Genomic DNA, 115,343 nt, shown 5'->3' with positions numbered 1-115,343 from the left:
GCATCATGAAATAATAGCATATTATTCTGCTTTGAAATGGAGTACAATAGCACAATATGAGCAAAATATATCTGATCGGGGGCGTCGGTGCCGGGAAAAGCACGGTGCTCTCGATTCTGAAAACAGAATACGGTGCAGAGATCATTCTGGCGGATGACGAGGCCAGGCGACTCATGGAACCGGGAGAGGCCGGATACGATGCGGTTGTCCGTACCTTCGGCACGGAGTATCTTTCCGCGGACGGCACCATTGACCGTCCGAAGCTGGCCGCACGGATCTTCCGGGATCCGGAGGCGAAAAAGACGATTGACAGGCTGATCCATCCGATGACCTGGAAGGTGATCGATGAGAAAATGTCCGCTTCCGGGGCAGACCTTGTCATTACCGAGGCCGCTGTCTTTGACGCGGATGCCAGAAAACGCTTTTTCGATGAGGTCTGGTATGTCCGGACCGATCCGGAAATCCGCATCAAAAGACTCATGGAAAGCCGCGGATACAGCGAAGAAAAATGCCGGGCGATGATTGGAAATCAGTTCACGGATGAGGAATATGCGAAGCAGGCAGACCGTGTGATTGACAACAGCGGTACAGAAGAAGACGTACGGGCACAGCTCCGGACGATAATGGAAGAGAGAACAAAACGATGAGAATGGTATCCATCGCCAGCGGATCCAACGGAAACTGCACCTACGTCGGTTCAGACGACACGCATGTCCTGGTGGACGCAGGCATCAGCAATAAACGCATCGAGCTCGGCTTAAAAGAGCTCGGTCTTTCCCCGGCAGACCTGACTGCCATTTTTGTGACACATGAGCATTCGGATCATATCTCCGGACTCAATATTCTGTCGAAGAAATATTCCGTCCCGATCTACTCGGCGCCGGGAACCGTCCGCGCGATGAAACAGATGAAATCGCTGGATCGCGTGGATGCGGAACTCTACCACGAGGTGGGGGCGGATGCGGATGTCCGGATCGGAGATCTGGATATTCTGCCGTTTTCCATTGATCACGACGCGGCGGAGCCCATGGCCTACCGGATTTCCTGCGGCAGCAAATCCGTTGCGGTGGCAACGGATATGGGACACTACAGCCCGTATATCGTGGACCATCTGCGGAATCTGGACGCGGCGCTGATCGAGGCCAACCACGATGTCCGCATGCTGGAGGCGGGACCTTATCCGTATCCTCTCAAACGCCGTATTCTCGGCGATTTCGGCCATCTGTCCAATGAAAACAGCGGAAGACTGATCTCGGAGATCTTAAATGACGGGATCAAACACATTTTCCTCGGACATCTCTCCAAGGAAAACAATTACCCGGAGCTGGCCTATGAGACCGTAAAACTCGAGATCGACGAGAGCGACAATTCCTACAACAGTAAGGACTTTGACATCACCGTTGCTACCCGCGACGCGATGAGCGAAGTCGTTACCATATAATCAACACGGCCTGCCGGCCCGGTTCCGGCATCAGAACAGGAGGAAATCTATGAACAAGATCATTATCACGATCGTAGGCGAAGACAAAGTGGGCATCGTTGCAAAGACCTGCAATTATCTCGCGGAGAACAACATTAACATTCTGGACATCACGCAGACGATCCTGCAGAAATATTTTAATATGATGATGATCGTAGATATCTCCAAGATGAACAAATCGTTTGACGATATGGCTGCGGATCTGGCGGCCATCGGAGAGGAGATCGGCGTCCGCATCCTGTGCCAGAGAGAAGAGATCTTCACCAGCATGCACCGTCTTTGATGAGTGACTTTGATGTGCGATAACGTATAATAACGAGTGGACTGATTTTACAGCAAAAAGAGGAAACAGATATGATTAGTATGCAGGAAGTCATGGAGACCAACAATATGATCTCCGGCGAGACACTGGATGTGCGCACCATCACGATGGGCATCAGTCTCCTGGACTGTGCGGACAGTGATCTCGACCGACTGAATGAGAAGATCTACAACAAGATTCTGAACCGTGCCGGAAAACTGGTGCAGACCGGAGAGGAGATCTCCAGAGAATTTGGAATTCCGATCGTGAATAAGAGGGTGTCCGTGACGCCCATTGCTCTGGTCGGCGCAGCGGCCTGCCATACGCCGGAGGACTTTGTGACCATCGCAAAGACTCTTGACCGCGCGGCAAAGGCCATCGGCATCAATTTCATCGGCGGTTACTCCGCTCTGGTCAACAAGGGAATGACACCGGCGGAAGAACTTCTGATCCGCTCCATCCCCCAGGCGCTTGCGACCACGGATTTTGTATGTTCCAGCGTCAATGTGGGCTCCACCAAGACCGGCATCAATATGGATGCAGTCCGTCTGATGGGACAGATTGTCAAGCAGACCGCCGAGCTGACGAAGGATAATGATTCTCTCGGCTGTGCAAAGCTGGTGATCTTCTGCAATGCGCCGGACGACAATCCGTTCATGGCGGGCGCGTTCCACGGCGTGACCGAGGCGGATGATATCATCAATGTCGGCGTCAGCGGCCCGGGCGTTATGAAGGCGGTTCTCGGCACACCGGAGATGCGGGACTGCGGCTTTGAGGAACTGTGCGAGACCATCAAGAAGACAGCGTTTAAGATCACCCGCGTGGGACAGCTTGTTGCGCAGGAGGCGTCGAAGCGTCTCGGCGTTCCCTTCGGCATCATTGACCTCTCCCTTGCTCCGACACCGGCCATCGGCGACAGCGTGTCGGATATTCTGGAGGAGATCGGTCTGGAATCCACCGGTGCTCCGGGAACGACGGCAGCGCTGGCAATGCTGAATGACCAGGTGAAGAAGGGCGGCATCATGGCCTGCTCGTATGTGGGCGGTCTCAGCGGCGCGTTCATTCCGGTCAGCGAGGATCAGGGGATGATCAATGCGGTCAGCCGCGGTGCGCTGACAATCGAGAAGCTGGAGGCCATGACCTGCGTATGCTCGGTGGGCCTTGATATGATCGCGGTCCCGGGGGATACCAGTGCGGCGACGATCTCCGGCGTGATCGCGGATGAGGCGGCCATCGGTATGGTCAACCAGAAGACCACGGCAGTCCGGCTGATTCCGGTTATCGGCAAGAAAGTCGGAGAGCAGGCGGAGTTCGGAGGCCTTCTCGGCTATGCACCGATCATTCCAGTCAACAGGTTCAGCTGTGAGCAGTTTATCAGCCGGAAGGGCCGTATCCCGGCACCGATCCATTCGTTTAAGAACTGACGGTTCCGGATATCGCGGCGGATATCGATGAATGTTGCTGCAGATATTGTAAGAAGATGAAGTGATGGCGGCGTTTGCAGACGGTTCTGCAGGCGCCGTCGTTTCATTTGCGCGGCTGACTCGTCAGATCCTACGCACCGGTGAGGCGTTGGCGACTGCCGTGAAACGCTCGAAGATTCCGACATCGTCGAATCCGGTCAGACGGACGCCGGAGACGAAGAGAATTCCGACATCGTTGAATCCGGCCAGTCCGACGCCGGAGACGAAGAGAATTCCGATACCGGCGAATCCGGTCAGCCCGACGCCGGAGACGAAGAAGATTCCGGCGCCGGTGAGACGGAGATTTTGCTGGCTTAAAATGCTTCTTCGCGGTATGATGAAGAAAGAAAGACAGAAACCGCACATCGGCCGGATGGGGGATCCGACAGGAAGAGGAGCAGGCCGGGATACACATGTATCAATCCGGTTTCTGGCGAAATAAGATGACCGGGAGGAGTACAGAATGAAGGATTTCAACGAAGTAAAAGAATATGTGAAGAAAAGAAGAACCGGAACCGCGCTTTACGGCATGATCAATGGCGATAATGTGTATCTGTCCCGCGGAATCCGCGAAGTTTTCTTTGAAGGCGACAGCATTCAGAAGATCATCGATGCGGTGTGCTCTTTCCAGAAAGGTGATTTCGGCAGCAGCGCGGAGCACGGGAAAAAAGGCGAGGCCGGTCACGAGTACGGGCGATATGAGATCTGCGAGCTTGCTGCGGATGAGGGCGACGACAATGCTGTCTGGATTCACCGGGATCACGAGTCGGTGATCGTTTATTTTAAATTCGAGCGCTGATGAGAGTCAGACCGTATGATGCGATTTTTAGCTGGACTGTTCTGATGATGATCAGAGTAATCCGGCGGCGATAAGATGATAAATTGAAAGAGACCGGAGAACGCCGCCGCGGAATTCCGTCGGGGGTGGTGCGACAAAGGAAAGGTGAGAAGAAGATGATCATTCTGAACGTGACCTACAAATGCAAACCCGGGATGGGCAAGAAGTTCCTGGAAGCGATTGATGCGGAAGGCATCGGGGCAGCATGCCGCGCGGAGGACGGAAACATCAAATACGATTATTACTTCCCGGCGGATGGCTGCGATGAAATTCTTCTCGTTGAAAAGTGGCGGGATGCCGAAGCGCTCGCAGTGCATGGAACACAGCCCCATTTTGCGAGAATCGGAGAACTCAAGGGACCGTTTGTCGACGACACCGTCGTTGAAAAGTTTGAGATCTGAGGTGCATTGTCGTTTGTGAGTCCTGAACGCCGGATGCCTGCATGGGACACGGAGATCCGCAGGCTTGAAGGTATATCATCTGTGAGTTCTGAACGCCAGAAGCCTGCAGGGGGGCGCGCAGATTTCGGTCAGTGTCCGGGTTTCTCATGACGGAACTCTCCGGATCAGCCCAAGATGCCATTTCCGGTGGAATCATAAATGACCGGCCCGATCCGGTATTCATTTTCAAATCGCGCTTCCGGTATTCCGGCGGCGCGATTTTTTGATGTCAGTACCGTCCGGTAAATGTGCTCGCAGGCGGTATTCTTCTCAAAGAGGGAACGTGCCGCCGGCGAAAGTGTTCGGAAGCAGTCTGCCGGTCTGGTGATTATCGGAATGGAAGTCCGTTTTTTCAGTTCGCGGAGCACCGGGGAGGCTTCCCGGCGGAAACCGAGAATTCTGGCATATCCGGTATCCGGACGTTCTTTCCAGTTCATGATTTCAGCGGTACGGATTCCGAGGAGAATGTGGGTCAGAGCGCGGGAGATCCGGGTATATGTAAACTGACGGACTTTCAGTAGATCAATCCAGTCGTGGAAAGAGCGGAAGTCCGGCGAGGCGGAATGGATCCGCCCGGCGATTTCTTCGCCGACATCACTGATCGAGAGGAGAGAATCCCGGTCCGACCGGAGAATCGCGTACTGGAGAAGATCGGAAAAGTCCTCCGGGAAGAGGGGTGTTTCCCGTTCCATCCGTGAAAAAACTTCCTCCGGAACGAAGCGGCGAAGGACTTCCGACGGAGCCGTTGGAGATTCCTTCAGACGGTTCCGGATCGCCATGGCAGAGACAAAGGGCGCATTTCCGTCCGGAGACAGAGCGCCGACTTCTCCTGAAAAATCCGGAAGAACGGTCTCATTATAGGAAGCCCCGAGACGGCGAATCGGGATGATCTCTGTGTTTCGGTTCTGACGGGCGAGCGAGGCACAGTACTCAAGCGCCAGAATATTGTTGGATTCGGAGAGCAGCCGGTGCAGGCGTCCGGAACACGGCGATCCGGAGGACAGATCTTTTGTTCCCGACGTAGCCGCCCCGGACAGATATCCGGAAAAAGCAGCTTCACGTGCCGCAGGGTAGGAGAGGCCCTTTTTCAGGCCTTCCCGCAGAAGCGTGCCGAACGGTTCCGGCTCTTCTGCAAGAATCCGGGCTGCCGTCTGAAGAAGCGCGGCGTCATCATTTTCACATCCGAAAGAGAGCGCGTCGCAGCCGATTCCGGTGAGGACAGAGGTGCCCCAGAAGGCAAAGTCCGGCGCGGCCGCAGTCGCAAACGGAGCCGGCATCTCAAGGACAATGTCCGCGCCGCCGGCGAGTGCCATTTCTACGCGCGCACTGCGGCGAAAGACCGCCGGCTCCCCGCGCTGAACCCAGGACGGACTCAGGATGACACAGACAGCATCTGCATCGGACCGCCGTCTTGCCTCGGCGATCTGATAAGCGTGCCCCGCGTGGAAGGGATTGTATTCGGCGATGATGCCTGTAATCTTCATGGAAGTTCCTCCGGAATGTATTTTTTTCAGTTCAAATGAAAAATTTCGGCGAAAAAGATCCTTCCGGCACGGCCGTAGAGACCGTTCCTTTGCCGTGGGAAGGGATCATTTTCAATGATGACTCTACTATACGTGGCGAAATCCCGTAATGTCAACATTTCCGCGGATCCGGACAGGCGGACGGAAACGGCCCGGAAGGGGGGAAGAGAGGCGAACGGCGGGCGCGGAACACCGGAAAAACGGTGAAAACACCGGATATTTTTTGGACCTGTTAAATAAATGTCTTTCTTTTTTCTTACGTTTTAGCCTTGTACGTTGTATTTTTGCGGTATATAATAGATCAGGAAAAATTTTCACACTCGCGAAAGGAGTTTGACTACAATGGCATTTATTGATGAGATGATTGCAAAAGCAAAGGCTGACAAGAAGACGATCGTTCTTCCGGAGTACATGGATCACAGAACCTGGGAGGCAGCTGTTAAGATCGTTAAGGAAGGCGTTGCAAATATCGTCATTCTTGCTACACCGGAGCAGGCTGCAGAGCATGGAAAGGATTATGATACCAACGGTATCACCGTAATCGATCCGGCAACTGATCCGAATAGACAGAAATATATCGACAAGTTCTGCGAGCTCAGAGCAAAGAAGGGTCTTACACCGGAAGATGCTGAGAAGCAGATGATGGCTGATTACATGTACTATGCTTGCCTTATGTGCAAGTGCGGCGATGCGGACGGCGTTGTATCCGGCGCATGCCACTCCACCGGTAACACCATCAGACCGGCACTGCAGCTTCTGAAGACAAAACCGGGAATCTCTTCCGTATCCGGTTTCTTCGTTGTCGAGGTTCCGAACTGTGAATACGGTGAGAACGGCCGCTTCGTATTTGCTGACTGCGCAGTTAACACCGACTTCGACGGCGCAAAGCTTGCTGAGATCGCAGGTCTTTCCGCTGAGTCCTTCAAGAGCTTTATCGGCGCAGAGCCGAAGGTTGCAATGCTTTCCTACTCTTCCTACGGAAGCGCAAAGCATGATGATGTAACCAAGGTTCAGGAAGGCGTTAAGATCGCTCACGAGAAGTTCCCGGAGGTTGCTCTCGACGGTGAGCTTCAGCTCGATGCCGCTCTTGATCCGACTGTAGCTGCACTGAAGGCTCCGGAGTCTCCGGTTGCCGGCAAGGCAAATACTCTGGTATTCCCGTCCCTCGAGGCAGGAAACATCGGTTACAAGCTGGTTCAGAGACTGGCAAAGGCAAATGCATACGGCCCGGTTCTTCAGGGTCTGTCCATGCCGGTTAACGATCTGTCCAGAGGCTGCTTTGCAGACGATATCGTCGGCGTTGTTGCCATGACAGCAGTTCAGGCACAGATGGCGAAGTAATTAAGGAGCGCGGTTCCGTTGCTTCCATCATTTATTAGTGAAATCGAAAAAGGGTTTCGTGAAAATCTTTTTTCATAAATAACGTCCCGCGCAGGCTCCTTCCTGCGCGGGCATATTAACGCACAGCGAGGTAAAAAAATGAATATTCTTGTTATCAACTGCGGAAGCTCTTCCCTGAAGTATCAGCTGATCAACTCCGATTCCGAGGAAGTTCTGGCAAAGGGTCTTTGCGAGAGAATCGGTATCGACGGTGTTCTGACCTATCAGCCGGCAGGCGGCGAGAAGGAGAAGTCTGAGATCGCAATGCCGACACACAACGAGGCAATTTCTGCTGTTCTTGCTGCACTGACCGGTGAGAAGACCGGCGTTGTCAAGAGCCTTGCAGAGATCAATGCGGTAGGTCACCGTGTCGTTCACGGCGGAGAGAAGTTCACCGCTTCCTGCCTGATCGATGACGCAGCGATGAAGGCAATCGAAGAGTGCAACGATCTTGCTCCGCTTCACAACCCGGCAAACCTGATCGGTATCCGTACCTGCCAGAAGCTTATGCCGGGCGTTCCGAACGTTGCTGTATTTGATACCGCTTTCCATCAGACCATGCCGGAGGTTGCTTACACATACGGCCTTCCGCACGAGTACTATGAGAAGTATCAGGTAAGAAGATACGGTTTCCACGGAACATCTCACAGATTCGTATCTGCAGAGGCTGCCAAGATGCTCGGAAAGAAGCCGGAAGATCTGAAGATCATCGTTTGCCACCTCGGCAACGGCGCTTCCATCTGCGCGGTTGATCACGGCAAGTCTGTTGATACTTCCATGGGCCTTACTCCGCTGGAGGGTTTTGTAATGGGTACCCGTTCCGGAGACATCGATCCGGCTATCATCGAGTTCGTCGGCAAGAAGGAAGGACTTGATCTCGAGGGTATGAACAACGTTCTGAACAAGAAGTCCGGTATGCTCGGAATCTCCGGCGTATCCAGCGACGGCCGTGACCTCGGCGATGCTGCTGCAAAGGGCAACAAGAGAGCACAGCTTGCTCTTGACGTATTCGATTACAGAGTAATCAAGTACATCGGCGCATACGCTGCAGCGATGAACGGTGTTGATGCGATCGCATTTACCGCAGGTATCGGTGAGAACAACATCGAGATGAGAGAGAATGTCTGCGCACATCTCACATATCTCGGCGCTGAGCTTGACAAGGAGAAGAACAATGTACGCGGCGAGGAGAGAATCATCTCCACCGACGCTTCCAAGGTTAAGCTTCTTCTCGTTCCGACCAATGAGGAGCTTGCAATCGCAAGAGATACCCTGGCACTGGTAAAGTAATCTCTGTGAAAGCAGGATAACGTGATTTTTCCGCGCGGATCCGGTTTCCGGGTCTGCGCGGTTTTCTGTTCCATTGGAAGCGGTGTTTCAAACTTCCGATGGAGCAAAAAACGGGTAATCCCTCACAGATTTTTGTTGACAAACTGTTTTATAGTAGCTATAATCAACAACAGTGTTTTTCGAAAAAGGAGGTGTAGTCATGTCTATCTGTCCGAAGAACAAGTCTTCTAAGGGAAGAAGAGATCGTCGCAGAGCTAACTGGAAGATGAAAGCATCTACTCTGGTTAAATGCCCGAAGTGCGGAGCTCTTATGATGCCGCACAGAGTCTGCAAGGCTTGCGGTACTTACAACAAGAAAGAGATCGTTAGAGTCGAGGACTAATTAACGAATATCAATTCTTCGCGAAGATCAATAAAGGGACCCCTGGTGCGCACCGGGGGTCCTTTCATTATGTCAAAGAAAAGCGTTTCACAAGTCCTTTTGACATAATAAACGCTCCGCGGGGTGTACCTGCAGCAGGATTCCTTCGAGTGGAAAATTAGTTCAAAATATTATATTATTGCAGAAGGAATCGCATCAATGCAGAAAGGACATCGGATCATGGAAGAGAAGAAGACAAAAAACGGAATCGTACTGGAAGGCGGCGGAATGCGCGGCATGTATACTGCCGGCGTCCTCGATGTGCTGATGGAGAACGGGATCACTTTTGACGGTCTGGTCGGTGTCTCGGCGGGCGCGATCATGGGAACCTCTTTCGCATCCGGACAGAACGGGCGGAGCATTCGGTATTATAAACGCTTTGGTCAGGACAAGCGCTTTATGAGTATGCGGAATTTCTTCCTGACCGGGGATTTCGTCGGCGTGGATTTCAGCTACCATGAGCTGCCGGACAAACTGGATCCGTTTGACTACGAGGCGTTCCGGAAGAACCCCATGGAGTTCTACTGCGGGTGCAGCAACATGGAAACGGGGAAATCCGAGCTGATCCGGGTCGAGGATCTGCACGAGGGAATCGATGTTCTCCGCGCGTCGGCGACATTGCCCTACATCTCGAGGCCGGTGGAGTGGAACGGTCAGAAGTATATGGATGGCGGATGCACAGATTCGATTCCCGTGCGGGCGTTCCGCCGGCTGGGTTTTGCCCGGAACGTGGTGGTGCTCACCCGCGATCAGGGATACCGGAAAAAAGCCGGTGCGTGGTGGCTTCCGGGAAACTTCTACCGGAGATATCCGGAATTTGCAAAACAGCTCCGCCTGCGTTTTGCGCATTATAACCGCGAAGTACAGGATATTGAGAAAATGGCGGAAAAAGGGGAGATCTGCCTGATCCGCCCGAGCCGACCTCTCCGCATCGGACGGGTGGAAGCGGACCCGGTGAAACTGCAGGAAATCTATGATCTTGGCCGGTTCGATGCACAGAATGAACTGGAACGGATCAGAACATTTCTATCTTGTTGATTTCAAATCCAATCTTTAGTATAGTAATAACTGATTTTACGATCGGAAGTGCGATCGAACAAAACGGCAGTCCGTGCCGAATCGGAAGCGCGATCGAACAAGAACGGCATCCGTGCCGAATCGGAAGCGCGATCGAACAAAAACGGCATTCGTGCCGAAAAGGAGTTATCAGATTATGATTAGAGTTGCGGTTGACGCCATGGGAGGAGACAATGCCCCGGGCGAGATTATAAAAGGTGCTCTGAGCGCTGCCAGGGAAAGGAATGACATCCGTGTTGTTCTGATCGGCCGGGAGCAGGTGATCCGCGATGAGATCAGACGGCAGGGCGGAGATCCGTCTCTGGTGGATATTGTCCATGCCGAAGAGGTGATTGAGACGGGAGAACATCCGGTCAATGCACTTCGGAAGAAGAAGGATTCATCCATTGTCGTCGGCATGAACCTTGTCAAGAACGGGGAAGCCGATGCGTTCTGCTCCGCCGGAAGTTCCGGTGCCATCCTTGCAGGCGGAATGCTGATTGTCGGCCGGATCAAGGGCGTGGAGAGACCGCCGCTGGCTCCGCTGATTCCGACGGAGAACGGAATTTCACTTCTGATTGACTGCGGTGCGAATGTGGATGCGAAGGCTTCCAATCTGGTTCAGTTTGCCCGCATGGGTTCCATTTACATGAAGAATGTCATCGGGGTGGAGAATCCGCGCGTCGGACTCGTAAACATCGGGGTGGAGGAAGAAAAGGGAAATGCGCTCGCCAAAGAGACATATCCGCTTCTGAAGGCGTGTAAGGATATCAATTTTGTGGGCAATATCGAAGCCCGTGAGATCCCGCACGGTGCGGCGGATGTCATTGTGACGGAAGCATTTACCGGAAATGTGATTCTGAAGCTGTATGAGGGACTGGGATCAACACTGATTCATATGATCAAGAAGGGGCTGATGTCAACTCTTATCTCAAAGATCGGTGCCCTGATGGCGAAACCGGCGCTGAAAAAGTCGATGAAGGCTTTTGATGTGACCGAGTACGGCGGCGCTCCGCTTCTCGGATGCAAGGGCCTTGTGGTCAAGACACACGGCAGCGCGAAAGCGGTCGAAGTGCACAATACGATCCTGCAGTGCATCACTTTTACGGAACAGAGGATCAACGAGAAGATTCAGGAAGCACTGAATGCCGCAGAAGAAGCCGAGAAAGCGGTAAACGCGGAATAAACCGAATAACTGTGGCGCGAAAAAGCTGGAAAGCTGCAAACGCCAAAAAGCTGTCATCGCGAAAAACAGAGAACGGTAAACGCGGAATAAGCGAAATAGCGGTAAACGCGGAATAAGCAGAAAAACAGTCATCGCGAGAAAGCCGAAAAGAAGTAAACGCGGAAAGCGTATGGAACAGAGGAGCCGGAAACGGCTGAAATTGCATGGTTCAGGGGATGCAATATGCGGATCCTGTATACATTATATATTTCAAGACAGGTGAGACCTGAGGAGGAGCTTTCATGGAATTTGAAAAGCTGGTTAAAATTATTTCTGAAGTTATGAGTATCGATCCGGATGAGATCACAAGAGATACCCGCTTCGCGGATGATCTCGGCGCAGACTCTCTTGATCTTGCACAGATCATTATGGGAATCGAAGATGAATTTGAGATTGAGATCCCGGTGGAAGAGGCAGAGAAGATTTCGACAGTCGGTGATGCGGAAGAGCGCATCCGTCAGGAAGTTTCCGGAAACTGATCCGGAACTCATACATTTCAGTATGGAAGGCCCGCCGGTGGCGGGCTTTCATACTATCATGGGATTTTTTCGGAATTCCGTGATTTATATCGATACCACCGTTACTTTTTTTTACACAGCGCGGTACCGGAGCATGGCGGAGAGAAGAATCTGCCTGCCTGTATGTCAGTCGGTCACAGGGACAGGTGTCCGGCGGACATATGCGCAGGAGTCGTCCGCCTTCGGGTTGCGCGCTCAACATGGAGGATAAGAATGAACGCAATGGAGAGAGAGCTGGAAGAGCGGATCGGATACACCTTCCGGACCAAATCGCTTCTGACACAGGCTCTGACACACAGTTCCTACGCAAATGAAAAGCATCTCGGCCACCTCGGCTGCAATGAGCGGCTGGAGTTTCTCGGAGATTCGGTTCTAGAGGTTGTCTCCAGTGATTTTCTCTTTCACCGGTTTCCGGATATGCCGGAGGGAGATCTGACGAAGACGAGAGCCAGTATGGTCTGCGAGCCGACGCTTGCATACTGTGCGGAGCAGTTTGATCTCGGACGCTATCTCCATCTCGGCAAAGGCGAAGATGCCACCGGCGGACGGACGAGGAATTCCGTGGTTTCCGATGCCCTCGAATCGCTGATCGGCGCAATTTATCTGGACAGCGGATTTGAGAGCGCGAAGACATTTATCCTAAAATTCATCATGAATGACATGGAGCACAAAAAGCTGTTTTTTGACAGCAAGACCAATCTTCAGGAGATCGTTCAGGGAAGCGGTATCGGCGAACTCAGCTACGTGCTCCTTGCGGAAGAAGGACCGGATCACAACAAGAGTTTTGAGGTTGCGGCATCCATCAACGGCCGGGAGATCGGACGCGGAAAGGGAAGAACAAAGAAAGCCGCGGAACAGCGTGCTGCCTATGAAGGAATTCTGTGTCTGAAGAAGGAACAGGGATCATGTATCTGAAAAGCATAGAGATTCAGGGATTTAAGTCATTTGCCAACCGGATTCTGTTTGAGTTTCATAACGGAGTTACGGGAATTGTCGGACCGAACGGTTCCGGAAAGAGCAATGTCGCGGATGCCATGCGCTGGGTTCTCGGTGAACAGAGTGCGAAGTCGCTCCGCGGCGGCTCCATGCAGGATGTCATCTTTGCGGGAACGGAAATGAGAAGACCGCAGGGGTTTGCCTATGTCGCGATCACTCTTGACAATACCGATCACGTACTTCCGATCGATTTTGACGAGGTGACGGTATCCCGAAGACTGTACCGCTCCGGTGAGAGTGAGTACAAGATCAACGGCTCCGCCTGCAGACTGAAAGATATCAATGAGCTGTTCTATGATACGGGTATCGGTAAAGAGGGATATTCGATTATCGGACAGGGTCAGATCGAGAGGATTCTCTCGGGACGGCCGGAGGAACGGCGTGAACTGTTTGATGAGGCGGCAGGAATCGTCAAGTTTAAACGAAGAAAGGCGGAAGCCCAGAAAAAGCTGGATGATGAGCAGCAGAACCTCGTCCGCATCAATGATATTCTGGCAGAACTCGAACACCGGGTGGGGCCGCTGAAGATTCAGGCGGAAAAGGCAAAGGAATATCTGGAACTCCGCGATCACCTGAAGAAGCTGGATATCAATCTGTTTCTTCTGGAGACGAAGTCACTCCGCGAACAGCTGACGGAGTCACTGGACCGCGCGAAGATTGTCCAGAATGATCTCGATACGGTCAGACGGGAGTCGGAAGAGAAGAAAGGCGCGCACGAACAGCTGACAGTCCTGGTGGAGGAACTGGATGCGGCGATCCGTGAGGCGGATGAGGCGGCGGCAGCGGCCGAGCTGGAGATTCAGACTCTCACCGGAAAAAAGGGAGTCCTCGGCGAAAAGATCAACAGCGAAAAGGCCGGTGCGGAGCACGTCAATGAACGGCTTCAGGCGATCGCCGAAGATATCGCAAGGAAAGAAGATCAGAAAAAGACCGCCGAAGAGCAGATTGAAGAGTGGATGAAGCGGGCGGAGGAAGCCAGGGAAAAGGGCGAAGACTCCGCCGGTATCCTCACGCAAACGCGCCGGGAAGCCGCAGAGAAAGAAACGGAGATCGGACGCATCCGCGATGCGATCATGGCTTCGCTGGAAAAGAAATCCGGAATTGCCGCGGATATTGAGAAATACCGCACGCAGTATGAAGAGACGGATGCCCGCCGGGCAGAACTGGTCGGAAACCAGATGCGTCTCGAGAGCGATATGACCGCCGGCAATGAAGAAATCGATGCGAAAAAGGCAGAACTTGCCCGGAAGGATGCAGCAATCTCTTCTCTCCGCGCGGAGAGTGAAAAGATCCGTGAGAGGATCGCACAGGAAGAACAGGCGATTGCTTCGGCGAACGATGCGCTGAGTGAAGCACAGAGAAATTATCACATTGCCCAGACAAGACTGGAGTCGCTGCGCAACCTTGCGGAGCGCTATGAAGGATACGGCAACAGTATCCGCCGTGTCATGGAGCAGAAGTCCCGGATTCCCGGAATCAAGGGCGTTGTGGCAGATCTCATTTCAACCGACAGACGCTATGAGACGGCGATTGAGACGGCTCTCGGCGGAACTATCCAGAACATTGTCACAGACAATGAAGATACGGCGAAACGCCTGATCAATTTCCTGAAGCAGAACCGGGCCGGACGCGCGACGTTCCTTCCGGAGACCAGCATGAAGGGAAGGGGCGAGTTCCCGCAGAAATCCGCACTCTCGGAGGAGGGGGTTCTGGGCCTTGCGAGCGATCTGGTGAAGACGGAACAGGAATTCCGGGGAATCATGGATTACCTTCTCGGAAGGACTGTGGTGGCCGACACCATTGACCATGCGATTGCGCTGAACCGGAAGTATCATTATGCACTCCGGATCGTCACGCTCGAGGGAGAACTTTTGAATGCGGGCGGATCCCTTACCGGCGGTGCGTTTAAGAACAACAGCAATCTCCTCGGACGAAAGAGGGAGATCGATGAACTCGGGGAGCAGAAGGACCGCGCTCTCGAGGAGGTTGAGAAGAATCAGTCGGAGATTCTGCGGATCGAGGAAAAGCATATGGCTGATCAGCGTCTCCGCTCCGAGAACAATGACGCAATTCAGAAAGCGCTTCTTGACCGCAGTCAGGTCGAGATGGAACTTCAGCAGGCGGAGCGGCGCCGGGATGAGAGCCGGGAAAATGCCGACAACCTGAGCGCACAGATCGAGCAGGCGAAAGCCCGCATGACCGAGCTGAAAGCACAGCGCAGTCAGGCGGAAGAAGATCTCGAGCGCATTGAGAATGACAATGCGGATATGGCAGAGCGCTCGTCCGACCTCACCGACGAACTGGAAGAACTCCGCGCAAAGATGGCGGAGGCCGAAGAGGCACAGGCCAATGTCAACCTCGAAGTGGAGGGATTCCGCCAGAAGAGCGGATTCGCACGGGAGACAAAGGAACGTCTCGAACAGGAGATCCGGGGGCTTCTGGAAGAAACAGAAGAGCTCCATGAGCGGAACAACGGACGCGAAGACCGGATTCGGGAAAAAGAAGCGGAAATCCGCAGCATCGATCTTCGGATTGAAGAGGAGACCGGTAAACGCGATGCCGAAAAACAGAAGGCGGAGCAGACCCGGGCAAGACGCGCCGAAGAGGCGGCAAAATCCAGGGCTTACTTCGACGAGCAGGAAAAACTCACCGAGCGCATGAATCTTCTGGACCGCGATCTTGTCCGTCTGGACAATCAGAAGGAAAAACTGGAGGAAAAGATCGAAGGCCGTGCCGAGTATATCCGTTCCGAGTATGAACTGGAATATGCGGGTGCCGAGCAGTTCCGCGACGAATCGCTGGATTCGGTGCCGGATATGAAAAAAGAGACTGCGGATCTGCGGAGCCGGATCAAGGGACTGGGTCAGGTCAGCGTGAATGCGATCGAGGAATACAAAGAAGTTTCCGAGCGCTTTGAATTCATGGAGAAGCAGCATGCGGATCTGGAAGCCAGCGAGGCCGCGCTTCGCCGGATCATCGACGAACTCGATCAGGGCATGAAGCGCCAGTTTACCGAGAAGTTCCAGGAGATCGCCCGGGAGTTTAACACGGTGTTCCGGGAACTCTTCGGCGGCGGTTCGGCGGCGCTGAAGCTGGAGGAAGGCGTGGATGTGCTGGAAGCCGGGATCGGCATCATTTCCCAGCCGCCGGGCAAAAAACTGCAGAATATGATGCAGCTGTCGGGCGGAGAGAAAGCCCTTACCGCCATTGCGCTGCTCTTTGCAATTCAGAATCTGAAACCGTCGCCCTTCTGTCTTCTGGACGAGATTGAGGCGGCGCTGGATGATTCGAACGTAGACCGTTTTGCGGGGTATTTGCACAAGCTAACGGAACACACACAGTTTATTGTCATCACTCACCGACGGGGAACCATGCTCGGGTGTGACCGTCTCTACGGTATCACCATGCAGGAGAAGGGCGTATCGACGATGGTATCCGTCAGCCTGATCGAGAGTGATCTGGAAGGCGGAAAATAATTTAACAGGAGCCTGGAGGACAAACAATGGCAGAAGAGAAAAAGGGATTCTTCGGACGTCTGTTCGAGGGACTGACCAAGACAAGAGATTCCATCAAAAAGGGAATTGACAGCATTTTCAGCGGATTCTCATCCATCGATGACGAGTTTTACGATGAGATCGAGGAGACGCTGATTATGGCGGATATCGGCGTCAAGACCACGGCGGCAATCATGGATGATCTGCGCCGGAAGGTGGCCGAGCAGCACATTAAGGAGCCGGAGAACTGCCGGGAACTGCTGATCGAGTCGATCAAGGCACAGATGGTTCCGGGAGAGGGCGCCTACGAGTTTGAAAACCGCAAGTCTGTGGTGCTGGTGATCGGCGTCAACGGCGTCGGAAAGACCACGTCCGTGGGGAAACTTGCCGATCAGCTGAAGAACCAGGGAAAACGCGTTGTCCTTGCGGCGGCGGATACCTTCCGTGCCGGAGCCATCGAGCAGCTGGAGGAGTGGTCAAACCGTGCGGGGGTGGAGCTGATCTCCCAGAAAGAGGGAGCAGATCCGGCAGCGGTTGTGTTTGATGCGATTCAGGCTTCCAAGGCGAGAGGCGCGGATGTGCTGATCGTCGATACGGCGGGAAGACTTCACAATAAGAAGAACCTCATGCAGGAGCTGAGCAAGATCAACCGTGTCATCGACCGGGAATTTGCGGATGCGTATCGTGAGACATTAGTTGTTCTGGACGGTACCACCGGCCAGAATGCGCTCTCTCAGGCGCGTCAGTTTATGGAGGCGGCTCCGATTACCGGCATTATCCTGACGAAACTGGACGGAACCGCCAAGGGCGGCATCGCCGTTGCGATTCAGTCCGAACTGGGAATTCCGGTAAAATATGTGGGCGTCGGAGAAAAGATCGACGATATGCAGAAGTTCGACGCGAACGATTTTGTCAATGCGCTGTTTGAGCGCCCGGAGAAGACGGAGAGCGAACCGGCGAAGGAGTGAATGCCGGAACAGAGCTGAGCCGGAGGCGCAGCCGGGAGAAGGAAGCGCATCCGGAAAGACGAAATCGCAGCAACGAAGTCGGAGACGTAGCAGGGAAGACGGAAGCGTCTGACGCAGAGAAGGGAACGAATCGGTAAAAGGAGATGCAGCATGAGTAACACCGGGAAAAAAAATCCGCTTGTTCTTACGATTTTATATTTTGTGCGATGGAGTGTTCTCTCTGTCCTGATCGGCCTCGCGGCCGGAGCGGTGGGAACCGCCTTCGGTTTTGCGGTCTCATGGGCAGTCGGAATGTTCGGGAAAAATCATATTCTCCTGTTTGCGCTTCCGCTTCTCGGCGTTCTGATCATGCTGATTTACAAGGCGCTCGGTGAAGAAAAAAACCGCGGGACAAACATGGTTCTGGAGGCGGTATACAGCGAGAACAAATTGAAGCCTACCATGGCTCCGGCGATTTTTATCGGAAGTGTTCTCTCTCATCTCGGCGGAGGAAGCTGCGGACGTGAGGGAGCGGCGCTCCAGATGGGCGGTTCCATCGGATCGACGGCGGCAAAGCTGTTCCGTCTCGATCCGGACGACACCAATATCGCGATCATGTGCGGCATGACATCGGTCTTTTCCGCTCTGTTCGGAACCCCGATGGCCGCGGCCATCTTTCCGCTGGAGATGATCAGCGTCGGTGTGATCTATTATGCCGCGCTGGTACCGTGCATTTTTGCGTCGTTTGTGGCTGCGGGTGTTGCGAAATATTTTCAGCTTGCGCCGACGACTTTCGGCACGCTGAATGCCCCGGAGATCGGACCGGTTTCCATGGCTCTGGTGGTAGTGCTGGGGCTGATCACCGCCGCCTGCGCCGTTCTGTTTATCACGATCATGCACAATGCGGAAGCAATGTACGCGAAGTTCTGTCCGAACCGTTATATCCGGATCGTGGCCGGCGGTCTGATCGTGATCGCGTGTTCGCTTTTGACCGGATACCGTTACAACAACACCGGCGCGAATCTGATTCTTGCCGGTCTTTCGGGGGAATCCAGACCGCTGGATTTTATCCTGAAGATGCTTCTCACGGCGCTGTCTCTCGGCGCAGGCTACAAAGGCGGGGAGATCGTTCCGTCATTTGCGATCGGAGCTTCGGTCGGCGGCATTTACGCCTCCGTTCTGGGACTGGATCCGACGCTGACGGCAGCGTGCGCCATGCTGGCGTTTTTCTCGGCGGTAACGAACGCGCCGATGGCGTCCCTCCTGATCGGTTTTGAGATGTTCGGCTATGATCCGATGCCGTATTTTGCAGTGGTGATTGCGGTGAGCTACATGCTGTCCGGATATTACAGTCTGTATTCGTCGCAGAAAATCGCATATTCCAAGATCCGCGCCACAAAGATCGGACAGAAAGTCACGGAACCGCCGCTGCTGCCTTTTCTGAAGTGAGCGGAATGCAGTAAGGAAGAAGACGCTGGCATAACCGCGCGGCGTGTGATAGAATGAGAAAGAATAAAATGATGAAAAGAGAGGAATCAGACAGTATGGATATGAAGCGCGTTCTTCTGAAGTTATCCGGCGAAGCCCTTGCCGGAAGCAAAAAGACAGGTTTTGACGAGGAGACCGTCCGCGGCGTTGCACGTCAGGTCAAGCAGGCAGTGGATGCCGGCGTGGAGGTCGGAATTGTCACCGGAGGAGGAAACTTCTGGAGAGGACGCACCGGCAATGAGATTGACCGCACAAAGGCGGATCAGATCGGTATGCTGGCTACGGTGATGAACTGCATTTATGTTTCCGAGATCTTCCGCGGCGAGGGAATGGATACAGTCGTTATGACTCCGTTCCAGGTGGGCGCGATGACCGAGCTCTTCTCCAAGGATAAAGCGGTGGAAGCTTTCAAGGCTCATAAGGTTGTGTTCTTTGCGGGCGGAACCGGACATCCGTATTTCTCCACCGATACCGGCGCTGCGCTCCGGGCGGTTGAGATCGAGGCAGACTGCATGCTGCTTGCCAAGGCGGTTGACGGCGTCTATGACAGCGATCCGAAGACCAATCCGAATGCCAGAAAGTTCGACAGGATCTCGATCGCAGAGGTGGTTGAAAAGCATCTTCAGGTTGTCGATATGACCGCATCTGTTATCTGTGAGGAAAATCACATGCCACTGGTCGTATTCGGACTCAACGAGGAGAACGGCATTGCCAATGCACTGAAGGGGAAGGTAAGCGGAACAATCGTTACCGCAGACTGATAGACATTAACAAACCAAAAAGGTTTCAGGGAGGTTCTGACTATGCATGACAGACTCAAAGTTTTTGAGGAGAAGATGAACAAGTCCTATGACGCGATGCTCAGCGATTTTTCCGCGATCCGCGCCGGACGTGCGAATCCGCATGTTCTTGATCACATCAAAGTTGATTATTACGGCTCTCCGACACCGCTTCAGGGTGTAGCCAACATTACGGTTCCGGAGGCGAGAATCATTCAGATTGCTCCGTGGGACAAGAAGATGGTAAAGGATATCGAGAAGGCTATCCTGACATCCGATCTCGGCATCAATCCGAACAACGACGGTTCTGTGATCCGTCTCGTATTCCCGGAGCTGACCGAGGAGAGACGTAAGGATCTCGCAAAGGATGTCAAGAAACTTGGAGAGGGATGCAAGGTTGCGATCCGCAACATCCGCCGCGACGGAATGGAGCTGGTAAAGAAGCTTCAGAAGAACGGAGAGATCTCTGAGGACGAGCAGACAAATGACGAGACAGATATCCAGGAACTCACCGACAAGATGATCAAGATGGTCGACAAGGCGGTTGAGACAAAGAATAAGGAAATCATGACTGTCTGATCGGACAGAAAATTTCGATAACGGTCGAGGAGAGGGGCAGCGATAAACTGCCCCCTTTTGCGTGAAGACGGCTGTTTATCAGCCGGCAGACGGCCGATCATGAGGAGGACATATGGCAGAAGAGCTGAACGGACTGGTGATCCCGCAGCATGTGGCACTGATTCTGGACGGAAACGGACGGTGGGCAAAGAAGAGAGGACTTCCGAGAACGGCAGGACATAAGAAGGGCTGTGAGGCGGTGGAGAACATCGTTGAAGTTGCCGCCCGCATGGGAATCCGGTATCTGACGGTATACGGATTCTCCACCGAGAACTGGAAACGGCCGGAAGAGGAGGTTTCCACCCTGATGCAGCTGTTCCGCTTTTACGCGAAGCGGCTTCAGAAGATTGCGACGACGAACAACGTGCGCGTCCGCATGATCGGCGAGCGCTCCCGGTTTGCGCCGGATCTGCAGAAGGCCATCGAGGGTCTGGAGACATCGACCAGGGACAACACCGGACTCACCTTTGTCATCGCAGTCAATTACGGCGGAAGAGACGAGATCACGAGAGCGGTCCGCCGGATGACTTTGGATGCGAAGAACGGCGTCATTGAACCGTCGGATATCACCGAGGAGACGGTGGCTTCCTATCTGGATACTGCCGGCATGCCGGACCCGGATCTGATGATCCGCACCAGCGGAGAACTTCGCCTCTCAAACTATCTTCTCTGGCAGCTTGCCTATGCGGAATTCTATGTGACAGATTGTCTGTGGCCGGATTTCGACGAGGAAGAGCTGAAAAATGCCATCCGCGCCTTTAACCGGCGTGACCGCAGATTCGGCGGGATCAAGACAAACGGATAACAAACGGAGGAACCGCATATGTTCATAACAAGGCTTTTGAGCGGAATTGTGCTCGTTGCCGGGGCTGTCGCTGTCATTCTGGCGGGGAGTCTTCCGGTGTTCGCTGTGACATTCGCGATTTCCATAATCGGTCTCTATGAGTATTACCGGGCGATCGGAATTGAAAAGACGGGGCCGGCCGTCATCGGATATCTTAGCTGCGCATGCTATTATGCGATCCTTTTCATGGGACGTCAGGATCTGACCGTGTTTCTGGTCATCTCCGCGCTCATGGCGATGATGGCGGTATATGTGCTGACCTTTCCGCGCTATCATATCACGAAGATAGCGGAGGCATCGGTCGGGATCATTTACCCGGGAATGATGCTTTCGTACCTCTGGATGACGCGCAATATGCCGGACGGCGCTGTTCTGGTATGGCTTATCTTTCTGTCGAGCTGGGGCTGTGACACACTGGCGTACTGTTCCGGACTTCTCTTCGGGAAACATAAACTTGCGCCGGTGCTCAGCCCGAAAAAGACCATTGAGGGAGCGGTCGGCGGAACGGTCGGCGCAGCGCTTCTGGGACTGATCTTTGCGCTTGTGATGGGACAGTTCATTCGAGAGAGTGAGGGCGCGGTTTTTGCATGTACCTGCGCCTGCGGAGTCGGGGCGCTGATTTCGCAGATCGGTGATCTGACTGCGTCCGGAATCAAGCGGAATTATGAGATCAAAGATTACGGTACGCTGATCCCAGGTCATGGCGGTGTATTGGACCGGTTTGACAGTATGGTATTTACTGCGCCGGCAATTTATTTTGCACTGCTGTTTCTGGTGCGTACGGGAGGATGAGAAACATGTCTTTTATCAAAAATATCGGGATCCTCGGTTCAACGGGGTCCATCGGCACTCAGACGCTGGAGGTCGTCCGCAATAACGGGGATCTCCGGGTTGTCTGCCTTGCGGCCGGAAAAAATGTCACGCTGATGGAGCAGCAGGTGAGAGAGTTTCACCCGCTGCTTGCTGTGCTTTACGATGAAACTGCAGCGGAAGAACTGAAATCCCGCATCGCCGATACCGACACAAAGGTGCTGAGCGGAATGGAAGGTCTGATCGAGGCGGCCCGTGAGCCGTCGGCGGATATGATCCTGACCGCCGTTGTCGGCATGATCGGCATCCGGCCGACCATCGCGGCAATCGAGGCAGGGAAGGACATTGCGCTGGCCAACAAGGAGACACTGGTCTGCGCCGGCCATATCATCACAAGACTTGCCGCAGAAAAGGGCGTTAAGATCCTTCCGGTTGACAGCGAGCATTCGGCGATTTTCCAGAGTCTTCAGGGAGAGTCGATGAATCCGGTTCACAAGATTCTTCTGACCTGCAGCGGCGGGCCGTTCCGCGGAAAAAACAGAGAAGAACTGAAAAATATCCGCGTGGAGGATGCGCTGAAACATCCGAATTGGGCGATGGGCCGGAAGATTACCATTGACAGCTCCACCCTCGCCAACAAGGGACTCGAAGTCATGGAGGCAAAGTGGCTGTTTGACGTGGATATTGACGACATTCAGGTTGTTGTGCAGCCGCAGAGCGTCATACATTCCATGGTGGAATATGAGGACGGCGCGATCATCGCGCAGCTCGGGACTCCGGACATGAAGCTGCCGATCCAGTATGCGCTCTATTATCCGGAAAGGCGGTTTTTACCGGGTGACCGGCTGGACTTTGCGAAGCTGGCAAAGATTACGTTCGAGGATCCGGATACGGAGAATTTCCCAGCGCTCCGTCTTGCGATTTCAGCCGGAAAGCGCGGCGGTTCGCTGCCGACCGTGTTCAATTCGGCCAATGAATATGCGGTTGCGCAGTTCCTTGACCGCAAGATTTCGTATCTTACGATTCCGGAGATGATCCGGGCGGCGATGGAACATCACACGGTGAAGGATGATCCGACGGTGGAGGAGATCCTTGAAGCGGAGAAGGAAGCGGAAGAATTCCTGTCTTCCGGCAAATGGGAGTAAACGGTCATGACAAGTATGATTGCGGCACTTCTGTTATTTGACGGTATCATCATGTTTCATGAATTCGGGCATTTTCTGCTGGCGCGAAGGGCCGGAATCGCCGTGATCGAGTTCTCCATCGGCATGGGACCGCGGCTGATCACCTTTGTGCACGGCGGAACCCGGTATTCTCTGAAACTCCTTCCTCTCGGAGGTTCGTGTGCCATGCTCGGAGAAAGTCTGACAGAAGATGACCTGAAATACCTCCGTGCACCGAAGGTTCTTGCGGGTACGTCCTATGAAAAGGCGGGGATTGTTCAGCGGTTTCTTACAATCTTTGCCGGTCCGGCGTTCAATTTTCTGCTGGCATTTCTCGGATCGTGTTTTCTGGTCTGCGTGGCCGGATCCGATCCGGCGCGCATCGGAAAGGTTGCTCCGGAGAGTCCGGCCATGACGGCGGGACTTCAGGATGGGGACGAGATCATTTCCCTCAACGGTTTCCGGACGTACCTTTTCCGTGATCTGATGGTTTACGGATCTTTTCATGAGGGGGAACCGCTCCGGGTTGTCTATGAACGGGACGGAAAACGGGAAACCTGTGAGATCACGCCGGAGTATTCCGAAGAAAAGAAAGCCTATCAGATCGGAATCTCTGGCGGAGGATATGAGCGTGCGGAGAATCCGGGAGCCGTAATCCGCTATGCCTATGCGGAGTCGAGATACTGGGCCTACGTTACGGTACAGAGCCTCGAAAAGCTGATCACGCGAAAGGTATCGGCGGATAATATCGGCGGTCCGGTGCGCATTGTCGGCATGATCGGCAATACGGTGGAGAAGAGCAAGCCCTACGGGGTGCTGACCGTCGCGGTGAATCTGGCGGCCATGACGGTTCTTCTGAGCGTGAATCTCGGAATCATGAATCTTCTTCCGGTTCCCGCACTGGACGGCGGCAAGCTGATTCTGATTCTCCTTGAACTGATCCGGGGCAAGCGCCTCAGCAAACAGACGGAATACCGGATCAACCTCTTCGGCTTTGCCCTTTTGATGGCACTGATGATGTTTGCGGTATTCAATGATTTCCGGATGTTCTTCCGGTCATAAAGAAGATACACGGGCGTACAGAGTCCGGCTGACTCCTTTCGGAAGAAGGGAAAAAGGAAAAGTCCGCCCGCGGACGGAATGGTAAAGGTTGGGATAGAGATGATATACAGAGAGAAAACCAGAGAAGTGCACATCGGGGATCGTGTGATCGGAGGAGGACATCCGATCCTGATTCAGTCTATGTGCAACACAAAGACAGAGAATGTGGATGAGACCGTGGCACAGATTCTTGCGCTTGAAAAACTGGGCTGTGACCTGATCCGTGTGGCGGTGCCGACGATGGAAGCGGCAAAAGCGCTGGGAGAGATCAAAAAAAGAATTCATATTCCGCTGATCGCGGATATTCATTTTGACTACCGTCTGGCGATTGCGGCGATCGAGAACGGAGCGGACAAAATCCGTATCAATCCGGGAAATATCGGATCAGAGGAACGGGTCCGCGCGGTGGTGGACTGCGCAAGAGAGCATGCGGTTCCGATTCGCGTCGGTGTAAATTCCGGCTCCCTTGAAAAGGATCTTCTCGAAAAGTACGGAGGCGTGACGGCGGAAGGCATTGTCGAGAGCGCCCTGAACAAAGTAAAGCTGATTGAGGACATGGGATACGACAATCTGGTCATCAGCATCAAATCGTCGGATGTTCTGATGTGTGTCCGCGCCCATGAACTGATCGCCGGGCAGACCGATCATCCGCTTCATGTGGGCATCACCGAGGCGGGCACTCTGATCGAGGGCAACATCAAGTCTTCGATCGGTCTCGGTCTCATTCTGCATCAGGGGATCGGCGACACGATCCGTGTCTCTCTGACCGGCGATCCGCTGGAGGAGATCCGATCGGCGAAGATGATTCTCCGGACGCTGGGGCTTCGGAAAGGCGGGATCGAAGTGGTATCCTGTCCGACCTGCGGGCGAACAAGCATCGATCTGATCGGTCTTGCGAACCGGGTCGAGGCGATGGTGCAGGAATATCCAATGGAACTGAAGGTTGCCGTGATGGGCTGTGTGGTTAACGGACCGGGCGAGGCGAGAGAAGCCGACCTCGGCATTGCGGGCGGTATCGGCGAAGGTCTCCTCATCCGAAAGGGTGAAATTATTCGAAAGGTTCCGGAAGATCAGCTTCTGACTGTTCTGAAGGAAGAACTGGACCGGATTGCCGCCGAGAAGGAGTCTTAATACATGAAACCATTTCTTGACGTTTTTCCGATGCTGAAAATCAGCGATTCCCTTCGCGGTCTTCTGAAGATGGTGGAGGTGGACCGCATTTCCACAAGCAGGGATCATTCGGTCCTTCGCATTTATATTGAATCGACACGTCTGATCCGGCATCAGAATATCGTTAAGATTGAGAAGAGTATCCGCGAACAGTGTTTTCCCAACAAGGAAATTGAGATTCATATTATTGAAAAATACCGTCTCTCCGAGCAGTATACCGCGGAACACCTGATGGAGGTCTACCGGGACAGCATTCTGTACGAGCTGAAGAATTACAGCATTCTCCTCTATACCATGTTCCGGAGAGCGAATCTCACGTTCCGGGAGGGGAGGAATCTCGATCTGAATCTGGAGGACGGATCCATCGCGAGAGATAAGGTGACGGAACTGGTCCGCATTCTCGAAAAGACCTTCAACGAGCGATGCGGTGTGCCGATTGCGATTGATGTATCCTGGAGAGAACCGGAGACCCGCCAGGAGCAGGAGCGGAAGGCCTATGTCCTCCCGATTTCCGGAACGCGGTATGATGCGTCAGCGGAAAATGCTGCCGGCGCAGATTATCCGATGGCGGCGGAAGGCGCGCAGAGCGCCCTGGCAGCCGGGGCAAATGGTTCCGCATCGGCAGGCGGAGCATCCTCCGGAAAAGACGGTCTCAAAAAGATCGGTTTTGATCCTGCGGCGAAAAAGAGGGAACCGAAGGCTGCGGACAGGAAGAATGCGGAGAAGAAAAACGCAGCGGCTGCAGCGTCGTCCTCATCTTCTGTGATTACTGCTCCTGCCGGTGGCGGCGCTTCCGGAAACGGAGAAAGGAAGAGTGCGGACGGCGACCGCAGCGGATTCTCCGGTTCAAACCGCGGCCAGAAAGGAAACTGGTCCAAGGGCGGATTCCGGGGCGGAAGACGCGGATATTTCAAATCGGAGAATCCAGACGTCCTCTACGGACGGGACTTTGACGGTGAGACGGTTCCGATTCATGATCTGGAAGGCCGTGTGGGCGATATCATTCTTCACGGTCAGATTCTCGGAACCGAAAGCCGGGAGATCCGCGAGGGGACAACACTCTTTATTTTTAAGATCACGGATTTCAACGACTCGATTCAGGTCAAGATCTTCGCGCACGAGGACAGCCTGGACGATGTCAAGGCGGCAACCAAACCGGGACAGTTTGTCATCATCCGCGGAGTCGCCAATATCGATAAATTTGACGGTGAGCTGGCGATCGGCAACGTCAGCGGCATAAAAAAAGGATCGGATTTCCGGGTTCCGCGTGTGGACAACAGTCCGATCAAGCGCGTCGAACTTCATCTTCACACCAAGATGAGCGATATGGATGGCGTCAGTGATATCAAAGACATCATCAAACAGGCAAAGTCCTGGGGATGGGATGCCCTCGCGGTCACCGACCACGGCTGTGTCCAGTCGTTCCCGGATGCCAACCATTCGGTGGACCGCGGAGAGAATTTCAAGATCCTCTACGGCGTCGAAGGTTACCTGGTCAATGATATTCAGGAGCTGGTTCAAAACGGCCGCGGCCAGTCTCTTGACACGTCCTGCGTGGTCTTTGATATTGAGACCACCGGCTTTTCGCCGATCTACAACCGGATCATCGAGATCGGCGCGGTTAAGGTGGAGAACGGACGGATTACGGACCGGTTTTCGACCTTTGTCAATCCGCAGGTCCCGATCCCGTATCATATCGAGCAGCTGACCAGCATCAACGACGGCATGGTTATGGATGCGCCGCCGATCGAGGAGGTGCTCCCGAAGTTCCTTGAGTTCTGCGGTGACAGCGTGATCGTCGCCCACAACGCGTCCTTTGATACCAACTTTATCCGGACGAACTGCGAGCGGATGGGACTTCCGTACGATCCGACGATCCTCGACACCGTAACGCTCGCGAGACTTCTGCTTCCGAATCTGAACCGTTTCAAACTCGACACGGTGGCAAGAGAGCTGAAGATTTCTCTCGAGAATCATCACCGCGCCGTCGACGACGCCGGCTGTACGGCGGAGATTTTCGTGAAGTTCATCGCGATGCTGAAGGATCGCGGAGTCAGTGATCTCACGGAGCTGAACGCCCTGTCGGAAATGTCGGCGGAGATGATTCAGAAGATGCCGACCTACCACATCATTTTGCTTGCGAAAAATGATCTCGGCCGGATCAATCTCTACCGGCTGATCTCGGAATCGTATCTGACGTATTATCACCGCCAGCCGCGCATTCCGAAGAGCCTGCTTGCAAAATACCGCGAAGGCATCATCATCGGCTCCGCCTGTGAGGCGGGTGAACTTTTCCAGGCGGTGGTTCGCGGCGTTCCGGATTCGGAACTCGGAAAGATCGTCTCCTTCTACGATTATCTGGAGATCCAGCCGATCGGAAACAATGAGTTCATGCTCCGGGATGAGTCGAGTTCCTACAAGACGGTGGAGGATCTGCAGAATCTGAACCGGAAGATTGTCTCGCTGGGCGAACAGTTCAATAAACCGGTCTGCGCTACCTGCGATGTTCATTTCCTGAATCCGGAAGACGAGGTGTACCGGCGGATCATCCAGTACAGCAAGGGCTTTAAGGATGCGGACATGCAGGCGCCGCTGTATCTGCGCACGACCGAGGAAATGCTCGAAGAGTTTGAGTACCTCGGAAGTGACAAGGCGCAGGAGGTCGTGATCACGAACACCCGGAAGATTGCCGCGATGTGCGAGCGGATTGAGCCGGTGCGCCCGGATAAGCGTCCTCCGATCATCGAGGATTCGGATCAGACCCTCCGGACCATCTGCTACAATAAGGCGCACGAGTGGTATGGCGATCCGCTCCCGGAGATTGTGGTAAAGCGGCTTGAGACCGAGCTGAACTCCATCATTTCCAACGGATATGCGGTTATGTACATCATCGCGCAGAAGCTGGTGTGGAAGGCCAATGAGGACGGGTATCTTGTCGGCTCCCGTGGATCGGTCGGCTCATCCTTTGTCGCCACCATGTCCGGTATCACGGAAGTCAACCCGCTGTCGCCGCATTACCGGTGCCCGAAATGCCACTATGTGGACTTTGACTCGGAAGAGGTAAAGAAATTCGCCGGCATGGCGGGCTGCGATATGCCGGATAAGGTCTGCCCGAACTGCGGGGAGAATCTCATCAAGGACGGATATGACATCCCGTTTGAGACCTTCCTCGGATTCTCCGGAGACAAGGAGCCGGATATCGATCTGAACTTCTCCGGTGAATATCAGTCAAGGGCCCACGCCTACACGGAGGTTATCTTCGGAAAGGGACAGACCTTCCGCGCGGGCACCATCGGTACGCTGGCGGATAAGACGGCGTTCGGAATGGTCCTTCATTATTGCGAGGAGAAGGGGATTCATCACCGCCGCTGCGAGGAAGAGCGGATTGCCTCCGGCATGGTCGGTGTCCGCCGGACGACCGGACAGCACCCGGGCGGAATCATCGTTCTCCCGGTGGGAGAGCAGATCTATTCCTTCACGCCGGTACAGCATCCGGCCGAGGATATGACATCGCGCACGATCACCACACATTTCGATTATCACTCGATCGATCATAACCTGCTGAAACTCGACATTCTCGGACACGATGACCCGACAATGATCCGGTTCCTGCAGGATCTGACCGGGGAGGATCCGACGACATTTCCGCTGGATTCCCGCAAGGTCATGTCCCTGTTCCAGAACACGTCGGCTCTCGGCATCACGCCGGACGACATCGGGGGAACGCAGCTCGGCTGTCTGGGACTTCCGGAGTTCGGTACGGACTTTGCGATGCAGATGCTGATTGATACGAAACCGCAGTATTTTTCCGATCTTGTCCGGATCGCCGGCCTTGCGCACGGAACGGATGTATGGCTCGGCAATGCGGAGACGCTGATCAAGCAGGGCACCTGTACCATCGGTACCGCCATCTGCTGCCGAGACGATATCATGGTCTATCTGATGCAGCAGGGCGTCGAGCCGGCCCACGCCTTCAAGATTATGGAAAATGTCCGCAAAGGAAAAGTGGCGGCCGGAAAAGTCAAGGAATGGCAGGGATGGGTCGATGAGATGAAGGAACACGGCGTTCCGGACTGGTACATCTGGTCCTGTAAGAAGATCAAGTACATGTTCCCGAAAGCCCATGCGGCGGCATACGTAATGATGGCCTGGCGCATCGCATACTGTAAAGTCTACTATCCGCTGGCGTTCTATGCGGCATGGTTCTCGATCCGCGCGCAGGCATTTTCCTATGAGCTGATGTGCATGGGACCGGACAAACTGAAATACCATCTCGATGATTACCGGAAGAGAGCGGACTCTCTCTCCAACAAGGAGGAAGGCGAGCTCCACGACATGCGTCTTGTGGAGGAAATGTACGCGCGCGGCTATGAATTTATGCCCATCGACATCTACCGGGCGGATTCCAGGCATTTCCAGATCATCGACGGAAAGCTGATGCCGTCCCTCGGAAGCATTGAAGGTCTCGGAGAAAAAGCGGCCGACGCCATCATGTTTGCGGCGGAAGAGGGACCGTTCCTCTCGAAAGAGGATTTTATCCGAAGGACCAAGGTTTCGAAGACGGTTGCCGATAAGATGCAGAATCTCGGGCTTCTCGAGGGACTGCCGGAGAGCAATCAGCTGTCGCTCTTCGATATGCTGTGAGGATGTCGGCCCCGAAGGGTCATTTCAGTCGATCCCCTCAGGACTGAGGGGATGGGGGAGCCGAAGTCCGCTTGCGGACTTTGTTTCGTAAAATATAGCAGAAAAATTGTCAAAACAGAGGAGTTTTCGGAAAACCGAAACTCCTCTGTTGTTTTGTGTATACGTTGTGTTAAAATAAATGTGGTTACAAAGACAAATTTCCTTTCGGGAAGTCAGGCAATCAGGCAAGGAAGGCGTATCGTTATGCGGAGAGCAAAAAAACTCCTGAGAATTATCTTCGGACGAACCACGTTTGTGGTAACGTCCTTATTTCTGCAGGCTGCATTGCTTGGAATCATCCTGATGAGTCTGACTCAGTATTCCGCATATCTGTATGGCCTTTCTTTTTTTGTGGGAGCCGTTACGCTGATCCGCATTCTCGCCAAAGAGGGCAGTATGAGTATGAAGACCGCCTGGGTTGTGCCGATTCTGCTTCTTCCCATCTTCGGAACGCTTCTCTATCTGTTCTTTAAACTGCAGCCGGGGACGCATAAAGTCAACCGTCGGATTCAGGAACTTACGAGAAAAACGGACGGTTTTCTCCGGCAGGAGCGGGACGTGCTGTATGCCTACGGCCGCTCCGAGGGAACCGGCGGAAACATCGCCGTCTATATGAACCGGTACGGCCGTTTTCCGATCTATGACGGGACGGAAGTGACGTATTATCCCCTCGGCGACGACTTCTTCCCGGCGCTGCTGTCCGAACTGGAGCGCGCTGAAAAATTCATTTTCATGGAATATTTCATTGTGGATCAGGGCGAAATGCTGGATTCCGTGCTGAAGATTCTTCGCCGGAAGGCAAAATCGGGCGTGGAAGTGCGATTCATGTATGACGGCATGAACTGGCTCACCCATCTGCCGTATCATTTTCCCAAAATGATGCGCAGCGAGGGCATCCGGTGCAAGATGTTTGCACCGATCCGTCCGGTTCTGTCGAGTATGCAGAATAACCGCGATCACCGGAAAATCTGCGTCATCGACGGGGAGACGGCATTTACCGGTGGCGTCAATCTGGCGGATGAATACATCAACCGGAAGATCCGGTTCGGACACTGGAAGGACAGTGCCGTCCGCGTGAAAGGCAAGGCGGCCCAGAGTTTTACCATGATGTTTCTGCAGATGTGGAATATTACGGAGAGCGAGGAAGACGATTACCGGCGGTTTATCCGGACGGAACCTGTCCGCATCGGGGATGACCGCGGCGAGGAGTCCCTGTCAGAAGGAAAACGTCCTGTCACACCGGATGATCCGGATTTCCCCGGTTTTGTCATGCCCTATGCGGACAGCCCTCTGGACAATGTGCAGGTCGGCGAACAGGTCTATCTGGACATCATCAACGGGGCAAAAAACTATGTTCACATCATGACACCATATCTGATCCTTGACGATCCGGTTCTGGTCGCGCTCAAGTATGCGGCGCGCAGGGGTGTCAATACCGTGATCATGATGCCGCACATCCCCGACAAGATTTATGCCTATCTTCTCGCGAGAAGCTTTTACCGGGAGCTGATCTCGGCCGGCGTCCGGATCTACGAATATGAACCGGGATTTATTCATTCGAAGACATTTGTAGCGGACGATGAGAAAGCGGTGGTCGGAACCATCAATCTGGATTTCCGGAGTCTGTATCTTCATTTCGAAGATGCGGTCTATCTCAGCCGGTGCCCTGCGGTGCGGGATGTCGAGAGGGATTTCTCCGAGACTCTGAAGAAATGCATTCCGATCACGCTGGAAGACTGTGAAAATTTCCCGCTCTGGAAGCGGATTGCCGGAAGTGCGCTGCGCCTGTTTGCCCCGCTGATGTAAAGGCGGCTTCGGATACTTTTTGTGAATTTACAGAATGGATTCATGAAACACTTTAATGATTTAAAGACGCTGTGCTTAAAAGTGTTGACACACTAAAGAAATAGTAGTAGTATCCATGTATCAGAAAAAGTCATATCTGGTATGCAGAGAAAAAGGGAGGCACAAATGATGAAGAGATTTAAGACAGCAGCGGCACTGATGGCAGCAGGTGCGATGGTACTCTCCATGGCGGCCTGCGGTTCTTTTTCCAAACCGGCCGAGACAGCACAGACGACGGCAGCAGCGGCTTCTTCTGCAGCAGAAACCGCCAAGGCAGCGGAAACCGGGGCAAAGAAAGAGGACGGCGCAAAGTATAAGATCGGCGTACTCCAGCTCGTTCAGCACCCGGCTCTGGATAAGGCGAACGAGGGATTTGTGAAAGCACTGGATGATGCAGGGCTTTCTTATGAGATTGATCAGCAGAATGCTTCCGGCGATCAGTCTGCATGTCAGACGATTGCATCCGGGCTGGTTGCAAATCAGAATGATCTGATTCTCGCAATTGCGACGCCGGCGGCGCAGGCTGTGGCCGGTCAGACTTCCGATATTCCGATTCTTGTGACGGCCGTAACCGATCCGAAAGATGCCGGACTTGTGGAAGACAACCAGAAGCCGGGAAACAATGTATCCGGAACTTCCGATCTGACACCGGTAAAGGAACAGATTGAGCTTCTCAAGAGAATTCTTCCGGATGCGAAGACCGTCGGTGTCATGTACTCCAGCGCGGAATCCAATTCCGTGCTTCAGGCGGCGCTTGCCAAAGAGGCCTGTGAGGCAAACGGATTCAATTATCTGGATGTGACCGTATCAAACTCCAACGAGATCTCCGATGTTGTAAATTCTCTGGTCGGAAAAGTGGATGCCATCTATTGCCCGACCGACAACATGATCGCGGCAGGTATGGCGACGGTCAGCATGGTTGCCAATGAGAACAAGATTCCGGTGATCTGCGGAGAAGAGGGCATGGTGGATGCCGGCGGTCTTGCGACATACGGAATTGATTACTATCAGCTCGGCTACATGACCGGCAAGCAGGCGGTCGAGATCCTCAAAGACGGAAAGAACATTTCCGAGATGCCGATCGGATATCTGGATCAGGAGAAATGTGCACTGAAGGTCAATGCGGAGACGGCGAAGACTCTCGGCATTGATCCGGCAGCAATCAAATAATCAGACGATATCGGGTAAATGAAACAGAGGTAAGCATGGACGGACTTTTGGTATCGCTTCAGGGCGCGGCCGCGCAGGGCGTGCTTTGGGGAGTAATGGTGATCGGAGTGTATATCACATTCCGGCTGATGAACATTGCGGATATGACCTGTGACGGCAGTTTCGCTCTCGGCGGATGCATCTGTGCGGTTCTGGTGGTGTCAATGGGGATCGATCCTGCGCTCGCGATTGTGCTGGCAACGCTTGCCGGCGTGGTTGCCGGGGCGGTGACCGGTATTCTGCATACGATGTTTGAGATTCCGGCGATTCTTGCCGGAATCCTCACACAGATCTCCCTGTGGTCGATCAATCTCCGGATCATGGGCGGTAAATCCAATATTCCGCTCCTGAAGACGCCGACCGTCATCAGTTCCCTGGCGGATTCTTCGGGCATGACGCAGTCGGCGGCATCGCTGATTGTCGGTTTTGTCGTGGTGGCGGCAGTGATTGCGGTTACGTACTGGTTTTTCGGTACCGAACTCGGAAGCGCGCTGCGCGCAACGGGAAACAATGAGGCGATGATCCGTGCGCAGGGCGTGGACACACGCTTTACCAAGCTGGTTGCGCTGATGGTTTCCAACGGATTGGTCGCCCTGTCGGGAGCGCTGGTCTGCCAGAGTCAGAAGTATGCCGATATTGGAAGCGGAACCGGTGCAATTGTCATTGGCCTTGCGGCGATCGTGATCGGAGAAGTGCTGATGGGCCGCCTCATCCCGTTCTATTGGAAACTCATTGCGACGGTTGTGGGATCTGTGGTATATTTTATGATACGAGCAATCGTTCTTCGCCTCGGATTAAATGCAAATGACATGAAGCTGCTGAGCGCCGTCATCGTTGCGCTGGCACTCAGCATTCCGGTTGCCATGGCAAAGTACCGGATCCGTCACAGTTATCGCGAGGGAGGTGAAGAATAGTGCTGGTACTGGAAAATGTTCGAAAGACGTTCAATAAAGGAACCGTAAACGAGAAGAAAGCACTGAACGGCATCAATCTTCACCTGAATCCGGGTGATTTTGTGACTGTGATCGGCGGAAACGGAGCCGGCAAATCGACCATGCTGAACATGATCGCCGGCGTCTATCCGATCGATTCGGGACGGATCATCATTGACGGGGACAATGTCTCCCGTGAGAAAGAGCATCGCAGAGCACGCTATATCGGACGTGTGTTTCAGGATCCGATGAAGGGAACCTGTGCGAATATGGAGATCGAGGAAAACCTCGCTCTGGCTCTGCGGAGAGGGAAGAGCCGCGGACTCGGATGGGGCATCCGCAAGAGAGAGAAAGATTTCTACCGCGATCAGCTTGCACAGCTGGATCTCGGACTTCAGACAAGAATGACCAGCAAAGTCGGGCTTCTGTCCGGAGGCCAGAGACAGGCGCTGACGCTTCTGATGGCAACGCTGCAGAAACCGAAACTCCTGCTTCTGGATGAGCACACGGCGGCCCTGGATCCGAAAACGGCAAAGAAAGTTCTCGATCTGACGCAGAAGATTGTGGCAGAGCAGCAGCTCACCACCCTGATGGTCACGCACAACATGCGTGACGCAATCAACATCGGCAACCGCCTGATCATGATGCATGACGGACGGATCATCTATGATGTGGCCGGTGAAGAGAAAAAGCATCTCACGGTGGAAGACCTTCTGAAGAAGTTTGAGACAGTAAGCGGAGAAGAGTTTGCAAACGACCGCATGATGCTCACAGACTAATGAGGTTTGCCTGATGCAGGACAAGAAAAGAGACAAAAAAACAAATACGATCCTTTCCGGAGATCTCCTCTCCGGGAAGGGATTTTTCAGCGGGGCCGGCGGAAGGAAGCCATCCCGTGGAATACGCATCCTGAATGCGTCTCTCACGGTGGTGATTCTGATTCTGCTCATGGTCCTGCTTTCCTTTGCCCTTCGAAGCTGCGGGAAAGCCGGCGGCGGAGAGAAGAATTCCGGAAACACATCGGCTGCTGCGGAAACCGGTACTTCGGCATCGGCCGTGCAGTCCGATGAGGCGGCAAAGCAGGCGGTGGTGGATTCGTACACGAATCTCGGATATACCAATGTGGAAGGGTATCTGAACGTCCGGAAAGAGCCTTCCACTTCGGCTGAGATCATCGGAAAGCTTCAGGGCGGCGCCGTATGTGAGATTACCGGCAATCCGACGGAGGGCTGGTATCAGATCTCTTCCGGCGGAATCGAAGGTTTTGTCACCTCGGAATTTATTCTGACCGGGAATGAGGCCAAACGGGAAGCGCTTGCCAATGTGAGCGAGAGAGCGGTCATCACCGCGGACTCCGTCAACATCCGAAAAGAACCGAACACCGAGTCGGAGGTTGTCGCACAGGCACTTCGCAATGAGCGGTATGAGGTCAGGGGAGAGACGCAGGACGGGTGGATCCCGGTGGCTGCCGGATTCATTTCGGCCGATTACGCCGAGCGGAAGCTGGCTCTCAATGAGGCGCGAAAACTGGATCTGAAATCCATGGTGCTGAATTTTTATACCAATCCCGGCGTGTCCAAGGTAGATAATTATCTGAACATCCGTGAATCGGCGAATCCGGACGGAAAGATCATCGGAAAGATGACCAGCAAGTGCGGAGCGGAGATTCTCGGGGAGGAAGGCGACTGGTACCGGATCCAGTCCGGACCGGTGACCGGTTATGTCAGGAAAGACTACATTGCCACCGGCGATGAGGCGAAACAGCTTGCCATGGATAATGCAAAGCTGATGGCGATCATCTCCGATGACGTGGTCAATGCGCGGACAGAGCCCAACACCGACGCCACCATCTGGACACAGCTGACGAACTCTGAGCGCTACGATGTTCTGAAGCAGGAAGACGGCTGGGTTGCAATTGAGATCGGTGACGATGAGACCGCCTATGTCAAGAATGACTATGTGGATGTCCGGTACGCGATCCCGGAGGCAATCGAGTTCTCACCGGTTTCCGTGGAGGATGAACTCCGCGCCAAACTGGTCAATTATGCCCTGCAGTTTGTCGGCAACAAGTATGTCTGGGGCGGAAATGATCCGCACATCGGCGCAGACTGCTCCGGCTTTGTCAAATACGTCTACCAGCATGTCGCCGGAATCACGCTCGAGAGAACGTCCCGCGTTCAGGCGACACAGGGAAAGAAGATTTCGGAATCCCAGCTCAAACCGGGTGATCTGATCTTCTACAAGCACCGGAACGGCGTGGTCGGACATGTATCCATGTACATCGGAAACGGTCAGATCGTTCACGCGGCAAACCGGCGCAGAGGCATTATCATTTCCAGTTATCCTTATATGACACCATCCAGTTTTTCCAATATGTTGGGTGACTGATCCGAACAGACACAGTATACAGAACGAATCGGGTAGGAAGCGGACGTGCTTCCTACTCGATTTTTTATGAGACTTGTGCTATAGTAAGGTTTGAATTTTATATTGGAGGGGTCAGTCTGCGCTTTTTCGGGAAGATTTTGGCGCAGAGAAAAGGCCTCTTTGCCCGGGCCGGTATCCTTGGAGGCTGAGGGAAACACCCCGCGGGGATGCACACGGATGGGGAAGCGTGACCGGTCAGGCACGAATCCGGCGCATCGGATTTTGCGGGCAAGTTTTGGAAACAGAGGAGTCACACAACATATGGATGAGAATAATTATGTGGAACGCCTGAAAAAGGCGAAGAGGAAGCGTGAAGGCCGAGATCCGATGCATCGCTTCATGAATCTTGCCACGGGAGTGATTGTTGTACTGGCCGTTGTTCTGGTCACAAGAATTGCTCAGGGAGGAAAACTGTCGATCGGTTTTCCGGCGAAGGAAGCAGAGACGGCTGCAGAGACCGCGGCGGAGAGCGCCGCACAGGAAACCGCAGCGGACGCGCTTCTCGCAGAGGAGCAGACGGTTGCGGAGACGCTTTCTCCGGAACAGCTGAAAAGGGCAGTGGTGGATTCTTATCAGAATCTCGGCATTGCTAATGTGGAAGGTTTTGTCAACATCCGTGAGTCGGCTGCGGCAAACGCGAAGATTCTCGGAAAGTTAAACGGCGGGGCAGCCTGCGAGATCGAAGATACCTCCACGGAGGGATGGTATCGCATTAAATCCGGCGGAATCGATGGATATGTCGCTTCCCAGTTTATTCTGACCGGCGATGAGGCAAAGCAGAAGGCGGAAACTCTCGTCAAAGAGAGAGCGGTCGTTGCGACGGACAAGCTCAACATCCGTGAAGCGGCGGATGGGACCAGTCAGATTATGGGAAGCGCACTGAGAAATGAGCGATATGACATTCTCAGCAACGAGAACGGCTGGATCGGCATCGAGAACGGCTACATTTCGGCCGATTATGTCAAGGTAGAATATGCCCTGAATGAGGCCAGACAGCTGGATCTGCACACGGCGGTGCTGAATATGTATGACAATATGGGTATCTCCAATGTCGACACATATCTGAACATCCGCGACAAGGCTGGCGAGGACGGCAATATCATCGGAAAGATGCCGGGAAAAGCTGCCGGCAACATTCTGGAGACCAGTGAGGACGGACAATGGTACCGGATTCAGTCCGGACCGGTGACCGGTTATGTCAAGGCGGAGTTTATCATGACCGGAGATGCCGCAAAGGCTTCCGCTCTGGATAATGCAAAACTTATGGCTGTCGTCAACACAGACGTGGCCAACGCGAGAACGGAGCCGAATACGAATTCCAAGATCTGGACTCAGATTGCCAATTCGGAAAAATACGATGTTGTGGATCAGGATACCGACGGCTGGATTCATATTCAGCTGGATGACGATACCGCTTATGTGGCCAACGACTACGTGGATGTAATCTACGGCCTTAACGAGGCGGTTGCCTACACGCCGCCGGCACCGGAACCGCCGAAGGAGGAGAAAAAGAAGGATTCGTCCAAGAAGAGTTCTTCTTCTTCCAAGAGCAGCACCGGAAGTTCCATCGCATCCTATGCGACCCAGTTCCTGGGCAATCCGTATGTATGGGGCGGATCCAGCCTGACACACGGAACCGACTGCTCCGGTTTCACCATGTCGGTTATGGCACATTACGGCGTCAGCCTGCCTCATCATGCGGCTTCGCAGGCGCAGATGGGAACCAAAGTTTCCAGCGGCGATCTTCGCGCCGGAGATCTGGTATTCTACTCCAACGGAGGCGGCATCAATCACGTGGCTCTCTACATCGGAAACGGTAAGGTTGTTCACGCATCCAACAAGAAGAGCGGAATCAAGATTTCTACCTGGAATTACAGAACGCCGACGACCATTCGCCGGTATCTGTAAGATGTGATTTCTCTGCCGGGAAATCCCGGCGGGGACCGGGCGCTCCCTGTGCGGAGCGCTCCGCCGCGCTGCGGCAGGAAAGGTGTATATATGGAACAGATTATCGCAATTGTGATCGGTTCGCTGTTCATCGCGGGACTTGCGGCCTCTCTGGCGTTCCTGTACAAGGATAAGCCGATGCAGACCAGCCCGTGCCGGACATGTACGGCCGACTGTCCTTCCAAAAAACTTTCTCCGGAAGAGCAGAAAGAGTACTACAGGAAGGAACTGGAAAAGTTAAAAGCCTCCAAATGCGAGGAAACACGAAAGGAAAATGAAGATGTTTAAGATTGGTTTTGACAACGAACAATATCTGAAAATGCAGTCGGAGCACATTCGCGAGCGAATCTCCAAATTCGGCGGCAAGCTCTATCTGGAATTCGGCGGCAAGCTTTTCGACGATTACCATGCGTCCCGCGTTCTTCCGGGATTTAAGCCGGACAGCAAGATCAAAATGCTGGCGGAACTCCGGGATGATGTGGAAGTCGTTCTCGTCATCAATGCCAATGACATCGAAAAGAATAAAGTGCGCGGCGATCTGGGAATCACCTATGATATGGATGTTCTCCGACTGATCGACGCATTCCGCGGCTACGGTCTCTATGTCGGCAGTGTGGTTATGACCCGCTACGAGGGACAGGAGAGTGCCATTGCCTACGAGAAGAAGCTGAAATCTCTCGGCGTCAAGGTTTACCGCCATTACACGATCGCCGGTTATCCGGGCAACATCCCGCTGATCATCAGCGAGGAAGGCTTCGGAAAGAACGATTATATCGAGACCAAGCATCCGCTTGTCGTTGTCACCGCTCCGGGACCGGGAAGCGGCAAGATGGCGGTGGCGCTTTCTCAGCTCTACCATGAGAATAAGCGCGGAGTGAAGGCCGGCTACGCCAAGTTCGAGACTTTCCCGATCTGGAACCTTCCGCTTTCTCATCCGGTCAACCTTGCGTATGAGGCGGCAACGGCAGATCTGAACGATGTGAACATGATTGATCCGTATCACCTCGAGGCCTACGGCGTATCCACGGTCAACTATAACCGTGACGTGGAAGTGTTCCCGGTTCTGAACGCGATTTTTAAGAAAATTTACGGCGAGTCCCCATATAAGTCTCCGACGGATATGGGTGTCAACATGGCCGGAAAATGCATCATCGACGATGAGGCATGCCGCGAGGCATCCCGTCAGGAGATTGTCCGCCGCTATTACAAGGAAATGTGTGAGCAGAGAAAGGGCGGCGGTTCCACGTCCGCGTCCGCAAAGCTCGAACTGCTGATGGACAAGGCGGAGACCGGAATCGGAGACCGCCGGGTTGTTGCTGCGGCGAATCTCAAGGCGGAAGTGACCGGTGAACCGGCAGCGGCCATCGAGCTCCCGGACGGTCAGGTGATCACCGGAAAGACAACGACACTTCTGGGCGCGTCCAGTGCGATGCTCTTAAATGCGCTGAAGGTTCTGGCAGGAATCGACGATTCCGTGAAAGTCATCGCTCCGGAAGTCATCGAGCCGATTCAGCATCTGAAGGTATCCCATCTCGGAAATCACAATCCGAGACTGCATATCAATGAGATTCTCATCGCGCTGACCATCTGTGCATCGACGAATCCGGCAGCGGAGAAGTGCATGGAGCAGCTCGGAAATCTCAAGAACTGTGAGGCTCACTCTTCCGTCATGCTTGCGGCGGTGGATGAGCATACCTTCCAGAAGCTCGGCGTCAATCTGACCTGCGAGCCGAAGTACCAGACCAAGAAGCTGTTCCACGGCTGATGAAAGAATGTGAGAAAGATTGACCATACGTTTTAAGAATTGTTCCCGGAGAAAATGGGGACGTGTTTTTCTGATGTCGCTGTTTGCCGCACTTTGGATTGCGATGCCGGTGTATGCCGATCCGGATGATACGGTGCAGGCTCCGCCGGCGGAGGAGATCGTCCGGGAGAATATCGCGGAAGACCGGAATTCATATGAAGAGCGCAATGATGGCACCATTACCGTAAACGGTGAGACGTTTCAGATCATCAACGATCCCGTGCACGGCAACGAAGGCTGCATGCGGATGACAAAGAGCGCGGGACCGGATTCGGAGGAGACCGACTGGGATGTACTTCAGAAGGCCATCGCCGAGTTTGTCGAGAAATACGATGTGAACCGGAAATCCACGGATTTTGAAAAAGAAATCGCCATCATCCGGGGACTGGTAAAGGAGTGCACGTATGAGGTAAAGCGGGGAAGTCTTGAAAACTATACCGCATACAGCTGCCTCGTCGGACACCGCGCGCAGTGCGCCGGATACTCGGACGCATTTCTGCAGATTGTGCGTGCGGTGATGCCGGATACCGAAGTCCGCTACATTCACAGTGATCTGCACGCCTGGAATCTGATTCGCATAGGGCGCCACTGGTATCATGTCGATGCTACGTGGGAGGATGACGACCGAACCGGTGATCTCGTCAACCGTTATATCAATCTGAGCGACGATGAGATCGAGTCCACCGGTTACCATCACTGGGACCGGGAAGACACCGGAATGCCCGCGGTTTCGTCTGCGGACGGAACGGCCTACGGACCGATGACCGTGCAGTATTATCTGCTGAGCGGGAAGACGGAGATGACACCGGATCCTCTTGTTATTGAGCTCGCACCGGATGGTACCACAAAGATGACGGAGGTCCGCGACCGGATCGTTCACGCCGTAAAAAGAAGCAGAGGTGCGGGAAGACATATTACGCGCATCTATATCGACGGTCTCGGATACGGGATTCACCGGGAACAGATCACCACAATCATGCTCGGCGTCCGCGATCGGCTGCGTCAGTCTCTCCAATATCTTCCGCAGTCCTGGTTCGTTTACCGGGACGATGAAGCGTCCTATACGGTAACAGAGACCGGAACGATGATCAGCATTCTGACGCCGTGAGCTGCGGCATTTGCCGCTGAATAAAAAACAATAAAGAGGTAAGCCTGTTATGGCAGTAAGAGATACAATCATTGCACTGTTGGCTGCGTTCGCGGTTACTGCGGCGCTGTGTCCGTATATTATTCCGATTCTTCACCGGTTCAAATTCGGACAGGAGGTACGCGATGACGGACCGCAGTCTCATCTGAAAAAGCAGGGAACGCCGACCATGGGCGGCGTGATGATTCTGGCCGGCTTTCTTGTGCCGGTTCTCATCTTTTCTCCGTCGTATCCGGAAATGATCCCGGTGGCATTTCTCACCATCGGATTCGGTCTGATCGGATTTGCGGATGATTTCCTGAAAATCCACAAACACCAGTCAGAGGGACTGAATCCGAAACAGAAACTTGCCATGCAGATTGCGGTTACCGCCGCATTTGCATGGTATATCGCGGCTAAATCCGAGGCGGGCTGCGCGATGCGGATCCCGTTCTGGAAGGAAGAGCTGGTTCTGCCGACGGTAATCTTTGTTCCGGCTCTCTTTTTTATCGTCCTCGGAACCGATAACGGGACCAACTTTACCGACGGTCTGGACGGTCTCCTCTCGTCGGTGACATTGCCGATCGCCGGTTTACTGGCGGTGATCTCCATCGCTGGAGGATGGGGGATCAGCCCTGCGGCAGGTGCGATGATCGGTGCACTGATGGGATTTCTTCTCTTTAATGCCCATCCGGCAAAGGTTTTTATGGGGGACACCGGTTCTCTTGCAATTGGCGGGTTTGTGGCCGGCAGCGCATTCATGATGAGAATTCCGATTTTTATTGCGATTTTCGGATTCATTTACATGATCGAAGTGATTTCGGTTATCATTCAGGTCGGATATTTCAAAAAAACACACGGAAAGCGGTTCTTCCGCATGGCGCCGATCCATCATCACTTTGAACTCGGCGGCGCATCCGAGACGCAGATTGTCAACGCTTTTTCGATCGTGACATTTCTGCTTTGCCTTGCGGCCTATCTCGGTATGTAATATGGTATTGATATAAACATTTAGGAGGATATAACAATGGGTCAGAAAGTAATTGTCTGCGGAACCGGAAAGAGCGGAATCGCAGCAGCACGTCTTCTTCTTGCGAAGGGCGGAGAGGTTGTTCTCTATGACGGCAACACAAAGCTGGATGCGGAGGCGCTTCGGAAACAGTTTTCCGAGGACGATAAGGTTACGGTTGTTCTCGGGGAACTGACCAGAACCGATCTTCTCGGCGTAGAGCTTGCGGTGATCAGCCCGGGCATCTCCCTCGAGGTTCCGTTTGTTCAGCTGATCGATGAGGTCGGCATTCCGATCTGGGGAGAACTGCAGCTGGCTTATCACTGCGGTGCGGGCAGAGTTGCGGCCATCACCGGCACCAACGGCAAGACGACGACCACGTCGCTGGTCGGTGAGATCCTGAAGACGAATTTTGACAGTGTCTATGTGGTCGGCAACATTGGCGAACCGTATGCGGATCACGCGCTCGAGATGACGTCGGAGACGGTGACGGCATGTGAAGTATCTTCCTTTATGCTGGAGACAACAACCGATTTCCATCCGGTTGTCAGCGCGATCCTGAACATTACACCGGATCATCTGGACCGTCATCACACCATGGAGCGTTATGCAGAGGTGAAAGAGTCCATCACTGCCAATCAGACGGAGGAGGATACCTGTGTTCTGAACTATGATGATGAGGTTCTGCGTGCTTTCGGTCAGAATATCAAGCCGCAGGTAGTATGGTTCTCCAGCCGTCATACCCTTGAAAAGGGCTATTACCTCGACGGTGAGAATATCGTATATAACGATGGCGAGAAGGTCGAGACTCTGATGAATGTGCATGAGATGACGCTTCTGGGCCGCCACAACCACGAGAATGTGATGGCTGCCATTGCCATCACCCGCGCGCTGGGCGTTCCGATGGAGAAGATTCTTGGTGCAGTCAAGGTATTCAAGGCTGTGGAACACCGCATCGAGTTTGTCACCGAGCGGTTTGGCGTGAAGTACTACAATGATTCCAAGGGCACCAATCCGGATGCGGCGATTCAGGCCATCAAGGCGATGCCGGGACCGACACTTCTGATCGGCGGCGGTTACGACAAACACAGCGAGTTTGACGAGTGGATTGAGAGTTTTGACGGAAAGGTCCGTTATCTTGTTCTGATCGGACAGACCCGTGACAAAATTGCGGAATGCGCGAAGGCACACGGCTTCAATGACATCATGTATGCCGAGGACCTTCAGGAAGCGGTTCAGGTCTGCGCAAGCTATGCGAACCCGGGCGATTATGTCCTCCTTTCTCCGGCATGTGCAAGCTGGGGCCAGTTCAAGAGTTTCGAAGAGCGCGGAGAGAAATTTAAAGAGTACGTTCGCAATCTTTGACCGGACATGAAATTGTAATACAGGGGAGAGTGAAAAATGGCCGCTGCGGGAAAGCCGGGTAAACGACGGGTAAAACGGTTTTACGACTATGAATTACTGATCTCCATCATCTTTCTGTGTGTGTTCGGGCTTGTGATGATCTTCAGCGCAAGCTCGTACAAGGCACAGCTGGAGTCGGGAAAATCCTACAGTTATGTATGGAAACAGGCCATGTTCGAGGCCGTCGGATTTGTAATCATGATCGCCATCTCGAAGATGGACTATCATAAGCTGATGTTCTTTGCCTGGCCGTCTTATTTCGCATCTTACGGGATGCTTTTTCTGACCATGTTTACACCTCTTGGCGTAGCCTCGCACGGAAAGAAGCGGTGGCTGAAGCTGGGACCGATTCAGTTTCAGCCGACGGAGTTTGTCAAGATTGCACTGATTATGCTGCTGGCCTCGCTGATCACATATTACGGCCTGAGAATCAATGAAGAATTCCGCATACGAAACAAATGGAAATTCTGGACGTGGGAGAGCAAATGGTGGAAGCTGGTGCTGCTGAGCGCTCCGCTGACACTTCTGGTCACAAAAAACAATCTGAGTTCCGGAATCATCATTGCCGGAATCGTATATGTGATGCTCTTTGTAGCGATGAAAAAAAAGTGGGGATTTTACGTTCTTCTGGGCAGCCTTGTGCTGATCCTTTTCGTTTCGCCATACATCGGGGATTTTCTCGAATCGATTCATGTTCTGCAGGATTATCAGCTCTCGCGAATCCATGTATGGAAGAATCCGGTCAAATATTCCCAGTCGGGCGGATATCAGGTTCTTCAGGGACTTTATGCGATCGGTTCCGGCGGAATACTCGGAAAGGGTCTCGGACAGAGTCTTCAGAAACTCGGCTTTGTGCCGGAGGCGCAGAATGATATGATCTTTTCCATCATCTGCGAGGAACTTGGACTTTTCGGCGCGATCTGTCTGATCGCCATGTTTATGTTCATGATCTACCGCTTCGTTGTGATCGCCGAGAATGCGCCGGATCTTCTCGGGTCCATGCTGGTTGTGGGAATTATGGCACATATCGCGATTCAGGTCATACTGAATATCGCGGTTGTGACGAATGTCATACCGAATACCGGTGTTACGCTGCCGTTCATCAGCTACGGAGGAACTTCTGTCATGCTTTTGATGGTCGAGATGGGACTGGCACTCAGTGTGTCCAACCGGATCAGACAGGATGAGAACAATGGATGAGAAGAAACGCAATCAGGCTTTCCGGACGGAAGAACCGAAGATCATCAGATTTCAGCAGGCGCTGAAACGGAAAAAGAAATACACGGTTCCGATTGCGATTGCAGCCGGAGTGATGGTCTGTGTTGTTCTTCTGTTCTGTGTCCGGATCCGCGATGTTAAGGTGAGCGGCAACCGGCACTACTCACAGGAGGAGATTGAAGAAAAGGTTTTGAGGGAGCCTTTTGCGAGGAGCAGTCTTCTGACGTTTCTGCGCAACCGGTTCTGCGCGCACGAGAAGATCCCGTTCATCGAGGATTACCGGGTGGCGTTCCGGTCACCGGTTTCCTGTGAGATTATCGTCTATGAAAAAAGTATCGTCGGCTATGTATCCTATATGTCGAGCAATCTTTATTTCGACAAAGACGGCGTAGTCGTTGAGAGCACATCGGATGAGTATGAGGGGGCACCGCAGGTGACCGGACTGCATTTCGGACACATCGTTCTCGGGCAGGCGCTTCCGGTGGACAATCCCGGCATTTTCCGTCAGATCCTGAATCTGACACAGGAGCTTTCGACCAGCAACATTGTGCCCGATAAGATCAGTTACGACGACAAGATGAATGCGACCCTCTATATCCGTAATCTGATCGTGAAGCTTGGGGGAAATGATTCGATGGACGGAAAGCTGACGGAGCTTGCGGATATTGTTTCGGACTATCCGGATCTGTCCGGAACGCTGTATCTTGACAGCTTTGACAATTCGAATTCCAATCCGATGTACCGGTTTGAGAAGAATTGAAAATTCTGTTGATTTTTGACCTGAAATAAAATATATTAGTTAATGTCTATGCACTTGAACGAAACTGGGAGAAATTTCAGTTAATCATGGATAAAAACGGAAAAGCGAAGAGGAGGAAGCATCTTGTTAGAGGTTAAGATGAGTGAGTCAGAGAACTCTGCCAGAATTATTGTAGTGGGTGTCGGCGGAGCCGGCAACAATGCGGTCAATCGAATGATCGATGAGAACACGGCAGGAGTGGAGTTTATCGGGGTAAACACGGATAAACAGGCACTTCAGGGCTGCAAGGCTTCCACACCGATGCAGATCGGTGAAAAACTGACAAAAGGTCTCGGAGCAGGCGCAAAGCCGGAGATCGGCGAGAAGGCTGCAGAAGAGAGCCAGGACGAGATCCAGTCCAGCCTGAAGGGCGCGGACATGGTTTTTGTTACCTGCGGTATGGGAGGCGGTACCGGTACCGGTGCGGCTCCGGTTATCGCGAAGATTGCGAAAGATATGGGAATCCTCACGGTCGGCGTTGTGACAAAGCCGTTCCGCTTTGAGGGTAAGAAGAGAATGAACAATGCGCTCGGCGGTATCGAGAAGCTCAAGAGCAACGTGGATACTCTGATTGTCATCCCGAATGATAAGCTTTTGGAGATCGTGGATCGTCACACATCCATCCCGGAGGCACTGAAGAAGGCGGATGCTGTCCTTCAGCAGGCCGTTCAGGGAATTACCGATCTGATCAGCAGTGCAGGTCTGATCAACCTCGACTTTGCGGATGTTCAGACCGTTATGAAGGATAAGGGCGTCGCACACATCGGTATCGGTCATGCCAAGGGCGATGACAAGGCAACCGAGGCAGTGAAGCAGGCAGTATCCAGCCCGCTGCTGGAGACTTCCATCGACGGCGCAACCGATGTCATCATCAACATTACCGGTGATATTTCCCTCATTGAGGCCAATGAGGCGGCAACCTATGTTCAGGAGCTTGCCGGCGAGGATGCGAACATCATCTTCGGTGCAATGTATGATGAGAATGCGCAGGATGACTGCACGATCACCGTTATCGCAACCGGTCTGGACGAACAGCCGTCTGCAGGCGCTGTAAAGCACATGGAGGATGTTGCTTCCTTCCGTCCGAAGGAGACTGTTCTGCGTGAGGAGGCTGCTCCGGCTCCGCAGCCGGTACGTGTTGCTCCGTCCAATCCGAACTATGACAGCACACCGGTTTATACCGCACCGTCTGCTCCGGTTCAGCCGATGGCGCCGATGCAGAGTGATCTGAACGCGCCGGTTCGCCCGCAGCGCAGAGAGCAGACTCTGAATATCCCGGATTTCCTGAACAGAAAGAAGAATTAATGGGATAAAAATCCTGAAAGGAATCGATTGAAACATGAAAGAACTTCAGAATATCATCACCGAAGTGGTTAACTCCAACGGCAGAAAGAGACCGGATATGGATCACATCATCGAACTTCTCAAGACAGAAGAGGGGATGTTTTCCTTCCTGATCAGCGAGACGAGAAACTATTATCTCGGCGCTGAGGCCGGTCATCCGAGCGCCTACATTTTTACCGACCGTGACTGGGCGGTGGAGATGGCGAAGGAGGTGGCCGCGATTGCACCGGGAAGAAGTTTCCGTATCCGTGAGATCACACCTGCGGAGAGACTCGGATTCTTCGGCGATCTGGCGCGCTCCGGATTTACGGCCGTGACCATCAACAGCGGCCACGAGGCGCTGACCATTCCGCTGTTTGCGGTAGTGCGCAAGCCGGAAGAGGTGGAAGGCGTCATCATGAATCCGCATCTGGTGAGAAGCCTGAATCAGTTTGAACAGGCCATTTCCGAACATACTGCAAGCGAGGATATGCAGAATATCGCGGTGGATCTTCTCTCCACTGCCAAGCTGATTCTTCCGTGCGCAGAGGACGATGAGAAGAACCACCCGCTGATCTCCAATGATAAGGGCGAGAAATATCTCGTTGTTTTTACTGATCCGATGGAACTGATCCGCTTTGACAACAAGCACAAGTTCCAGATGAAGCCGGCAACCATGCGTGAACTTCGCGATCTCGCAAAGGCATATGACGGTATCGTGATCAATCCGGTTGGCGTGGAGATGATCTGCGACAACGAGAAGATCAGCAGAATCGTGAATTTCGGTTCCGGTCTGAAAGTGATCAAGTAATCCGATTATCAAGATCATATTCGGGCATAGCGAATAAAAGCCCGAGAGATAAAAAAGCTGTGAATCCTTTTTTGGGGTTCACAGCTTTTTTATTCACACGGCCAACTTGCCGTTTGCGAGGTAACAGTTACTGTAAAGCCGGTTTACAGCTTTTCATGTATGCGGCCAACTTGCCAAAGCCCAGGCTCCGGTGAGCCCCTGGCGATCGCCGCCAAACGCTCGAAACTCGCGAAGCTTGCATTGACTCGATTACTGCGCGTTTTTTTCGTAGAGCGCAAGAAGACCTTTCAGCATCAGCGTCGGATCATAGATGACGCGGTGCTTCATGTGAGGCAGAAGGAGTTTTACAAGTCCTCCGGTTGCGACGATGCTGGCTTCGTCGGACGAATCCAGCTCCTCCATGACGCGGCTCAGCATTCCGTCGATCATGGAAGCGTGACCGTAAATGATGCCGCTCTGCATACTCTCGACGGTGTTGCGGCCGATCGCGCGGCGCGGCGTATCGAGACTGATTTTCGGGAGCTGTGCCGTTCCGTTGGTCAGGGCGTCGAGAGAGAGACGAAGGCCCGGCAGAATGCAACCGCCGATAAAATTGCTGTTTTTATCCACCACGGAGATGGTGGTGGCAGTTCCCATATCGACGATGACGATCGGCGGCTTATGTTCTTCAAGCGAGCCGACCGTATTCACGATCATATCGCTTCCGACAGCTCTCGGATTGTCCATCCGGATATTGAGCCCGGTCTTGATACCGGCTCCGACAAAATGGGAGCGGACTCCGGTGATTTTCCGGATTGCCTCCGCGATGGTGCGGTTGAGCGGCGGTACAACGGAACAGATCATGGCTCCCCGGATGTCCGACGGATTAATGTGATAGATTTCCAGGATGGACTTCAGCGCGATGGCATATTCCAGATTCGGTTTGCCGATGACGGTTGTGAGACGTTCCCAAAAATAGGTTTTCTTGTGGTCAATACATCCGATGGAGATCGTTGTGTTCGCAATGTCGACAGCGAGGATCAAATGAAATCCCTCCTTAATATTTTGATTTGCGCGGCGAACCTGCCAAAGCCCACGCCACGGTGATGATTCGGCGGCTGCCGCGAAACGTGCGAAACTCGCGAAGCGTATTTCGTCCCGTTTTCTGGTTAACAGTATAATCTGATTTACGCCGGAAGACAAGCAAAGCAGTTGACTTGCGGGTATACACAAGATACAATATAGAAGTTTATGAGAAGATAATAGAAATACCATATATCGGAGGTTTATCCCGTGGCAAATATGAACGATGAAATCAAGAAAAGACGCACGTTTGCGATCATCTCGCATCCGGATGCCGGTAAGACGACTCTGACCGAGAAGTTTCTTCTGTACGGAGGCGCGATCAACCTTGCCGGAACCGTCAAGGGAAGAAAAGCGACCAAGCATGCGGTATCTGACTGGATGGAGATCGAGAAGAAGAGAGGTATCTCGGTAACCAGTTCCGTTCTCCAGTTTAATTATGACGGATTCTGCATTAACATCCTCGACACGCCGGGACATCAGGATTTCTCGGAGGACACATACCGTACGCTGATGGCAGCCGACTCCGCGGTCATGGTCATCGACGGATCAAAGGGTGTCGAGGCGCAGACAATCAAGCTTTTTAAAGTCTGCGTCATGAGACATATTCCGATCTTTACCTTTATCAACAAGTTTGACCGCGAGGCGAGAGATCCGTTTGAGCTGATGGATGAGATCGAGGATATCCTCGGTATTTCCACCTGCCCGGTCAACTGGCCGATCGGAAGCGGAAAGAACTTCAAGGGTGTGTATAACCGTCAGACCCGGAAGATCGAGACCTTTAAGGCCAATATGGCAGGACAGAAGGCCGTTGAGGAGAGGGATTATGCTCTGGATGATCCGGAACTCGAGGAAACTATCGGAATCACGAACTTCAGTCACCTTCACGACGATCTGGAGCTTCTCGACGGAGCGGGTGCCGAGTTCGATCAGGCAAAAGTCAGCGCAGGTGAGCTGACACCGGTATTTTTCGGGTCCGCACTGACCAACTTCGGTGTTCAGACATTCCTTGAACATTTCCTCCAGATGACCACCTCACCGCTGCCGAGAAAAGCGGGAGAGAAGATGGTGGATCCGTTCGAGGACAACTTCTCTGCGTTTGTATTCAAGATTCAGGCAAACATGAATCCGGCACACCGTGACCGTGTCGCATTTATGCGCATTGTCTCCGGAAAGTTCACCGCCGGAATGGAAGTCAGTCATGTGCAGGGCGGTCGTAAAATGCGCCTGACCCAGCCGCAGCAGATGATGGCGGATGAGAGAAAAAATGTCGAGGAGGCATACGCCGGTGATATCATCGGTATCTTTGACCCGGGTGTATTTTCTATCGGAGACACGCTCAGCGAAAAGGATGCGTCGTTACAGTTTGAAGGCATTCCGACCTTCGCACCGGAGCATTTTGCGAGAGTGCGTCAGATCGATACCATGAAGCGGAAACAGTTTGTCAAGGGCATCACCCAGATCGCGCAGGAAGGTGCGATTCAGATCTTCCGAGAGGTAAATGCCGGAATGGAGGAGATTATCGTCGGTGCGGTCGGTACTCTTCAGTTCGACGTTCTGATCTTCCGTCTGAAGAGCGAATACAATGTTGAAGTCGGCCTGGACCAGCTTCCGTACGAATATATCCGCTGGATCGAAAATCCGGAGGAGATCGATGTGGAAAATATCGAAGGAACCTCGGATATGAAGACCATCCACGATATGAAAGACCGCCCGCTTCTGCTGTTTGCGCATGAGTGGAGTGTCGGCATGGTTCTTGACCGCAACAAGGGCCTGAAACTGTCCGAATTCGGACGCAATACCTGATCCGGATAAACAGGCAGGATCCGGATAAACAGGCAGGCTCTGCTCCGGCAGGACCTGCCTGTGGTGCATCAGGGGGGATTCCGATGGTGCAATCCGTTGTATCGATTCTGTCATAAGAATGTTGAGCCTTTTCTCTATGGAATAAAAAACGCTTCGTGGGATGAGCATCCGGGAGAGAAGAAATGAGAAAAAACAAAATGCAGGTTCCGGGGGCCGGCAGAGGATGAAACGGTCCTTTCCGATTCACGTAGGAACAGGAAGGAGTAATATGGCTGCAGACTACAGGAAGGAAATTGAATCGTATATTGAACTTCACAGGGATGAGATGCTTCATGACATCATGGACCTTTGCCGGATCAACAGTGAGAAGGCTGCCTATGAGCAGGGAAAACCCTTCGGCGCGGGCGCCGCAAGAGCACTTCAGCAGGCAATGAGCATGGCGGAATCCTATGGTTTTTCCATCCGGAATTATGATAATTATGTCGCAGCGGTGGATCTGGAAGGCGGTCCGCGCCTTCTCGATATTCTCGCGCATCTGGACGTGGTACCGGCCGGCGACGGATGGACGGTAACAAAACCGTTTGAGCCGGTGATTCGGGACGGGAAGCTCTACGGCCGCGGTACGGCGGATGACAAGGGGCCGGCGGTTGCCGCTCTCTACGCGATGCGCGCCGTAAAAGAACTCGGAATCCCGTTAAAGGGCAGTGTCCGCCTTCTGCTCGGCACCGATGAAGAACTGGGCGGCAGCGATATTGACCACTATTACAGCATTGAGAAGGAAGCTCCGATGACGTTTTCACCGGATGCGGATTTCCCGGTAATCAACATCGAAAAAGGACAGCTTCAGGGGCATATCGTCCGCAATTTCGGGGAGCGTGAACAGGCCGGGGCAAGGATTCTCAGCATCGAGTGCGGAATCCGCCCGAATGTGGTTCCGTCCACAGCGAAGGCATTCGTGCGCGGGCTGGATGACGATCTGGTCCGGGAGACGGGTGAGCGTATCACTTCGGAGACCGGTGTCCGCTTTGAGATTGCCGGTGCGCCGGAAGGCCTGCGCGTCTGCGCCTTCGGCGAGACAGCCCATGCCTCCACGCCGGAAGAGGGAAAAAATGCGCTGACGGCGCTGCTCGCTCTTCTTTCCTGCCTGCCCTTCGAGCAGGATCCGGTCACCGAATCCGTCCGTGAGCTTCATCAGCTCTTCCCGTACGACGATACCGAGGGCACCGCGGTCGGCGCAGCCCGCAGTGATGAATCCGGGAAGCTGACGCTCGCATTTTCCATGCTCAGCCTGACGAAAGAGGGACTCCGTGCCGTGTTTGACGCCCGTGTGCCGGTCAGCGGAACAGAAGACAATGTGGTTGCGCCGATCCGGAGAAAGCTCGAGGCAAACGGATTTACACTCGAAAAAGCGGATCTTCTTCCTGCCCATGTTGTCGATGCGGACTCCGATTTTGTGAAGACGCTTCTCGAGTCCTATGAGGAGATCACCGGCAAAAAAGGGGAGCCGATTGCAATCGGCGGCGGAACGTATGTGCACGATCTGAAAAATGGTGTCGCCTTCGGCGCGACGATGCCGGGCACGGACAACCATATGCACGGCGCGGATGAATTTGCTGTCATCGAGGAACTCATCGCCGCGGCGAAGATTTATGCGGTTGCCATTGCAAAGATCTGCGGAGCCTGAGCATTGAAATCCGTTTGACCTATGTTAAAATAATAGATAGTTCAGGTTCCGCCATCGCGGAGACCGGGAGGAAAACGATTCATGAAAAGAGCTCTGACATTTTTTAAACTGCTGTTTTTGTTTCTCTGTCTTGCGCAGGCCCTTTTGTTTTTTGTTCCGCTTGCGGATCAGTCCGCTTTTGCGGCACTGAACGGCAATGCGGGAGACATGTTCGGGGGAACGGTGTCCTGTTTTTCCGCTCTGTCGATGATCAGCGATGAGGTCAAGATTCTTTTGCTGATGTTTCTGATCCTTCCGCTTCTGATGGCTGTTATGGCACTTCCGTGTTTTAACTTTGTGTTCGGCCTGGAGCCGGTGCTGCTGATCTGCATGTTCGTTCTGCGGTATGCTTCGTCGAACCTCTTTGGCGGGGCAAAGCTTGCGGAAAGCCTGTTCGGGACGATGATGTCCTTTATCGGAATCGTTCTGATTCCCGTCTGGCTGGTACACGCTCTGATCAAGTTTGTCTATCTGATCTCCGGTTCGGCAGACAATGACCGGAGCGAGAAGCTTCGCAGAGAATATGAGAAGATGACCGGTATCGGCAGAGTGAACAAAAAGCGCTGTCCGGAGTGCGGAGAAACCATCGCGATGGAGGCGAAATTCTGCCGCCGGTGCGGAACCGATCTTTCCGAAGAGGACGAGGAGTAAGACGGCAGCCATGGACGGGACGTACGGGACAGACAAGGGACGTACGGAACAGAAAAAAGGACGTACGGAACAGAAAAGGACGTGCAGAACAGAAAAAAGTACGTACAGAACAGAGAAATGGACGCGCGGAACAGAGAAAATGTAATGTGAGGGGACACGAAATCCGGCTGCGGACAGGGCGGAATCCGGTTTTCTGCGGTCCGGATCACGAAACAAGGTAGTTTTGAGACGATATCATATGAGGAGAGTATTGTTATGAAATGTCCGTTTTGCGGTGCAGACGACACGAAAGTAATCGATTCCAGACCGGCAGAGGATAACAGCATCCGGCGCAGAAGAAGCTGTGAAAAATGCGGAAGACGCTTCACGACCTACGAGAAACTTGAGACAATCCCTCTGATGGTGATCAAGAAGGACAACACGAGGGAACTCTATGACCGCTCTAAGATTGAGGCCGGCATCGTGCGTTCCTGCCACAAACGTCCGGTGTCTCCGAAGCAGATCGATCAGATGGTGGACGCGATCGAGAGCGATATCTTCAACCGCGAGGAGAGAGAGATCCCAAGCCCGGTGATCGGCGAACTGGTCATGAGCAGACTGAAGGAAGTGGATGAGGTCGCATACGTCCGTTTTGCCTCCGTCTACCGACAGTTCAAAGATGTACACACGTTTATGGAGGAACTCGGCAAGATTCTGGAGAGCAGCGAAGCGAAAAAAGGCTGACGCGGAACCGGGGATTGATATATGGGAAAAATTCTGGAACTGTTCCGCCCGTCAGACTATGCGGTATCGAGCTATTCGATTGACTACGAGGCGCTTTACCGGCAGGGAATCCGCGGTCTGATCTATGATGTGGACAACACGCTGGTCCCCCACGGGGCACCGGCAGAGGAACGGACCGTCCTGCTTTTCGAGCGTTTGCACCGGATGGGATTTCACACCTGCCTTCTGTCAAACAATAAACGGCACCGGGTCGAGCCGTTTGCCGAGCGAATCGGATCCGATTTCCGGTTTCTCGCGCATAAGCCGATGCCGAAAGCGTGCCGGGAGGCCATGACCGCCATGGGGACCGCTCCCCGAAGCACGGTTCTGATCGGAGATCAGCTGTTTACGGACATTCTCTGCGCCCGGTTTTCGGGAATCCGCTCGATTCTGGTATCACCGATCGATCCGAAAGAGGAGATTCAGATTGTTCTGAAACGGATTCCGGAAAAATGGATCCTGAACCGGCTTCGAAATGAGAAGGAAACGACGGAAAAACAAAAAAACAGTTGAAAAACGCATCAATTGCGTTTAAAATATTACAGGTTATAAGTCTAAAACAGATAATCTATGTGTTATGCAGTGCAAAACTGCAGCACCATTTCAAGGAGGATTTTCACTTATGGTATCAGCAGGCGATTTCAGAAACGGTATTACATTGGAGATTGATGGCGTTGTCTATCAGATCATGGAGTTCCAGCATGTAAAGCCGGGAAAGGGTGCTGCATTCGTTAGAACAAAGATCAGAGACGTTATCAACGGCGGTGTAGTCGAGAAGACATTCCGTCCGACCGAGAAGTTCCCGGCAGCAATCATTGACCGTAAGGAGATGCAGTACACCTACAATGACGGTGATATGTATCACTTCATGGATACCGAGACATACGAGGACGTCGCTCTTTCCGAGGAACTGTGCGCAGATGCTATGAAGTTCGTCAAGGAAGAGGAGATGTGCAAGGTCCTTTCCTACAAGGGCAAGGTATTCTCCATTGAGCCGCCGCTGTTCGTTGAACTCGTTGTTACCGAGACTGAGCCGGGCGTAAAGGGCAACACTCAGACCGGAGCAAACAAGCCGGCTACTCTTGAGACCGGTGCAACCATCATGGTTCCGATTTTCGTTAACATCGGCGACAAGCTGAAGATCGATACACGTACAGGTGAATATCTTTCCAGAGCATAATCGGTTTTAAGAAACCGCTGTGATTACGGGGGATGCCGGTAGATTGTTCCGGTGTTCCCCGTATTATTTTACGCGGGCACCGCGATATCGCGTGAAAGCACATTTTCCGGACGTGCTACGGTGGGGAAATGTGACGGGCAGTTTCAGAAGTTTACGCGGACGATGTGAGGTCAAATGGAACACGAGAATTCAACAGATCGCAGGAGAAGCAGAAACAGTGCTTCCAGGGACGGTCGTGAACGGCGCACGCAGGCGCCGCGTAACCAGAGGACATCCAGAAAACGTACCCAGCCCGGCAGAAGACTTTTTTTGATTCTGCTTCTGGCTGCGGTATTCTTTGCGGGCTTCGGAGCCGGAAGATGGTCCGGCGGGCTGGACACCGACGAACTTCCGTTTATGAGACGATATGTGGATCTCAGCGCTATTAAAGCGCCGGACTGGATCCGGCAGGACTTTATCACGGTCAACCGGTATTCCAGACCGGGAACAAAACTGAACCGGATCAATGATATTGTCGTTCACTATGTCGCAAACCCCGGAACGGACGCGGAACAGAACCGCAGTTATTTCCAGGGGCTCAAGGATCAGAAGGGGAGCGGAACCGTTTCTGCAAGCTGTCATTTTATCATCGGTCTGGATGGGGAAATCATTCAGATCATTCCGGTCGATGAGAAGGCGTATGCGTCCAACAACCGCAACTCCGACACGATCGCCATCGAGTGCTGTCATCCGGATAAGGACGGCAAGTTCAGCGAGGCGACCTATCAGAGTCTGGTCAAACTCACCGCCTGGCTTTGCGGCGAACTGGATCTGACAGAGAAAGATGTCATCCGGCATTACGATGTCAACGGAAAGCTCTGCCCGAAGTATTATGTCGAGCATGAGGACGCGTGGACCGGTTTTCTGCAGGATGTCCGGAAGGCAAGATAAAAGAGAACTGTGAATGTGTTCACGGCTGCAATGCGGGCGTGATACCTGTTTCGAGACCCGGTTCTGTCAGAAGAATGTAAATCCGATTCAGGATAGGATACATGGAGTATTACACGAGGAGAATGAGAAAATGAAATCGATTTTAGAGATAATGGCGGATGAACTTCGCCCGCTGTTTTCCGCACGGGGATATGACGAAAAATTTGCCATGGTAAAGGTCAGCAACCGTCCGGACCTCTGCGAATATCAGTGTAACGGGGCAATGGCTGCGGCAAAGCAGTATCGGAAAAAGCCGATCGATATCGCGACAGAGGTGGCGGAAGCGGCCAGAGACTGCAGTATGTTTTCGGAAGTGAATGCGGTGATGCCGGGATTTATCAATATCCGCATTTCCAATGAGTGGCTTGCAGAGCACATGGAAGCCATGGCGCAGCAGGAAAAGCTCGGACTTAACGAGGAGAGCGAGCCGAAAACGGTTGTGATTGACTTCGGCGGAGCCAATGCCGCTAAACCGCTTCATGTCGGTCATCTCCGCTCTGCCGTCATCGGTGAGAGCATTCAGAGAATGGCGCGCTACATGGGCAATCATGTCATCAGTGATGTCCATCTGGGCGACTGGGGACTCCAGATGGGACTGATCATCACCGAGCTTCAGGAGAGAAAACCGGAACTTCCGTATTTTGATCCGGACTTTAGCGGTGATTACCCGGCGGAGGCGCCGTTTACCATTGCAGAGCTGGAAGAGATCTACCCGGCTGCCAGCAAAAAATCCAAAGTGGATGAGGCGTTTGCCGAGAAAGCGCATCAGGCGACCCTGCGTCTTCAGGAGGGATATGCGCCGTACACCGCAATCTGGAATCATATCATGAACGTGTCCAAGAAAGATCTGAAGAGAAACTATGACAATCTGGACGTTCATTTTGATCTCTGGAAGGGCGAGAGCGATGCGGAGCCGTATATTCCGGGTCTGATCGATGATCTGGTGAAGAAAGGATTGGCAGTGGAAAGCCAGGGTGCTCTGGTGGTGGACATTGCGGAAGAGAGCGACACCCGGGAATACCCGCCGTGCATTGTCCGCAAATCCGACGGAGCGGCACTTTACGCCACCAGTGATCTTGCGACCATTATTCAGCGGGAACAGGATTTCCATCCGGACCGCTATATATACGTGGTGGATAAACGGCAGGAACTTCATTTCACGCAGGTTTTCCGTGTGTCCCGGAAAGCAGGATATGTCAAGCCGGAAACGGAACTCACCTTCCTTGGCTTCGGCACGATGAACGGAAAGGACGGCGGTCCGTTTAAGACCAGAGACGGCGGAGTCATGCGTCTGGAATATCTGATCCACGACATCAACGAGGAAGTGGAGAAGAAGATCCGTGAGAAGGGAAGAGTTCCGGAAAATGAGATCGCGGAGACCGTACGCCGCGTCGGACTTGCGGCGTTAAAGTATGGCGATCTGAGCAATCAGGCAACGAAGGATTACATCTTCGATGTGGACCGCTTTACTTCCTTTGAGGGTAACACCGGTCCGCACATTCAGTACATGGATGTCCGCATCAAGTCCATTCTCAGCCGATATGCGGAGGAGAAGGGCGCAGATGCCGCGCAGGCTGCAGTGATCCGGCCGGCGGAGAGTGACTCCGAGAAGAAGCTTCAGATGGTTCTTGCGAAATTCGGCGAGGCGGTCGAGGGCGCGTGGCTTGAGATTGCACCGCACAAGATCTGTGCGTATATGTCTGAAGTTTCCGATGCGTTCAGTGCGTTCTATCTGGACAACAACATCCTTGGCGAGACCGATGAGAACCGCCAGAAGGGATTCATCGCTCTGATCCGGCTGACAAGCCGCGTTCTGGAGACATGCATGGATCTGATCGGCGTGAAGGCACCGGATCACATGTAACTGACGATTTTATATTGTAGCAATTTTGGCAGGGGGAAGCAGAATATGCAGACTCCTGCCCTTTACGATTTTTCGGAGAAGCTGATGAAAAAATACTGGAAATACATTTCCCCGTATCGAAGTGCATTTGTGCTCGCTCCGCTGCTGATGATTGTCGAGGTGCTCGGTGACGTTCTGATGCCGAAATTCATGTCGATGATCATCAATGTCGGCGTGTCGAACCATGATACGGGTTACATACTGAAAATGGGCGCTGTGATGTTTCTGACCGCGGTGATCATGGCGGTCAGCGGCATCCTTGCCGCGTGGTTTGCGGCGAAAGCGTCCATCGGATTTACTGCGGATCTCAGGCGCGATCTTTTTGCGAAGATTCAGCAGTTTTCTTTTCATAATATTGACGAGTTCAGCACCGGCTCTCTGGTCACCAGACTGACGAATGATGTGCAGCAGCTTCAGCAGGTCCTGATGATGAGCCTGCGCATGCTTCTGCGGGCACCGGGAATGCTGATCGGTGCTCTCATCATGGCTTTTATGATGAATGCGCGCCTTGCACTGGTCGTCCTGACCGTGATCCCGGTTCTGGCCGGGCTGATCTCGGTGATCATCCGTCTGTCTTTTCCGCGGTTCACGCTGATGCAGAAGAAGATTGACAGTCTGAACAATCTGGTTCAGGAAAATCTGACCAACATTCGTGTGATCAAGTCATTTGTCCGGGAGGAACATGAGACGGAGCGCTTTTCCGAGGCGAGCACGGATCTGATGAAACACTCGCTGCATGCCATGAAGCTCGTCATTGCCATGATGCCGATGATGATGTTTATGATGAACGCGACGACGATTGCGGTTGTCTGGTACGGCGGTAATATGATCATCGGCGGTGAGATGCCGGTGGGCGATCTGACCGCATTCACCACCTATATCGTTCAGATCCTTCTATCCCTGATGTTTATGTCCATGATCCTGATTCAGATGGCGAGAGCGCTTGCGTCCCTTCGAAGAATCAATGAGATCCTGAACACGGCGGTGGATCTGACCGATGAGGCGGCAACCCGCAGGGATGCGGAGGTTGTGCACGGTGAAATCGAATTCAGCCATGTCTCGTTCGCCTATTCCGATGATTCGGAACTGGTGCTGTCAGACATCTCCTTTACGGCCCGTCCCGGTGAAACCATAGGAATTACCGGTGCAACGGGAAGCGGAAAGACAAGCCTTGTCCAGCTGATTCCGCGGCTTTATGACGTGACCGGCGGCGAGATCCGGATCGACGGAATCGATGTCCGCGACTATTCGCTGGATCACCTTCGAAAGAGTGTCAGCATGGTGCTTCAGAAAAATGAACTTTTTTCCGGAACCATCGCGGAAAATCTCCGGTGGGGGGATGATGAGGCGACGGAGGAGGAGATCGTCCGTGCGGCCGCTCAGGCGCAGGCGGACGGTTTTGTCCGCGGATTTGAAGATGGCTACGAGACCGATATGGGTCAGGGCGGCGTCAATGTCTCCGGCGGACAGAAGCAGCGTCTCTGCATTGCCAGAGCGATTCTCGCCAAACCGAAGATCCTGATTCTCGACGACTCCACGAGCGCGGTGGATACCGCGACGGAGCAGAAGATTCGGGAGGCATTCTATACATCCCTGAAAGATACCACGAAGATCATCATTTCCCAGAGACTGTCCTCCATCGAGGACGCAGACCGGATTCTCGTGCTGGATGACGGAAAAATCATCGGAGAAGGAAGCCATGACGAACTGATTCGCAGTTGTGAGAAATACCGGGAGATCTGGCAGACTCAGAGCGGAAAACAGGCAAAGGAGGTGCAGGCATGATCAGTGATAAGAGAGTGGAAAGTCTGCGCCGCCGATACGGAAAGCGGAAGGCTGCCGCTCCGGGCGGATTCCGGCGCAACGGGCCGGGAGCAATCCGGGAAAAAGCAAAAGGACCGCGCGATTCGCGGGAGGTAATCCGCCGCCTTTTCGGATATCTTGAGGCCGACCGGGCCGGTATGATCATCGCGTTTTTGTGCGTCATTGTCGGTACGGTGACGAACCTCGGCGGCGCCTATATGCTCCGTCCCATCATCAACACCTATATTGTCCCCATCGCCGGCGGAAACGGCGACCCGGAGGGGCTTGCGCGCGCACTGTGCCTCATGGGAGCGGTCTATCTCGTCAGTGTTCTGGCGAATTTTGCGCAGGCCAAGATCATGCTGAATATCGCGCAGAAGGCGCTGAGGAACATCCGCAACGACTTGTTCGAAAAAACGCTGGCGCTGCCTCTTCGCTTTCATGACACGCATACAAAGGGCGATCTGATGAGCCGGTTCACCAATGACGTCGATACCATCGGAATGATGCTTTCGAGCACACTGGTACAGCTTTTTTCGGGTGTTCTGAGTCTTATCGGAACGCTGGCGCTGATGCTGTATACGAGCCTCACGCTCAGTGCTGTGACACTGGTCATGATTCCAGTCATGGTGAAGGCAGGTGCGGTGGTCGCGTCTAAGAGCCGGAAATATTTCTCCGCGCAGCAGTCGGCCCTCGGTGCGCTGAACGGCTATATCGAGGAGACCGTTCACGGACAGAAGGTCGTGAAAGTGTTTGTGCACGAGGAAATTGCCAAAGAGGAGTTCGGATACCTGAATGATGACCTGAAAGAAAAGCAGATCTATGCGCAGTTTTTCGGCGGAATCATGGGACCGGTCATGGGAAATCTCAGCCAGATGAATTACGGTCTCACGGCCTGTGTGGGCGGTCTGTTATGCCTTCTGCGGGGCTTCGATGTGGGCGGACTGACGGTGTTTCTGAATTTTTCCAGACAGTTTGCCCGTCCGATCAACGAGCTCTCCATGCAGATCAGCAATGTATTCTCGGCGCTTGCCGGCGCGGAGCGCGTGTTCCAGCTGATGGATGAGCTGGCCGAGGAGCCGGATGCGGAGGATGCGTTTATTCCGGAGCCGATCCGCGGCGATGTGGTGGTAGATCATGTGGTATTCGGGTATAATCCGGAGAAGCCGGTGCTTCATGACATCAGTCTTTACGCGAAGCCGGGCCAGAAAATCGCTTTTGTCGGTTCCACCGGTGCTGGAAAAACGACGATCACGAATCTGATCAACCGGTTCTATGACATCCAGTCCGGAACCATTTCCATCGACGGGGTGGACATCCGGAAGATTCCGCGAGCGGTTCTTCGGAAAAATATTGCCATGGTTCTTCAGGACACGCATCTCTTCACCGGAACGGTGCGTGAGAACATTCGGTACGGCCGTCCGGACGCGACGGATGAGGAAGTGGAAGCGGCGGCAAAGACGGCCAGCGCCCACTCCTTTATCAGGCATCTCCCGAACGGTTACGATACTCTTCTTGAGGGGGACGGCTCGAATCTCTCCCAGGGTCAGCGGCAGCTTCTGAACATTGCCCGCGCGGCGATCTCCAAGGCGCCGATCCTGATTCTCGATGAGGCGACGAGTTCGGTGGATACCATGACGGAGCGCCATATCGAGGAGGGCATGGACCGCCTGATGGCGGACCGCACAACGCTTGTGATTGCCCACCGGCTCTCGACGGTCCGCAACGCCAACGCCATCATGGTTCTGGAACACGGCAGAATTATCGAGCGCGGCGACCACGAGGATCTTCTGGCGGCGAAGGGACGCTACTATGAACTCTACACCGGCGCGACGGAACTCGAGTAAACACTGGAAGGCAAACGGGGAACGGGCAGACGAGGGCAGCACATAAAGGAAACGTCTGATCGGGATACGTTCAAATGGTATTGGCACCCCGGATATACGAAACGGAAAATCCGTTTTTCACATCCGGGGCTGGAGAAGAGAGAGATGAAGAAAAGGATTGCGGATCTTCATCTGCACAGCATCCGGTCCGACGGAAGCTGGACAGAGGAGGAGTTACTGGCCGAACTTCGAAAGCGCGGGATTACCGTGTTCTCGCTGACGGACCACGACACGATTGCCGGAATTGCCAGAATGGAAGGAATCGTGCCGCAGGACATGCAGTTTATCCGCGGAATCGAGTTTTCTGCGGTTTCACCGGCAGGGAAATGTCATATTTTAGGATATGGATATGATCCTTTCTCGCCGGAATTTCTTGCGGCTATCGAGGAGGGGAGACATCTCCGCGAAGAAAAATTCCGGAAGCGGCTGAATCATCTGAAAGAGTGGCATGACATTGAGCTGAGCGAGGAAGAACTGCGGAAACTGTCGGAACTGACCACCGTCGGGAAGCCCCATCTGGCTCGAATCCTGATGGATAGGGACCTTGCCGGTACAGTCAAAGAGGCGATAGAGCAATATATCGACGATCATGGCGGCAAAGACAGCGGAGATGCCAGAATATCGGCAGAAACCGCGATTTCCGCAATTATTGCCGCCGGAGGTATCCCTGTGTGGGCGCATCCCTTAGGAGGAGAAGGGGAAAGGCACCTTGCGGAGGATGAGTTCCATGAGCAGCTGGAAACACTTTGCCGCTTCGGGCTGAAAGGCCTGGAGTGTTTCTATTCCCGTTATACCGAGGCGGAGGAGCGTTTCCTTCTTGAAAATGCACAGGAGCGGGGACTTTATGTCAGCGGCGGAAGTGACTGCCACGGAACGAACAAAAATATCGCGCCCGGCGAGGAGCGGGCCGACAAAATGCCGGCAGATCCGGCACTTCTCACGATTTTGGAAAAACTATAAATACTGTAAAATAACTGATGGTTATGAGATTTCGCTTTCAAATTGAGAAACAATGTTTGGGTGATTTATCTCTATATACCATCAGTTTTTTTGAGTTAAAGGTTGATTTGGAGATGCTTATTATCTGCACTATTTCCTAAAAACGTCAGAAATACTAAAAAAAATAAAAAAGATAAATATTTTATGGTAAATATGATATAATTTGTATTGCGCACTGAAACTTTCATATAATAAGAGAGTCAAATTACCGATATGAACGAAAATACTTTGTCAAGATTAATACTCAAATTAGATGCAGAGGGGCTTAATTACAAAAAAGCATCAGACTTTCACGGGGTATTGTTTTCACTGATTGATCACGAGTATGCAGAATTTCTTCATAGGCAACAGCTTCATCCATTTAGTCAGTATATATATTTTAAAAATGGAGGATGCTATTGGTATATTCATACTTTAAATTCGGAGGCATACATTCATATAATAGAACCATTGCTAAAGGATGAGTTTAATCAGTTTCAGATCCACAATGGGAACATTGGTGTTTCGGTTACAGATAAGACCCTTACTGTGAAAAAGTATTCGAATCTCATGGAGGAGTTCTACGATAAGCCGGTCAATCGGGATTATGAAGTGGAAGTAAGAACATATGCTTCATTTAAACAAAGAGGACGGTACAATATCACACCGGATTTAAGACTTTTCTTTCAAAGTTTAATGATGAAGTATAGTGCAGTCTCAGGAAATGAAATAATGGCTGACGAGGAAACATTAGAGCAGTTGACATTGGATTCAGTGATTTCCAGATATCGATTAAAAACAGGAGTTTTTCCAGTCGAGGGAAGGACAATTCCCGGATTCATGGGGACGATGGGAATTAAAGTTTTTGGTTCTGATACAATGATGCGTTACGTTCGTTTGCTGCTTCAATTTGGCGAATATTCTGGAATTGGCATTAAAACAGCGATTGGAATGGGTGCAATAAAGATAATTGGGGAGGATTAAGGTGACAGACAGGGATTTACAGGTGGTAATCGGTGCTCTTCTTCATGATATCGGAAAGGTCATCTATCGAGACGGGACAGATGGACGAACTCACAGCGAAAGTGGATATGATTTTTTGAAAAATGAAATCAAGATTAAAGATATGGAAATCTTGAATTGTGTTCGCTTTCATCATGGAAGAGCACTCAGTGGAGCAAGAATTGACGATAACTCCTTGGCATATGTGGTTTATATTGCCGATAACATTGCTTCTTCCGTTGATCGAAGGGAAAAGATGGAGGAGGGGAAAGGATTTGAGTTACACACGCCGCTACAGCCTGTTTTTAATCTGTTAAACAAAAACAATGGTAAGGCGTATTATTCCCCATCACACATCAATGTAGAAAAAGACATTAACTATCCTACTGATGAAAAGAAGTGCTTCACAAAAGAGCAGTATCGGAATATTGTTTATAATTTGTCCGATAACCTAAAGGGAATTGAGTTATCAGTTGAATATGTGAATTCGCTTTTGGAAGTTATGGAGGCCAACCTATCGTTCGTGCCTTCTTCTACCTCCGCTGCTGAAGTGCCGGATATCTCTCTTTTTGACCATTTAAAGCTAACGGCGGCGATTGCGAATGCAATTGTAAAATATCTGGATTTTGAAAAGAATAGTTCATTTAAAGAAGCCTGTTTAAAAAATGAGAAGGCATTTATGGAGAAAAATGCTTTTCTGATTGCAAGTCTGGATATTTCAGGGATTCAGAAATTTATTTATACTATACAGAGTAAAAATGCATTGAGAACTCTTCGTGCAAGGTCGTTCTATTTGGAAATTACGATGGAACATATTATCGATGAGCTTTTAATCGAATTGGGGCTTTCCAGATGCAATTTGCTCTATGCTGGAGGCGGTCATTGTTATCTCATTCTTCCAAATACAGATGAGTGCAGAAATATTTTTGAAAAATATTTAGAGGAAACAAATAAATGGTTCCTTGAGAACTTTCAGACAGATTTATATATTGCGGGAGGGTTTAGCGCATGTTCTGCCTTCAATTTAAAAAATCATCCGCACGGAAGCTATGAGCAGATATTTCGTAATGTGTCGAAGAGTATTTCAGATCGAAAAATGAACCGATATGATGCTAAGACAATCCGGATGCTTAATTCTCAGATACATGATGATTACACAAGAGAATGTTCAGTATGCAAAAGAGTAGCACATACTGATCAAGATGGTCTCTGTTCGACTTGCAGTGCTCTTCAAAAGTTCTCAGCAAAAGTTCTGTATTCTGATTTCTATACAGTTGAATACGGTGAAATGGAGAGTGGCCTTCCTTTGCCGGGGGGATATTCTTTGATAGTCGATACAGAGGATTCTTTGAAAAAAAGAATGCAGAACGATCCCAATTATGTCAGAACTTACAGTAAAAATAAATCGTTTACCGGTAAGCACGTGGCAACAAAACTATGGATTGGGAATTATACGGCCAAAGCTACTTTTGAAGAGTTTGCGGAGTCATCGAAGGGGATTCAGAGAGTAGGAATTCTTAGAGCGGATGTCGATAATCTTGGTCATGCATTTGTCTCGGGATTTAAAAATACGGAAAATAATGATAAGTATATGACCATTTCAAGGACGGCTACACTGTCAAGGCAACTATCATTGTTTTTTAAACTGCATATCAATAAAATTTTGCAAAATCCTTCCTTTTCTTTTGAAGGAAACCCAATAGATCACCGAAATATCACGATTGTTTATTCAGGTGGCGATGACGTTTTTGTGGTGGGTGCGTGGAATGAAATCATTGAGTTTGCGATTGATTTGCGAGATGGATTTGAAAAGTTCTCAGAAGGAACGTTAAGTCTTTCTGCCGGCATCGGTTTGTATGATGATACGTATCCGATCAGCGTCAGTGCGATTGAAGTAGAAGATATGGTTGATCATTCGAAAGAACTTCCAAATAAGAATGCGGTAACTCTTTTAGAAGATGGCTGTTTCCACGACAAGATCAGTGACGGAACGTATAAATGGATTGAGTTCAAGGAAAAAGTAATTGGTGAAAAACTGACTGAGATAACGACGTATCTTGCTTCTGTAGAAAACCAGCATGGAAATGCGCTGCTTTACAGAATACTTGAGCTTGTGAGAAAACAGGACGAGCCGATTAATTTCGCCCGTTTTGTTTATATGCTGACCAGACTTGAACCGGAGAAAAATGGAGACAAAATTGATGGTGAACAGAAAGAAATGTTCAGGCGGTTTTCAAAGAATATGTTGCAGTGGATCAACAATGAGGTAGATCGAAGGGAGTTAAAAACAGCTATTGAGTTATATGTTTATCTGCACAGAGGGGAGGAAGAAAATTGAAGATCATCAATGATACAAATTATGTCGATGAAGCGGAAAATGCGATAAAGAGACTAAAAAACAAGATCAGTCCAAAAACAGGACGTCCTGTTCCTATGGTGACGACATCGAAGATACGAAATCTGTTATCCATGTCTGCTGATATTTATAATAATGTTTTAATTCTTAACAGCGAAAAGCTGAATTCAGAGCTGGCTGGAAGAATTGAATATCTACGAATGAGATTTGTATATGAATGTGGCAGAGAGCCTGCCGTTAAAAATTTTGTTTTAGAAGCGAAAATACTTGATGTATTAAAGGAAATCGACGGGAATAAGTCGAATTACATTTTGTTTAATCACTATATGGAAGCGTTGGTTGCATTTCATAAGTTTTATGGCGGAAACGATTAGGAGGCGAGTAGATGTACAGTAAAATTCAAATCACAGGTTGCTTGCGAGTTGAGACAGGTATGCATATTGGCGGTTCTTCTGCCTTTGCTGCTATCGGCGCGGTAGATTCTCCTATTTTTATGGACGTTAAGACCAAATTGCCAATGATTCCGGGATCGTCACTTAAAGGAAAAATGAGGACGCTTCTTGCCAAGGAATATAATGAAATGTTTGCAGTGAGACCGGACGACGATCATGAAAGAATCACCAGGCTTTTTGGATCTGCCAAAAAAGGTGACGTTAGAAAGAGCAGGCTTTTGTTTTCTGATATGGTTTTAGCGAATGAATCCGAACTTCGTAAGCTTGGATTACAGAGCATGACAGAAGTGAAATTTGAGAATACAATCAATCGTGCCACTGCAGTTGCTAATCCACGGCAGATTGAAAGGGCTGTACGAGGTTCTGAGTTTAAATTGGATATTATGTACGAATACGAAAAGGAAGATGATTTTATCGAAGACATGGAGACTCTTGCAGAAGGATTTAAACTTCTTCAATATGATTATCTGGGCGGAAATGGATCCAGAGGATATGGAAAAGTAAAATTAACAGACATTGCGGCTGAAGTGGTGGTAGGTAATGTCGAAGATTCATTGATGTCCAAATGTAATGAGATTCTCACTCAGAATCTTACCTAAGGATAGGATGACGATATGGAATATGAGATTTTTAAATTAAGGTTTCCGTATGGAGTGCATTTTGGAGATAAGTCATTGGAAAAGTCAAATGCGACATTTTCCGCCGACACTCTTTTTTCAGCACTGTGTATTGAAGCCCTGAAATCAGCCCATTTGTTTGATGAATTTTTTGAGTATGTAAAAAATGGTCAGCTTCTTATGTCGGATGGGTTTCCGTTTGTGAGTAATGAGTTTTTTCTTCCGAAACCTATGCTTCAATTTCACGCGGATGACGACGGTTCTTCGGTGAAAAAGAAACAGTTCAAAAGAATAAAATATGTAGCTATGTCTATGTGGGATGATTTTATTCGGGGAAACCTCGATCCGGAAAAAGAACTAAATCTTGAAAAGAAAATCGGGCATCACGAGTCGAATACTCACGTGGCTATTCGGGGATTGGAAGAAGCAATGCCTTATAGAGTAGGATCCTACCGGTTTTCGGATAAAGCAGGATTATATATTCTTTTTGGCTATGAAAAAAAAGAGATTAGAGATTTATTCTATAAATTACTTGATCGATTATCATTCTCGGGGTTGGGCGGAAAGCGGTCGGCCGGTTTGGGAAGATTTGAGATTTTTTTCGGCAAAATACCTGAGGACATAAGAACGTTACTTGAAAGAAAAACGGATAGATATGTATCATTATCTATAGGTTTGCCGATGGATGCAGAATTGGACTCCTGCATTGAGAATGCATCGTATATATTGGAAAAGAGAAGCGGATTTGTAGATTCTGCAGATTATTCCGATCAATATATGAGGAAAAGAGATTTGTATATGTTTGCTGCGGGGTCGGTTTTTTCAAAAAAATTCTGTGGTGATGTATTCGATGTATCATCAGGAGGAAAGCATCCGGTATATAAATACGGGAAACCGGTCTTTATAGGAGTATAGTTCATGAAAGAGTACTTGAGAGAATATGATGTAGAATTGGAAACGATCGGACCATTGTTCATCGGCTCAGGATACGAACTGAATAAAAAAGAATACTTGTTTGGAAATGATGAAATTAAGGTAATGGACATCCCGCGTCTTTTTTCTTTTTTTGAAAAAAAAGGTCTTCGGAACCGGTTTGAATCGTTCTTTTTGGATGATGTTAGGAAAGATCTTTTTCGATTTTTAAGAGAAAACAGCATTCGTATAGATGATGTGTCTGATTGTATAAAATATAGGATAAGGCAGTCAGATACTTCGCTGGAGCGTGGAAAACCGGCAGCAGTAATGGAATTTGTAAAGGATCCATATGGACTTCCTTATATCCCCGGAAGTTCCATAAAGGGTATGCTCAGAACGATTCTCTTGGCATCAGAGATTGCCTTACATGACAATCAATATGTGGCCAACAAAGAGAAAATTCGAGATTCTCTTTATCGAGGAGGCAATCGGAACACATTATTGAGGAAAGAAGTAAAAGATATTGAAGCGACAGCGTTTCATAAGTTAGGAAGAAATAAGGAAAAAAAAGACGATTCTGTCAACGATGTGCTGTCTGGATTAGTTATAAGTGATTCGCAGCCGCTTAATCTTGACGACCTGGTTCTTTGTCAGCGGGTGGAGTATCATGTGGATGGAGAAGAGAAACATTTGAATCTTTTAAGAGAATGCATCAAACCGGGCACGAAAATTCATTTCAAAATGACCATTGATTCTTTGATTTGCCCGTATGGTAAAGAAGATATTATCAACGCTATAAGGTTTTTTAACAAGAATTATAATGAGATGTTTCGCGACGTCTTTCCGAAGTTCACGCCAGGAAAAACGGATTCTGTCTATTTGGGAGGCGGAACAGGTTTTGTATCAAAAACAGTGATATATCCGTTGTTTGGGAAGCGAAATGGGATTGATGTGACAGTGAATGTTTTCGGTGCGACAAAAGTGCCAAGAAACCATAAGCATAATTTGGATAGGCAGATCGGGGTTTCACCACATATACTTAAAATGACATATTATTATGGAAAAATGTTTCATATGGGCGAATGCAGATGGCGGTTTTGTTGATGGATTTTGCCGCGATGCCTAAAAATACGGGCTTTACAACGATTTTTGGGCATCCGGCGTTTATCTCTATAGGCTGTTTGCAGTTTTGCCACGCAAATCGATATCTGAACCACGATTTTATCAGGGAATCAGAGGATGGGAATTTAGAAATAGATTCTCCGAAAGGAGATGGAAACGGTATCCTCACGGACGAAAGAAGTTTTTGCAAATTTAGGAATAGATTCTCCGAAAGGAGATGGAAACCTGTGTCGCTTTGTCAAGTTTTACGGATTCTGATTTAGGAATAGATTCTCCGAAAGGAGATGGAAACGATACTGTTCAAAATGTTTCATAACAAGTCCCTCGCAAAATTTAGGAATAGATTCTCCGAAAGGAGATGGAAACATAAACCACTTCACCGAGTAGCGCATATGTTGCTATTTAGGAATAGATTCTCTGAAAGGAGATGGAAACGGAAAATAGCGGCGTCTTGAACTTGCGGTTGCCGATTTAGGAATAGATTCTCCGAAAGGAGATGGAAACACGAAAGCACCGTAATCGCTGTATGCCATAATTAAATTTAGGAATAGATTCTCCGAAAGGAGATGGAAACCAATTCAGTGCTTCCTCCTTCACTACCTTCTCTATTTAGGAATAGATTCTCCGAAAGGAGATGGACGTTTTTTAAATTGCAAATCATGGTAGACCCATATAATCTGAGGTTATAATATGAGTGTGGTATATATTACAGAAAATGGTGCAATGTTAACTGCTGAGAATAATCGTATCAATATAAAATATAAGAATGGTTTGCTGGAATCGTTGCCCGTAGAAACTGTAGAGTGCATTATCTTGTTGGGAAAGGGGCAACTATCTACACAGTGTATGGAAACATGTATGACAAAGGGAATACATGTTTCCTTTTTCTCTAAGGGGGGACGATATTTTGGAAGACTAATGTCTACGGGTCATGTAAAAGCTGAATTGCAACGGAAGCAGGCAGCACTATATGAATCACAATTTGCTATAGACTTGAGTCGAAAAATTATTAATGCAAAAATAGCAAATCAGATTACTGTTTTGAGAAGATATGCAAAGAGTAGGTCAATTTGTGTGGACGAAGAAATCTTTAATATGCAAAATAGTAGAAAAAAAGTTATGCAGGTAAGTACAATATCTGAAATAATGGGATATGAAGGAAGTGCGGCAAGATCCTATTTTGAGGGGTTAAGTTATTGTATTGAATCAGAATTTAGATTTAAAGGACGTTCAAAACGACCGCCAAGGGATGAATTTAATTCTCTAATCAGTTTAGGATATTCTATTTTGATGAATGATTTATATGCAGAGATTGAAAACCATGGATTGAACCCATTTTTTGGATTTTTACATCGTGATGCAGAGCATCACCCAACATTGGCGAGTGATTTAATGGAAGAATGGCGGGCGGTTTTGGTTGACTCTCTTGCGATGAGTTTGATTAACGGACATGAACTGCACAAAGACGATTTCATATTTGAGGACGATAATGCGGGATGTTTTTTGACAAAACAATGCTTGATAAAATATGTTAGAAAACTGGATGAGAAGATGAAAACGAAAACGAGATATCTTAATCAGGTTGATTTCCCCGTAAATTTTAGGAATGCAATCGCATATCAGATTTCTTCGCTTGTTCGCTCAATCGAATGCGTGGACGCTTCCTTGTATAATCCAATTCAAATCAGGTGAAATAATGGAACGAGAAGATTATTTCTTTGGAGAGGGACAAACATCAGATTCCAAAAAAATTTATGCTTTGGTGATTTACGATATTGTAGACAATCGAAAGAGAACGAAGTTTGCAAAAATTTTGGAGGGGTATGGAAACAGAATCCAAAAATCTGGATTTGAAGTAAAAATATCGACTCGAAAATTTGAAAAACTTTTGAATGAAATTCCAAAATTTTGTAGTTCAATGGACACAATAAGAGTATATAGAATTTCAGGGCAGAACCTCGTTTATAAATGGGGAAAAGATGATAGCAAGACCCAAGATGATTTAATCATATTATAGGAGAATGAGAATGGGAAAGACAATTTTGTTTTCGGCGGTAGGCGGTACAGATCCGATTTCATTGAATAATTTGCATGATGGATCGCTTTTACATATTTGCAGATGGTATAAGCCGGATGAAGTGTATCTTTATATGTCAAAGGAGATGCTGGAATTCCAAAACCAGGATGATCGATATCGATATTGTATTAATAAATTGGCAGAGAGTCAAAACAGAGAAATAGTAATTCATGAAATCGAACGCCCTGAATTGGTTAATGTCCAGGATTTTAATTATTTCTATGATGATTTTAAAGAGTGTTTGTCAGAAATAATTAGAAATGCAGGGGATGCTGAGATATTGGTAAATATTTCATCCGGGACTCCTGCGATAAAGAGCGGACTGTTGGTTCTAATTACACTTGGAGAATTATACTGTAAGACAGTTCAGGTTATAACTCCGACCAAGAGTCTAAACGAACATAGTCATAAAGAATATGATGTAGAAATGTTATGGGAATTGAACGAGGATAATCTTCCCGATTCAGAGAATCGATGTAAGATTGTCTATTGCCCAAGCCTTTCAAATATAAAGCAAACAGAAATAATTAAACAATTAGTCCGTGAATATGATTATAAAGCTGCTTTGTCCGCAGCGGAACTTTTGCCGGAAGAAGCTACAAAGTCTTACTTAGCATTGTTAAAGATTGCTTGTGCAAGACTGCAATTGGATAATCGAGATTTGAATGCGCAGGTAAATCAATACCAAATGAGCGGATTCCCTGTTAAGGGCGATGATGCAAGAAAATATTTTGAATATGCACTGGCTTTGGATATTAAGCGGCGTCGTGGTGAATATGGGGATTTTGTTCGAGCACTTTCGCCTATTTTAGCAGATCTGTTTGAAATGGTTTTGTATAAGGAATGTGGGATAAATATCCGAAAATATGTTGAAGTAAAGAACAGAGTTCCAAGATGGAGCCCCAGTCTGCTGTGTGGGACGGAGGTTGAAAGCATTCTGATCAGCTCGTTTAGCAGTTTTGATTATAAGGCAGTGTCATCCATTCATATTCTTAAGATTATTGAAAACAAATGTCATAATGAAAAAGTAATAAATATTGTAGAATCGCTTCGACAAGTCGAGCAGGAAGTAAGAAATATAGCGGCACATGAGGTTGTATCTGTTACAGAGAAAATGATTAAAGATACGACTGGATATTCTTCGCAACAGGTTATGAATCTTGTGAAAGAAGCGTTCAAGTATACAAATTTGAATATTCGTTCCGAATATTGGGATGCATATGATGATATGAATGATTTTATTATTAGTAGAATTTAAAGAAAAAATGCATGACATAAAAGAACTGCATATTCGGGAATGTATAGCGGTAAGGAATTCACATAAATGATGTGCTTGTAAAGCCTTTGATCGATAATTCTTTTTTATGTATATGCAAAATATTCTGAAATAGTAATCGCCTCTGTTATTGAGACGACATTATTCATCGCCCCCTGAACAGCCAGTATTTTCTCTCAAAATGATCGAAAATTTACTGAAGAAAACAAAAATATGATTTATTTCTGTTGCTATTTGACAAATAAACGCATAGAATGATCATGGGGAAGAACTTTTGGTGATTGGATTTTACACTCTGCACACCTTTTTCGGTGTGGGGAGTTTTAGAGCTGACCATATAAGGGGGTGGAAAATAATGTATAGACGAAAGGTAAATGGCTGGCTTAAGCATCTGGATTTTATCGTGCTTGACATCCTATGTCTGGATCTATCCTTTATATTGGGATACTACATCCGACACGGCAGATTCTTTACAATATCGGACAGAGTCTACATAAATATGTGTTTTGTGCTGGTATTGGTAGACCTTGTCGTAGCATCCTCTTTCAATTCATTTCATCATGTGTTAAAGAGAGGTATCTATGCTGAGTTTGTTAAGATGCTGCAGCATCTCAGTATTGTTCTTGGTGTTACGGTATTTTACCTTTTTGCGGTACACCATGCAGCGATCATTTCCCGATTGAACATTCTCTATATGATTCTGATCGATATCGTTTTGGCATACATCGTGCGCTTATTGTGGAAAGAGAAACTGAAAAATAAACCGGTTTCCCAAAGAAGCAGCTCCCTTGTCATCCTTACGGGTCTTGAAAATGTAAGTGAGATCATTAACCGTGTTGCCAGAAACGAATATGGAAACCGCTTTATTTCAGCCGTTGTGGTATTTGACGGAACCGGCAAAACACAGTCTGTCTACGATGCCATAACAGCAAATGGCGGCAGTGTACTGCCGGAGAGCAAAAGTTTTGCCATAGGACTTCAGGTTGTGGCAGATAAGGATTCGCTCATTGAATATCTGCTTACAAACTGGGTGGATGAGATAATGCTGGACATTCCGGAATCCCTTGAAGGGCAGGAGGATATCGTGGATGCCATCATTGATATGGGCATCACCGTTCATGTGCGCGTTCCCGAGATGACTAAAACCAAAGGGCGTCATCAGACCATCGAGAGGATCGGAGAGTATAATGTTATCACCAACAGCATCGGGGACGCGTCCGCGTATGCACTGACGTTTAAACGGTTGATGGATATCTTCGGAGGAATTGTGGGTTCGGTTATAACCGTTTTTCTTGCGGTCATTGTTGGTCCCATCATATACATCCATTCTCCCGGTCCGATATTTTTCAAGCAAAAACGCGTAGGAAAGAATGGCCGAATGTTCTATATGTATAAATTCAGGTCCATGTACCCGGATGCGGAGAAACGGAAAAAGGAACTTATGGCACAGAACCGTATCAAGGATGGTTATATGTTCAAACTTGATTACGACCCGCGAATCATAGGCTGCTATAAGGACGAAAACGGCAGGATCCATAAGGGGATAGGGAATTTCATCCGTGACATGTCGATCGATGAATTTCCTCAGTTCTTCAATGTATTAAAGGGTGAAATGTCACTGGTGGGAACCAGACCGCCGACTCTTGATGAGTGGAAACGTTATAAACCCGAACATCGCGCCAGAATGTCTACGAAACCGGGCATAACCGGCTTGTGGCAGGTAAGCGGCAGGTCCAAGATAACCGATTTTGATCAGGTGGTGGCTCTCGACAAACAGTATATCGAGAACTGGCGCCAGGGATTGGATATAAAGATACTGTTTAAGACGATATGGGTGGTGATCGAACGAAAGGGAGCAATGTAAGTTCCTGACTCGCCGTGAAAGCAGGCACCTGTGATTTTTCATTCCGTCGCCGGAATGAGTTCAGGGTGTCTGCTTTTTTTGTGTTATAGGCAAATGTCTCCTTGTGGTGACCAGCGGCGGCGCTTAAAGCCCGGAAGAGCGGACGTTGTTCCGTACCTCATGATTCTGTGATGACGGGGAAATGGGAGCCGTACAGATAACACAGAACATGGCCCGGCACATAAAGGATAAGGAAAGGTTAAGGAAATGGAGTACGATCACGGTAAAGGCAGAAAAACACACAGGACCGGTAAGCCCGTAACCATATTTGCGGGAATCATAGTGCTTGCGGCAGTGGTTTCTTCCGCATGGCTTTATAACGAATACAAGCTGAGAAAGGCAGTGGAAGCGGCGAATGAAAAGAATGCGGCGTATACAGCCGGTACCCCGGAGCGTATCCCAACGGAGGAGATGAACGATCGGCTGAAGACGGCAGGGATGACCGTGGATGAAAACGGAAATGTAGGCCTTGAAGGCCTTGACATGGATCGCCTGATCAATAAGGTGCGATCCGATGGAGTGCTGACCGGGGGAGGAGTCCCGGATATAAAGTGTAAAAAGGCAGAGGATGGAAAACTCATCTATACGGTGAACGGACAGGAGACCGCGGAAAGACCGCAGCTTTTCGGGGAGAAGGAACTCTTTTATAACGGAGTGCACTACAAGAGAAATACAGCGGTGAAAGCCTGGCTGTTCCTCGGCGTAGATAACAAGGGCTCCTTACAGATCGACAGAGACATCAGTGAAATCGGTCTCTCTGACGGAATCTTTCTTGTTGCAGAAAATACGGCGAAGAATCGGGTACATATCATCCAGATTCCCCGTGATACCATGACCGTCATTACCGTGACGGATAAAAATTCAGATCCCGTTGGCACGGCGGTTGACCATCTGACCAGGGCATGGATGTATGGGGATAACCACGAAAAATCAGGGAAATACGCTATGGACGCGGTTTCCGGAGTTCTGGGCGGCTTAAAGATCGATGGCTACATGGCAGGCTCCATTGATATCATCAATAAGCTTAACAATTACGTGGGCGGCGTGGAAGTTACCATCGAGGATGATGATCTGGAGGCTGCGGATCCCGCGTTTGTAAAGGGAGCCACTGTGCTTCTGAAGGGCGATCAGGCGGAAAAGTTTGTGAGAAGAAGAGATATCACGGTGGATTTTACGGCCATGACCCGTATGTCAAGACATCGTCAGTATGTCATGGCCTTTGATCACAAGATTACGAAGCTTGCGAAAAGAGACTCCGATGTAATCCCGGGAATGTTTTCGCTCATAGAAGACAATATCGTGACGAACATGAAAAAAGGCACCTATCTTAAGATCGCCATGGATGCCGTGCTGAGCGGAGAACCTTTAAGCGATAAGGATTTTTCCAACTTGGAAGGTGAGAATCTGGTAAATCATGAAGAAGAAAAAGATGAATTCTGGCCGGATTATGAGCAGGTGGATCAGCTGGTATTGGATACTTTCTTCAGACAAATGTGACATGAAAGACAATTTTTTGGCACCGAATATATGAAAAGTAGTGTAGTAGAATGTTATTTTCACAATAATTATTGTAAAAATACACGATAAGATGTAAAATAGCTAAAAATAAAGGGTACTGTGAGTAGGGATATGTACTGCGGAAGTACCTTGGTGCATGATTTTTAAGGAGGCATATACCTATGAGAAAAAAACTTATGGTAATGGCACTTATCGCAGGACTCGCACTCTGCAGTTCCACAGCTGCATTTGCTGCGGGATCTAGCACAAACAACAGAGGTTATGAGGACAACTCGTCGGACGACGACTCCGGCAATCCACCTGCCAGCGCCACAAACACAGAAGTAATTACAGCTACACCATTTAATCTTTCGGAGAATGTCACACAGACTAAGTACATAGAGAATGGCGTAGAGGTGACAGTAACTGTCGTTGGTAATGACGGGACAACCCTTAATCAGTCGGAGTCCATCCGCAACGGCACACAGCATGTTATGCTCAGAACCACAACGGGAGGCGCCAATGTTGGACCGAACGGAGAAGTTATCTGCAAGAATTCGATCTGCGTTATCACGGAGAACGGTGTTTCTCAGGGATTCTTCGTCAATCCGGAAACCGGTCTTCCGTTAGCGACAGGCGCAGATGCAACCTACTGGGCATACGATGCAAACGGTAACCTTGTTCTTCACTACGTAAATGCAGAGGGGTACTTCTACACAGGAACTCACGTGATCAACGGACAGACAGTCACATTCAACAGCGAGGGCGTGATGTTAGGTTAAGAATTCCATATCCTACCTGCTCAAGAGGTTACATACAAACGCACAAATTTTATCAGGATCATGGATCGGAAAGGCAGCAGACCGGGTCTACTGCCTTTCGTACTTTCATAATAGTATAATGTGCGCAAGGGATTTTCCGGCGTAAGGCATCAGGAAAAGCCGCCGCCGGTGGAACCCTTGCAAAATTATGTTTTGATGCAGTTTTCGGAGCCTGCAGACCTGTATCCAAACATAATCCGGAAGACACCTGCATCTTCGCTTTTGGTCAGATACAGGGCCGGGATCACAGAAAAGGAGAATCGAGATGTTCGACATACACTCCCACATCATCTACCATATCGATGACGGCTCCCGGGATATGGAGGAATCGGTAGAACTTATCCGTTCTGCCGTCAGGCAGGGGGCGACCGATATCATAGCGACACCCCACTATTATCCTGAATGTCCAGGCGATCCTGTTCGAATAAAGGAAAAGCTTTCCAATATTGAGAAAGCAGTAAAGAAAGCCGGGATTTCAGTCAGATTATATGCCGGTAATGAAGTCCTGTATTTTGACAGTATGGCGGAACGCCTGAAAAACGGGGAGATACTTACTCTTGCGGGCAGCAGATATACCCTTATCGAGTTTTATCCCCTGGAAAGCTATAAAACCATTCTGAAATGCGTTCGCAACATTAGAAACGCAGGATACCTTCCCGTCATAGCGCATGCAGAAAGATTCAGGGGGCTGAGAGAAAACGGTCTTGACGAGATCATCGGCCTCGGGGCATACATACAGCTTTCTACCGAACCCATCGGCAGAAAAGGACTTTCCGCAGTCTTTGACGGAGAAACCAGGTTTGTGAGGAAGGCTCTGAAACGAAAAGAAGTTCATTTTCTGGGTACGGATATGCACCGTGCGGACACGAGACCTCCGGTGATAACGGATGCTCTGAAATGGATTTCCGATAACCTTGACAAGGATTATGCGAATGCGATCCTTTCCGGGAATGCCATGAAGATGACGGAAGATAACGAGATCGATCGATAGACAATCTTTCATGCCCCTTACACCCTGACAATTGTGAGGAACCTATGCCAGATACTAATAACAATAACAATTTATTTCCACCAGACAACTTATTTACCATCAATACTCTGGACGACGATCAAGATGATGAGATTGATTTCGGTCAGATATTTTTTGAGCTGAAGAAAAGGGTTCTGATTCTTATCCTGGCGCTGGTGCTGGGAGGCGGAATCGGATATTCGATTTCCAGGTTCGTGCTGACGCCAACTTATACCAGCACTTCCATTATCTATGTTATGACGAAGGAAACCACCATTACGTCCCTGACGGACCTTCAGATCGGTTCCCAGCTTACCGCTGATTATAAGGTTCTGGTCACCTCCAGAACCGTCATGGAAAATGCCATTAAGAAACTGAATATCCAGGACATGAATTATCTTGATCTGAGACGTAAGATCACTCTTGAGAATCCACAGAATACCCGTGTTTTAAATATCTCGGTGCTGGATACGGATCCAACCAGAGCGAAGCTGCTTACGGATGCGGTTTCGGAATGTGCTTCCGACTATATCGCGGACATCATGGAACAGGATCCGCCGAAGATTATCGAATATGGTGAGATTCCGCTCCAGAAGACAGGTCCTCAGAGCGGGAGAAATGCCGTGATCATGGCGGCGGTATTCTTCATGATCACGGCCGGATTCATCGTTATTTCAACCATGGCAAATGACACCATAAGAACGGAGGATGATATCGAGAATTACTTCAAGCTTCCGGTTCTTGCGGCAATCCCGGAAAGGGACCCGGAGGCGGCCAGGAAGGCGGAACAATATAATTATGCTTACAGAAAAAAACAAAAGTAAGGATCTTTCGTTAATGACCATCAATAAAAAAACGGTAAATTTGAAACTGGCTCCGGATGACGATTTCCGATTCAGTGAAGCCATGAGAACTTTAAGAACCAACCTGTTGTTCTCCGGATCGAAGGTTAAGAATATTCTTATTACATCCACTTCACCAAACGAAGGAAAAACCACAACATCCTTTGAGCTTGCCAGAGTTTTCGCAGAGTCGGGAAAACATACGCTGTATCTTGACTGCGATATCCGAAAATCAGAGTTTGCTGCTGTGCACCGGGTCAGGGGGGAGATTGTGGGACTATCCCAGATGCTTACGGGACAGGTGGCACTGGAAGACGGGTTTTATAACGATCCCAAGATGCCGAATCTGGATATGATCTTTGCAGGTCCCTATTCACCGAATCCCACAGAGCTTTTTGAAGATGAGATGTGCGAAAAATTGTTCCGGTTCATTAAAGAACTGAACTACGACATTGTGATCATGGACACTGCCCCCATCGGAACCGTTATCGATGCAGCGATCCTTACACGTTATGCGGACGGAGCGGCGCTTGTGGTAGAAGCGGATGTAACCACAAGACGTCTTTTCCGGAAATCGAAGGAACAGCTTGACCGTACGGGCGTCCGATTTCTGGGAGTTATTCTTAACAAGGTCAATATGACAAAGAGCGGTTATTACAACAGTTACTACAGCTACCATAAGTACGGAAAGAAATACTCAAAGTACGGATATGGTTATGGGGAGTACAGCAAGCCGAAGGCATAAGTTTTTGGACAGAAGTATTCCGATAGAAGCTCTGAAACAAGAGAGATTGAATGTGGATATATTGGAAAAGTGTGAATTTTCGTTGTTGGACAGCGGCCCGTAAGGCTGGAAGTGGAGAACGATGAATATTGCAGTTGCAGGAACGGGATATGTTGGACTATCATTGGCAGTTCTGTTAAGCCAGAAGAACACAGTTACTGCTGTGGATATTATGCCGGAGAAAATTGATAAGATCAGAAAATGGCAGTCACCAATCCAGGATGAATACATCGAGAAGTATTTTGCAGAGGCTGCGTCCGGGGAGAGAAAACTGCATTTAACGGCTACTGTTGACGGAGCAGCCGCATATGCATCCGCTGACTTTGTGATCATCGCTGCTCCGACGAATTATGATCCTCAGAAGAACTTCTTCGATACCGGCGCGGTAGAATCGGTGATCGAGCTGGTGCTTAAGAGCAGCGACACCGCAGCCATGATCATCAAATCCACAATTCCGGTTGGTTATACGGAAAGCGTCAGGAAGAAGTACAACACAGACAGAATTTTTTTCAGCCCGGAATTCCTGCGTGAATCGAAGGCACTTTATGATAACCTCTACCCATCACGCATTATCGTCGGCGGCGGGGGAGAGAAGGTGGAACAGTTCGCCCAACTGCTGAAGGATGCTGCTCTCAATGAACCGCAAGTGCTGTTGATGGGTGTCACAGAAGCCGAAGCGGTGAAACTTTTTGCGAACACCTATCTTGCCTTGCGTGTCAGCTACTTCAACGAGCTTGACACCTATGCGGAGATGAAAGGATTGAAGACACAGGACATCATCCGCGGTGTAAGCCTTGACCCTCGCATTGGAGATTATTATAACAATCCGAGCTTTGGGTATGGCGGATACTGCCTGCCGAAAGATACAAGACAGCTTCTTGCAAATTATCAGGATGTACCGGAAAATCTCATCCATGCGATTGTTGAGTCGAACAGGACGAGGAAAGACTTTATCGCGGACAGAGTGCTGCAGATTGCCGGCGCGAACAGTTACAGCGAAGCGTACAAAGGTGAGCGGGAAGTTGTCATAGGCGTTTACCGGCTGACGATGAAGAGCAACAGCGATAACTTCCGTCAGAGCAGTATTCAGGGTGTCATGAAGAGGATTAAGGCAAAAGGCGCAACCGTAATTATATATGAGCCTGCGCTGGAAGATGGCAGCAGTTTTTATGGAAGCCAGGTTCTCAACGATATTGCAGAATTCAAGAGACAGAGTCAGGTGATTATCGCGAACCGATATGATTCGGTGCTTGATGACGTAGCCGATAAGATTTATACGAGAGACCTGTTCAAGAGAGATTGACTATACGGTGTGTCTTGAAGATTCTATGTAGACCCAACCCGGAACAGATGAGAAATTTAACAGTAGGAAAGTCAAAGGCCCTTGTGAGATGCAAGTCTCATTTAGGGCACTTTGACATTTTAAATCTACAGAAATAAGGAGAAGCAAATCTGACAACCTGAATTAACCGGTTTATTTATCCGATTAGCGAGGTTTTTTTTGTTGAAAAAAGATTCTGCCATGGTTTTGAATGGTGCAGGTGTTTTGGTGGAGCGGAGACGAAACTATATGGAAAAGAAAATTTGTTTTGCTTCATCCTCCGGTGGTCATTTTGAACAGTTGGTGATGCTGAGACCATTGATGGAGAAATACGATAGCTTTGTGATCACGGAGGAAACTTCATATAAAGCAAACGTCAAAGGACAAAAAATGTATTACCTGAAGCAGGTCAATCGTAAAGAAAAGACCTTCATTCCAAGAATGATTGCGAATACATTCATATCTTTGAGGATTTTTAGAAAAGAGAAGCCAAACGTGGTCATTTCCACCGGTGTTCTTGCCACGATTCCGATGTGTCTGATTGCAAAACTTCACGGAAAGAAGCTCATTTACATAGAGTCCTTTGCTAAAGTGACATCGGCAACTCTTACCGGAAAGCTGTTATACAAGTACGCTGATCAGTTCTATGTTCAGTGGCCGGAGATGAAGAAGATTTTTCCGAAGGCGATCTATCTTGGAGGTATCTACTGATTGGAGGGGAAGATGATCTTTATTACATTGGGATCTCAGAAGTTTCAGTTTAATAGACTCCTCCAGGCCGTGGATGAGTTGATTGAAAAAGGCGTTATTGAGGATGAGGTGTTTGCTCAGACCGGATATAGCGATTATAAGCCGAAATATTTTGAATATAAGCAGTTCCTGGACAGAGAAGAGTTCGATGCACAGGAAGGCAAGTGTGACATTCTGATTACACATGGGGGTACCGGTGCAATCATCGGTGCAGTTAAGAAGGGAAAAAAGGTTATTGCTGTTCCAAGACTTGCAAAGTACGGCGAACACGTTGATGATCATCAGATTCAGCTGATCGAACAGTTCAAAGGACAGAACCTGATCTGTGGACTGAATGATGCAGCGGGACTGGAAGGCGGTTTGAAGTTCGTGAAGGAACATGAATTTGACGCATACCAGAGTAACACGAAGAAGATTATTGACAGTATTGAGAGTTTTATTGAGGGGTAAACTCGGATGGACAATCTGTTAAAGAGTGTGATTCTTACACCGTTTAATATTCTTTATAAAGTAAATAAGGAATTGGAACTGAAGCTGCTCTTCAGATTGAAGTGTGGATATAAGCTCAATCTTAAGTATCCTAACCGAGTGGAATTTGATCAAAGGATATGAAATGGCATATCCGAACAGTGGTGTAGCAATTGAAAAGCCGGAAGCACTGGATAAACTCCTGAAGTATGCAAGGATTCTTTCCGAGGATTTTCTGCATGCCAGAACCGATTTTTTATTGTTGACGGGAAAGTAGTCTTTGGTGAGATCACTATCTCAAACAGTGAAGGTTTCGGCAAGTAGCACCAGAGGAGAGGATGATATGAGCAATGAAGTGATTTATGTAGGATGGATTAATAAAGGCAAGACTGCTGATTGCGGCGAAACGATGAAGAATCAGCTGTGTATTAGCAAACTTGAAACCTTCGGAGTTAAGTGCCTGCAAATGGATTTTAAAAATTGGAGAAAACATCCTTGGGTTTTGATACAGTTAGCATGGAATATGCTTACGAAAAAAAATGCAACACTAATTCTTTCCACTTCTGCAAAAAATGTCTATCCGTTGATGAAACTTATGAAAACGATTGGATGGAGGGGTAACTCCGTTCATTGGGTAATTGGCGGTAATTTTGGGCAAAAAGTTCAAAATAATGATTTTAAAGCTGAGACGGTCAATTATATGAAGCACACATTAGTTGAAAGCAGACTGATGGTAGAGCAGCTTGAAGCGTGTGGCGTGACCGGTGTGAAAGAAGTGCCGAATTTTAAACCAATAGAGTATTATCCAGCGCTGAACGAAAAGTATCCTGCTACCACTAAACCACTTCGGTTAGTTTTTTTAAGTCGAATCATGCCGGAAAAAGGATGCGATTATATTTTTGAAGCTGCTGGAATTTTGAATGAAGAGGGCTTTGCGGATAAGTACATAATTGATTTCTATGGCAAGGTTAAAAATGAATATAAAGATGTTTTTTTTAGAAAAATTAGCATGTTGGAAAATGTTAATTACAAGGGTTTTCTGAATCTTAGGATAAAAGAAGGTTATGATCAATTAGCTGCCTATGATGCAATGTTGTTCCCTACATATTGGATAAGTGAAGGCCTCGCAGGTGTATTCATTGATGCATTCATAGCTGGGGTGCCTATGATTGCTACGGACTGGGCACACAATAAGGCTTTTTTACAAGAAGAGGAAACAGCATTGTTTATTCCTGTGCATGATGTGATGGCACTTAAAAACAAGATTCAGGAATGTATTGAAGGGAAATACGATCTTCAGGAAATGAGTAAGAAATGCCAGAAGGAAGCAGACAGATTCAATGTAGATAATGTTATAACAGAAGGATTGCTAAAAGAAATAGGGGTATTATAAGAGCAATGGGATTGAAATATAAGATTTGATCAATGGGGGTACTAATGGATAAAGTGGGATTAGCGGTATGCTATGACACAAAAAACTTTGGCAGTCAGTTACAGGTTTTAGCCACAGTGAAGATGGTTGAAGAACTGGGATATGATTCAGAAATTATCCGATACAAGAAGAAGCTCACCCCTCGTTTTATTCTGCAAACCATTCCACGATTAATGGATGTATCATTCATAAAAGTCAAGCTGGCAGCAAAGAAAAAGAAAAAGGTTATTAAAAGATATCCTGAGGTATATAAAAATGTGACCATGAGAAATGAACGGTTTGATGGCTTTGTAAAAGAATACTTTACGAATCTTTCGAAACCTTATAATGGGTGGGAAACATTAGTAAAAGAAACAGCAAGGAACTATAATTTATTCCTTTGTGGAAGCGATCAGCTCTGGTTGCCTCACAACCTGGGAAGTCATTTTTATACGCTTGAATTTGCACCTGATAATAAGCCGAAAATTGCATATGCAACAAGTTTTGGTGTTAGTGATATTCCATCTAGATATAGAACAGGTTTTACTAAGTTTTTGAAGAGATTTCAGGCATTGAGTACGAGAGAACTTGCTGGTCAGAAAATCATTAAGGACTTGATAGGGAAAACTACTCAGGTGGTTTGCGATCCAACACTTCTGTTCGATGCCGATGGATGGGGCAAAATGATTCCGGACCGTCGAGTGGTTGAGGAGCCTTATGTATTTTGCTATTTTTTGGGAACAAATGAAGACCATAGAAAGGCCGCAGAGGAATTTAAGAACAAAACCGGTTTGAAGTTAGTGACATGTCCATTTCTGGACAATTTCATTGAAAGGGATCTAAAATTCGGAGATATTCAGATGTTTGACATGGATGCAGCAGATTTTGTCAATTTGATAAGACATGCTGAGTTCATTTTAACAGATTCCTTCCATGGTTCAGTTTTTAGTATTCTTCATCATAAGAGGTTTTTGACATTTAACAGATTTCATGCAGGGGTAAATTCTCGTAACAGTAGAATTGATAGTCTGTGTACATTGTTAGGGTTAAGCAATAGACGATATGACGGAGATGTGATGGCGGTTCAAGGACTAATTGATTATTCGAGAGTGGAGAATAGGGTGAATATTTTGAGAAACGAATCGATTGAATATCTGCGTACCGCATTGGAAACTACTAGAATTGATAAATGAAATGTAGGAGAGAAAAGGTGAATAATTATTCAGATCTGTCGCTATCAGTTAGCAAATCGTATATGCGAAAAGCGAAATTAGAAGTGTTAGAAAGAGCATGGTTTTTTTTAATTCCTACTGCACAGCAACGTGTAAAATGGCTTAGAAAAAAAGGAAAACTGGCTCTTCTTGGTGAGCATGTACATTGGCAGCCAAGAAAATATCCGACAGATGGTAATAGACTAAAAATTCACGATAACGTGGCAATTGCAGCAAATGTAGAATTTACGATGCATGATATTATTCATTGGGTTTTTGATGGAATGGCTGGTAAGCGTGAAAATACGGAATATATAGGGTGTATAGAAGTACATGAAAATGTGTTTATCGGAGCAGGCACAAGAGTTTTGCCTAACGTATCAATAGGACCGAATGCAATTGTTGCAGCAGGCAGTCTTGTAAATCGTGATGTACCGCCGGGAACAATTGTGGGCGGAGTACCAGCCAAGGTAATAGGTTCTTTTGATGATTTTAAACGGACTCGAGATGAGTACACAAAAAAGTATTGTTCATTAAATAAAGCGGAGAAAATCGAAAAAGCATGGCAAGAGTTTGATGAAAAGCATAAAGTCAACTGATATGGCAGTGCAAAAGAATTTTTATTTCGCTTGAACAGAAGCATTGTTTCAGTTGAAAAGGATGTTTTGAAATTATTGAAAAGACGTAAACAATGATAGAGATAGTTAATAAAGATAAGTGCTGTGGATGTACCGCATGTTACAGTATTTGCCCGAAAAAATGTATAGATATGAAACCGGACGAAGAAGGGTTTCTGTATCCCGTGGTAGACACAGATCAGTGTACTGGATGCAATGCTTGTGATAGAGTCTGTCCGATACAAAATATTGGGGGATCTGAGAAGAAAGAAAGCCTCTATGTTGCTGTACAGTATAAGGATGAAAAAAAACGTCAGATAAGTACAGCCGGAGGAGCATTCTCTTGGATTGCGGATTATATTTTACAACAGGGGGGAGTAGTGTCTGCTGTAGGATATGATAATATGATTGTTTGTCATAAACTCTGCGACAATACAAAGGCTCTTTCTGAGTTACGGGGATCAAAATATGTTCAAAGCGACCTAAACGATACTTTTCGCAAGATCAAAGAATTAGTTGCCCAAGGAAAGGTAGTTTTATTTGTTGGAACTCCATGTCAGGTTTATGGCCTAAAAAATGTGGTTGGACATATAGATAATCTTTACACAATAGACTTGTTATGTTTAGGTGTATCGTCTCCTAAATTGTTTGCTGAGTGGATTAAGTACTTAAACAAGAAATATAAGACTCAAGTAACAAACGTTCAGTTTAGAAACAAACATTATGGATATTCAACTCCGAATGTAAGAGTATTCTTTAGCAATGGTAAAGAAATGGATCAAAAGTATGATAGTCGTGTTCATGCAAATCTTTTCTTTAGACATTTAAATGTTAGACCATCTTGCTATGAATGTGTGTTCAGAGAAGTTCCAAGAGTCAGTGATTTTACAATTGGTGACTTTAATGAAATAGCTTCTGTCAATAAAGCAATGGATGACGATAAAGGGACTACGAAACTATGGGCACATACAGATAAAGGGAAGTACTTGCTGAAAGAGATAGAAGGAAGAGCCAACATAAAGGTTATTCAAGAGAATAATACCAATATTGTTGGTGGACCCCAAAAGCAGATAATACGGCCGGTGATGAGAGCGTTTTTTTTCAAAGATTCGATAGATATGGATTATTATTCGCTTGTAACCAAATGGGAACCAAGGAGATTGAAAGGCGAAATTGCTGGAGTAATAAGACCGCTTATTAATAGGTTGCCATTTAAAGCGATGATCTTTAAATATCTGCGCAGAAAAAAGATGCGAAATTACCTAAAAAATGTGTCAGACTTAAACAAGTGAGTGTAAAAAGTGTATATAGATAAGTCATTACAGGTTAAATAAAAATTCATATTTAAAGCCAGATTTCAGTTCGTTGAAAGAGAGATTTTTTGATGATACCTACAGCAGAAGGACGAGTTCGCAGGTTGCGTAAACATAATATATTTGACACGAGAATATCAAGGAAATTTTATTGCAAACCAACTTTTTGGATTTCCTTCTTGATAATATTTAATTGTATATATAAGTCTTTTATACATATCATAGATGCTCCGGAGTCAATTGCATATGTGAGTGATATAGCTTGGATTGCGTTGATGGTAATGCTGTTTAAAGATGAAAGAAGAAGTAACATAAACATAGAAGGCTTGAATTGGATAAAGCGAATTACTGCATTACTATTTATCGAAACATTGATTGGCTATTTTATACATTTGTATAATCCCTTCGTTTTCTTATGGGGCTTTAGAACTTTTTTTAGGTTTTTTATTTTTTTTATAGCGTGTATTAGGTTTGCCAAAGTGGAAACCATTAAAAAAATGGTTAGGTCTTTGGAAATCTTCCTGTATGTCAATTTTGTGGCTTGTGTATTTGAGTACCTTCTTGGATATGGATTTGATTCAGTAACAGGGTTGTATAGCACAGGTAAAACTGTAGCAGGTGGTACAGCGGGACTGAATGTGCTCATGTGTATTGTATGTGCTTACACATTAATAAAGTACGTATATAAAGAAATCAGCCTGTTAAGAATGAGTATTCCCATTTTGTTGTGTTTATTCATGGCAGCAATTGGCGAAATGAAAGCTTTTTATTTTGAATTTATCCTAATTGCATTTTGGTGTGTAATGCTCACCAGATTCACGACAAAAAAAATATTGCTTGTAGTTACGGCAGTTGCTCTTGTGGCTATCGGTTTTGCATTGTACTCCAGATACTTTGGCCATAAGAACACTATCTATTCTATGGCGGCGATGCTTTCATATGCAGGAGCAGACGGCTCAACTTATGGACAACATTTGCTGAATAGAACTACTGCGATTCCATTTATGTTAAATAATTTTTTGACGGATCCTTTCAAAAAAATGTTTGGCTTAGGGTTAGGCTATGCCGATAATGTCAGTACAGATTTTTTATCAAGTGGATTTAATAAACAGTATAGTATATTAGGATATCACTATTTTTTCTCATCACTTGAAATTACCAATATAGGTATCGTTGGATTGGGTCTTTATTATGCATTAGTTGTTTTCATTTTTATTTTTTCGAGAAAAGAAAAAAATAATATACCAACCCGGTATCAGAAGTATTTTGTTCTTACTGAAGTTGTATGTATATTAGTCGTTTTCTTGACTTTCTATAACCAGTCACTGATTTTAGATACAGCTGCTTTTAATATTTACATGCTTATGTCAATACCATTTGTGATTAAACGAGATTGGAACATGGGAAAAAACTGGCTTCATAATAGTTTAATTAAGAAATCTGCGAATCATTGAGTATATAGACATATGCTGAGACACAGAGGGTAAATAAACATAGTAGTTGAGAATGTATGAGGAAAAGCATTTATGAAAGTTTCAGTAATCATACCAATTTATAATGGGAAAAACTTCATTGAAGACTGTTGTTTCCAACTTGCTTCTCAGACATTAAGGGACGATATGGAGTTTATTCTTGTTAATGATGGTTCTACAGATGGATCTGGCGAGATTTGTGATTTAATGAGCGCAAAGTATCATAATTGCAAAGTAGTCCACCAAATAAATAAAGGAGTTTCTGCTGCTCGAAACAGTGGATTAGCGATAGCCACAGGTGAATATATTGGGTTTGTAGACGTTGATGATCAGTTTGATACAGACATGTACGAATGTATGTTAAAGTATGCTGATGCAGAAAAACTGGATATTGTTTCTATGGAACAAGGTAAGATCCATGGACATGAGCTTGTTTATAATGATGTTGATGAATGGATGAATGCCTTTTTCTTGTCGACAATAGGTATGTCGGTATGCAGCAAACTATTTAGAAAGAGTATTATTCCAGACGATTTGTTTCCGGAAGGAAAGAGGATTCATGAGGACTTGTACGCAACGTATATTGCTTTAACACGAGCATGTAAAGTTGGAATTCTTAATGTGAATAAATATCACTATATTCATAGAGAAGGTTCAAGCAGTAGAGTGAAGGTGTTTAGCGAGAAATACTTAGATGCCATAGATATTGCGGATAAAATCTATCAGGATGCAAAAACTCACTTTCCTAACGAAACAGATAGCAATGAAGCGCGTAAGGCTAGAACATATCTGAGGATATCTAAAATTTACTTTTTACGGGGAGCACCAGAGGAATATCGACAGAGAATAAATAAATTGAAAGAGTACTTAAGCGGATTAGATAAGACTAAGCTTAATTTATATTATAAGAAAAATGATCTTATAAGGTATCAGTTGTATCTGAATGCGATGCCAGTATTTCTTATCCTTGTAAAAACGATAGATAGAAAATAAGTGTTAGTATTTAAAAGTGGAGTTTAGTATTTAAAATGAACATCTCTTTAATTACTTTTAGCAGAGCAAAGAATTATGGTGGCATCTTACAAGCTTATGCATTATTTAAGTTCCTTGAAAATGATGGTCATGGTGTACAGTTTATTGATTATATTCCTGAACGCAGCAATATATATAATCCCAAACAATTTGTGAAAAGGAGCACATCACGAAGCCGTCTGTGGGGCAAGAATGCTATTACAAGATTCCTATGGGAAAAATTGTATTTTGATAAAATAAAGAAAGACTATTTGAAATTTTTTTATTTTATTGAAAAAGAGTGTGCATTTTCTACTCGGTATTTTTCATATGATGAATTGGTAGAAAATCCACCAATTTCGGATCTGTATTTGGTAGGAAGTGATCAGGTTTGGAATAGCGATTATACTACTAAAAAACAACTTGATTTACCATTCTACCTTACTTTTACGAAAGCAAAAAAAATATCTTACGCATCCAGTTTTGGTAATGGGATTATACCGGATAGTCACAAGAATAGTGTCAGAGAATACATTTCCGAATTTTCTCACGTATCAGTCAGAGAAGAAAGTGGGAAGTCCATACTTGGAGAATTGGGAATCAGGGCGGAGGTTGTACTGGATCCTACAATGCTGTTTGACCAAGAATTTTGGCTGAAAAAATGCAATAAACCAATTATAGAGGGAACATATTTACTTCTTTATCAGGTACGGTTTGATAAAAAGGTTTATGAAACAGCTAAATATTTTGCCCGAAAGATGGGGATGAAGATTGTAATCCTTTCTATGAATCGTGCGGATATCATAAAATATGGTTCGTCAATCGTTATGACACCAGATGTTGAAGACTGGTTATCGTATATCAAAAATGCATCATTTGTGTATACAGATTCTTTTCATGCAACAGTTTTTTCAATATTGTTCCATGTACCATTTGTTGTGAATTCTGCTTCGAGACAGAAAATGTCATCAAGAATTTCAAATCTCTTAGACCTTATTGAATTGGATAATAGAGAGATGAAAGACTTTGATGTAGAAAAAGGATATTTAAAATTTGGACAAACCATCGATTGGGAAAAAACAGATAGACTAATCCAGATGGAGCGTGAGCGCTCGATCAATTGGCTGAGAAATGCATTGGAAAAATAAACGAGGATAGCAAGAACGCTTGAAACAAGATCATGAGAAAGCAGTATTAGCCGGGGGCTGAAAAGATTGTGAAATTTACTCAACCGTATTGAAAGTAAGACATTGTAATCGTTTAATCAAATCGAGAGGTTAATATCATTTGGATGAGTAGTAGTAAAAAAAATAAGGCTCTATTAACGGGAACAATTACCTATGCAATAGGCAGCTTTGGAACGAAGTTTCTGAACTTCTTGATTGTTCCTCTATATACATACTTTATTCTTCCGGAAGATTTGGGAGACTATGATCTTCTTGTAACAACAGTAAGTTTGATGTCTCCGTTGTTAACAATGAAGATTTCAGATGCTGCATACAGATGGATTATTAAAGAAAAAGGCAATGAGATACCATATATTTCAGCAACATATAAATTATTGCTGAGGAATTGTTTACTATGTTCGCTCGTACTAATAGGAATTAACTTCTTTATTCCGGTATGGCACTGCTATTATTTTATTGCAATTCTGGTTGGAGACAGGATCCTGGAATGTTTGCAGAAGCTGCTTCGAGGACTGAAAAATCAGATACTTTTCGCTTCATCGGGTTTATTTCATACTACAGTATTAGTTGGACTGAATTTCTACAAGGTTTGTATTCTTAAACAAGGTGTTATAGCACTCCTTCAGAGCAATGCGATAAGTCTTTATGCAACAATCGTACTGATCTTGATTCTTGAAAAGCGTTTAAGAAAAGTTGATTTCAAACCAAATTACAAACAGCACCAGATAGACATGCTTCATTATTCGATCCCACTTGTTCCTTCCGCATTAAGCTGGTGGGTTATGGGGGCTTCGGATCGTTACGTAGTTCGAATGTTCATTAATAGTGCCGCTAATGGAATTTATTCTGTGGCACATAAGTTCCCTTCAATTTTACAGGTCATTTTCCAAATGTTTAATAATGCATGGACAGATATGGCGTTAGCTGAATTGGGAAAAAGCGAGCAGTCCGAAGAATATACTAAGAAAGTGTTTCAACAGTTGTACAAATTATCGTTTGGAATGGTCTTTGTATTAATTCCATTAACAAAACTTGCGATGAATGTTATCTTAAGCGACTCCTATAAGGTAGCATCAATTTACACCGGATTTCTTTATCTTGGAACGGTATTTCAAGGCTTTTCTTCATTTAGCAGTATCGGATATCTGCAAGGAAAGAAAACCGGTGGAGCTGCCAAGACGAGTGTGTATGGCGCAGTTGTAAATCTGGGAATCGATTTGATTTGTATTAAATTCATTGGATTATTTGCAGCGGCACTATCCACATTTGTTGGCTTTTTTGTAATGTGGGTTACAAGAATGAAGGATATCAGAGAAGTCTTTCCGATACGAGTTAATTGGAAAGTGTTCGGAGCGTATTTAATCACGGGGATTGTATTAGCAATTGGGGTTATCTGGACCAATAATACGGTTGATATAATTTTGTCATTGATAGCGGGGATGTTTTTCTTTTTGGATAATAGGAATAGTTTAAAACAAGTTTTTCAAATGGTAAAGCGAAGGAAGAAAGTGTAGGAATGAATGATGAATTCTGTTATTGCATCATATGGATGTAATTCAAGAGACAATGATATAAGATATGAGAGCTCTTCTGGCGGAATATTTTCAGTTTTAGCTGAGTATTATCTAAAGAATGGTGGAGTTGTCTACGGAACAGCTATGTCTGAAGATTGTAAGGAAGCTGTTTACAGAAGAGTTGATCAGATAGCGGACTTGTCGTGTCTTAGAGGCTCCAAGTATTTGCAGAGCAAAATAGGGGATACATTCAGACAGGTACTTGATGATCTTCAGTGTGGTGTTCAAGTTATGTTCTCCGGTTGTCCATGTCAGATTAATGGATTGAAGTTATTTCTTGGAAAAGAGTATGAGAATCTCTTCTGTATGGATATTATCTGCCACGGAGTGCCATCGCCGGAATTATGGAAAAGATATGCGGAATATTTTGAAACGAAAAACCATGCCGTTTTAAAAAAAGTGAATTTCAGAAGCAAGAAACATAGCTGGAATGATTTTGGATTGATGCATGACTCCGACATGAAACAATGGTTTTCGCCCAATAAAGAAAATCCTTACATGCAGATGTTCCTAAAGAACTATGTTTTAAGACCATCATGTTATGAATGTGGATCAAAAAGCTACAGAACTGCAGATATTTCGATTGGTGATTTCTGGGGTGTGGAGAATGTACTCCCGGAATTAAATGATTATAAGGGAACATCTCTTGTCTTAATTCGTTCTGAAAAGGGAGCCAATATATTTGAAGGTATAAAAGGGCAGATAATATATGCATCTTGTGAATACGAGCAAGCTGTAAAAAGAAATTCAGCTGAATACCAATCTGCTGTTAGGCCAGTACAGAGGGATGACTTTTTCATAGATATGAGAAAACTATCTTTTGCAAGATTAGAAAGAAAGTATTTGGGGTCGCCAATAAAACGCAAAGTCAAGAAAATTGCTAAAAGAATAATTGGGGTCATGAATAGTCAAACATTATTTGATTCGATGTAAGTGGTATACCACCATCATCGAAAGTGAGTCTAGCGCAAGTTTCTGCTCTTGCTCTTATAGGAAATTGTGATAATTTTACAAATATAATTCGATTTTTTGCGAATGTTCAAAAGAATAGATAATAACCAAAAATGCACAAGAGCTTTTTATAGCTGGCAGAAAGGGGAATATACAAAACAGATGGAGAAAATTATTTTGATTCTGTTAGTTGCTCATTTGGTGTCTATCATAATTATGGAGTTGGTAATCTATAGTTTTCCGTTTCAAAACCAGAAAGACTGGAAACGTTCACTGACTATCGGTACTCCTGTCAATATTCTTTTCAATTTTCTCTTGTTCTTTATATCGTTTAATGTATTCTTTTCGGATGGTTTGTTTTTGACTATCAAAAATCTGCTTACATTAAAATGTTCTTATCAGGATATTACAAGGCTTTCAACTTCATGTCTTGTTTCGGTAACAATTTCCACCGTAATTTCCGGGGCGGCTTATCAGTATGTAAAAAAGCATTGTGACACAGCTAAAAAATTTAGGTATCGTTCACCTTTGCTGTTTTTATTTATGATAACGCTTATTCCCATTATGATTGGGTATCAACTTTCCAGAACGGGGGCTGACTTTATTTCGATTAATGAAGTATGTCGAAAAACAATAGCAAAACCAAATTTCGGAGATCGTGATGGGGATAATGATGTCAGCTATGTTGTGATAAAAAACGACGGAGAGCTTGCTTTTGATGCGGACAAATTGTTTCTTTCAGCTAATGGGGATGACTTGCGGTATATCCGTGTAAGCGGTGGTAGAATTCATTCCGGTGATACCTATACATGTCTGATGGAAGATGATGAAGGGATGGATATAAAAAAGAAAGGCGGCACCATTGTATATCTTTCAGATGTAGAAGGGAAAATCCTGGATAGTATTGTTGTGCCAGCGTTAGCTCGTGATGAAAGCTATCAGAAGAACAGTGACGGCTGGGCGGTAGTGCGTTTATCAGAGGAAGTTTCTGAACTTCTCGAAGCAGCAGCGCCTGTTTTTTCGGCAGACAGTGGTTTTTACGAATCTGATTTTTATCTTTCACTCAGTGCAGAGGAGGGAGAAACTATCTACTATACCTTGGATTGTAGTGACCCAACGGTGGAATCTGATTGTTATAGCCAACCGATTCATGTATATGACAAAAGCAGTGAGCCCAATATATTCCGTTCGATACAGAATGTTCAGGAAGAGTACAAACAAAAGGAAGAGATTGGGAAAGATCCGGTAGATAAGGCTTTTGTTGTACGTGCCATGGCTGTGGATAAGGAAGGGAATCAAAGTAAGACGATAACCAAGACATTTTGGGTTGATTTAGAAAAGTATAAAGATAAAACAGTAATATCGCTTGTTACAGATCCTAGGAATCTTTTTGATGAGGAAAACGGAATATATGTAAATGGTCAGCAATATGAAGAGTGGTACAATCAATCCCTTGAGGAAGATATGCAGCCTGATGAAAAGGAGATTAAAACAGATGGGCCAATTCCCAACTATATGCAAAGAGGTGAAGAATGGGAAAGGATTGCAAACTTTGAGATTATAAACGATTCAGGAGTAATGTTGAATCAGCCTGTTGGAATTAGAATTCAAGGCGCGTCTACTCGTGCTCGTGGACTAAAGCGTTTTTCCATCTATTCCAGAAAAAAGTATAGTGGCAGTAAATGGTTTGATTCACCTGTCATTAACGATAAACCGAATCATTCTTTCGTGTTAAGAGAAGGCTTTAAGAATGCATTTGTTCCGTCGCTTGTAGAAGACAGGGATGTCGGGATACAGCATGGAATGCCGGTAGAAGTTTTTTTGGATGGCGAATATTGGTACTCCGTTTATTTGCTTGAAAAATACAGTGATTCATATTTTCATGAGTATTACCAGTTAAACTCTGATAATATCCAACTTGTTAAGAATAAAACCGATCCAAATTTACTGCGTATCATTGATGCCGGATATTCAAGTGATGAGGAAGCATATTCACAGATTAATTCTGTAATGGATATACAGAGTTATATAGACTATATCTGTATCAATGCTTATGTGGATAATGAAGATATGTATGAACAGTGGAACTGCCTCACTTGGAAGAGTGGTGTTAAGGAAGATGCGGAATATGGTGATACACGGTGGCGGTGGCTGTTATATGATTTGGATTTGGGGTGGAATTCAAGGTTAAGAGATCATACATCAAATGATATACCTTGGCAGGTTAACACATTTACTCTTGGCCCAGCGATTGGTCGTAAAGCTGATCCTACAATGATAAACCAGCCACTTTACAAAGGGTTACGTAAAAACTCAATCTTTTGCCGAAATTTGGTTCTTACATTTATGGATATCGTTAACACGGATTTTCGAAAAGAACACGTACAGCAAAAGCTGGAAGAATTTGGAAACACAAGTCCGAAGATTACTGATTTTTTCACATATCGCTCTGAATATATAGTTCCTTATATGGCAGAGGAGTTTGAACTGAAGGGTTCACAGGAAACGGTAACGCTTACATCAAACAGGACGGGGAGACCGATTAAGCTAAACACCATACAGCCGGAGATTCAGGACGAATGGTCGGGAACTTATTTTACGGATTATCCGGTTACAGTAATAGCCACAGATGAGGGGTTCGACCATTGGGAAATTACTGCAAATGAAATTACTACGAAGTATTATGATGAAACATTAGATGTACCTATTGTGAAGGGAGGGGTGAAGATTAATGCGATATTCCAGTAGTCCATTGGAACCGTTTTATTTTTTGTATAGGAAACATCGGGGGTTCGGGCGAGTTCTTATCTTATTGATTCTAATTCTTGTCCTGTTCGTTTGTTGGAGAATCGGAAGCTCACATGAATCCCAAAAAGATGCATACCGATATGTCAATGTTCCAATGACTGAGACAGATTTTCAGAGTCAGTTATCTTATCTCCAAATCACTGATTTGGATCAGGTGGTTGAAGGCACAGATATGAAGATAATGAGCTTTGATAACAGCATTGAAAATGTGGAAATAAGTGAGGGAGGAGATTACCTGCTTTCCGGAAAGCTTACAGGGATGATTCATATTGATGCGAAGGAACAGAATGTTCATTTGCTTTTAAACGGTCTGGAACTGGTTTCCAAATCCGGCCCCGCTATTTACTGCGAAAATGCCGATAAGCTCATTATTACCGTGGTTGATGGAACAGAGAATACCATTTCCGATTCCGGTGATTATCGTAAATATGATGATTTGGAATCCTGTATATATTCTGTTTGTGATATGACATTCAATGGAATGGGATCCTTGAAAGTTAACGGTTACTATAAGGATGCGGTTCATTCAAAGGATCTTGTAAAGATATTGGGAGGAAGGTATACACTTAAGTGCAAGCGTACGGCTATTCATGGAAATGATGGGATTCTTGTAAACGATGGTGAGTTTATGATTTCTACTGAAAAGAATGCTTTTAAGACAACGAAGAGTGGAGCGGATGGGCGTGGAAGCCTGATCGTTTCCGGTGGCGAAATGAACATTATAGCCGGCAGATATGCGTTTGTTACAACAAAAGCCAATCTTTATCTCTATGATTGCAAAATTCAGAGTCGTAGCATTGTTGGCACTTATAACATAGGGGGTTTGAGAAAAGTTCAGTTGGGGTGCGTAGATGAGCGTTGAAACAGTTGCGGAGACCGGAAAACAGACCAGAGTTTCTTCGAGCCGCTATGGAAATGTGAAAAGATGGCGTCATGAATATAAGTATTTGATAGACGCAAAGCAGGAAGGCATTTTGCTCGTTAAGGCAATGGGGGTTTTGTCCAGAGACCCGCATGTCCGGGGGGATGGAACTTATCTGATCAGGTCTTTATATTTTGACGATATGAATGATACCTGCCTTGCAGAGAACCTTTCCGGCGCTGATCCCCGATCAAAGTTTAGAATCAGATACTATAATTTCGATACGGAACGTATTGTGCTGGAGAAGAAGATCAAAAGCCACGGAATGTGTATGAAGGAATCCTGCAGTTTAACAAAAGAAGAGTGTTACACCCTGATGCACGGAGGTTTTCCGATCATCTTAGACGATATGTCGGAAGAAAAGAAAAAGTTATTGTCCGAATTGGAAATAAGGGGACTGTTTCCTAAAACTATTGTTACATATGAGAGGGTTCCGTTCATATACAGTGGTGGAAATGTCAGAGTCACATTTGACAGAAAAATCACCTCATCTGAGGATATAGACCTTTTTTTGACAGATAATTACAAACAACGCCCTGTTCTTCCGTGTGGATATTGCGTGCTGGAAGTGAAATGGGACGAGGTCATGCCACTGCATATCAAAGATGCTTTAAGAATCAAGAGGTTGGAGTGGACAGCTTTTAGCAAGTACTATATGTGCAGAAAATTTCATCAATAACAGCGAAAGAGGGTTAGATTATGAATCTCATTGAAACAATCGAAAAAGCATTTCTTGAAGGATATGCAACAAGTGATCTTGATATTACAACCATGTTTCTGTGTGCGGGTTTTACGGCGCTGATTTCACTGTATATTTGCCTGATTTATAAGATGTTTAATAAAAACTCTTTTTTTGACAGAAGCTTTCATTTGGCATTGTTTGGTTTGTCAGTTATTACATCGATGGTCATTTTAACGATTCAGTCAAACATCGTTGTATCACTTGGTATGGTTGGTGCGTTATCTATTGTACGTTTCAGAACTGCCATAAAGAATCCTATGGATCTGGTATTTTTGTTCTGGAGCATTTCCATTGGTATCGTTTGCGGAGCCGGCTATGCCATGATTGCAGTTATAGGATCTATTATTATTACAATAGGCATTATTCTCTTTTCTATTCTTCCTGAGGAAAGAGAAAGTCTTATTTTGGTAGTGAACAGCAGCTCATACAACGAAGAAGAGATAATCAAAGCTGTTGATCAATGTTGTCGGAGTTGGAAGGTCAGAGCGAGAAATGTTGGGCAGACTAACGTCAATCTGGCCATAGAGGTAAAAACAATGCATCCTCACACATTGGTAGAGACTATTTCTGAATTGGAATCTGTTACTTCTACGAGTTTACTTGAACATGATGGTGATGTAACAGCTTAATGCAGGCGTTTAATAGCAAGATTGGAAAGAAAGTATTTGGAATCCCAAATAAAGCAATGTCAAGATAATTGTTAAAAGAATGCAAGACCATTTTGCGGAAAGTAGCAGAATGAAAATGAAAGAACTACCTAAGCTTTATATTAGAAAAGAAGAGTGCTGCGGATGCACATCTTGCTATGCAATTTGCTCAAGGAACGCGATAACAATGAAACCAGACGAAGAAGGATTTCAATATCCTGTGATTGACGGAAATATTTGTGTTCGGTGCTACCAATGTATTAAAGTGTGTCCGATAAAAGCAGCAAAAGAGCAATAAAAAACCAAGGGCGCTTTCACGATTGCGCCGTTGTTGCATGTGGAAGCGTAGATGTGAATGTGATGCTCATTAACGTGGAAAGTCTCTGGAATAATGGAAAGACAAAAGCGATCCTCATATTGTTGCGCATAATGGAGTAGCGGGACATCCCGGTGACAAAGATATGAGGCATATCGCAGATAGAATAATTGATGTTTTAATGTCAGAATAACTCGAAAGGCAGAATGAGTTAATGTTGCAGATAACGGACAACAAGAGTTATAAGATTCAGGTATTAAGAGGGCTTGCAATTTTTGCAGTTGTTTTGATACACAATTCCCCGGCAGGAATAGATCAAGCCTGGATCAGGCCACTGTTAAACTTTTCGGTTGGGACGTTCTTGTTCTTGAGTGGCATGCTTTCCAACGCTGATAGATGGAATCCAATGAAGCGTATAAAGAAGGTGGCTATTCCATATGTGATTTGAACGCTCATTTATGTAATTATCGGGAACATAAAGAGCCCTGCGAATATTCCGGTGTCTTTTTTATATAACTTGATAACTGCAAAAGCAGCCGGAGTGGTTTATTATGTCTTTGTATATTGCGAGTTTATCCTGCTAATCCCGACTATGGATAAGTTGGCAAGGTCAAAATACAAATGCTTAGGGTTTGTGATCTCGCCACTGGAAATAATCATTATGAGACTGTTCCCGCTTATGACCGGCTACGAAGTAAACAAGTATATCGGTTTAATAATGCATGTTTCATGTCTTGGGTGGTTCACCTATTACTACCTTGGGTATATGCTTGGTAATGGATTACTAGAAATCAAACTTCCAACATCAAGAATACTCATCCTGTTGGTTGGTGCTATTGGACTGCAAATAGCAGAAGGCTTATGGTACTTTTCTATGGGAGAGCAGAATTGCGGCACCCAATTAAAGTTGTCAGCTATTTTGACAGGAAGCAAGTTTGTACTACTGGGTTATAGGTACTTAGAAACAGAGAAAACTCCGGCACCGAAAATTCTTCACTTGCTGGGGGATTATTCGTTTGGAATATTCTTCTCACACTTGGCTGTTATGTCTGTTTTGAGACGCTTGCCATATTACAGACAGATCGCCGTGTTTCCGGTTAATTCGGTAGTTGCGATTTACGTAAGTCTATTATGCGTGATTGTCGGAAAGAAGATTCTAGGCAAATACGCAAAGTACCTCGCACTATAATTGTGCTCGGACAGACATGTTCTCGCGAACGCTCAAAGGCTCAAAATTGGTGGATGCGTTTCAGGAGCTGAAAATGCGATTTGGCAGAAACGTGAGAATGTTCCTGACCGTATTTTGCGAACAGGCACGGGCATGAATTCGCAGTTTCGTTGACACAAGTAAAACTCAATGAATTAGCTTTCGCCTTTGTCGCAACAAAACCCCTGATAAAAGAGGGCTGACATGAAAAAAATACGAATCCGGATGATGCGGGTGATTCCGATTATACTTATTATCGTTATTGTACTTGTCACATTCACTTTGAATATTAAAAAATCTTCTTACAGCTCTGCCGAATTATCGGAGAAAAAGGAGAGTACAGAAGATTATGACCGGATGGATTACCTTGATTCGGAAGGGCATATTACGTTTGCCGGAGATAAGGGATATGCGACCGTTATAAAAACAAAAAAAGACGGGCATGTGATTCTGGAACAGTATTTTGATGAAAAGGGAAATCTTACGGTTCTTCCGGCAGGATACGCACAGATATCCCGGCGCTATGAAGGAAAAAGGAATACAGAGGTTGTATATCTTGATGCCCGGGATCAAAGGACTGTTGTCAGAGACGGTTATGATACCGTCCGGAGGACTTACACGGATGCCGGAAAAGCAGACATTGAAACCTATTGGATCGGCGATAGGCAGGTTGAACGGAAGCAGGGATACTGGCAGTATCAGCGTGTCTATGACGAATCCAATCATATCTGTGAGCTTCGATATCTGGACCAGGGTGGAGATTTGATCCGGAACACATCTGGTTATGCCGTCGTACATCGCTCTTATGACGGAGAGGCAACCACCGACATGTACTTCGACGAGAACCTGAATCCGGCCACTTCGGATCTTGACCAGTACGGAAAACGGACGGAAGCATTGGGCGATGTCCAGATTACGACATATCTGGATGAGAAGGGCGAGGCACATAACACGAACCGCGGATATGCGATTGTGAAAAAGGAAGGTGCGAAGACACAGTATTACGATGCCGATGAAAAACCGGTCACCATTGGCCGGAATCAATTCGGGGTCGAACAGGTGAATGGTCAGAGTGTTTACCTGAATGAAAACGGGGAACAGATGATGCGTCTTGATAATGTGCTGAACACAAAACCCTACCTGGTTTTGCTCTTTGGCATTCTGATGACGGTTGTGACTATGGCTGTTAAGGGGAAATGGAAAGCGGTATTTTTGTTTATCTACATTCTTTTCATTCTCTACATGACGATGGCATATCGTGAAACCGGTGATAGTCATGGGGAATTTGAACTGTTACGGTCATATAAAGCATTCTTCTCATCCGCCATGACCCGTCAGAACATACTAAACAATATATGGCTGTTCGTGCCGTTCGGGGCGATACTGGGCAGATTCGAACGGAAGGGGTTATGGATCTGGGCTGTGGTGCTGAGCGCTGCCATCGAGTTGGTGCAGTTGGGAACCGGGATCGGCCTCTTTGAATTCGACGATATTCTGAGCAACAGTATCGGCGCGGTGATTGGATATGGGCTGGCGAGGAGTTTTCGTCGGTTTAGATTCGGCAAAAATAAGAGCACGATAAAAGAGGACGATATGAGGACGATATGATTGTAAATCCTTTGACCGAATAATGGTTTGAGTGATATAATTTTTCCTTGTATATGCAAAATATTCTGAAATAGAATTTGCAGAGTAAAGAATGAACGAACTGCGAGGAAAAGAAATTGGTAAAAAAGGAATATCGATCCCGGGCGTTTTGGCGTATTGCCGCGGTGTGGACGGTTTTGACCATGTCTGCCGTCACGCCGCTCTCCGCTCTTGCAGACGGTCCGGGAGGAAGTTCGTCCTCCGCGTCTGCCGTTTCGGTGGGAAGCGCCGGACCGGGAGCGGAGAGCGGTCAGGGTCCGCTTCCAACGGTCACGGAGGATTATCCGACCATCGAGAGCACCGTTCATGCGGGAGAGGCGGTACCGACCGTGGGCGGAGGAATCGGAACAGGAACGGCTGCTTCGTCGGCAGCAGTATCGTCGAAGATCGCAAAGCCCGAGATTTCGTCCGAGGCCGCTGCGCTCTATGACGTGACCCACGGGCAGTTTCTCTTTGAAAAGAATTCCGGGACACGGTTTTATCCGGCATCCATCACCAAAGTGATGACCGCGCTTTTGGCGGCGGAGAACCTGAATCCCGATCAGACCGTCACGGTTTCCGAGGCTGCGGTTTCCAACCTCGAATCCGGTGCGGTGACGCTGGATGTCAAGGCGGGAGACACCTTCAGGGCGGGGGATGTTCTCTACGGCATGTGGCTGAAGAGTGCGAATGAACTGGCCAATGTGCTGGCGGAGGCGGTTTCCGGCAGTGTCTCTTCCTTTGTCGGGAAGATGAACGCGAGGGCGGCGCAGATCGGTGCCACGGGAACCCATTTTGCCAACACGAACGGATTAAACGATTCAAACCATTACACCACGGCGCATGACTATGCACTGATCACCGCCGAGGCCTTTCGGAATTCCACGGTTCAGAAGGTGGCGTCGTCCCTGCATTACACCTTCCCGGCGACGGGAACCCAGGGATCCCAGTATCTGACCATGGGACACAAGATGCTGAATCCGGCCAGCGCGTATTACTATGAGAACTTTATCGGCGGAAAGACCGGCTATACATCGAAAGCCGGCAACACGCTGACTTCCGTTGCAGAGCAGAACGGAGTCCGTCTGGTTGCCGTAGTTCTGAAGAGTAGCGGCACCCATTATCCGGACACGAGAAAGCTCTTTGACTATGGCTTTGCGGCGGTTCAGAGTTCCGCACAGAACGCTGCGAATTCGTCACAGACGGCGGAGAGCGTCTCACAGGGGCCGGACGCGGGTCAGGTCTCCGGTCCGGGGGCAAACGGATCCTCCGCCGCGAATGCCGGAAGTGTGATTGGAAGCCGCTGGGTTGAGGAGACGTCAGGGGTATGGAAGTTCCTGAAAAAGGATGGAACCTATGCCGCATCCGAGACCCTTCGGATCAAAGATCACTATTACACCTTTGCGGGTGACGGCCGGATGGTGACCGGATGGCAGAACGGGGATGGATACTGGAGATATTACCGCTCGGAAGGTTCCATGCGCACAAATGTGTGGATTCAGTCGAACGGTTTATGGTATTATGTCGGAGAGACCGGCGTGATGCTTACAAACACGGTGACACCGGACGGCTACAGGGTGAACGAGGAAGGCGTCTGGGTGCCGTAAACGGGAACCGGTCACGGTCAAGGTTCTGGTCCTGGTCCTGGGAGACGCCGAAGTATCATGCAGGTATTTATTATGCCCTGCCTTCGAGATCTTTGACCGGTGCCGCCTGAAACGGCCACGCGGAATCAAACGCGATAAATCAGAGAATCCGGTCCGGAACCCTCAGATGAGGGTGTACGGACCGATGCATCAAACATAAGGAGAATGTGAGCAATGAAAGAGCTTGAAAAGACCTACAATCCGGCGGACATTGAGGAACGCCTTTACGAGAAATGGCTCAGAGGAAAATACTTCCACGCGGAAGTGGACAAGAGAAAGAAGCCGTTTTCCATCGTGATGCCGCCGCCGAACATCACCGGTAAGCTGCACATGGGACACGCGCTGGACAACACCATGCAGGATATTCTGATCCGTTATAAGAGAATGCAGGGTTACTCCGCACTCTGGCAGCCGGGAACCGACCACGCTGCGATTGCAACGGAGGTCAAGGTCACCAATAAGCTCAAAGACGAGGGTATCGACAAGCAGGCACTGGGCCGTGAAGGATTCCTCGAGAAGTGCTGGGACTGGAGAAAAGAGTATGGCACCACCATCATTTCCCAGCTTCACAAGCTTGGCTCCTCTGCCGACTGGGACAGAGAGCGCTTCACCATGGATGAGGGCTGCAGCGAGGCGGTAAAGGAAGTCTTTCTGCGTCTCTACGAGAAGGGATACATTTACAAGGGATCCCGTATCATCAACTGGTGCCCGGTCTGCCAGACATCCATCTCTGATGCCGAGGTAGAGCACGAGGATCAGGACGGCTTCTTCTGGCACATCAATTATCCGATCGTGGGCGAGGAAGGCAGATTCGTTGAGATCGCGACAACCCGTCCGGAGACGCTTCTCGGCGATACCGCGGTTGCCGTAAACCCGGAGGATGAGAGATATCAGGATATCATTGGCAAAATGCTGAAGCTTCCGCTGACCGACCGTGAGATTCCGGTGATTGCGGACAGCTATGTTGACAAGGAATTCGGTACCGGCTGCGTAAAGATCACACCGGCACACGACCCCAACGACTTCGAAGTCGGAAAGAGACACAATCTCGCGGAGATCTGCATCCTGACCGATGACGCGAAGATCTCCGTTCCGGGCAAATATTTCGGCATGGACCGCTACGAGGCGAGAAAAGCCATGGTCGAGGACCTGAAGGAAATGGGCCTTCTGGTTAAGGTGGTTCCGCACGCACACAACGTCGGAACCCATGACCGCTGCCATACGACCGTAGAGCCGATGGTAAAGCCGCAGTGGTTCGTCAAGATGGACGAGATGGCAAAGCCGGCGATCGAGGCGATCAAGACCGGAAAGCTCCGTTTTGTTCCGGAGAGTTATGGAAAGACCTATCTCCACTGGCTGGAGAACATCAAGGACTGGTGCATTTCCCGTCAGCTCTGGTGGGGACACCGGATTCCGGCTTATTACTGCGAGGACTGCGGTGAGATGGTGGTTTCCCGTGAGGAGCCGACCGTTTGCCCGAAGTGCGGAAAGAAACATTTCCGCCAGGATGAGGATACCCTCGATACCTGGTTCTCCTCCGCGCTCTGGCCGTTCTCCACACTCGGCTGGCCGCAGAAGACCGAGGAACTCGAGTACTTCTATCCGACGGATGTTCTGGTAACCGGTTACGATATCATTTTCTTCTGGGTTATCCGAATGGTATTCTCCGGTATCGAGCAGACCGGAAAGGTTCCGTTCCACACCGTTCTGATTCATGGCCTTGTCCGCGACAGTCAGGGACGGAAGATGAGTAAATCTCTTGGCAACGGTATCGATCCGCTGGATGTCATCGAGAAATACGGCGCGGATGCGCTTCGTATGACGCTGATGACCGGAAACGCGCCGGGCAACGACATGCGTTTCTATTGGGAGAGAGTGGAGGCGAGCCGCAACTTTGCCAACAAGGTATGGAACGCGTCCCGCTTCATCATGATGAACATCGAGAAGGCCGGCGAGAAGGAAGTTTCGCTGGCGGACCTGACAATGGCAGACCGCTGGATCCTCTCCAAGATGAACACGCTGACAAAGGACGTTACCGAGAATCTCGACAAGTACGAACTCGGTATCGCGCTGCAGAAGGTTCAGGATTTCATCTGGGAAGAGTTCTGCGACTGGTACATCGAGATGGTGAAGCCGCGTCTCTACGATGACAGCGATGAGACCAAGGCAGCGGCGATCTGGACGCTGAAGACTGTCCTGATCAACGGCTTAAAACTTCTTCATCCGTTTATGCCGTTCATCACCGAGGAGATCTTCGACAATCTTCAGGAAGAAGAGGAGACCATCATGGTTTCCAGCTGGCCGGTATACCGCGATGAGTGGCACTTCGGAGAAGAGGAAAATGCGACTGAGATGATCAAGGAAGCGGTTCGCAGTATCCGTAACGTCCGCACATCCATGAACGTTGCGCCGAGCCGTAAGGCAAAGGTTTACGTTGTGTCCCAGGATGAGAAGGTTCTGGAGGTATTTGAGCGGAGCCGCGCGTTCTTTGCCACACTCGGATATGCGTCCGAAGTTGTGACACAGAAGGACAAGAACGGAATCGAGAGCGACGCCGTGTCCGCGGTTACACCGCAGGCGACGATGTACATTCCGTTTGCGGAACTCGTGGATATCGAGAAAGAGATTGAGCGTCTGGAAACGGAAAAGAAGAAACTCCAGGGCGAGCTGACACGTTCGACCAAGATGCTTTCCAACGAGAAGTTCCTGGCGAAGGCACCGGAAGAGAAGGTTGCCGAAGAAAAGGCAAAACTTGCGAACTATGAGCAGATGATGGCGCAGGTGGAAGAGCGCCTTGCATCGCTGAAAAAATAAGATCCGGCAGAAAATAAAACCGGAATAAAACAAAAAATGACCTTGTGTACCGGAGTTGATGGTGCACAAGGTCTTTCTTGTTTTATAGGATCATATCCATTCTTTCGCTCTTCTATTAATGTTCCACAGGATTCTGAAGTACCCGGATTCCTTTGGTGATGAATTCCTCGGTGAGACTGCTCATCTCGGTCGGAGATTCCTGCATTCCGTCCTTGATCCAGTATTCGACAAGGCCAATGCAGCCGGAAACAATGTAGGAAGAGAACGCTTTCAAGATTCCGTTACCGGTATAATCCGTCGAATAGCGGTCCGAAAGCCATTTGCGGAGCGCCCGGTCGCGGATGATGTCCTTCATACGGTTCTCAAAATTGATGTTTCCGTTTTCACCAATCATGACGGAGATGAGATCGCTGTTGCGCTTGATAAACGGATACAGCTCATTAAAAAGAAGAGACGGTTTTTCCGACAGCTCCAGAGCACTGTGCTGTTCGAGGATCTGATCAAATTCTTCGGCAAAATCGTCCTCAATTTTTTCTGCCAGATCGTAAACATCCTTATAATGAAGATAGAAGGTGCCCCGGTTGATGTCTGCCATCTCGGAGATCTCGCGGACGGTGATATCCTGCAGTTTTTTGGTGCGCATCAGCTGAATGAGACATTCCCGCAGCGCTTTTCTGGTTTTGCGGATTCTTCGGTCTAAGTTTTTTTCGTCCATATTGGCACCCCTTGCGAATTATTTTATAAACAATAGACATTTATATAACATTGTGTTGAATAAACGTACTAATGATGGATAGTGTTTATTGCATTTCTCCAACATCATTTGTATAATGCATTATAGTTTAAAAATCGACAGATGTCAATTATCGTGACGGATGATGGAAAAGATATTTATGTCGTTATTTTATTTATCGTCCGGTATGGTACAATAATTAAATAAAATGTGTTTTTGTGCATGTTTTGTAACGCAGTGCCGATAAAATATAAAGAAAAGTTTGATATACGGAGGAAAGATTATGAAAACAGGGCCTGAAAACATGTTTCGAACGGTGCTGATGGCATCGATGATCAGTATGGCGTTTCCGTGTGCCTCCGCATATGCGGCGACCTGGGAGAATACCGGAAGCGGCTGGACGTATGTCAATGAGGCGGGAGAACGCCTGACCGGCTGGCAGCAGGACGGCGGACAGTGGTTTTACCTCGATGAAAACGGCCTGATGAAGACCGGCTGGATCCGCGATGAGGGGAAATGGTACCTTTTGGACAGCTCCGGCGCGATGATGACCGGGACGGTGGAAGATGAGGAGACGGAATATCTGTTTTCCGACTCGGGCGATCTCACCAGCGCAGCCAGAAAGAAAAATGAAGGCGGCGGGACTTTTCCCGTCGGATTTTACACCGAGACACAGCAGGAATTTGCCGACAGCCTGAATGAAGCCAAACAGGATGACGGCGAGGATCGCGACAAGACGTCGGACCGGGACGATGATTCCCCGTTCGATTACGATAAAGATAAGGCATTTGTGATCGATGCGGTTTTGCAGAGAACCGCCGAACACCGGTTGGAAGCGGCGCTTGCGAACGGTTATCTCAACAACGCGGTTACCGGAGAGGGAACCATTGACGATTATTATGCCGCCAATCTTCCGAAATGGAAGAGCAGACGTCATATGGAGATCTATATCAGCAACACGTATGACGCATCGACGGCATTTGACCGCCTGATGGCGCGTCACAATGAGACAAAGAAAAAACGGACCGACCGGGCTGTTTATTATTCGAGAGCAGGCATCGCTGCTGCGGAGAAAAACGGCAGAAAGTACTTTATGATTGAATTGTCCCGATAAGAAACCGGGATAGAAGAGAAGGTTTGAAAGTTAGCTTTCAGACATGGATTGCGGTTTGGACAGACGGGGAATAAAGCCTGTCTGAGCCCGGAGGATGAGAACTATGAACAGGAATCGGACTATCATGACAAGAACGCTGGCCGCAGGGATCGCTGCGCTGATGATCGCCGGGAATACGCTTCTTCCGGCGTTTGCCGCAGAACCGCAGGTCCAGGTCGATGAGACGCTCTATGTCAATGCGGATTTTTACGGGAGAGCTACATCGACCAATGTGGTGAAAAGCGTCGGAATGAACGGTCTGACGTCCTTTACCGATTACGGAAAATACACGGATGTCATCAATATGACCAACACGTCGGAGCCGGAGAGGGAAGACGGAAAACTCAGCTGGACCGTTCCGGAGGGCACGAGCCGTTTTTACTATGAGGGGAAAATGGACCGGAATACGGTGGAACTTCCCTGGAATTTTGATATCAGTTACAAGCTGAACGGTGTGGAAACCGCAGCGGAGAAGTTAAAGGGCGCATCGGGATTGATCGAGATTCACATCAAGGCGACGCCGAACGACCGGGCGAATGTTTATTACCGGAATAACATGCTTCTGACCGTTGCAGTTCCGGTGGATATGGATAAATGCTACAGCGTCGATGCGCCGGGCTCCCAGAATCAGAGCGTCGGAAGCTACACCGGCATCATGTTTATGGCACTTCCCGGTGAAGAAGGCGACTATACCGTCCGCCTCGGAACCGACAACTTTACCAGTACCGGCATCATTATGGCCATGGTTCCGGGAACACTGTCCGATCTCGGCAAAATCAAGGATCTGAACGAGGCGAAGAACACCTGGCGGGAAAACGGCAATAAGATGTACGACAGCATGACGAAGCTGATTCAGTCCATGGAAGCGATGAAGGGCGATGTGGCGATTGCCCGGGACGGCATCGGCAATCTTCAGGCCGCGCAGAACAGCTTCAGCGGAAACCGCGTTCAGATGGAAAACCTCAGCACGGAAGCCGTAAACGGACTCCGCACGCTGACTGATCAGACCGCGGCGATGATTCCGTATATTCAGATTACCCAGCAGGCGGTTACGGACATCAATCAGGATGTTGACACCATGTATGTGACGCTCAAGGGAATGCAGGGAGAACTGGATGATCTGGACGGATCACTGCGGTCCCTGAGAAGCGCACTTCGGACGGCGTCCGGTTCCGGAAGCGCGACGGAGCGCGATAAAGCGAAGGAAAAAGCACTTGAGATCAAGAAAAAACTTTCCGCGCTTCATGAGAGACAGCGTCAGAATCTGGATCAGGCGAGATCGAATATCAGTGACAGCCTGATCAATATTGACAAGATCAATGCCGCCGAGGCAAAGCGGCAGGCTGAGATTGCGGCACAGAATCCGGAGATCGCGGCTGCCGTCAAAAAGTCGCTGGAGGACAGCGTGAATCTTGCCGCAAAGAATAAATACGCGGGAGAAGCTCTGACACGGATCGGCGAAGCCGCGGATCAGATCACGGCGGCTTCCCCGGGACAGCTCCCGCCGCCGCTGAATGCCGAGGTGAAGGCCGAGGCGCAGCATCAGGCCGAAGTTCTCGGACAACAGCTGGAAGAGTACGCGAAGATCATCCGGAGAACCTCGGAGAGTACTGCAAAGAACGGTTATTCGAACACGGCGAGCAAGGTCTTCCAGGATGCGGAGGATGTTCTGGATGTGGCCGACGGTGTCGATGATTCCGTCATCCAGCTTCTCAACAACATGGATAAGCTTCTGTCGGATATGGACAGCATCGCGGACAAGAGCGCGGACAGTGTTACCGATCTGCGCGGCGTGATGGATGAGCTGAATGATCTCTGCGGCAATGTCGAGACGCTGATTGATACGATGGATTCCTACGTTCCGTCGCTTCAGAACGGCCTTTCGGATTCAGAGACTTTGATGAACGATCTGACAGACGAGATGAGTGCGTCCTATAATCTCCTGAATCTGGTCAATGAGACGGCAAAGTCCGCCGGCCCGAATCTGGATGCGGGAGCACAGAAGGAACTGAAGGCGCTTCGCGGAACGCTCACACAGACGCTGAATGTCATCGATCATCTGAAAGATGTGCGGGAGGCGGCCGACCTGATGAAGCAGACGGTCGATAACGAGCTGGATAAGATGGAAAATGAGCATAATTTCCTGAATATCGATCCGGATGCGGAGATGGTATCCTTCACCTCTGAGCAGAATCCGGCGCCGCACAGCCTGCAGATCATTCTTCGAACGGATGAGATTGATGACAATACGGTTCCGACCGATATCACCGACAACGATGCGGATGTGGACAAGGGCAATGCCTGGAGCCGTATCGTCAACATTTTTATAAAGATCTTTGAGGCGATCCGCGATTTCTTTTCAAAGTAACGGAAAAAGCCCCGGATCACTACAGTATATTGCGGAAGAGAGTGCTTCATGAGTATTTTAGAAAAACTGCATCGGAAAAGGCAGGATGCGGAGAGAAGCGGAAATGACGGCAAAGATGCGCCGAAGAAAAACGCACTGGCGTATTTCATCGTCGACCATAATCACGTGATCTCCAAAATCGTGGCCGTCTTTGTGATCTTCTTTCTGATCTGCATTCCGTTTGTCGGCATCAACTATGACCTGACGTCGTACCTTCCGGAGTCCAGTGAATCCAAACAGGCGATCGACAAGATGGAGGCAACGTTCGGATATCCCGGAACCGCGCGCATCATGATCAAGGATGTCACGCTGTATGAGGCAAAGCAGTACAAGAGCCTCATGGAGAAGGTGGACGGTGTCGATCAGATCGTGTGGTGCGATATGACCACGCCGATCTATTCGTCGCCGGATTTCATCGACTACACCAAAATCGATGAGTATTACAAAGACGGAAATGCGGTGATGGATCTCACTTTCAAAAAAGGAGACAATGACGATTCCACCAAACAGGCGATCAACCGTCTGACGGAGATTCTGGGCGACCGCGGTTACGTGACCGGACCTTCGCCCACACAGAAGCTGATTTCGGAAAATGTACAGCAGCAGATGAAATTCATTCTTCTGTTTGCGGGAGCCGTCATTTTCCTGATTCTGCTGTTCACGACCACCTCCTGGTTTCAGCCGATCCTGTTTCTCACGGTTATGCTGTGCGCGATCATCCTGAACAAGGGAAGCAACATTATTCTCGGAGAGATCTCCTTTGTCACCAACAACATTCAGGACGTCATGCAGCTGGCGACTTCCATGGACTATTCGGTATTCCTGCTGAATGCCTATGAGCGCGAGCGCGCGAGAGGCCTGGACAATGAGACCGCCCTGAAGATCGGTCTCGGCAACACGATCAACACGGTTCTCGCCAGCTCGATGACAACCTTCTTCGGTTTCCTCGCGCTTGTCACGATGAAATTCCACATGGGTTTCGACCTTGGTATCGTCCTCGCGAAGAGTATCATCTGCTCGCTGCTGATGGTTATCTTCCTGATGCCGGCTCTTCTTCTCCGGTGGAACGACCGTCTTGACCGGACGGAGCATAAGCCGTTTCTGCCGGATTTCCATAAGTTTTCGATCCGTGTGAACCGTTTAAGCCCGTACATTCTCGCAACTCTCCTGATCTTCGCGCTTCCGGCGTATTTTGCCCAGAGCATGAATGACTTCAAGTTCGGCGTGTCGGCGCTTGCGTCCGGAAAACGGACGGCAATTTATCAGGAAACGAGGGAGATCGAGGAAAAATTCGGCAAATCGAACCTGTTCGTCTGCATTTTCCCGAACGATTCACCCGCGACGGAGAAAGCGATCATCGATGAGATTGAGGCGATGCCGGACTGCAAAAAGGTCATGGGCATAGCATCCTATCTTCCGGACGGCGTTCCGGAGCAGATTCTGCCGGGCAAGATCACGGAGTTGTTCCACAAGGACGGATGGACGAGAATTCTGGTCTATCTGAAGACGAAGGAAGAGAGTGAGCTTGCGTTTAAAGACAGCAATGAGGTTCAGAGCGTTATCCGGAAATATTATCCGGAGGAAGGCTTTGTCGCCGGTATGACGCCGACCAACATTGATCTGAAACAGATTCTGTCGGAGGATTACACCAACGCGAACAATCTGGCGATCTTCTGCATTTTCCTGGTTGTGGCCATTACCTATAAGTCGCTGGTCATCCCCATTGTGACGATGATCCCGATCATGATCGCGATCTACATGAATATGTCCTTCCCGTATATTGCGGGAGAGGAAATGATCTACATCGCATACGCTGTTGTCAGCTGTATTCAGCTCGGATCCTGCATTGACTATGCGATATCGTCCATGGAAAACTATGAGCTGATCCGGAAGACGGAGCCGGACAAGAAGATTGCGGCGCAGAAGATGACGCAGATGAGTTTCCCGTCGATTCTGACGTCGGGCATGATTCTGTCACTCTGCGGTTATTCCATCAATCAGTTGTCCTCGATTCCTGTTATCAGTGAGGTCGGCCATCTGGTCGGAAGAGGCGCGTTCTTTGCGGTGATTGCGGTTACCTGCGCAATGCCGGTACTTCTGAAACTGTTTGATATGTTCCTCACCGCCGATGCGAGGACAAGACACCGGATCATGAAGGAAAAGGCGATGCAGTTTGGCGCGAGATTCCACGGGAAAGAACGAAAGTGACCGGTAAGCGGTGGATGAATACCGAAAAAGAATGCAGATAAAAGAATATAGATAAAAGAATATTGTCAAAGGAATACAGACAAATGAAAATATGGGCAATCCGTTCCGGACGGCGGCAAAAATTGTGCCGGTCCGGCGGATTGCCATGTGCGGCGGGTTCCGGACCGGTTTCGGAATCCGCCGTTTTTTCGTATGATCGGGAAGGATATAAGACAGGGGAGGGGGGACGGAAAATTATGGTACCCATCTTTTGACAAATCATATATAATAAACCCTGTATGCAACGTGGCGAAACTCGATTCGCGGGGTTTTGCCCGTTATCGCGGCAGTTTCGTAAGACTGCTGATGGGGGAGGCAGATTATGTTCGATTATCATCATGTAACTATGGCAGAAGCAGAGGAACATATCAATTCCATTCCGCGTTTTACAAAAGAAAAACACAGTATGGAAGAACTGCGGGGCATGCTTTCGATGCTTCACGCGGAGCCGGACGGCAGAAAAGTCATCCATGTGGCCGGGACAAACGGAAAAGGTTCGGTCTGCGCGTTTTTGGGCTCGATCTATCGGGAAGCGGGGCTAAGCACGGCGGTGTTTACATCACCCCATCTGGTAAAGATAAACGAGCGTTTCTCTTTTGACGGGAAAATGGTCTCGGATGAAATGTTTCTCCGCGCTTATGCGGAAGTATTGGCGGCGGAGGAGCCGATCCGGCAGAAATACCGCACGATTCCGAGTTATTTTGAATATCTGTTTCTGATGTTTTGCGTGATGTGCCGGGAGATTCCGACGGACCGCATTGTTCTGGAGACGGGACTCGGCGGAAGGCTCGACGCGACAAACTGTCTCAAAAAGCCGCATTTGACCGCTATCACGTCGATCAGTCTGGATCATATGCAGTTTCTCGGCGACACGGTAGCAAAGATCGCGGCAGAAAAAGCCGGAATTATCTGTGACGGCGTTCCGGTAGTCTATGATGACACGGATCCGGATGCCTCCCGCGTAATGGCGAAGGCGGCCGGAGAGCATCATGCGGATGCGTATCCGGTCGGGACCGGTTCCTTCCGGGATCTTCATTTTGAAGACGGAATGCTCCGGATAAACGCGAAACTCATCGCCGGCGGTGAGCAGAACCTGAAAGTGCCGTTTGCGGCGCCATATCAGGCGGTGAATGCCATGATCGCGATGCGGATCGCTGAGCTCGACGGGATTCGTCCGGATACGGCTGCGGCGGGAATATACAGGATGAAGTGGCCGGCCAGAATGGAGCGCATCGCTCCGGAGATCTATCTGGACGGTGGCCACAATGAAGGCGGCATCCGTGCTTTTGCCGGAGCGGCGAAGGAGATCGCACAGTCCAGACCGGACGGTACGGAGAACGGTACCGGTGCGGTACGGGTTCTCTTTGCGGTGGCTTCCGACAAGGAATACGAGAAGATGCTCGGGATCATCCGTGACCGGCTTCAGCCCGACAAGGTTTATCTGACTGTGATGCAGTCGATGCGTACGCTCTCGGAAGATGAACTGCGGAAGGCCGCAGAGGACACGCTTTCTTCGTATGAAGTCTTTCCGTCGGTTCCGGAGGCGCTTCGGCGTGCAGCCGGGGAGAAGAAGCCGGGAGATCTGCTTTTTATCTGCGGATCCCTTTATCTGGCGGGAGAAATTAAAGGAATATTGAAATAAGAGGTAAATCTATGGCAGGAAACAGAGACGAAAAACTCATCGATTTTGAGGAGGAGCTGAGCAGCTTTCAGCCGAGTCTGGATGTCAGCGGTGTCGGTGACGCGATCGTGAAACAGGATCTCACCGATATGACGGATATTCTGATGGAACTGATGAAACAGGCGAAGGATTGAGAGGGCAGCATGATCCATTCAAAACAAATCCGGGCTGCGGCAAACAGTCTGTACAATGAGGGCCTTCGCCGTGCAAAGCGCCGCGATCTGACCGGAGCGGCGTACTGCCTGAAGCATTGTCTCAATATCTGCAAAAATCACTCCGATGCCCGGGATCTTCTCGGACTGATCTATTATGAGATGGGGGAGATTTCGGAGGCTCTGGTTCAGTGGGTCATTGCGGCCAATCTGGATGCGAAGGATACCCGCGCTGCGGCGTATATTGAGACAATTCAGGAGCATCAGAGAGAACTGGAAGAGGCAGGAGAACAGATCCGGGCTTATAATTCCGCACTTATGCAGGCGCAGTCCGGCAATGTCGACCTGGCGATTCTCCAGCTGTCCGGCGTTGTGGAGAGTTATCCCCGTTTCGTGAAGGCACAGCTTCTTCTCGCCCTTCTCTGTATTGAGACGGGAAGTTACGTAAAGGCGGGAAGACCGCTTCTGAAGGTTCTGAAAATCGATCGGGAAAACCCGAAAGCCAACCGCTACATGGCGATTGTAAAGTCAAAGACCGGAAAGACGGAGCTGGAACACAAGCGGTTCCGCAGTACGCTTTCCCACCGGAGAATGACGGATGATGACGTCATAATTCCGACCAGTTACAAAGAGAATACGGGATGGCAGTCGATTCTCAACATCGGTGCCGGTCTTCTTCTCGGAGCGGCGGCGGTCTTCTTCCTGATTATGCCGGCGAGAACCCGGTATCTGAACAGTCACCACGCACAGGAGATTTTCGGCTTCAACGAGCAGCTGAATCAGAAAAATGAGGAGATTGCAAGTCTGAAGACCAATCTTTCCGAGGCAGAGACTGCGAAAAAAAGCAGCGACGATCAGCTCAATGATCTGATGAACAACAGCGACAGCGTGCTGGCGCAGTATTCGACGATGATTCAGATTGAGAATTATCTCCGTCAGGGCAATATGTCCGCGGCGGCGGCACTCTATCCGAAATTCCGGCCGGATGCCTTTACCGATGAGACGGTGAAGGGCATCGGTATGGCGCTGAAAAATGAGATCGAGACGAACGGCTATCAGACTCTGGAAGACACAGCGTATTCCGAATGGGCGGCTGGACGTTTTGCAAGCGCGCTGGATCTGTATAACACCTGTCTTCAGATCCGCCCGTCGAACCCGAAGGTAATCCTCTACATGGCATCGATCAGCAAGGCGATGAACAACAGAGAGGACGCGATCAAATATTATTCGCAGATTATCGCGAACTTTACGGATTCCGAGCAGGCGGCGACCGCGAGAACACAGCTTGCGGAACTCTCGCCGGAGGCCGCACAGGCGGCAGCGAACCAGGCGGATGCAAACCGCAAGGCCGCAGCGGCGGCAGCGGCAACGGAAGCCGCGCAGGAGGGCGAATCCCCATCTCAGCCGGCAGAGGTTAATGAGAACTGAAAAATTACAAAAAAAGGAAGGATCTCCGGGATTGGCAATGTCATTAAGTTAGTATTGTATCCCGAGGCTGAAACTTTAAAGAGGGTGCTGAAATTGTTCCGGCATCCTCTTTTTCCATGTCTTTTTCCACGACAAATAGACGGATGCAAATCCGTCTGATAAATACGTGTATAATCTATGGATTTATGCTACTCTATAAAGGAAACCTTTAAAGATTCTTGCGGATTGGTATCTTTCCCGGTGCCGGTCA

97 protein-coding genes and 1 CRISPR repeat array are annotated in these 115,343 nt (G+C 48.7%); of the genes, 94 read left to right on the top strand and 3 right to left on the bottom strand.

Features of this window, described 5'->3' with window-relative positions; all coding sequences use genetic code 11:
* Window positions 1–56: 56 nt before the first annotated feature.
* From coaE to BR86_RS0107850, 7 genes are all read left to right on the top strand, one after another.
* A complete protein-coding gene (gene coaE / locus BR86_RS0107880; protein WP_031472803.1) occupies window positions 57–647 on the top strand; it encodes a dephospho-CoA kinase in 591 nt (196 codons plus the stop codon).
* A complete protein-coding gene (locus BR86_RS0107875) occupies window positions 644–1,441 on the top strand; it encodes an MBL fold metallo-hydrolase (RefSeq protein WP_031472801.1) in 798 nt (265 codons plus the stop codon). The genes coaE and BR86_RS0107875 overlap by 4 nt, the downstream gene beginning before the upstream one ends.
* Before the next feature lie 49 nt (window positions 1,442–1,490).
* Complete coding sequence (locus BR86_RS0107870) at window positions 1,491–1,763, top strand: ACT domain-containing protein (RefSeq protein WP_031472799.1); 273 nt, start codon at window positions 1,491–1,493, stop codon at window positions 1,761–1,763.
* 71 nt (window positions 1,764–1,834) lie between these two features.
* On the top strand, window positions 1,835–3,205 hold the full coding sequence (locus BR86_RS0107865) for a PFL family protein (protein ID WP_031472797.1): 1,371 nt from the start codon (window positions 1,835–1,837) through the stop codon (window positions 3,203–3,205).
* A gap of 64 nt (window positions 3,206–3,269) precedes the next feature.
* On the top strand, window positions 3,270–3,686 hold the full coding sequence (locus BR86_RS0107860) for a hypothetical protein (RefSeq protein ID WP_031472795.1): 417 nt from the start codon (window positions 3,270–3,272) through the stop codon (window positions 3,684–3,686).
* 21 nt (window positions 3,687–3,707) lie between these two features.
* The gene (locus tag BR86_RS0107855; protein ID WP_031472793.1) at window positions 3,708–4,043 is read left to right on the top strand and encodes a hypothetical protein; all 336 of its coding nucleotides are present in this window, start codon (window positions 3,708–3,710) and stop codon (window positions 4,041–4,043) included.
* A gap of 155 nt (window positions 4,044–4,198) precedes the next feature.
* The gene (locus tag BR86_RS0107850) at window positions 4,199–4,483 is read left to right on the top strand and encodes a putative quinol monooxygenase (RefSeq protein ID WP_051684677.1); all 285 of its coding nucleotides are present in this window, start codon (window positions 4,199–4,201) and stop codon (window positions 4,481–4,483) included.
* A 164-nt stretch (window positions 4,484–4,647) separates the two neighbouring features.
* Here BR86_RS0107850 and BR86_RS0107845 read toward each other — a convergent pair whose 3' ends face one another.
* Entirely contained in the window at window positions 4,648–6,006 is a 1,359-nt protein-coding gene (locus BR86_RS0107845; protein WP_051684676.1) for a tRNA(Met) cytidine acetate ligase, read from the bottom strand.
* A gap of 381 nt (window positions 6,007–6,387) precedes the next feature.
* On the opposite strand from BR86_RS0107845, the gene pta reads away from it, so the two are divergent.
* The 33 genes from pta to BR86_RS0107665 all read left to right on the top strand — a co-directional run bounded on the left by pta (window position 6,388) and on the right by BR86_RS0107665 (window position 47,882).
* On the top strand, window positions 6,388–7,386 hold the full coding sequence (pta, locus tag BR86_RS0107835; RefSeq protein WP_031472787.1) for a phosphate acetyltransferase: 999 nt from the start codon (window positions 6,388–6,390) through the stop codon (window positions 7,384–7,386).
* A gap of 138 nt (window positions 7,387–7,524) precedes the next feature.
* A complete protein-coding gene (locus BR86_RS0107830) occupies window positions 7,525–8,715 on the top strand; it encodes an acetate/propionate family kinase (RefSeq protein WP_031472785.1) in 1,191 nt (396 codons plus the stop codon).
* Window positions 8,716–8,914: 199 nt separating this feature from the next.
* Complete coding sequence (gene rpmF / locus BR86_RS0107825; protein ID WP_031472783.1) at window positions 8,915–9,097, top strand: 50S ribosomal protein L32; 183 nt, start codon at window positions 8,915–8,917, stop codon at window positions 9,095–9,097.
* A gap of 198 nt (window positions 9,098–9,295) precedes the next feature.
* Window positions 9,296–10,174: a patatin-like phospholipase family protein gene (locus BR86_RS0107820; RefSeq protein ID WP_051684675.1), complete on the top strand. Its 879-nt coding sequence runs from the start codon at window positions 9,296–9,298 to the stop codon at window positions 10,172–10,174.
* 175 nt (window positions 10,175–10,349) lie between these two features.
* A complete protein-coding gene (gene plsX, locus BR86_RS0107815) occupies window positions 10,350–11,378 on the top strand; it encodes a phosphate acyltransferase PlsX (RefSeq protein WP_031472779.1) in 1,029 nt (342 codons plus the stop codon).
* A 281-nt stretch (window positions 11,379–11,659) separates the two neighbouring features.
* On the top strand, window positions 11,660–11,896 hold the full coding sequence (gene acpP / locus BR86_RS0107810; protein ID WP_031472777.1) for an acyl carrier protein: 237 nt from the start codon (window positions 11,660–11,662) through the stop codon (window positions 11,894–11,896).
* Between the two features lie 252 nt (window positions 11,897–12,148).
* On the top strand, window positions 12,149–12,850 hold the full coding sequence (gene rnc / locus BR86_RS0107800; RefSeq protein ID WP_031472773.1) for a ribonuclease III: 702 nt from the start codon (window positions 12,149–12,151) through the stop codon (window positions 12,848–12,850).
* The gene (smc, locus tag BR86_RS0107795) at window positions 12,841–16,407 is read left to right on the top strand and encodes a chromosome segregation protein SMC (protein WP_031472771.1); all 3,567 of its coding nucleotides are present in this window, start codon (window positions 12,841–12,843) and stop codon (window positions 16,405–16,407) included. The genes rnc and smc overlap by 10 nt, the downstream gene beginning before the upstream one ends.
* A 26-nt stretch (window positions 16,408–16,433) precedes the next feature.
* A complete protein-coding gene (gene ftsY, locus BR86_RS0107790; RefSeq protein WP_031472769.1) occupies window positions 16,434–17,393 on the top strand; it encodes a signal recognition particle-docking protein FtsY in 960 nt (319 codons plus the stop codon).
* Between the two features lie 150 nt (window positions 17,394–17,543).
* Window positions 17,544–18,821: a chloride channel protein gene (locus BR86_RS0107780; protein ID WP_031472767.1), complete on the top strand. Its 1,278-nt coding sequence runs from the start codon at window positions 17,544–17,546 to the stop codon at window positions 18,819–18,821.
* Window positions 18,822–18,916: 95 nt separating this feature from the next.
* Window positions 18,917–19,621 carry a UMP kinase gene (pyrH, locus tag BR86_RS0107775; RefSeq protein WP_031472765.1) on the top strand — a complete coding sequence of 235 codons (705 nt, stop codon included), beginning with the start codon at window positions 18,917–18,919 and terminating at the stop codon, window positions 19,619–19,621.
* A gap of 42 nt (window positions 19,622–19,663) precedes the next feature.
* Window positions 19,664–20,218, top strand: coding sequence for a ribosome recycling factor (frr, locus tag BR86_RS0107770; RefSeq protein ID WP_031472763.1), 555 nt, complete (start codon window positions 19,664–19,666; stop codon window positions 20,216–20,218).
* Between the two features lie 112 nt (window positions 20,219–20,330).
* Complete coding sequence (locus tag BR86_RS0107765; RefSeq protein ID WP_031472761.1) at window positions 20,331–21,062, top strand: isoprenyl transferase; 732 nt, start codon at window positions 20,331–20,333, stop codon at window positions 21,060–21,062.
* Window positions 21,063–21,080: 18 nt separating this feature from the next.
* Window positions 21,081–21,893 carry a phosphatidate cytidylyltransferase gene (locus BR86_RS0107760; RefSeq protein WP_031472759.1) on the top strand — a complete coding sequence of 271 codons (813 nt, stop codon included), beginning with the start codon at window positions 21,081–21,083 and terminating at the stop codon, window positions 21,891–21,893.
* Window positions 21,894–21,898: 5 nt separating this feature from the next.
* Window positions 21,899–23,056, top strand: a complete 1,158-nt coding sequence (locus BR86_RS0107755; protein ID WP_031472757.1) for a 1-deoxy-D-xylulose-5-phosphate reductoisomerase — start codon at window positions 21,899–21,901, stop codon at window positions 23,054–23,056.
* Window positions 23,057–23,062: 6 nt separating this feature from the next.
* Complete coding sequence (rseP, locus tag BR86_RS0107750) at window positions 23,063–24,136, top strand: RIP metalloprotease RseP (protein ID WP_031472755.1); 1,074 nt, start codon at window positions 23,063–23,065, stop codon at window positions 24,134–24,136.
* 99 nt (window positions 24,137–24,235) lie between these two features.
* On the top strand, window positions 24,236–25,306 hold the full coding sequence (gene ispG, locus BR86_RS0107745; protein WP_038288262.1) for a flavodoxin-dependent (E)-4-hydroxy-3-methylbut-2-enyl-diphosphate synthase: 1,071 nt from the start codon (window positions 24,236–24,238) through the stop codon (window positions 25,304–25,306).
* 3 nt (window positions 25,307–25,309) lie between these two features.
* On the top strand, window positions 25,310–29,989 hold the full coding sequence (locus BR86_RS0107740; protein WP_031472751.1) for a PolC-type DNA polymerase III: 4,680 nt from the start codon (window positions 25,310–25,312) through the stop codon (window positions 29,987–29,989).
* 243 nt (window positions 29,990–30,232) lie between these two features.
* On the top strand, window positions 30,233–31,834 hold the full coding sequence (locus tag BR86_RS0107735) for a phospholipase D-like domain-containing protein (protein WP_031472749.1): 1,602 nt from the start codon (window positions 30,233–30,235) through the stop codon (window positions 31,832–31,834).
* A gap of 168 nt (window positions 31,835–32,002) precedes the next feature.
* Entirely contained in the window at window positions 32,003–33,043 is a 1,041-nt protein-coding gene (locus BR86_RS0107730; RefSeq protein WP_031472747.1) for an ABC transporter substrate binding protein, read from the top strand.
* Between the two features lie 35 nt (window positions 33,044–33,078).
* A complete protein-coding gene (locus BR86_RS0107725; RefSeq protein WP_031472745.1) occupies window positions 33,079–33,996 on the top strand; it encodes an ABC transporter permease in 918 nt (305 codons plus the stop codon).
* Window positions 33,996–34,793, top strand: a complete 798-nt coding sequence (locus BR86_RS0107720; RefSeq protein WP_031472743.1) for an ABC transporter ATP-binding protein — start codon at window positions 33,996–33,998, stop codon at window positions 34,791–34,793. The genes BR86_RS0107725 and BR86_RS0107720 overlap by 1 nt, the downstream gene beginning before the upstream one ends.
* Before the next feature lie 13 nt (window positions 34,794–34,806).
* Window positions 34,807–36,402, top strand: coding sequence for a C40 family peptidase (locus BR86_RS0107715; protein WP_051684674.1), 1,596 nt, complete (start codon window positions 34,807–34,809; stop codon window positions 36,400–36,402).
* A gap of 300 nt (window positions 36,403–36,702) precedes the next feature.
* Window positions 36,703–38,349 carry a C40 family peptidase gene (locus BR86_RS0107710; RefSeq protein WP_031472739.1) on the top strand — a complete coding sequence of 549 codons (1,647 nt, stop codon included), beginning with the start codon at window positions 36,703–36,705 and terminating at the stop codon, window positions 38,347–38,349.
* 90 nt (window positions 38,350–38,439) lie between these two features.
* Window positions 38,440–38,676 carry a ribonuclease H family protein gene (locus BR86_RS0107705; protein ID WP_031472737.1) on the top strand — a complete coding sequence of 79 codons (237 nt, stop codon included), beginning with the start codon at window positions 38,440–38,442 and terminating at the stop codon, window positions 38,674–38,676.
* On the top strand, window positions 38,669–40,153 hold the full coding sequence (locus BR86_RS0107700; RefSeq protein WP_031472735.1) for a DUF1846 domain-containing protein: 1,485 nt from the start codon (window positions 38,669–38,671) through the stop codon (window positions 40,151–40,153). Before BR86_RS0107705 ends, BR86_RS0107700 begins: the two co-directional genes overlap by 8 nt.
* A gap of 73 nt (window positions 40,154–40,226) precedes the next feature.
* Entirely contained in the window at window positions 40,227–41,300 is a 1,074-nt protein-coding gene (locus BR86_RS0107695; protein ID WP_031472734.1) for a transglutaminase domain-containing protein, read from the top strand.
* Between the two features lie 49 nt (window positions 41,301–41,349).
* Entirely contained in the window at window positions 41,350–42,309 is a 960-nt protein-coding gene (gene mraY, locus BR86_RS0107690; protein ID WP_031472732.1) for a phospho-N-acetylmuramoyl-pentapeptide-transferase, read from the top strand.
* 30 nt (window positions 42,310–42,339) lie between these two features.
* Window positions 42,340–43,692 carry a UDP-N-acetylmuramoyl-L-alanine--D-glutamate ligase gene (gene murD / locus BR86_RS0107685; protein WP_177215953.1) on the top strand — a complete coding sequence of 451 codons (1,353 nt, stop codon included), beginning with the start codon at window positions 42,340–42,342 and terminating at the stop codon, window positions 43,690–43,692.
* 36 nt (window positions 43,693–43,728) lie between these two features.
* The gene (locus BR86_RS0107680) at window positions 43,729–44,931 is read left to right on the top strand and encodes an FtsW/RodA/SpoVE family cell cycle protein (protein WP_031472728.1); all 1,203 of its coding nucleotides are present in this window, start codon (window positions 43,729–43,731) and stop codon (window positions 44,929–44,931) included.
* Entirely contained in the window at window positions 44,924–45,709 is a 786-nt protein-coding gene (locus BR86_RS0107675) for a cell division protein FtsQ/DivIB (RefSeq protein WP_242841587.1), read from the top strand. The genes BR86_RS0107680 and BR86_RS0107675 overlap by 8 nt, the downstream gene beginning before the upstream one ends.
* A gap of 123 nt (window positions 45,710–45,832) precedes the next feature.
* Window positions 45,833–47,053 (top strand): cell division protein FtsZ, encoded by a 1,221-nt coding sequence (gene ftsZ, locus BR86_RS0107670; protein ID WP_031472724.1) that lies wholly within the window; start codon window positions 45,833–45,835, stop codon window positions 47,051–47,053.
* A gap of 34 nt (window positions 47,054–47,087) precedes the next feature.
* A complete protein-coding gene (locus BR86_RS0107665) occupies window positions 47,088–47,882 on the top strand; it encodes an SseB family protein (protein ID WP_031472722.1) in 795 nt (264 codons plus the stop codon).
* A 249-nt stretch (window positions 47,883–48,131) separates the two neighbouring features.
* On the opposite strand, the gene BR86_RS0107660 is transcribed toward BR86_RS0107665, so the two are convergent.
* Entirely contained in the window at window positions 48,132–48,905 is a 774-nt protein-coding gene (locus tag BR86_RS0107660) for a type III pantothenate kinase (protein WP_031472720.1), read from the bottom strand.
* A gap of 258 nt (window positions 48,906–49,163) precedes the next feature.
* Here BR86_RS0107660 and BR86_RS0107655 point away from each other — a divergent pair, with 258 nt between their 5' ends.
* From BR86_RS0107655 to BR86_RS0107410, 48 genes are all read left to right on the top strand, one after another.
* Window positions 49,164–50,750, top strand: coding sequence for a peptide chain release factor 3 (locus tag BR86_RS0107655; RefSeq protein WP_330372118.1), 1,587 nt, complete (start codon window positions 49,164–49,166; stop codon window positions 50,748–50,750).
* Between the two features lie 268 nt (window positions 50,751–51,018).
* Window positions 51,019–52,434 carry a Sapep family Mn(2+)-dependent dipeptidase gene (locus BR86_RS0107650; RefSeq protein ID WP_031472716.1) on the top strand — a complete coding sequence of 472 codons (1,416 nt, stop codon included), beginning with the start codon at window positions 51,019–51,021 and terminating at the stop codon, window positions 52,432–52,434.
* Window positions 52,435–52,515: 81 nt separating this feature from the next.
* On the top strand, window positions 52,516–53,124 hold the full coding sequence (locus BR86_RS0107645; protein ID WP_031472714.1) for a zinc ribbon domain-containing protein: 609 nt from the start codon (window positions 52,516–52,518) through the stop codon (window positions 53,122–53,124).
* A gap of 255 nt (window positions 53,125–53,379) precedes the next feature.
* Entirely contained in the window at window positions 53,380–53,847 is a 468-nt protein-coding gene (gene nrdR / locus BR86_RS0107635; protein ID WP_031472712.1) for a transcriptional regulator NrdR, read from the top strand.
* Between the two features lie 21 nt (window positions 53,848–53,868).
* On the top strand, window positions 53,869–54,399 hold the full coding sequence (locus BR86_RS0107630; protein ID WP_031472710.1) for a YqeG family HAD IIIA-type phosphatase: 531 nt from the start codon (window positions 53,869–53,871) through the stop codon (window positions 54,397–54,399).
* Window positions 54,400–54,508: 109 nt separating this feature from the next.
* Complete coding sequence (gene efp / locus BR86_RS0107625) at window positions 54,509–55,066, top strand: elongation factor P (protein WP_031472708.1); 558 nt, start codon at window positions 54,509–54,511, stop codon at window positions 55,064–55,066.
* A gap of 309 nt (window positions 55,067–55,375) precedes the next feature.
* Window positions 55,376–55,996 carry a peptidoglycan recognition protein family protein gene (locus tag BR86_RS0107620; protein ID WP_242841586.1) on the top strand — a complete coding sequence of 207 codons (621 nt, stop codon included), beginning with the start codon at window positions 55,376–55,378 and terminating at the stop codon, window positions 55,994–55,996.
* A 130-nt stretch (window positions 55,997–56,126) separates the two neighbouring features.
* Window positions 56,127–57,899: an arginine--tRNA ligase gene (argS, locus tag BR86_RS0107615; RefSeq protein WP_031472704.1), complete on the top strand. Its 1,773-nt coding sequence runs from the start codon at window positions 56,127–56,129 to the stop codon at window positions 57,897–57,899.
* Between the two features lie 84 nt (window positions 57,900–57,983).
* Window positions 57,984–59,723, top strand: coding sequence for an ABC transporter ATP-binding protein (locus tag BR86_RS0107610; protein WP_031472702.1), 1,740 nt, complete (start codon window positions 57,984–57,986; stop codon window positions 59,721–59,723).
* Window positions 59,720–61,588, top strand: coding sequence for an ABC transporter ATP-binding protein (locus tag BR86_RS0107605; RefSeq protein ID WP_031472700.1), 1,869 nt, complete (start codon window positions 59,720–59,722; stop codon window positions 61,586–61,588). The genes BR86_RS0107610 and BR86_RS0107605 overlap by 4 nt, the downstream gene beginning before the upstream one ends.
* Window positions 61,589–61,732: 144 nt before the next feature.
* The gene (locus BR86_RS0107600) at window positions 61,733–62,587 is read left to right on the top strand and encodes a PHP domain-containing protein (protein ID WP_031472698.1); all 855 of its coding nucleotides are present in this window, start codon (window positions 61,733–61,735) and stop codon (window positions 62,585–62,587) included.
* Window positions 62,588–62,839: 252 nt separating this feature from the next.
* On the top strand, window positions 62,840–63,589 hold the full coding sequence (gene cas6 / locus BR86_RS14630; protein ID WP_038288226.1) for a CRISPR-associated endoribonuclease Cas6: 750 nt from the start codon (window positions 62,840–62,842) through the stop codon (window positions 63,587–63,589).
* 1 nt (window position 63,590) lies between these two features.
* Window positions 63,591–65,945, top strand: a complete 2,355-nt coding sequence (gene cas10, locus BR86_RS0107590; protein ID WP_031472696.1) for a type III-A CRISPR-associated protein Cas10/Csm1 — start codon at window positions 63,591–63,593, stop codon at window positions 65,943–65,945.
* Window positions 65,942–66,337 carry a type III-A CRISPR-associated protein Csm2 gene (gene csm2 / locus BR86_RS0107585; RefSeq protein WP_031472695.1) on the top strand — a complete coding sequence of 132 codons (396 nt, stop codon included), beginning with the start codon at window positions 65,942–65,944 and terminating at the stop codon, window positions 66,335–66,337. Before cas10 ends, csm2 begins: the two co-directional genes overlap by 4 nt.
* A gap of 11 nt (window positions 66,338–66,348) precedes the next feature.
* On the top strand, window positions 66,349–67,014 hold the full coding sequence (csm3, locus tag BR86_RS0107580) for a type III-A CRISPR-associated RAMP protein Csm3 (RefSeq protein WP_031472693.1): 666 nt from the start codon (window positions 66,349–66,351) through the stop codon (window positions 67,012–67,014).
* A gap of 15 nt (window positions 67,015–67,029) precedes the next feature.
* On the top strand, window positions 67,030–67,947 hold the full coding sequence (gene csm4, locus BR86_RS0107575; RefSeq protein WP_031472691.1) for a type III-A CRISPR-associated RAMP protein Csm4: 918 nt from the start codon (window positions 67,030–67,032) through the stop codon (window positions 67,945–67,947).
* 3 nt (window positions 67,948–67,950) lie between these two features.
* Complete coding sequence (csm5, locus tag BR86_RS0107570) at window positions 67,951–69,051, top strand: type III-A CRISPR-associated RAMP protein Csm5 (RefSeq protein WP_031472689.1); 1,101 nt, start codon at window positions 67,951–67,953, stop codon at window positions 69,049–69,051.
* Between the two features lie 141 nt (window positions 69,052–69,192).
* A CRISPR array of direct repeats spans window positions 69,193–69,711; the repeat unit is 35 nt; unit sequence ATTTAGGAATAGATTCTCCGAAAGGAGATGGAAAC.
* A 48-nt stretch (window positions 69,712–69,759) separates the two neighbouring features.
* Window positions 69,760–70,761, top strand: coding sequence for a CRISPR-associated endonuclease Cas1 (gene cas1 / locus BR86_RS0107565; protein ID WP_031472687.1), 1,002 nt, complete (start codon window positions 69,760–69,762; stop codon window positions 70,759–70,761).
* A gap of 4 nt (window positions 70,762–70,765) precedes the next feature.
* Window positions 70,766–71,086 (top strand): CRISPR-associated endonuclease Cas2, encoded by a 321-nt coding sequence (gene cas2 / locus BR86_RS0107560; RefSeq protein ID WP_031472685.1) that lies wholly within the window; start codon window positions 70,766–70,768, stop codon window positions 71,084–71,086.
* A gap of 10 nt (window positions 71,087–71,096) precedes the next feature.
* Entirely contained in the window at window positions 71,097–72,404 is a 1,308-nt protein-coding gene (csm6, locus tag BR86_RS0107555) for a type III-A CRISPR-associated CARF protein Csm6 (protein ID WP_031472683.1), read from the top strand.
* Between the two features lie 295 nt (window positions 72,405–72,699).
* Entirely contained in the window at window positions 72,700–74,286 is a 1,587-nt protein-coding gene (locus BR86_RS0107550) for a sugar transferase (RefSeq protein ID WP_242841585.1), read from the top strand.
* Window positions 74,287–74,532: 246 nt separating this feature from the next.
* Complete coding sequence (locus tag BR86_RS0107545) at window positions 74,533–75,822, top strand: LCP family protein (RefSeq protein WP_051684672.1); 1,290 nt, start codon at window positions 74,533–74,535, stop codon at window positions 75,820–75,822.
* 182 nt (window positions 75,823–76,004) lie between these two features.
* A complete protein-coding gene (locus BR86_RS15965; RefSeq protein WP_143099343.1) occupies window positions 76,005–76,604 on the top strand; it encodes a hypothetical protein in 600 nt (199 codons plus the stop codon).
* Between the two features lie 304 nt (window positions 76,605–76,908).
* Window positions 76,909–77,634: a CpsB/CapC family capsule biosynthesis tyrosine phosphatase gene (locus BR86_RS0107535; protein WP_051684671.1), complete on the top strand. Its 726-nt coding sequence runs from the start codon at window positions 76,909–76,911 to the stop codon at window positions 77,632–77,634.
* A gap of 44 nt (window positions 77,635–77,678) precedes the next feature.
* Window positions 77,679–78,476: a YveK family protein gene (locus BR86_RS0107530; protein ID WP_051684670.1), complete on the top strand. Its 798-nt coding sequence runs from the start codon at window positions 77,679–77,681 to the stop codon at window positions 78,474–78,476.
* A gap of 82 nt (window positions 78,477–78,558) precedes the next feature.
* A complete protein-coding gene (locus tag BR86_RS0107525; RefSeq protein WP_161767294.1) occupies window positions 78,559–79,239 on the top strand; it encodes a polysaccharide biosynthesis tyrosine autokinase in 681 nt (226 codons plus the stop codon).
* Window positions 79,240–79,360: 121 nt separating this feature from the next.
* Entirely contained in the window at window positions 79,361–80,581 is a 1,221-nt protein-coding gene (locus tag BR86_RS0107520; RefSeq protein ID WP_031472672.1) for a nucleotide sugar dehydrogenase, read from the top strand.
* 201 nt (window positions 80,582–80,782) lie between these two features.
* The gene (gene pssD, locus BR86_RS0107515) at window positions 80,783–81,310 is read left to right on the top strand and encodes a PssD/Cps14F family polysaccharide biosynthesis glycosyltransferase (protein ID WP_242841584.1); all 528 of its coding nucleotides are present in this window, start codon (window positions 80,783–80,785) and stop codon (window positions 81,308–81,310) included.
* A 12-nt stretch (window positions 81,311–81,322) separates the two neighbouring features.
* Window positions 81,323–81,799: a PssE/Cps14G family polysaccharide biosynthesis glycosyltransferase gene (gene pssE, locus BR86_RS0107510; RefSeq protein WP_031472668.1), complete on the top strand. Its 477-nt coding sequence runs from the start codon at window positions 81,323–81,325 to the stop codon at window positions 81,797–81,799.
* Window positions 81,800–82,160: 361 nt separating this feature from the next.
* Window positions 82,161–83,210, top strand: coding sequence for a glycosyltransferase family 4 protein (locus BR86_RS0107495; RefSeq protein WP_031472666.1), 1,050 nt, complete (start codon window positions 82,161–82,163; stop codon window positions 83,208–83,210).
* A gap of 44 nt (window positions 83,211–83,254) precedes the next feature.
* A complete protein-coding gene (locus BR86_RS0107490; protein WP_031472664.1) occupies window positions 83,255–84,421 on the top strand; it encodes a polysaccharide pyruvyl transferase family protein in 1,167 nt (388 codons plus the stop codon).
* Between the two features lie 17 nt (window positions 84,422–84,438).
* Entirely contained in the window at window positions 84,439–85,038 is a 600-nt protein-coding gene (locus BR86_RS0107485) for an acyltransferase (RefSeq protein ID WP_051684668.1), read from the top strand.
* Between the two features lie 92 nt (window positions 85,039–85,130).
* Window positions 85,131–86,348, top strand: coding sequence for a Coenzyme F420 hydrogenase/dehydrogenase, beta subunit C-terminal domain (locus tag BR86_RS0107480; protein WP_051684667.1), 1,218 nt, complete (start codon window positions 85,131–85,133; stop codon window positions 86,346–86,348).
* Window positions 86,349–86,440: 92 nt separating this feature from the next.
* A complete protein-coding gene (locus tag BR86_RS0107475; protein ID WP_031472658.1) occupies window positions 86,441–87,823 on the top strand; it encodes a hypothetical protein in 1,383 nt (460 codons plus the stop codon).
* A gap of 72 nt (window positions 87,824–87,895) precedes the next feature.
* A complete protein-coding gene (locus BR86_RS0107470) occupies window positions 87,896–88,834 on the top strand; it encodes a glycosyltransferase (protein ID WP_031472656.1) in 939 nt (312 codons plus the stop codon).
* Window positions 88,835–88,869: 35 nt separating this feature from the next.
* Window positions 88,870–90,000, top strand: coding sequence for a polysaccharide pyruvyl transferase family protein (locus BR86_RS0107465; RefSeq protein WP_031472654.1), 1,131 nt, complete (start codon window positions 88,870–88,872; stop codon window positions 89,998–90,000).
* Window positions 90,001–90,143: 143 nt separating this feature from the next.
* On the top strand, window positions 90,144–91,553 hold the full coding sequence (locus tag BR86_RS0107460) for a lipopolysaccharide biosynthesis protein (RefSeq protein WP_031472652.1): 1,410 nt from the start codon (window positions 90,144–90,146) through the stop codon (window positions 91,551–91,553).
* Window positions 91,554–91,562: 9 nt separating this feature from the next.
* On the top strand, window positions 91,563–92,546 hold the full coding sequence (locus BR86_RS0107455; RefSeq protein WP_143099345.1) for a Coenzyme F420 hydrogenase/dehydrogenase, beta subunit C-terminal domain: 984 nt from the start codon (window positions 91,563–91,565) through the stop codon (window positions 92,544–92,546).
* Between the two features lie 180 nt (window positions 92,547–92,726).
* Entirely contained in the window at window positions 92,727–95,312 is a 2,586-nt protein-coding gene (locus tag BR86_RS0107450; RefSeq protein ID WP_031472648.1) for a CotH kinase family protein, read from the top strand.
* Between the two features lie 232 nt (window positions 95,313–95,544).
* Complete coding sequence (locus tag BR86_RS0107445; RefSeq protein ID WP_161767292.1) at window positions 95,545–96,234, top strand: carbohydrate-binding domain-containing protein; 690 nt, start codon at window positions 95,545–95,547, stop codon at window positions 96,232–96,234.
* The gene (locus BR86_RS0107440; RefSeq protein WP_051684666.1) at window positions 96,224–96,973 is read left to right on the top strand and encodes a polyphosphate polymerase domain-containing protein; all 750 of its coding nucleotides are present in this window, start codon (window positions 96,224–96,226) and stop codon (window positions 96,971–96,973) included. Before BR86_RS0107445 ends, BR86_RS0107440 begins: the two co-directional genes overlap by 11 nt.
* Window positions 96,974–96,993: 20 nt before the next feature.
* Window positions 96,994–97,665 carry a DUF4956 domain-containing protein gene (locus BR86_RS0107435; RefSeq protein ID WP_031472642.1) on the top strand — a complete coding sequence of 224 codons (672 nt, stop codon included), beginning with the start codon at window positions 96,994–96,996 and terminating at the stop codon, window positions 97,663–97,665.
* A 79-nt stretch (window positions 97,666–97,744) separates the two neighbouring features.
* Window positions 97,745–97,981: a 4Fe-4S dicluster domain-containing protein gene (locus BR86_RS16590; protein ID WP_334291606.1), complete on the top strand. Its 237-nt coding sequence runs from the start codon at window positions 97,745–97,747 to the stop codon at window positions 97,979–97,981.
* Window positions 97,982–98,213: 232 nt separating this feature from the next.
* Window positions 98,214–98,447 (top strand): acyltransferase family protein, encoded by a 234-nt coding sequence (locus tag BR86_RS16660; protein WP_031472640.1) that lies wholly within the window; start codon window positions 98,214–98,216, stop codon window positions 98,445–98,447.
* A 144-nt stretch (window positions 98,448–98,591) separates the two neighbouring features.
* Window positions 98,592–99,188, top strand: coding sequence for a hypothetical protein (locus BR86_RS0107425; RefSeq protein WP_143099346.1), 597 nt, complete (start codon window positions 98,592–98,594; stop codon window positions 99,186–99,188).
* A gap of 222 nt (window positions 99,189–99,410) precedes the next feature.
* Window positions 99,411–100,814 carry a VanZ family protein gene (locus BR86_RS15205; RefSeq protein ID WP_051684665.1) on the top strand — a complete coding sequence of 468 codons (1,404 nt, stop codon included), beginning with the start codon at window positions 99,411–99,413 and terminating at the stop codon, window positions 100,812–100,814.
* A 116-nt stretch (window positions 100,815–100,930) separates the two neighbouring features.
* The gene (locus tag BR86_RS0107415) at window positions 100,931–102,439 is read left to right on the top strand and encodes a D-alanyl-D-alanine carboxypeptidase family protein (RefSeq protein WP_143099347.1); all 1,509 of its coding nucleotides are present in this window, start codon (window positions 100,931–100,933) and stop codon (window positions 102,437–102,439) included.
* A 213-nt stretch (window positions 102,440–102,652) separates the two neighbouring features.
* Window positions 102,653–105,292: a valine--tRNA ligase gene (locus tag BR86_RS0107410; RefSeq protein WP_031472632.1), complete on the top strand. Its 2,640-nt coding sequence runs from the start codon at window positions 102,653–102,655 to the stop codon at window positions 105,290–105,292.
* A gap of 115 nt (window positions 105,293–105,407) precedes the next feature.
* Here BR86_RS0107410 and BR86_RS0107405 read toward each other — a convergent pair whose 3' ends face one another.
* Complete coding sequence (locus tag BR86_RS0107405) at window positions 105,408–106,007, bottom strand: TetR/AcrR family transcriptional regulator (protein WP_031472630.1); 600 nt, start codon at window positions 106,005–106,007, stop codon at window positions 105,408–105,410.
* A 301-nt stretch (window positions 106,008–106,308) separates the two neighbouring features.
* Here BR86_RS0107405 and BR86_RS0107400 point away from each other — a divergent pair, with 301 nt between their 5' ends.
* The 6 genes from BR86_RS0107400 to BR86_RS0107370 all read left to right on the top strand — a co-directional run bounded on the left by BR86_RS0107400 (window position 106,309) and on the right by BR86_RS0107370 (window position 115,093).
* Complete coding sequence (locus BR86_RS0107400; protein ID WP_051684664.1) at window positions 106,309–107,139, top strand: N-acetylmuramoyl-L-alanine amidase family protein; 831 nt, start codon at window positions 106,309–106,311, stop codon at window positions 107,137–107,139.
* Window positions 107,140–107,242: 103 nt separating this feature from the next.
* Window positions 107,243–109,546, top strand: a complete 2,304-nt coding sequence (locus tag BR86_RS0107395; protein WP_051684663.1) for a hypothetical protein — start codon at window positions 107,243–107,245, stop codon at window positions 109,544–109,546.
* Between the two features lie 48 nt (window positions 109,547–109,594).
* Window positions 109,595–111,793 (top strand): efflux RND transporter permease subunit, encoded by a 2,199-nt coding sequence (locus BR86_RS0107390; RefSeq protein ID WP_051684662.1) that lies wholly within the window; start codon window positions 109,595–109,597, stop codon window positions 111,791–111,793.
* A gap of 361 nt (window positions 111,794–112,154) precedes the next feature.
* Window positions 112,155–113,474, top strand: a complete 1,320-nt coding sequence (locus BR86_RS0107380) for a bifunctional folylpolyglutamate synthase/dihydrofolate synthase (protein WP_038288224.1) — start codon at window positions 112,155–112,157, stop codon at window positions 113,472–113,474.
* An 11-nt stretch (window positions 113,475–113,485) separates the two neighbouring features.
* Window positions 113,486–113,647 (top strand): hypothetical protein, encoded by a 162-nt coding sequence (locus tag BR86_RS16140; protein ID WP_169738155.1) that lies wholly within the window; start codon window positions 113,486–113,488, stop codon window positions 113,645–113,647.
* 9 nt (window positions 113,648–113,656) lie between these two features.
* On the top strand, window positions 113,657–115,093 hold the full coding sequence (locus BR86_RS0107370; RefSeq protein ID WP_051684661.1) for a tetratricopeptide repeat protein: 1,437 nt from the start codon (window positions 113,657–113,659) through the stop codon (window positions 115,091–115,093).
* Window positions 115,094–115,343 lie beyond the last annotated feature (250 nt).

It is taken from the genome of [Clostridium] aminophilum DSM 10710, from assembly GCF_000711825.1.
Classification (GTDB): Bacteria; Bacillota; Clostridia; order Lachnospirales; family Lachnospiraceae; genus Clostridium_R; species Clostridium_R aminophilum.
Note: the sequence above shows the minus strand (reverse complement) of the source record. Positions and strands in the feature narration are given on the sequence as shown.

Excerpts from the sequence above, each read along its gene's own strand:
- cas2 (WP_031472685.1), top strand. The coding sequence starts at position 70,766 with ATGGAACGAGAAGATTATTTCTTTGGAGAGGGACAAACATCAGATTCC.
- BR86_RS0107765 (WP_031472761.1), top strand. The coding sequence starts at position 20,331 with ATGGCAGAAGAGCTGAACGGACTGGTGATCCCGCAGCATGTGGCACTG.
- BR86_RS0107490 (WP_031472664.1), top strand. The coding sequence starts at position 83,255 with ATGGATAAAGTGGGATTAGCGGTATGCTATGACACAAAAAACTTTGGC.
- ispG (WP_038288262.1), top strand. The coding sequence starts at position 24,236 with ATGATATACAGAGAGAAAACCAGAGAAGTGCACATCGGGGATCGTGTG.
- BR86_RS0107740 (WP_031472751.1), top strand. The coding sequence starts at position 25,310 with ATGAAACCATTTCTTGACGTTTTTCCGATGCTGAAAATCAGCGATTCC.
- mraY (WP_031472732.1), top strand. The coding sequence starts at position 41,350 with ATGGCAGTAAGAGATACAATCATTGCACTGTTGGCTGCGTTCGCGGTT.
- coaE (WP_031472803.1), top strand. The coding sequence starts at position 57 with ATGAGCAAAATATATCTGATCGGGGGCGTCGGTGCCGGGAAAAGCACG.
- BR86_RS0107715 (WP_051684674.1), top strand. The coding sequence starts at position 34,807 with ATGCAGGACAAGAAAAGAGACAAAAAAACAAATACGATCCTTTCCGGA.
- BR86_RS0107610 (WP_031472702.1), top strand. The coding sequence starts at position 57,984 with ATGAAAAAATACTGGAAATACATTTCCCCGTATCGAAGTGCATTTGTG.
- BR86_RS0107445 (WP_161767292.1), top strand. The coding sequence starts at position 95,545 with ATGAAGATAATGAGCTTTGATAACAGCATTGAAAATGTGGAAATAAGT.
- BR86_RS0107535 (WP_051684671.1), top strand. The coding sequence starts at position 76,909 with ATGTTCGACATACACTCCCACATCATCTACCATATCGATGACGGCTCC.
- BR86_RS0107855 (WP_031472793.1), top strand. The coding sequence starts at position 3,708 with ATGAAGGATTTCAACGAAGTAAAAGAATATGTGAAGAAAAGAAGAACC.
- nrdR (WP_031472712.1), top strand. The coding sequence starts at position 53,380 with ATGAAATGTCCGTTTTGCGGTGCAGACGACACGAAAGTAATCGATTCC.
- BR86_RS0107370 (WP_051684661.1), top strand. The coding sequence starts at position 113,657 with ATGATCCATTCAAAACAAATCCGGGCTGCGGCAAACAGTCTGTACAAT.
- pssE (WP_031472668.1), top strand. The coding sequence starts at position 81,323 with ATGATCTTTATTACATTGGGATCTCAGAAGTTTCAGTTTAATAGACTC.
- BR86_RS0107850 (WP_051684677.1), top strand. The coding sequence starts at position 4,199 with ATGATCATTCTGAACGTGACCTACAAATGCAAACCCGGGATGGGCAAG.
- BR86_RS0107700 (WP_031472735.1), top strand. The coding sequence starts at position 38,669 with ATGTTTAAGATTGGTTTTGACAACGAACAATATCTGAAAATGCAGTCG.
- BR86_RS0107480 (WP_051684667.1), top strand. The coding sequence starts at position 85,131 with ATGATAGAGATAGTTAATAAAGATAAGTGCTGTGGATGTACCGCATGT.
- smc (WP_031472771.1), top strand. The coding sequence starts at position 12,841 with ATGTATCTGAAAAGCATAGAGATTCAGGGATTTAAGTCATTTGCCAAC.
- BR86_RS0107400 (WP_051684664.1), top strand. The coding sequence starts at position 106,309 with ATGAAAACAGGGCCTGAAAACATGTTTCGAACGGTGCTGATGGCATCG.
- BR86_RS0107465 (WP_031472654.1), top strand. The coding sequence starts at position 88,870 with ATGAACATCTCTTTAATTACTTTTAGCAGAGCAAAGAATTATGGTGGC.
- argS (WP_031472704.1), top strand. The coding sequence starts at position 56,127 with ATGAAATCGATTTTAGAGATAATGGCGGATGAACTTCGCCCGCTGTTT.
- rpmF (WP_031472783.1), top strand. The coding sequence starts at position 8,915 with ATGTCTATCTGTCCGAAGAACAAGTCTTCTAAGGGAAGAAGAGATCGT.
- BR86_RS0107710 (WP_031472739.1), top strand. The coding sequence starts at position 36,703 with ATGGATGAGAATAATTATGTGGAACGCCTGAAAAAGGCGAAGAGGAAG.
- csm6 (WP_031472683.1), top strand. The coding sequence starts at position 71,097 with ATGGGAAAGACAATTTTGTTTTCGGCGGTAGGCGGTACAGATCCGATT.
- BR86_RS0107520 (WP_031472672.1), top strand. The coding sequence starts at position 79,361 with ATGAATATTGCAGTTGCAGGAACGGGATATGTTGGACTATCATTGGCA.
- BR86_RS16140 (WP_169738155.1), top strand. The coding sequence starts at position 113,486 with ATGGCAGGAAACAGAGACGAAAAACTCATCGATTTTGAGGAGGAGCTG.
- BR86_RS0107425 (WP_143099346.1), top strand. The coding sequence starts at position 98,592 with ATGGATAAGTTGGCAAGGTCAAAATACAAATGCTTAGGGTTTGTGATC.
- BR86_RS0107530 (WP_051684670.1), top strand. The coding sequence starts at position 77,679 with ATGCCAGATACTAATAACAATAACAATTTATTTCCACCAGACAACTTA.
- BR86_RS0107760 (WP_031472759.1), top strand. The coding sequence starts at position 21,081 with ATGTTCATAACAAGGCTTTTGAGCGGAATTGTGCTCGTTGCCGGGGCT.
- BR86_RS16660 (WP_031472640.1), top strand. The coding sequence starts at position 98,214 with ATGTTGCAGATAACGGACAACAAGAGTTATAAGATTCAGGTATTAAGA.
- csm3 (WP_031472693.1), top strand. The coding sequence starts at position 66,349 with ATGTACAGTAAAATTCAAATCACAGGTTGCTTGCGAGTTGAGACAGGT.
- BR86_RS16590 (WP_334291606.1), top strand. The coding sequence starts at position 97,745 with ATGCAAGACCATTTTGCGGAAAGTAGCAGAATGAAAATGAAAGAACTA.
- BR86_RS15205 (WP_051684665.1), top strand. The coding sequence starts at position 99,411 with ATGAAAAAAATACGAATCCGGATGATGCGGGTGATTCCGATTATACTT.
- BR86_RS0107665 (WP_031472722.1), top strand. The coding sequence starts at position 47,088 with ATGAAAGAACTTCAGAATATCATCACCGAAGTGGTTAACTCCAACGGC.
- BR86_RS0107735 (WP_031472749.1), top strand. The coding sequence starts at position 30,233 with ATGCGGAGAGCAAAAAAACTCCTGAGAATTATCTTCGGACGAACCACG.
- BR86_RS0107645 (WP_031472714.1), top strand. The coding sequence starts at position 52,516 with ATGAAAAGAGCTCTGACATTTTTTAAACTGCTGTTTTTGTTTCTCTGT.
- BR86_RS0107545 (WP_051684672.1), top strand. The coding sequence starts at position 74,533 with ATGGAGTACGATCACGGTAAAGGCAGAAAAACACACAGGACCGGTAAG.
- plsX (WP_031472779.1), top strand. The coding sequence starts at position 10,350 with ATGATTAGAGTTGCGGTTGACGCCATGGGAGGAGACAATGCCCCGGGC.
- BR86_RS0107780 (WP_031472767.1), top strand. The coding sequence starts at position 17,544 with ATGAGTAACACCGGGAAAAAAAATCCGCTTGTTCTTACGATTTTATAT.
- BR86_RS0107395 (WP_051684663.1), top strand. The coding sequence starts at position 107,243 with ATGAACAGGAATCGGACTATCATGACAAGAACGCTGGCCGCAGGGATC.
- BR86_RS0107680 (WP_031472728.1), top strand. The coding sequence starts at position 43,729 with ATGGCCGCTGCGGGAAAGCCGGGTAAACGACGGGTAAAACGGTTTTAC.
- BR86_RS0107390 (WP_051684662.1), top strand. The coding sequence starts at position 109,595 with ATGAGTATTTTAGAAAAACTGCATCGGAAAAGGCAGGATGCGGAGAGA.
- BR86_RS0107830 (WP_031472785.1), top strand. The coding sequence starts at position 7,525 with ATGAATATTCTTGTTATCAACTGCGGAAGCTCTTCCCTGAAGTATCAG.
- BR86_RS0107470 (WP_031472656.1), top strand. The coding sequence starts at position 87,896 with ATGAAAGTTTCAGTAATCATACCAATTTATAATGGGAAAAACTTCATT.
- BR86_RS0107845 (WP_051684676.1), bottom strand. The coding sequence starts at position 6,006 with ATGAAGATTACAGGCATCATCGCCGAATACAATCCCTTCCACGCGGGG.
- BR86_RS15965 (WP_143099343.1), top strand. The coding sequence starts at position 76,005 with ATGAGAAAAAAACTTATGGTAATGGCACTTATCGCAGGACTCGCACTC.
- BR86_RS0107460 (WP_031472652.1), top strand. The coding sequence starts at position 90,144 with ATGAGTAGTAGTAAAAAAAATAAGGCTCTATTAACGGGAACAATTACC.
- BR86_RS0107405 (WP_031472630.1), bottom strand. The coding sequence starts at position 106,007 with ATGGACGAAAAAAACTTAGACCGAAGAATCCGCAAAACCAGAAAAGCG.
- BR86_RS0107650 (WP_031472716.1), top strand. The coding sequence starts at position 51,019 with ATGGCTGCAGACTACAGGAAGGAAATTGAATCGTATATTGAACTTCAC.
- BR86_RS0107655 (WP_330372118.1), top strand. The coding sequence starts at position 49,164 with ATGAACGATGAAATCAAGAAAAGACGCACGTTTGCGATCATCTCGCAT.
- BR86_RS0107820 (WP_051684675.1), top strand. The coding sequence starts at position 9,296 with ATGCAGAAAGGACATCGGATCATGGAAGAGAAGAAGACAAAAAACGGA.
- BR86_RS0107865 (WP_031472797.1), top strand. The coding sequence starts at position 1,835 with ATGATTAGTATGCAGGAAGTCATGGAGACCAACAATATGATCTCCGGC.
- ftsY (WP_031472769.1), top strand. The coding sequence starts at position 16,434 with ATGGCAGAAGAGAAAAAGGGATTCTTCGGACGTCTGTTCGAGGGACTG.
- frr (WP_031472763.1), top strand. The coding sequence starts at position 19,664 with ATGCATGACAGACTCAAAGTTTTTGAGGAGAAGATGAACAAGTCCTAT.
- BR86_RS0107725 (WP_031472745.1), top strand. The coding sequence starts at position 33,079 with ATGGACGGACTTTTGGTATCGCTTCAGGGCGCGGCCGCGCAGGGCGTG.
- BR86_RS0107605 (WP_031472700.1), top strand. The coding sequence starts at position 59,720 with ATGATCAGTGATAAGAGAGTGGAAAGTCTGCGCCGCCGATACGGAAAG.
- BR86_RS0107475 (WP_031472658.1), top strand. The coding sequence starts at position 86,441 with ATGATACCTACAGCAGAAGGACGAGTTCGCAGGTTGCGTAAACATAAT.
- pta (WP_031472787.1), top strand. The coding sequence starts at position 6,388 with ATGGCATTTATTGATGAGATGATTGCAAAAGCAAAGGCTGACAAGAAG.
- BR86_RS0107695 (WP_031472734.1), top strand. The coding sequence starts at position 40,227 with ATGTCGCTGTTTGCCGCACTTTGGATTGCGATGCCGGTGTATGCCGAT.
- BR86_RS0107450 (WP_031472648.1), top strand. The coding sequence starts at position 92,727 with ATGGAGAAAATTATTTTGATTCTGTTAGTTGCTCATTTGGTGTCTATC.
- rnc (WP_031472773.1), top strand. The coding sequence starts at position 12,149 with ATGAACGCAATGGAGAGAGAGCTGGAAGAGCGGATCGGATACACCTTC.
- cas6 (WP_038288226.1), top strand. The coding sequence starts at position 62,840 with ATGAACGAAAATACTTTGTCAAGATTAATACTCAAATTAGATGCAGAG.
- BR86_RS0107435 (WP_031472642.1), top strand. The coding sequence starts at position 96,994 with ATGAATCTCATTGAAACAATCGAAAAAGCATTTCTTGAAGGATATGCA.
- BR86_RS0107675 (WP_242841587.1), top strand. The coding sequence starts at position 44,924 with ATGGATGAGAAGAAACGCAATCAGGCTTTCCGGACGGAAGAACCGAAG.
- csm5 (WP_031472689.1), top strand. The coding sequence starts at position 67,951 with ATGAAAGAGTACTTGAGAGAATATGATGTAGAATTGGAAACGATCGGA.
- BR86_RS0107455 (WP_143099345.1), top strand. The coding sequence starts at position 91,563 with ATGAATTCTGTTATTGCATCATATGGATGTAATTCAAGAGACAATGAT.
- efp (WP_031472708.1), top strand. The coding sequence starts at position 54,509 with ATGGTATCAGCAGGCGATTTCAGAAACGGTATTACATTGGAGATTGAT.
- BR86_RS0107730 (WP_031472747.1), top strand. The coding sequence starts at position 32,003 with ATGAAGAGATTTAAGACAGCAGCGGCACTGATGGCAGCAGGTGCGATG.
- BR86_RS0107600 (WP_031472698.1), top strand. The coding sequence starts at position 61,733 with ATGAAGAAAAGGATTGCGGATCTTCATCTGCACAGCATCCGGTCCGAC.
- acpP (WP_031472777.1), top strand. The coding sequence starts at position 11,660 with ATGGAATTTGAAAAGCTGGTTAAAATTATTTCTGAAGTTATGAGTATC.
- rseP (WP_031472755.1), top strand. The coding sequence starts at position 23,063 with ATGACAAGTATGATTGCGGCACTTCTGTTATTTGACGGTATCATCATG.
- BR86_RS0107410 (WP_031472632.1), top strand. The coding sequence starts at position 102,653 with ATGAAAGAGCTTGAAAAGACCTACAATCCGGCGGACATTGAGGAACGC.
- BR86_RS0107440 (WP_051684666.1), top strand. The coding sequence starts at position 96,224 with ATGAGCGTTGAAACAGTTGCGGAGACCGGAAAACAGACCAGAGTTTCT.
- pyrH (WP_031472765.1), top strand. The coding sequence starts at position 18,917 with ATGGATATGAAGCGCGTTCTTCTGAAGTTATCCGGCGAAGCCCTTGCC.
- BR86_RS0107380 (WP_038288224.1), top strand. The coding sequence starts at position 112,155 with ATGTTCGATTATCATCATGTAACTATGGCAGAAGCAGAGGAACATATC.
- BR86_RS0107870 (WP_031472799.1), top strand. The coding sequence starts at position 1,491 with ATGAACAAGATCATTATCACGATCGTAGGCGAAGACAAAGTGGGCATC.
- BR86_RS0107755 (WP_031472757.1), top strand. The coding sequence starts at position 21,899 with ATGTCTTTTATCAAAAATATCGGGATCCTCGGTTCAACGGGGTCCATC.
- BR86_RS0107875 (WP_031472801.1), top strand. The coding sequence starts at position 644 with ATGAGAATGGTATCCATCGCCAGCGGATCCAACGGAAACTGCACCTAC.
- BR86_RS0107525 (WP_161767294.1), top strand. The coding sequence starts at position 78,559 with ATGAGAACTTTAAGAACCAACCTGTTGTTCTCCGGATCGAAGGTTAAG.
- BR86_RS0107705 (WP_031472737.1), top strand. The coding sequence starts at position 38,440 with ATGGAACAGATTATCGCAATTGTGATCGGTTCGCTGTTCATCGCGGGA.
- csm4 (WP_031472691.1), top strand. The coding sequence starts at position 67,030 with ATGGAATATGAGATTTTTAAATTAAGGTTTCCGTATGGAGTGCATTTT.
- BR86_RS0107495 (WP_031472666.1), top strand. The coding sequence starts at position 82,161 with ATGAGCAATGAAGTGATTTATGTAGGATGGATTAATAAAGGCAAGACT.
- cas1 (WP_031472687.1), top strand. The coding sequence starts at position 69,760 with ATGAGTGTGGTATATATTACAGAAAATGGTGCAATGTTAACTGCTGAG.
- BR86_RS0107630 (WP_031472710.1), top strand. The coding sequence starts at position 53,869 with ATGGGAAAAATTCTGGAACTGTTCCGCCCGTCAGACTATGCGGTATCG.
- BR86_RS0107860 (WP_031472795.1), top strand. The coding sequence starts at position 3,270 with ATGGCGGCGTTTGCAGACGGTTCTGCAGGCGCCGTCGTTTCATTTGCG.